General features: G+C 41.1%; 131 protein-coding genes, 1 pseudogene and 2 riboswitches (1 of these 134 running past the window's edge). Of the genes and pseudogenes, 12 read left to right on the plus strand and 120 right to left on the minus strand.

Annotated features, from left to right (window positions below):
• On the plus strand, nt 1-468 hold the end of the coding sequence (locus MHH68_RS10045) for a PBP1A family penicillin-binding protein (RefSeq protein ID WP_058014837.1). It extends 2247 nt beyond the left edge of the window; only the last 468 of its 2715 coding nucleotides appear in the window; its start codon lies off the left edge, out of view; it ends in the stop codon at nt 466-468.
• A 34-nt stretch (nt 469-502) separates the two neighbouring features.
• Here MHH68_RS10045 and MHH68_RS10050 read toward each other — a convergent pair whose 3' ends face one another.
• The 17 genes from MHH68_RS10050 to MHH68_RS10130 all read right to left on the minus strand — a co-directional run bounded on the left by MHH68_RS10050 (nt 503) and on the right by MHH68_RS10130 (nt 15454).
• Nucleotides 503-1012 (minus strand): YpoC family protein, encoded by a 510-nt coding sequence (locus tag MHH68_RS10050; protein WP_339162890.1) that lies wholly within the window; start codon nt 1010-1012, stop codon nt 503-505.
• A complete protein-coding gene (gene nth, locus MHH68_RS10055; protein WP_339162892.1) occupies nt 1009-1671 on the minus strand; it encodes an endonuclease III in 663 nt (220 codons plus the stop codon). The genes MHH68_RS10050 and nth overlap by 4 nt, the downstream gene beginning before the upstream one ends.
• 17 nt (nt 1672-1688) lie before the next feature.
• Nucleotides 1689-2393, minus strand: coding sequence for a DnaD domain-containing protein (locus tag MHH68_RS10060; RefSeq protein ID WP_034661036.1), 705 nt, complete (start codon nt 2391-2393; stop codon nt 1689-1691).
• Nucleotides 2394-2491: 98 nt separating this feature from the next.
• Complete coding sequence (gene asnS / locus MHH68_RS10065; RefSeq protein WP_088001079.1) at nt 2492-3784, minus strand: asparagine--tRNA ligase; 1293 nt, start codon at nt 3782-3784, stop codon at nt 2492-2494.
• Between the two features lie 115 nt (nt 3785-3899).
• The gene (gene tseB / locus MHH68_RS10070; RefSeq protein ID WP_339162894.1) at nt 3900-4385 is read right to left on the minus strand and encodes a cell wall elongation/penicillin-binding protein regulator TseB; all 486 of its coding nucleotides are present in this window, start codon (nt 4383-4385) and stop codon (nt 3900-3902) included.
• Nucleotides 4386-4397: 12 nt separating this feature from the next.
• Nucleotides 4398-4568, minus strand: a complete 171-nt coding sequence (locus tag MHH68_RS10075; protein WP_003215469.1) for a YpmA family protein — start codon at nt 4566-4568, stop codon at nt 4398-4400.
• A gap of 132 nt (nt 4569-4700) precedes the next feature.
• Entirely contained in the window at nt 4701-7493 is a 2793-nt protein-coding gene (gene dinG, locus MHH68_RS10080; protein WP_339162896.1) for an ATP-dependent DNA helicase DinG, read from the minus strand.
• Between the two features lie 113 nt (nt 7494-7606).
• Nucleotides 7607-7990 (minus strand): aspartate 1-decarboxylase, encoded by a 384-nt coding sequence (gene panD, locus MHH68_RS10085; RefSeq protein WP_034620444.1) that lies wholly within the window; start codon nt 7988-7990, stop codon nt 7607-7609.
• Nucleotides 7983-8849 carry a pantoate--beta-alanine ligase gene (panC, locus tag MHH68_RS10090; RefSeq protein ID WP_339162897.1) on the minus strand — a complete coding sequence of 289 codons (867 nt, stop codon included), beginning with the start codon at nt 8847-8849 and terminating at the stop codon, nt 7983-7985. Before panC ends, panD begins: the two co-directional genes overlap by 8 nt.
• Nucleotides 8846-9685, minus strand: a complete 840-nt coding sequence (panB, locus tag MHH68_RS10095) for a 3-methyl-2-oxobutanoate hydroxymethyltransferase (protein WP_058014831.1) — start codon at nt 9683-9685, stop codon at nt 8846-8848. The genes panC and panB overlap by 4 nt, the downstream gene beginning before the upstream one ends.
• Before the next feature lie 197 nt (nt 9686-9882).
• Entirely contained in the window at nt 9883-10866 is a 984-nt protein-coding gene (locus MHH68_RS10100; protein ID WP_339162900.1) for a biotin--[acetyl-CoA-carboxylase] ligase, read from the minus strand.
• Nucleotides 10839-12041 (minus strand): CCA tRNA nucleotidyltransferase, encoded by a 1203-nt coding sequence (locus MHH68_RS10105; protein WP_268496950.1) that lies wholly within the window; start codon nt 12039-12041, stop codon nt 10839-10841. The genes MHH68_RS10100 and MHH68_RS10105 overlap by 28 nt, the downstream gene beginning before the upstream one ends.
• Nucleotides 12034-13179, minus strand: a complete 1146-nt coding sequence (bshA, locus tag MHH68_RS10110) for an N-acetyl-alpha-D-glucosaminyl L-malate synthase BshA (RefSeq protein WP_061408343.1) — start codon at nt 13177-13179, stop codon at nt 12034-12036. Before bshA ends, MHH68_RS10105 begins: the two co-directional genes overlap by 8 nt.
• A 2-nt stretch (nt 13180-13181) precedes the next feature.
• The gene (bshB1, locus tag MHH68_RS10115) at nt 13182-13886 is read right to left on the minus strand and encodes a bacillithiol biosynthesis deacetylase BshB1 (protein WP_058014827.1); all 705 of its coding nucleotides are present in this window, start codon (nt 13884-13886) and stop codon (nt 13182-13184) included.
• Complete coding sequence (gene mgsA / locus MHH68_RS10120) at nt 13873-14292, minus strand: methylglyoxal synthase (protein ID WP_050943855.1); 420 nt, start codon at nt 14290-14292, stop codon at nt 13873-13875. Before mgsA ends, bshB1 begins: the two co-directional genes overlap by 14 nt.
• Before the next feature lie 17 nt (nt 14293-14309).
• Nucleotides 14310-15113 carry a 4-hydroxy-tetrahydrodipicolinate reductase gene (dapB, locus tag MHH68_RS10125; protein WP_058014826.1) on the minus strand — a complete coding sequence of 268 codons (804 nt, stop codon included), beginning with the start codon at nt 15111-15113 and terminating at the stop codon, nt 14310-14312.
• Between the two features lie 5 nt (nt 15114-15118).
• Entirely contained in the window at nt 15119-15454 is a 336-nt protein-coding gene (locus MHH68_RS10130; RefSeq protein WP_003215805.1) for a nucleotide pyrophosphohydrolase, read from the minus strand.
• A gap of 137 nt (nt 15455-15591) precedes the next feature.
• Between MHH68_RS10130 and MHH68_RS10135 the strand changes: the two genes are divergently transcribed.
• Entirely contained in the window at nt 15592-16464 is an 873-nt protein-coding gene (locus MHH68_RS10135; protein ID WP_003215598.1) for a YitT family protein, read from the plus strand.
• 30 nt (nt 16465-16494) lie between these two features.
• Here the strand turns inward: MHH68_RS10135 and ypjB are convergent, their stop codons facing one another.
• The 36 genes from ypjB to MHH68_RS10315 all read right to left on the minus strand — a co-directional run bounded on the left by ypjB (nt 16495) and on the right by MHH68_RS10315 (nt 48016).
• Nucleotides 16495-17298, minus strand: coding sequence for a sporulation protein YpjB (gene ypjB / locus MHH68_RS10140; protein ID WP_044141118.1), 804 nt, complete (start codon nt 17296-17298; stop codon nt 16495-16497).
• Nucleotides 17299-17363: 65 nt separating this feature from the next.
• Entirely contained in the window at nt 17364-17957 is a 594-nt protein-coding gene (locus MHH68_RS10145; RefSeq protein ID WP_061408349.1) for a DUF1405 domain-containing protein, read from the minus strand.
• Between the two features lie 100 nt (nt 17958-18057).
• Complete coding sequence (locus tag MHH68_RS10150; protein ID WP_003215888.1) at nt 18058-18825, minus strand: menaquinol-cytochrome c reductase cytochrome b/c subunit; 768 nt, start codon at nt 18823-18825, stop codon at nt 18058-18060.
• A gap of 42 nt (nt 18826-18867) precedes the next feature.
• Entirely contained in the window at nt 18868-19542 is a 675-nt protein-coding gene (gene qcrB, locus MHH68_RS10155) for a menaquinol-cytochrome c reductase cytochrome b subunit (protein WP_003215804.1), read from the minus strand.
• A gap of 2 nt (nt 19543-19544) precedes the next feature.
• Nucleotides 19545-20051: a ubiquinol-cytochrome c reductase iron-sulfur subunit gene (locus MHH68_RS10160; RefSeq protein ID WP_007500911.1), complete on the minus strand. Its 507-nt coding sequence runs from the start codon at nt 20049-20051 to the stop codon at nt 19545-19547.
• A 144-nt stretch (nt 20052-20195) separates the two neighbouring features.
• Nucleotides 20196-20642, minus strand: a complete 447-nt coding sequence (locus MHH68_RS10165; RefSeq protein WP_061408352.1) for a YpiF family protein — start codon at nt 20640-20642, stop codon at nt 20196-20198.
• Nucleotides 20643-20703: 61 nt separating this feature from the next.
• The gene (locus MHH68_RS10170; protein ID WP_003215573.1) at nt 20704-21243 is read right to left on the minus strand and encodes a ReoY family proteolytic degradation factor; all 540 of its coding nucleotides are present in this window, start codon (nt 21241-21243) and stop codon (nt 20704-20706) included.
• 75 nt (nt 21244-21318) lie between these two features.
• Nucleotides 21319-22590 (minus strand): tetratricopeptide repeat protein, encoded by a 1272-nt coding sequence (locus tag MHH68_RS10175; protein ID WP_058014821.1) that lies wholly within the window; start codon nt 22588-22590, stop codon nt 21319-21321.
• A gap of 291 nt (nt 22591-22881) precedes the next feature.
• Nucleotides 22882-24168 carry a 3-phosphoshikimate 1-carboxyvinyltransferase gene (gene aroA / locus MHH68_RS10180; protein ID WP_058014820.1) on the minus strand — a complete coding sequence of 429 codons (1287 nt, stop codon included), beginning with the start codon at nt 24166-24168 and terminating at the stop codon, nt 22882-22884.
• A 10-nt stretch (nt 24169-24178) separates the two neighbouring features.
• A complete protein-coding gene (locus MHH68_RS10185) occupies nt 24179-25294 on the minus strand; it encodes a prephenate dehydrogenase (RefSeq protein WP_058014819.1) in 1116 nt (371 codons plus the stop codon).
• A 113-nt stretch (nt 25295-25407) separates the two neighbouring features.
• Nucleotides 25408-26505 carry a histidinol-phosphate transaminase gene (hisC, locus tag MHH68_RS10190; protein ID WP_061410246.1) on the minus strand — a complete coding sequence of 366 codons (1098 nt, stop codon included), beginning with the start codon at nt 26503-26505 and terminating at the stop codon, nt 25408-25410.
• Between the two features lie 10 nt (nt 26506-26515).
• Nucleotides 26516-27319 (minus strand): tryptophan synthase subunit alpha, encoded by an 804-nt coding sequence (gene trpA, locus MHH68_RS10195; protein WP_061408361.1) that lies wholly within the window; start codon nt 27317-27319, stop codon nt 26516-26518.
• Nucleotides 27316-28515 (minus strand): tryptophan synthase subunit beta, encoded by a 1200-nt coding sequence (gene trpB / locus MHH68_RS10200; RefSeq protein WP_058014817.1) that lies wholly within the window; start codon nt 28513-28515, stop codon nt 27316-27318. Before trpB ends, trpA begins: the two co-directional genes overlap by 4 nt.
• Nucleotides 28496-29155, minus strand: coding sequence for a phosphoribosylanthranilate isomerase (locus tag MHH68_RS10205; RefSeq protein ID WP_180310595.1), 660 nt, complete (start codon nt 29153-29155; stop codon nt 28496-28498). Before MHH68_RS10205 ends, trpB begins: the two co-directional genes overlap by 20 nt.
• A 4-nt stretch (nt 29156-29159) precedes the next feature.
• Nucleotides 29160-29912, minus strand: coding sequence for an indole-3-glycerol phosphate synthase TrpC (trpC, locus tag MHH68_RS10210; RefSeq protein WP_058014815.1), 753 nt, complete (start codon nt 29910-29912; stop codon nt 29160-29162).
• Nucleotides 29905-30927, minus strand: coding sequence for an anthranilate phosphoribosyltransferase (gene trpD, locus MHH68_RS10215; protein WP_339162916.1), 1023 nt, complete (start codon nt 30925-30927; stop codon nt 29905-29907). Before trpD ends, trpC begins: the two co-directional genes overlap by 8 nt.
• Entirely contained in the window at nt 30899-32446 is a 1548-nt protein-coding gene (gene trpE / locus MHH68_RS10220) for an anthranilate synthase component I (RefSeq protein WP_339162918.1), read from the minus strand. The genes trpD and trpE overlap by 29 nt, the downstream gene beginning before the upstream one ends.
• A gap of 231 nt (nt 32447-32677) precedes the next feature.
• Complete coding sequence (gene aroH, locus MHH68_RS10225; RefSeq protein ID WP_058014812.1) at nt 32678-33061, minus strand: chorismate mutase; 384 nt, start codon at nt 33059-33061, stop codon at nt 32678-32680.
• Nucleotides 33058-34149 (minus strand): 3-dehydroquinate synthase, encoded by a 1092-nt coding sequence (gene aroB / locus MHH68_RS10230; RefSeq protein ID WP_339162919.1) that lies wholly within the window; start codon nt 34147-34149, stop codon nt 33058-33060. Before aroB ends, aroH begins: the two co-directional genes overlap by 4 nt.
• Complete coding sequence (gene aroC / locus MHH68_RS10235) at nt 34149-35321, minus strand: chorismate synthase (RefSeq protein ID WP_050943842.1); 1173 nt, start codon at nt 35319-35321, stop codon at nt 34149-34151. Before aroC ends, aroB begins: the two co-directional genes overlap by 1 nt.
• A 73-nt stretch (nt 35322-35394) precedes the next feature.
• The gene (locus MHH68_RS10240; RefSeq protein WP_061408377.1) at nt 35395-36174 is read right to left on the minus strand and encodes a protein-glutamate O-methyltransferase CheR; all 780 of its coding nucleotides are present in this window, start codon (nt 36172-36174) and stop codon (nt 35395-35397) included.
• Between the two features lie 144 nt (nt 36175-36318).
• Entirely contained in the window at nt 36319-36765 is a 447-nt protein-coding gene (gene ndk / locus MHH68_RS10245; protein WP_003216015.1) for a nucleoside-diphosphate kinase, read from the minus strand.
• 130 nt (nt 36766-36895) lie between these two features.
• Complete coding sequence (hepT, locus tag MHH68_RS10250; RefSeq protein ID WP_012010386.1) at nt 36896-37858, minus strand: heptaprenyl diphosphate synthase component II; 963 nt, start codon at nt 37856-37858, stop codon at nt 36896-36898.
• Between the two features lie 24 nt (nt 37859-37882).
• Nucleotides 37883-38587: a demethylmenaquinone methyltransferase gene (locus MHH68_RS10255; RefSeq protein WP_058014809.1), complete on the minus strand. Its 705-nt coding sequence runs from the start codon at nt 38585-38587 to the stop codon at nt 37883-37885.
• Between the two features lie 3 nt (nt 38588-38590).
• Nucleotides 38591-39358: a heptaprenyl diphosphate synthase component 1 gene (locus MHH68_RS10260; RefSeq protein ID WP_003215666.1), complete on the minus strand. Its 768-nt coding sequence runs from the start codon at nt 39356-39358 to the stop codon at nt 38591-38593.
• A 114-nt stretch (nt 39359-39472) separates the two neighbouring features.
• Entirely contained in the window at nt 39473-39703 is a 231-nt protein-coding gene (gene mtrB / locus MHH68_RS10265; protein WP_003216082.1) for a trp RNA-binding attenuation protein MtrB, read from the minus strand.
• 24 nt (nt 39704-39727) lie between these two features.
• Complete coding sequence (gene folE, locus MHH68_RS10270; RefSeq protein WP_003215789.1) at nt 39728-40297, minus strand: GTP cyclohydrolase I FolE; 570 nt, start codon at nt 40295-40297, stop codon at nt 39728-39730.
• A 190-nt stretch (nt 40298-40487) separates the two neighbouring features.
• Nucleotides 40488-40766 (minus strand): non-specific DNA-binding protein Hbs, encoded by a 279-nt coding sequence (gene hbs / locus MHH68_RS10275; RefSeq protein ID WP_003215863.1) that lies wholly within the window; start codon nt 40764-40766, stop codon nt 40488-40490.
• A gap of 373 nt (nt 40767-41139) precedes the next feature.
• Nucleotides 41140-42618, minus strand: coding sequence for a stage IV sporulation protein A (gene spoIVA, locus MHH68_RS10280; protein WP_008344534.1), 1479 nt, complete (start codon nt 42616-42618; stop codon nt 41140-41142).
• A gap of 204 nt (nt 42619-42822) precedes the next feature.
• A complete protein-coding gene (locus tag MHH68_RS10285; protein ID WP_339162922.1) occupies nt 42823-43548 on the minus strand; it encodes a hypothetical protein in 726 nt (241 codons plus the stop codon).
• Nucleotides 43549-43566: 18 nt separating this feature from the next.
• The gene (locus MHH68_RS10290; RefSeq protein WP_034318888.1) at nt 43567-43770 is read right to left on the minus strand and encodes a DUF2768 domain-containing protein; all 204 of its coding nucleotides are present in this window, start codon (nt 43768-43770) and stop codon (nt 43567-43569) included.
• Nucleotides 43771-44037: 267 nt separating this feature from the next.
• The gene (locus tag MHH68_RS10295) at nt 44038-45075 is read right to left on the minus strand and encodes an NAD(P)H-dependent glycerol-3-phosphate dehydrogenase (RefSeq protein WP_323640899.1); all 1038 of its coding nucleotides are present in this window, start codon (nt 45073-45075) and stop codon (nt 44038-44040) included.
• A gap of 14 nt (nt 45076-45089) precedes the next feature.
• The gene (gene der, locus MHH68_RS10300; RefSeq protein WP_339162926.1) at nt 45090-46400 is read right to left on the minus strand and encodes a ribosome biogenesis GTPase Der; all 1311 of its coding nucleotides are present in this window, start codon (nt 46398-46400) and stop codon (nt 45090-45092) included.
• Between the two features lie 159 nt (nt 46401-46559).
• Nucleotides 46560-46754: a hypothetical protein gene (locus MHH68_RS10305; RefSeq protein WP_003215794.1), complete on the minus strand. Its 195-nt coding sequence runs from the start codon at nt 46752-46754 to the stop codon at nt 46560-46562.
• Nucleotides 46755-46760: 6 nt separating this feature from the next.
• Nucleotides 46761-47645 (minus strand): YIEGIA family protein, encoded by an 885-nt coding sequence (locus tag MHH68_RS10310; RefSeq protein WP_058014805.1) that lies wholly within the window; start codon nt 47643-47645, stop codon nt 46761-46763.
• Complete coding sequence (locus MHH68_RS10315; RefSeq protein ID WP_235567050.1) at nt 47642-48016, minus strand: hypothetical protein; 375 nt, start codon at nt 48014-48016, stop codon at nt 47642-47644. The genes MHH68_RS10310 and MHH68_RS10315 overlap by 4 nt, the downstream gene beginning before the upstream one ends.
• Before the next feature lie 348 nt (nt 48017-48364).
• Here MHH68_RS10315 and MHH68_RS10320 point away from each other — a divergent pair, with 348 nt between their 5' ends.
• Nucleotides 48365-48496, plus strand: a complete 132-nt coding sequence (locus tag MHH68_RS10320) for a YpzI family protein (RefSeq protein WP_339162930.1) — start codon at nt 48365-48367, stop codon at nt 48494-48496.
• A gap of 52 nt (nt 48497-48548) precedes the next feature.
• Here MHH68_RS10320 and fni read toward each other — a convergent pair whose 3' ends face one another.
• From fni to MHH68_RS10405, 17 genes are all read right to left on the minus strand, one after another.
• Complete coding sequence (gene fni, locus MHH68_RS10325; RefSeq protein ID WP_339162932.1) at nt 48549-49616, minus strand: type 2 isopentenyl-diphosphate Delta-isomerase; 1068 nt, start codon at nt 49614-49616, stop codon at nt 48549-48551.
• 14 nt (nt 49617-49630) lie between these two features.
• Nucleotides 49631-50782, minus strand: a complete 1152-nt coding sequence (gene rpsA, locus MHH68_RS10330) for a 30S ribosomal protein S1 (protein WP_058014803.1) — start codon at nt 50780-50782, stop codon at nt 49631-49633.
• 223 nt (nt 50783-51005) lie between these two features.
• A complete protein-coding gene (cmk, locus tag MHH68_RS10335; RefSeq protein ID WP_058014802.1) occupies nt 51006-51683 on the minus strand; it encodes a (d)CMP kinase in 678 nt (225 codons plus the stop codon).
• A gap of 71 nt (nt 51684-51754) precedes the next feature.
• Nucleotides 51755-51937 (minus strand): YpfB family protein, encoded by a 183-nt coding sequence (locus tag MHH68_RS10340; protein WP_034661090.1) that lies wholly within the window; start codon nt 51935-51937, stop codon nt 51755-51757.
• A gap of 63 nt (nt 51938-52000) precedes the next feature.
• Nucleotides 52001-52648 (minus strand): flagellar brake domain-containing protein, encoded by a 648-nt coding sequence (locus MHH68_RS10345; protein WP_339162933.1) that lies wholly within the window; start codon nt 52646-52648, stop codon nt 52001-52003.
• Between the two features lie 102 nt (nt 52649-52750).
• Nucleotides 52751-54100: a germination protein YpeB gene (gene ypeB, locus MHH68_RS10350; RefSeq protein WP_339162935.1), complete on the minus strand. Its 1350-nt coding sequence runs from the start codon at nt 54098-54100 to the stop codon at nt 52751-52753.
• Nucleotides 54101-54116: 16 nt separating this feature from the next.
• Nucleotides 54117-55028: a spore cortex-lytic enzyme gene (gene sleB, locus MHH68_RS10355; RefSeq protein ID WP_339162936.1), complete on the minus strand. Its 912-nt coding sequence runs from the start codon at nt 55026-55028 to the stop codon at nt 54117-54119.
• 134 nt (nt 55029-55162) lie between these two features.
• A complete protein-coding gene (prsW, locus tag MHH68_RS10360; RefSeq protein WP_058014798.1) occupies nt 55163-55819 on the minus strand; it encodes a glutamic-type intramembrane protease PrsW in 657 nt (218 codons plus the stop codon).
• A gap of 155 nt (nt 55820-55974) precedes the next feature.
• Complete coding sequence (locus MHH68_RS10365; RefSeq protein ID WP_058014797.1) at nt 55975-56946, minus strand: YpdA family putative bacillithiol disulfide reductase; 972 nt, start codon at nt 56944-56946, stop codon at nt 55975-55977.
• A 122-nt stretch (nt 56947-57068) separates the two neighbouring features.
• The gene (locus MHH68_RS10370; protein WP_058014796.1) at nt 57069-58343 is read right to left on the minus strand and encodes a Glu/Leu/Phe/Val dehydrogenase; all 1275 of its coding nucleotides are present in this window, start codon (nt 58341-58343) and stop codon (nt 57069-57071) included.
• Nucleotides 58344-58538: 195 nt separating this feature from the next.
• Nucleotides 58539-59120: a genetic competence negative regulator gene (locus MHH68_RS10375; protein ID WP_058014795.1), complete on the minus strand. Its 582-nt coding sequence runs from the start codon at nt 59118-59120 to the stop codon at nt 58539-58541.
• A gap of 165 nt (nt 59121-59285) precedes the next feature.
• A complete protein-coding gene (locus MHH68_RS10380) occupies nt 59286-60074 on the minus strand; it encodes a metallophosphoesterase (protein WP_339162939.1) in 789 nt (262 codons plus the stop codon).
• 87 nt (nt 60075-60161) lie between these two features.
• On the minus strand, nt 60162-60614 hold the full coding sequence (locus MHH68_RS10385) for a DUF2663 family protein (RefSeq protein ID WP_058014794.1): 453 nt from the start codon (nt 60612-60614) through the stop codon (nt 60162-60164).
• A gap of 64 nt (nt 60615-60678) precedes the next feature.
• Nucleotides 60679-61440, minus strand: coding sequence for a LysM peptidoglycan-binding domain-containing protein (locus MHH68_RS10390; RefSeq protein ID WP_339162942.1), 762 nt, complete (start codon nt 61438-61440; stop codon nt 60679-60681).
• Nucleotides 61385-62026, minus strand: a complete 642-nt coding sequence (locus MHH68_RS10395) for a CPBP family intramembrane glutamic endopeptidase (protein WP_339162944.1) — start codon at nt 62024-62026, stop codon at nt 61385-61387. Before MHH68_RS10395 ends, MHH68_RS10390 begins: the two co-directional genes overlap by 56 nt.
• Nucleotides 62023-63531 (minus strand): ATP-dependent DNA helicase RecQ, encoded by a 1509-nt coding sequence (locus tag MHH68_RS10400; RefSeq protein ID WP_339162946.1) that lies wholly within the window; start codon nt 63529-63531, stop codon nt 62023-62025. Before MHH68_RS10400 ends, MHH68_RS10395 begins: the two co-directional genes overlap by 4 nt.
• Nucleotides 63524-64576: a helix-turn-helix domain-containing protein gene (locus tag MHH68_RS10405; RefSeq protein WP_169057073.1), complete on the minus strand. Its 1053-nt coding sequence runs from the start codon at nt 64574-64576 to the stop codon at nt 63524-63526. Before MHH68_RS10405 ends, MHH68_RS10400 begins: the two co-directional genes overlap by 8 nt.
• Nucleotides 64577-64843: 267 nt before the next feature.
• Here MHH68_RS10405 and MHH68_RS10410 point away from each other — a divergent pair, with 267 nt between their 5' ends.
• On the plus strand, nt 64844-65092 hold the full coding sequence (locus tag MHH68_RS10410; RefSeq protein ID WP_003215700.1) for a ferredoxin: 249 nt from the start codon (nt 64844-64846) through the stop codon (nt 65090-65092).
• A gap of 34 nt (nt 65093-65126) precedes the next feature.
• Here the strand turns inward: MHH68_RS10410 and MHH68_RS10415 are convergent, their stop codons facing one another.
• Nucleotides 65127-65708 (minus strand): ECF transporter S component, encoded by a 582-nt coding sequence (locus MHH68_RS10415; RefSeq protein ID WP_012010414.1) that lies wholly within the window; start codon nt 65706-65708, stop codon nt 65127-65129.
• Between the two features lie 144 nt (nt 65709-65852).
• Nucleotides 65853-65984, minus strand: a riboswitch (FMN riboswitch).
• Nucleotides 65985-66271: 287 nt separating this feature from the next.
• On the opposite strand from MHH68_RS10415, the gene serA reads away from it, so the two are divergent.
• On the plus strand, nt 66272-67846 hold the full coding sequence (gene serA / locus MHH68_RS10420) for a phosphoglycerate dehydrogenase (protein ID WP_058014789.1): 1575 nt from the start codon (nt 66272-66274) through the stop codon (nt 67844-67846).
• A gap of 35 nt (nt 67847-67881) precedes the next feature.
• Here the strand turns inward: serA and MHH68_RS10425 are convergent, their stop codons facing one another.
• The 15 genes from MHH68_RS10425 to MHH68_RS10495 form a co-directional block, all read right to left on the minus strand.
• A complete protein-coding gene (locus MHH68_RS10425) occupies nt 67882-68526 on the minus strand; it encodes a M23 family metallopeptidase (protein ID WP_169057071.1) in 645 nt (214 codons plus the stop codon).
• A 101-nt stretch (nt 68527-68627) separates the two neighbouring features.
• A complete protein-coding gene (locus tag MHH68_RS10430) occupies nt 68628-69737 on the minus strand; it encodes a sigma X negative regulator (RefSeq protein WP_339162950.1) in 1110 nt (369 codons plus the stop codon).
• Nucleotides 69649-70257 (minus strand): RNA polymerase sigma factor SigX, encoded by a 609-nt coding sequence (sigX, locus tag MHH68_RS10435; RefSeq protein WP_003215976.1) that lies wholly within the window; start codon nt 70255-70257, stop codon nt 69649-69651. The genes MHH68_RS10430 and sigX overlap by 89 nt, the downstream gene beginning before the upstream one ends.
• A gap of 202 nt (nt 70258-70459) precedes the next feature.
• Nucleotides 70460-72241, minus strand: coding sequence for an ATP-binding protein (locus MHH68_RS10440; protein ID WP_061408400.1), 1782 nt, complete (start codon nt 72239-72241; stop codon nt 70460-70462).
• Nucleotides 72238-72960: a response regulator transcription factor gene (locus MHH68_RS10445; protein WP_339162953.1), complete on the minus strand. Its 723-nt coding sequence runs from the start codon at nt 72958-72960 to the stop codon at nt 72238-72240. The genes MHH68_RS10440 and MHH68_RS10445 overlap by 4 nt, the downstream gene beginning before the upstream one ends.
• 87 nt (nt 72961-73047) lie before the next feature.
• Nucleotides 73048-74226, minus strand: coding sequence for a c-type cytochrome biogenesis protein CcsB (gene ccsB, locus MHH68_RS10450; protein ID WP_339162955.1), 1179 nt, complete (start codon nt 74224-74226; stop codon nt 73048-73050).
• Nucleotides 74210-75889, minus strand: coding sequence for a cytochrome c biogenesis protein ResB (locus tag MHH68_RS10455; protein ID WP_339162958.1), 1680 nt, complete (start codon nt 75887-75889; stop codon nt 74210-74212). Before MHH68_RS10455 ends, ccsB begins: the two co-directional genes overlap by 17 nt.
• Nucleotide 75890: 1 nt before the next feature.
• On the minus strand, nt 75891-76421 hold the full coding sequence (locus tag MHH68_RS10460; protein ID WP_058014783.1) for a thiol-disulfide oxidoreductase ResA: 531 nt from the start codon (nt 76419-76421) through the stop codon (nt 75891-75893).
• 90 nt (nt 76422-76511) lie between these two features.
• Nucleotides 76512-77246 carry a 23S rRNA pseudouridine(2605) synthase RluB gene (gene rluB / locus MHH68_RS10465; RefSeq protein WP_061410248.1) on the minus strand — a complete coding sequence of 245 codons (735 nt, stop codon included), beginning with the start codon at nt 77244-77246 and terminating at the stop codon, nt 76512-76514.
• Between the two features lie 137 nt (nt 77247-77383).
• Entirely contained in the window at nt 77384-77920 is a 537-nt protein-coding gene (locus MHH68_RS10470) for a spore maturation protein (RefSeq protein ID WP_058014782.1), read from the minus strand.
• A gap of 4 nt (nt 77921-77924) precedes the next feature.
• Nucleotides 77925-78512 (minus strand): nucleoside recognition domain-containing protein, encoded by a 588-nt coding sequence (locus MHH68_RS10475; protein ID WP_012010425.1) that lies wholly within the window; start codon nt 78510-78512, stop codon nt 77925-77927.
• A complete protein-coding gene (locus MHH68_RS10480; RefSeq protein WP_339162964.1) occupies nt 78500-79651 on the minus strand; it encodes a D-alanyl-D-alanine carboxypeptidase family protein in 1152 nt (383 codons plus the stop codon). Before MHH68_RS10480 ends, MHH68_RS10475 begins: the two co-directional genes overlap by 13 nt.
• Nucleotides 79652-79763: 112 nt before the next feature.
• Nucleotides 79764-80243: a YpuI family protein gene (locus tag MHH68_RS10485; RefSeq protein WP_003215803.1), complete on the minus strand. Its 480-nt coding sequence runs from the start codon at nt 80241-80243 to the stop codon at nt 79764-79766.
• 113 nt (nt 80244-80356) lie between these two features.
• Entirely contained in the window at nt 80357-80950 is a 594-nt protein-coding gene (gene scpB / locus MHH68_RS10490; protein WP_034661126.1) for an SMC-Scp complex subunit ScpB, read from the minus strand.
• Nucleotides 80940-81698 carry a segregation/condensation protein A gene (locus tag MHH68_RS10495; RefSeq protein WP_012010429.1) on the minus strand — a complete coding sequence of 253 codons (759 nt, stop codon included), beginning with the start codon at nt 81696-81698 and terminating at the stop codon, nt 80940-80942. The genes scpB and MHH68_RS10495 overlap by 11 nt, the downstream gene beginning before the upstream one ends.
• Nucleotides 81699-81906: 208 nt before the next feature.
• Between MHH68_RS10495 and MHH68_RS10500 the strand changes: the two genes are divergently transcribed.
• On the plus strand, nt 81907-81999 hold the full coding sequence (locus MHH68_RS10500; protein ID WP_012010430.1) for a YjcZ family sporulation protein: 93 nt from the start codon (nt 81907-81909) through the stop codon (nt 81997-81999).
• A gap of 87 nt (nt 82000-82086) precedes the next feature.
• Nucleotides 82087-82611, plus strand: a complete 525-nt coding sequence (locus MHH68_RS10505; RefSeq protein ID WP_058014780.1) for a DUF309 domain-containing protein — start codon at nt 82087-82089, stop codon at nt 82609-82611.
• A gap of 24 nt (nt 82612-82635) precedes the next feature.
• On the opposite strand, the gene MHH68_RS10510 is transcribed toward MHH68_RS10505, so the two are convergent.
• The 7 genes and pseudogenes from MHH68_RS10510 to MHH68_RS10540 form a co-directional block, all read right to left on the minus strand.
• Nucleotides 82636-82989: a GNAT family N-acetyltransferase gene (locus tag MHH68_RS10510; RefSeq protein WP_003215830.1), complete on the minus strand. Its 354-nt coding sequence runs from the start codon at nt 82987-82989 to the stop codon at nt 82636-82638.
• Nucleotides 82990-83102: 113 nt separating this feature from the next.
• Nucleotides 83103-83567: a 6,7-dimethyl-8-ribityllumazine synthase gene (gene ribE, locus MHH68_RS10515; protein ID WP_012010433.1), complete on the minus strand. Its 465-nt coding sequence runs from the start codon at nt 83565-83567 to the stop codon at nt 83103-83105.
• 75 nt (nt 83568-83642) lie between these two features.
• A pseudogene (gene ribB, locus MHH68_RS10520) lies at nt 83643-84221 on the minus strand (3,4-dihydroxy-2-butanone-4-phosphate synthase); the annotation flags it as partial.
• Nucleotides 84222-84232: 11 nt separating this feature from the next.
• Entirely contained in the window at nt 84233-84883 is a 651-nt protein-coding gene (ribE, locus tag MHH68_RS10525; RefSeq protein ID WP_144462808.1) for a riboflavin synthase, read from the minus strand.
• A gap of 254 nt (nt 84884-85137) precedes the next feature.
• A riboswitch (FMN riboswitch) is annotated at nt 85138-85279 on the minus strand.
• 106 nt (nt 85280-85385) lie between these two features.
• Complete coding sequence (locus MHH68_RS10530) at nt 85386-85730, minus strand: hypothetical protein (RefSeq protein WP_058014778.1); 345 nt, start codon at nt 85728-85730, stop codon at nt 85386-85388.
• A 224-nt stretch (nt 85731-85954) separates the two neighbouring features.
• Entirely contained in the window at nt 85955-86188 is a 234-nt protein-coding gene (locus MHH68_RS10535; RefSeq protein ID WP_339162971.1) for a DUF2164 domain-containing protein, read from the minus strand.
• A 212-nt stretch (nt 86189-86400) separates the two neighbouring features.
• Complete coding sequence (locus MHH68_RS10540) at nt 86401-86982, minus strand: TetR/AcrR family transcriptional regulator (RefSeq protein WP_339162974.1); 582 nt, start codon at nt 86980-86982, stop codon at nt 86401-86403.
• A 246-nt stretch (nt 86983-87228) separates the two neighbouring features.
• Between MHH68_RS10540 and MHH68_RS10545 the strand changes: the two genes are divergently transcribed.
• A complete protein-coding gene (locus MHH68_RS10545; protein ID WP_339162976.1) occupies nt 87229-88488 on the plus strand; it encodes an MFS transporter in 1260 nt (419 codons plus the stop codon).
• 42 nt (nt 88489-88530) lie between these two features.
• Here MHH68_RS10545 and MHH68_RS10550 read toward each other — a convergent pair whose 3' ends face one another.
• Nucleotides 88531-88968 carry a peptidylprolyl isomerase gene (locus MHH68_RS10550; protein WP_003215505.1) on the minus strand — a complete coding sequence of 146 codons (438 nt, stop codon included), beginning with the start codon at nt 88966-88968 and terminating at the stop codon, nt 88531-88533.
• 321 nt (nt 88969-89289) lie between these two features.
• Here MHH68_RS10550 and MHH68_RS10555 point away from each other — a divergent pair, with 321 nt between their 5' ends.
• Nucleotides 89290-90174, plus strand: coding sequence for a DUF1002 domain-containing protein (locus tag MHH68_RS10555; RefSeq protein WP_058014775.1), 885 nt, complete (start codon nt 89290-89292; stop codon nt 90172-90174).
• A 39-nt stretch (nt 90175-90213) separates the two neighbouring features.
• Here MHH68_RS10555 and lysA read toward each other — a convergent pair whose 3' ends face one another.
• The 23 genes from lysA to MHH68_RS10670 all read right to left on the minus strand — a co-directional run bounded on the left by lysA (nt 90214) and on the right by MHH68_RS10670 (nt 108171).
• On the minus strand, nt 90214-91539 hold the full coding sequence (lysA, locus tag MHH68_RS10560; RefSeq protein WP_180310792.1) for a diaminopimelate decarboxylase: 1326 nt from the start codon (nt 91537-91539) through the stop codon (nt 90214-90216).
• A gap of 116 nt (nt 91540-91655) precedes the next feature.
• On the minus strand, nt 91656-93137 hold the full coding sequence (locus MHH68_RS10565; protein ID WP_106918382.1) for a spore germination protein: 1482 nt from the start codon (nt 93135-93137) through the stop codon (nt 91656-91658).
• Nucleotides 93082-93690: a stage V sporulation protein AE gene (locus MHH68_RS10570; RefSeq protein WP_339162980.1), complete on the minus strand. Its 609-nt coding sequence runs from the start codon at nt 93688-93690 to the stop codon at nt 93082-93084. The genes MHH68_RS10565 and MHH68_RS10570 overlap by 56 nt, the downstream gene beginning before the upstream one ends.
• Before the next feature lie 6 nt (nt 93691-93696).
• Nucleotides 93697-94047, minus strand: coding sequence for a stage V sporulation protein AE (spoVAE, locus tag MHH68_RS10575; RefSeq protein ID WP_003215479.1), 351 nt, complete (start codon nt 94045-94047; stop codon nt 93697-93699).
• Nucleotides 94047-95063: a stage V sporulation protein AD gene (spoVAD, locus tag MHH68_RS10580; protein WP_003215736.1), complete on the minus strand. Its 1017-nt coding sequence runs from the start codon at nt 95061-95063 to the stop codon at nt 94047-94049. The genes spoVAE and spoVAD overlap by 1 nt, the downstream gene beginning before the upstream one ends.
• A 12-nt stretch (nt 95064-95075) precedes the next feature.
• Nucleotides 95076-95528 carry a stage V sporulation protein AC gene (gene spoVAC / locus MHH68_RS10585; protein ID WP_058014773.1) on the minus strand — a complete coding sequence of 151 codons (453 nt, stop codon included), beginning with the start codon at nt 95526-95528 and terminating at the stop codon, nt 95076-95078.
• A gap of 19 nt (nt 95529-95547) precedes the next feature.
• Complete coding sequence (locus tag MHH68_RS10590) at nt 95548-95964, minus strand: stage V sporulation protein AB (RefSeq protein ID WP_058014772.1); 417 nt, start codon at nt 95962-95964, stop codon at nt 95548-95550.
• Nucleotides 95954-96574, minus strand: coding sequence for a stage V sporulation protein AA (locus tag MHH68_RS10595; protein ID WP_058014771.1), 621 nt, complete (start codon nt 96572-96574; stop codon nt 95954-95956). The genes MHH68_RS10590 and MHH68_RS10595 overlap by 11 nt, the downstream gene beginning before the upstream one ends.
• A 114-nt stretch (nt 96575-96688) precedes the next feature.
• Nucleotides 96689-97456: an RNA polymerase sporulation sigma factor SigF gene (gene sigF / locus MHH68_RS10600; protein WP_003215778.1), complete on the minus strand. Its 768-nt coding sequence runs from the start codon at nt 97454-97456 to the stop codon at nt 96689-96691.
• 13 nt (nt 97457-97469) lie between these two features.
• Nucleotides 97470-97910: an anti-sigma F factor gene (gene spoIIAB / locus MHH68_RS10605; protein ID WP_012010447.1), complete on the minus strand. Its 441-nt coding sequence runs from the start codon at nt 97908-97910 to the stop codon at nt 97470-97472.
• Nucleotides 97907-98260: an anti-sigma F factor antagonist gene (spoIIAA, locus tag MHH68_RS10610; protein WP_044141066.1), complete on the minus strand. Its 354-nt coding sequence runs from the start codon at nt 98258-98260 to the stop codon at nt 97907-97909. The genes spoIIAB and spoIIAA overlap by 4 nt, the downstream gene beginning before the upstream one ends.
• A 162-nt stretch (nt 98261-98422) precedes the next feature.
• On the minus strand, nt 98423-99610 hold the full coding sequence (locus tag MHH68_RS10615) for a D-alanyl-D-alanine carboxypeptidase family protein (RefSeq protein WP_339162985.1): 1188 nt from the start codon (nt 99608-99610) through the stop codon (nt 98423-98425).
• Between the two features lie 124 nt (nt 99611-99734).
• On the minus strand, nt 99735-100547 hold the full coding sequence (locus tag MHH68_RS10620) for a purine-nucleoside phosphorylase (RefSeq protein WP_058014768.1): 813 nt from the start codon (nt 100545-100547) through the stop codon (nt 99735-99737).
• Between the two features lie 11 nt (nt 100548-100558).
• Nucleotides 100559-101743 (minus strand): phosphopentomutase, encoded by a 1185-nt coding sequence (gene deoB, locus MHH68_RS10625; RefSeq protein WP_339162988.1) that lies wholly within the window; start codon nt 101741-101743, stop codon nt 100559-100561.
• A gap of 151 nt (nt 101744-101894) precedes the next feature.
• Entirely contained in the window at nt 101895-102785 is an 891-nt protein-coding gene (gene xerD, locus MHH68_RS10630) for a site-specific tyrosine recombinase XerD (RefSeq protein WP_003215982.1), read from the minus strand.
• A gap of 6 nt (nt 102786-102791) precedes the next feature.
• Nucleotides 102792-103019, minus strand: a complete 228-nt coding sequence (locus MHH68_RS10635) for a YqzK family protein (RefSeq protein ID WP_003215798.1) — start codon at nt 103017-103019, stop codon at nt 102792-102794.
• 117 nt (nt 103020-103136) lie between these two features.
• Nucleotides 103137-103589: a ferric iron uptake transcriptional regulator gene (gene fur / locus MHH68_RS10640; RefSeq protein WP_058014766.1), complete on the minus strand. Its 453-nt coding sequence runs from the start codon at nt 103587-103589 to the stop codon at nt 103137-103139.
• 118 nt (nt 103590-103707) lie between these two features.
• On the minus strand, nt 103708-104355 hold the full coding sequence (spoIIM, locus tag MHH68_RS10645) for a stage II sporulation protein M (protein WP_339162992.1): 648 nt from the start codon (nt 104353-104355) through the stop codon (nt 103708-103710).
• Between the two features lie 115 nt (nt 104356-104470).
• Complete coding sequence (locus MHH68_RS10650; RefSeq protein WP_081042312.1) at nt 104471-105601, minus strand: S8 family peptidase; 1131 nt, start codon at nt 105599-105601, stop codon at nt 104471-104473.
• A gap of 105 nt (nt 105602-105706) precedes the next feature.
• Nucleotides 105707-105928, minus strand: coding sequence for a hypothetical protein (locus MHH68_RS10655; RefSeq protein WP_058014765.1), 222 nt, complete (start codon nt 105926-105928; stop codon nt 105707-105709).
• A 68-nt stretch (nt 105929-105996) separates the two neighbouring features.
• Nucleotides 105997-106449 (minus strand): GNAT family N-acetyltransferase, encoded by a 453-nt coding sequence (locus tag MHH68_RS10660; RefSeq protein WP_058014764.1) that lies wholly within the window; start codon nt 106447-106449, stop codon nt 105997-105999.
• Nucleotides 106436-107617 carry a TIGR00375 family protein gene (locus tag MHH68_RS10665; RefSeq protein ID WP_058014763.1) on the minus strand — a complete coding sequence of 394 codons (1182 nt, stop codon included), beginning with the start codon at nt 107615-107617 and terminating at the stop codon, nt 106436-106438. Before MHH68_RS10665 ends, MHH68_RS10660 begins: the two co-directional genes overlap by 14 nt.
• Nucleotides 107614-108171, minus strand: coding sequence for an NUDIX hydrolase (locus MHH68_RS10670; RefSeq protein WP_058014762.1), 558 nt, complete (start codon nt 108169-108171; stop codon nt 107614-107616). Before MHH68_RS10670 ends, MHH68_RS10665 begins: the two co-directional genes overlap by 4 nt.
• Before the next feature lie 167 nt (nt 108172-108338).
• On the opposite strand from MHH68_RS10670, the gene MHH68_RS10675 reads away from it, so the two are divergent.
• Nucleotides 108339-109262 carry an aldo/keto reductase gene (locus MHH68_RS10675; protein WP_339162998.1) on the plus strand — a complete coding sequence of 308 codons (924 nt, stop codon included), beginning with the start codon at nt 108339-108341 and terminating at the stop codon, nt 109260-109262.
• A gap of 338 nt (nt 109263-109600) precedes the next feature.
• The gene (locus tag MHH68_RS10680) at nt 109601-109969 is read left to right on the plus strand and encodes a helix-turn-helix domain-containing protein (protein WP_169057048.1); all 369 of its coding nucleotides are present in this window, start codon (nt 109601-109603) and stop codon (nt 109967-109969) included.
• 95 nt (nt 109970-110064) lie between these two features.
• Here the strand turns inward: MHH68_RS10680 and MHH68_RS10685 are convergent, their stop codons facing one another.
• Nucleotides 110065-110625 carry an NAD(P)H-dependent oxidoreductase gene (locus MHH68_RS10685; protein ID WP_339163002.1) on the minus strand — a complete coding sequence of 187 codons (561 nt, stop codon included), beginning with the start codon at nt 110623-110625 and terminating at the stop codon, nt 110065-110067.
• A gap of 183 nt (nt 110626-110808) precedes the next feature.
• Nucleotides 110809-111030 carry a YqkE family protein gene (locus MHH68_RS10690; protein ID WP_044141056.1) on the minus strand — a complete coding sequence of 74 codons (222 nt, stop codon included), beginning with the start codon at nt 111028-111030 and terminating at the stop codon, nt 110809-110811.
• 125 nt (nt 111031-111155) lie between these two features.
• On the opposite strand from MHH68_RS10690, the gene MHH68_RS10695 reads away from it, so the two are divergent.
• Nucleotides 111156-112088, plus strand: a complete 933-nt coding sequence (locus MHH68_RS10695; protein ID WP_061408438.1) for an alpha/beta hydrolase — start codon at nt 111156-111158, stop codon at nt 112086-112088.
• 26 nt (nt 112089-112114) lie between these two features.
• On the opposite strand, the gene MHH68_RS10700 is transcribed toward MHH68_RS10695, so the two are convergent.
• Nucleotides 112115-113377, minus strand: a complete 1263-nt coding sequence (locus MHH68_RS10700; protein WP_058014757.1) for a Rap family tetratricopeptide repeat protein — start codon at nt 113375-113377, stop codon at nt 112115-112117.
• Nucleotides 113378-113411: the final 34 nt, after the last annotated feature.

A 113411-nucleotide genomic window follows, 5' to 3' on the forward strand; every position in this document is an offset into this window, starting at 1 on the left:
TCTGCTAAAGAAGCGGTCATCTCTGATGTGAAGCCTGGCTCTACTTATAAGTTCCAAGTGACAGCCACTGTTGAGGATGTTACAAGTAAAGCAGCTTCTACTTTCCTCACCATCAAGGATGATGAAGATGAGGAAGAAAAAGCAGATGATGAGAACAAAGAAGAAGAAGAACCTCAGCAGCCTGACGACGAGCAGACAGACCAGACTGACGATAACAAAAATCAACCCCCAGGCACTGATGAGCAAAAGCCAGATGATAAAAAAGATCAAGACAAAGATAAGGATCAGGATCAAGGCGGAAATACGGAAAACGGAAATAATGGTTCTTCCGATAATGGCTCAGACAGTACAAATGGGAACGGAAACTCACAAACTGACAATAAAGATAAAAAGAAAGATGATGCGAAAACCAACTCTCAAAGCTCAAATTCGCAATCAACTTCTCCTAATCGAAAAGAAAATGAATAATGAAAAGCACTTGCCTATATGGCAAGTGCTTTTTTTAACGGTTTTGTCTAATCTTTTTAAGTGCTTCATATTTTCCATACTGCTTTTTTAGTTCTGTGTATAGCTCGTCTAGTTGAATAAAGCAGTGATATTGAGTCGGTTTTAGCAAAATGAACTCTAAACGTTCTGTCCAATTAATAGGAGCAACAGGAAATGTCTCTTGCTTAATATGTTCCCAATCAAGCGTTTGAAGTCTCTCCCCTTTGATCCAGTAAAACACAGCAATCATACTGACAATCCCTTGCAGCATATCATCTTCTTCACACCGTGACTTTCTTGTTTGAAAACGAGGAAGCATTTTTTCTTTTAATTCATTCCACAGTTCGAACATCACAGGAACAAATTCTTCTGTGTTCTGCCATGGAAGTTCATCTGTTAAAAGTTCTGATGATAGATCATATGCGAGTGGATGCTCTCTAAGGATGTCTACTCGATCGCCTTTCATCTCTACCTTTTTCTCTTTTAATTTTTCGACATATGCGGAAAAAACAACTGCCCCGCTCATGCCAGCTTCACCAATCCTTTTTTCAGCCTTTTCTGCCCTTCTCTACACATATCAAGAAGCGGACAAGATTCGCACTGCGGACGCTGCGCCTTGCAGTGATATCTACCAAAAAAGATTAGGCGGTGATGCGTCACAGACCAATCTTCTTCTGGCACTTTTTTCATTAAAGTTTGTTCTACTTCGAGAACTGAATCCTTCCAGCGGCAGATTCCAAGTCGCTTGCTGACACGTTCCACATGTGTATCCACTGCAATTGCCGGCACCCCAAAAGCGACCGAAACGACGACATTTGCTGTTTTCCGGCCCACCCCAGGAAGCTTCACAATTTCGTCCCGATCTTTTGGCACCTCGCCGCCATATTCTTCAATCAGCATTTTGCTCAACTTTTGAATGTTTTTGGCTTTATTTCGATAAAGGCCAATCGAACGAATATCTTGCTGCAATTCTTCAAGCGGTACACTTAAATAATCTTCTGGTGTTTTATATTTTTGAAATAACGTTTTGGTCACTTTGTTGACAAGCACGTCTGTACACTGCGCAGAGAGTGCTACAGCGATCACAAGTTCAAATGGATTGGAATGAACAAGCTCACACTCAGCTTCTGGAAACATATCTCCTATAATATCTAAACATTCATTGATTTGTTTTTTTGATAACATGACTTCTCCTTTATTGGTTATTGTTCCAGCCAATTATAAAAAGGAACTTGTCGCTTATATGTTGACGTCTCTTCTTTTGAAGGTGGCGCTTTTTGCTGAGAACGGAAATGCTGGCTATGCTCTTTTGCTTCTTCCGCTGTTTTCAGCCCTTTCTTTTTCCACTCAAACAGAATTCGGTCGATATAACGGAAATTTAATTTTCCTGATAAAACCGCTTCTCTTAATGCTAGGCGGATCATTTCAGCATCATGATGGTCTTGGTCCATCCAAATCGAGAGTGTTTCTCCTTCAAGAGGAGACAGTGGTCTGCCAAATTCATCTTCAAATAAAGCATATAAAGACTTTTCAGCCTGTACATGAAGTTTTTGACCTTCCTTCGCTTGTTTTGCCTCTAGAAAGTCATACAGCACGCCCCATAAAGGCTCAACTGAGTAACGGTCATGCTGAATACCAGACCCGTCTTCAAACGGCTGAATCGAAATAAATCCTTTTTGAATTAAATGCTGAACCATATACGCACACTCTTCAGCTGAAATGGTCATGCCATGGGATAGCTCTTCAAACGTTTGAAAGAACACACCTTGTTCTTCATTCATTTTAATCTTAAGCATCACCATCATTTGTGATTCATTCAGTCCTAACTGCTCATAATGAGCAATCAGCAAATTAGGCAAACTAGTCGAGCCCATTTGCTGCATATTAATAAATTGCTGCCTATTCATCGGATACACCTCTTCACTTTAAGTATATCACGTTTTATTTCACGTGCCCCTTCAAAAAACGTTTGAAAAAGCCTCCATATGTTGGAGGCTTTCACGTCTTAAGGATATAAACGGTTTAATAATCTTGGGAAAGGAATGGTTTCACGCACATGCGGCGCTCCACTAATCCAAGCAACTGTACGTTCAAGTCCAAGACCAAAACCTGAATGCGGTACAGAACCATATTGTCTTAATTCTGTGTACCATTTATAAGTTTCTTGATCTAGTCCATGTTCTTTCAATCTTGCTTCAAGCAGCTCTAGATCATGGACACGCTCAGAACCGCCAATGATCTCTCCGTAGCCTTCTGGTGCAATCAAGTCTGCACAAAGAACGACATCATCACGATCTGGTGCAGGCTGCATGTAAAATGGTTTTAATGATGTTGGATAATGAGTGATAAACACCGGTTTATCGTAGCTTTCAGCGATCGCTGTTTCGTGAGGCGCGCCGAAGTCATCTCCCCATTCAATATCGTCAAATCCTTTTTCTTGCAAGAATTTAATTGCTTCATCGTAAGTGATACGCGGGAATGGTGCTTTGATATTTTCTAATTTTGCTGTATCACGGCCAAGTGTATGCAGTTCCACTTTACAGTTTTCAAGTACACTTTGAACCACATGAGTCACATAATTTTCTTGATACTCAAGGTTTTCATTGAATTCGACAAAAGCCATCTCAGGCTCGATCATCCAAAACTCAATTAAATGACGTTTTGTTTTAGATTTTTCAGCTCTAAATGTTGGGCCGAATGAGAATACTTTTCCGAGTGCCATTGCCGCAGCTTCCATGTAAAGCTGTCCACTTTGAGAAAGGTACGCATCTTCATCAAAATATTTCGTTGCAAACAGCTCCGTTGTACCCTCAGGTGCACTTCCAGTTAAAATTGGCGGGTCTACTTTCACGAAGCCTTCTTGATGGAAGAATTCATATGTAGCACGAATGATTTCATTACGAATTTTCATAATAGCATGCTGCTTTTTAGAACGAAGCCATAAATGACGGTGATCCATTAAGAATTCTGTTCCATGCTCTTTTGGTGTAATCGGGTAGTCAGTTGCTTCGTGAATCACTTCAATGGATTTCACTTGCAATTCAAAACCAAGAGGTGAACGCTCGTCTTTTGTTACTTGTCCTGTCACATAGACAGATGTTTCTTGAGTAACTGATTTCGCAAGCTTAAAGACTTCCTCTTCCACTTCTGCTTTTACTACAACTCCTTGAATAAAGCCTGTCCCGTCACGCAGCTGCAAGAATGCAATTTTACCGCTTGAACGTTTATTGGCAATCCATGCGCCGATGGTTACATCTTCATCGACATGTTTGAACACTTGATTAATCGTTGTTTTCAACATAATTCCCTCCAAAGCCAGAAAGAAGCTCACCTTTTCGATAGGTGTGATTCTTTTTTCATACATTTTATTATAACCGTTCTAAATCAGCATGGTCAACGCAAGACAGGAGAAACTACGGCGTTACATTTTTTTCCACGTTCCCTGTCAAGAAATCGACATAGCTAAAGCTGTATTGATTGTTTTCATTTAAGTACGTCACTTCCCAAAGGAGTACGTCACCTTCTCTTGCTAATTGAACGTCCTTTAGCTTAGAGACCGTGTTCTCCTTTTGAACGGCTTGTACTGCTTGATTTGAGGTAATGCCTTCTTTTTCTTTTTTTGCGATCACTTTTTCTTTTTTGCTGGCAGGTACCCAAACATAGGTTGTTTCGTTTTGTTTGTTTTTCCCTTCAACAATAAATTGTTTTTCTTTTCCAACAAAAGTTTCTACTTGCTCCACTTGTACGATGTTTGCTTGTTTTTTTGCTCGTTCAATCGCCGCCTCATGACCTTGTTCTTTTTGTCCCATGGTAATCTGATAAATCCACGTAAAGCTGATGATACCAATGAGCAAAACGAGAGCCACAATGGATGAGATGATCCAGACTATTTTTTTCATGTCAAGCTTCCCCTATGTGCGATATATTGTAAATATCGCTTGATTTTGATCTTCTTGATCTAATGCCAATCCAAACATGAGATCTTCTCTTTTAAGCGTTCTGTTCAATAAGTCAACAATTTTATACAGGTCTTCTGAATGCTTAATGTGAACAGTTGAAAGTACCTCTATTTTACTTTCCACTTCTAATTCCTCCTCGGTACGTAAATATTGTTAGTCATACTTTTCGGCACGGGAACCGATACTATTTTTACAACGGAACACAAAAAGCCGTTACGATAAATTAACTCCAAACCCACACCAGCTAAAGGCCGCTTATGACAGCGGCTTTTCGTTTTTGAGTTTCTCTATATACGCCTCAAGTGATTCTTTTGACATCTCGTGGACTGGCGCATGAGGGAGTGATTCTAAAAATAGCTTTCCATATGACGCGGTTTTCACTCGGCGGTCTAAAATGAGCAATGTCCCTATGTCTTTTTCAGAGCGCAGCAAGCGTCCTGCACCTTGTTTAAAGGTTAACACAGCTTCTGGGAGAGCAACGGCTTTAAACGGGTTCTTCCCCTGTTTTTTAGCGGCATCACATTTTGCTTCAATGAGCGGTGAATCAGGCGGCCGAAACGGAAGACGTGCCATAATAACTGTTGTCAGCTCTGATCCAGGAAAATCGACACCTTCCCAAAAACTACCCGTACCAAGTAAAATTGCATGTTTTGCTAATTTGAACATCTTCGTTAATTTAACAGGACTACCGCCCGTCAGACCTTGGGCAAAAAGGGCGGCTTGCATCCCTTCTGTTTTCAGTTCATCATACACTGCTTTTAACATCTCATGTGAATTAAACAACACCAATATTTTCGCTTGTTGCTGCTTTTCCATTATCTTAATGTACCGTACTGCTTGCTTTACATAGTCACGCTCATCACGGTTCGTAATCGGCGGCATATCAGCTGGTACAATCACCTTGAGCTGTTTCTCAAGTTCAAACGGTGACTCAATCTGTACAAGATGCGGATAAAAATCTTGCAGACCAAATCGTTCTAAGCAATAATCAAAACGACCATTAATTGTGAGTGTCCCTGATGTGAGGACAACACTTTTTTTGTTCATAAAAAATCGATCCGCTAAAAGCTCGCCGGTATCTAGCGGCTGTGCATGCATAAAGACAGCATTTTTGGCACCCTTTGCATCGATCTCAATCCAAACCGTTTCATCGTTTTTCGGTTCAAAAATGAACCGGTACAGCGTACTGCAAAATGTATGCATAAACGACATCACTTGATCGTATTCCTCTGCTTCAAACGCAAAGTGTTCTGTCAGCTGATCACTTTTTTGAAGAAGCTCGCTTTTTTGCTGTTCATACAGCTTTTCACAAGCAATTAACAAGGAACAAAGCTTACTTGCCGTCTCTTTAATCCGTTTCCACTGCGCATGCTTCGACTGATGACGTACTCTATGAATGAGACGATTGATGTCTGCTTTTGGTTTTGTCCTTTTCACAAAAGAATGAACGGTACTAAAGAAGGCGTCACTTTCCATTTGAAGCTGCTGAAGATACTCATCCATTTCGATAAAGGTGTCCGTCTGTAAGCCGGCACCGTGAAATCTCTTTTTCAGCTTCTTTAACAGACCGCCCTGTAATGAGCCAAGCTGTGTTAATTTCGCATGAAGCTGGATATACGACGCACTATCCCCTAGCGTTTCATTGGCTGTTTTCTCAAATTGGTGAGCCTCGTCAATCACATATACGTCTGCATGCTGAAAGATAGATGATGCTTCCGTTTGTGATAAGAGCAGGCGATGATTCGTTAAAATTAAATCAGCTGTTTTCGCCCTTCTTTTTGCACGCTCATAAAAGCAGTATTCCTTAAAGCGGCGCTTTTTCGATGTAAACGGCATGTGCACACACGAAATCCGGTCTTTTATATTGGCAGCTCCTGAAGGTAAATTTAGTTCAGATAAATCACCCGTTTCTGTCACAAGGAGCCACATTAATATTTGCGCCTTCGTTAAGACCACATCATAGTTATCATCTTCCTCATGCAGCACATGCTCAAACTTATCTAAGCAAATATAATGCGCTCGGCCTTTGAATACACTGGCTGTTGGCTCAAATGGAAGCAATTGATTTAAAATCGGCACATCACGCTGAAGCATTTGCTGCTGCAAAAGAATGGAATATGTACTAATAATGACAGGTTTTCCTGATTTTTTTGCTTCTAATGCGGCTGGTATGAGGTATGCCAGCGTTTTCCCAATACCTGGTGCCGCTTCAATTAAAGCATAAGCTCTTTCATGAAACACATCTCTTACTTTATTCATCATCTTGAGCTGGCCTTCTCTTACTTCATAGCCTTCCACTGTTTGGGGAAGCTTCTTTTTGATCTCCTCAAACAGCTGTTCATCGTCTTCCCCTACTGAATCTGTCGTATCCTTTTCAGAATTGGTGACATCTTTAACAGCAAAAGAGCCTACTTCTACCAAAGAATCTTCACGGCTGGCATCACTCATTTCAAGCTGCTGGATTAAAAATCCAATATCACTTAAGAGATAAGAGGATAATCTGCGCAGCTGCTTAAGCACATTTGGCGGTGTATGTGTTAATTGATGGAGTAAGGTTAAAAATAACATGGCAGTAACTTCCGCATCACTATCCGCCCTGTGCGGGTGGTCATGTGGAAGCATGAGCTCTTCACTTAATTCAGTGAGCTTATAGCCTTCAAGCTCTGGATAAAGAATTCTAGAAATTTCAACTGTATCAATCGCTAGCACATCCAGCTCATTTTTCCCGCATGCTTTTAGTTCATCATTTAAAAAGTTCAAGTCAAAATGAACATTGTGCGCAACAAAATAAGCGCCTTGAATGAGATCATACACCTCTTGGGCAATGTCCTCAAAAAACACTGCATCGTCTACCATATGCTGCTGAATGCCTGTCAGCTGTTCAATAAATCCAGGGATCGTTTTTCCCGGGTTCACATATTTTGAATACCGTTCGACAATTTGTCCATTTTCAATGACCACCGCAGCAATTTGAATGATTTTATCACCCTTCTTAGGTGAATTTCCGGTGGTTTCAATATCAACGACAACAAACCTTTGATCGGCCATAAAATGGACACCTCAATTCCTCGTTCCACTCAAAGTGAAACACGCTCTGGGCAAAAATAGCTGAAACAGAACAGCTTCTTTGCTTAAACTGTTCTGTTTCATTGGAGCATACGTTATAAAATCGTTCTCGCAGGCTCTTGCCCAATCATTTGTTCAATTTGATTTTCTTTATTTAACACGACCACTTTTGGTGTATGTGTCTTTGCTTCTTCTTCTGAAAGCATCCCATAAGCAATAATAATCACTTCATCCCCCGGCTGAACCAATCTTGCTGCTGCGCCATTTAGACAAATGACACCGCTCTTTCTTTCACCGGGAATAATATATGTTTCAAGTCTCGCGCCATTATGATTATTGACAATCTGTACTTTCTCATTTGCCATCATACCTGCCGCATCAAGTAAATCTTCGTCAATGGTGATGCTTCCTACATAATGTAAGTTTGCTTCTGTTACTGTCGCTTTATGAAGTTTAGAAGTCATAAAGGTTCTATACATGCTTTTCACCGCTTTCAGGAACATGGAATATCACATTATCAATCAGTCTTGCCCGTGAGAATTTCACCGCAATCGCAATGATGACCTGACCTGCTAACTGCTGAAGCGGCTCAAGCTCTGGATAAGAGTAAATCTCGATATAATCAATTTCCCCGCTAGTTTGAAGAATTTCCTCTTCTACCAACTGATAAATGCGACTGACGTCACGTTCACCTTTTTCAACCGCTGACTGTCCTTTTTTCAATGCGCGGTACAAAGCAGGAGCTTCTTGTCTTTCTTTATCAGACAAGTACACATTTCTTGAACTTTTCGCTAAACCGTCTTCTTCCCTAACTGTCGGCACTGAGACGAGGTGAAGATCAAAGAAGAAATCCTTGATCATCGCATCGATCACAGCGACTTGCTGTGCATCCTTTAGACCAAAGTATACATTTGTTGGTGCTACAAGATGAAATAGTTTTGTAAGCACAGTAACAACACCGTTGAAATGTCCTGGACGTTTTTTCCCGCATAAGACATCAGTTCGCTTTTGAACCGTCATTGTGATCGATGGTTCATTTGGATACATTTCTTTCACATCAGGCGTAAATAAAATATCTACCCCTGCTTCTTCTGCAAGGCGCTGATCTCTTTCCATATCCCTTGGATAGGATTCAAAGTCTTCGTTCGGTCCAAATTGCAAAGGATTGACAAAAATACTCATTACCACAATGTCATTTTGATCCCTTGCTTCTTTCGCAAGCGTCAGATGTCCTTCATGAAGAAAGCCCATCGTTGGGACAAAGCCGATGGAATGCAGTTTTTCTTGATGCAGCTTGATCAATTCCTTCAACTCGTGAATATGGGTGACAACGTTCATTTTTTGATACCCCCATATAAACCATCAAGGACTTCTTCTTTGATATGAAATGTATGCTTGTCTTCTGGAAATGTGTGTGCTTTTACTTCTTTTGTATATTGAATAAGCGCTTCTTCTAATACAGTATCAATTTGCGCGTATTGTTTCACAAACTTAGGTGTTCTAGACACGCCGTATCCTACCACATCATGGTAAACGAGAACTTGTCCGTCTGCCTCAGCCCCTGCACCAATCCCGATCACAGGAATCTTCAGCATGTCGGTAATTCGTTTTGTCAGTTCACCAGGTACGCATTCAAGCACAAGTGCAATCGCACCCGCTTCCTCACATTTTAAGCTGTCTTCTATCAATTTCTGCGCACTTTCGTGGTCTTTTCCTTGCACTTTATACCCGCCAAGTACTCCAACTGACTGAGGTGTGAGGCCTAAATGACTGACGACAGGAATTCCGCCTCTTGTAAGGGCTTGAATGGATTCAAATACTCCATCTCCACCTTCTAGCTTTAAGGCATCCGCACCGCTTTCTTGCATGATGCGTGCTGCGTTTTTCAATGTTTCTGCTAATGAATAATGGTAAGACATAAATGGCATATCCGTCACAATAAATGTGTCTTTTGCGCCTCTTTTCACTGCTTTTGTGTGATGAATCATGTCATCGATCGTGACTTGTACTGTCGAATCTAATCCAAGTACAACCATCCCAAGTGAATCACCGACTAAGATCATGTCGACTTCCGCTTTTTCTGCTTGCTTTGCAGATGGATAGTCGTATGCTGTCAGCATTACAATCGGTTCATTTTGTTCTTTCATTTTGAAAAAATCTAGCTTTGTCTTCATTTGTTCCTCCTCATTCTGGAGAGGAGATGGCTTGCCTCACATCACATGTTTTGATCTCTCATGCGCGGCGAATCATCCCTCTGTCCAAGTCCCTTAGGATCAAGGCAGAAATTCATCAAATTTTTGTTTCTAACAGGTACAGCTCTTTTCAGATACTGCCCACACGAAGTATATCAAAAATGTGCCGGGTGTTCCACTTAAGTTGACTTGATCTCGATGTCTGCGGAGTAGATTTTTTGGATCCCTTCCTCCGTTTCAAGCAATAAAACACCTTCTTCATTGATTCCGAGCGCTTTTCCAGTGTATTGCCCATTGACGGTACGGGCCACAATATGCTGACCGATCGTCATCGCAAACGATTCCCATAATTGTTTAATGGGCGCAAATCCATGCTTCATATAATCAGCATACCTTTTTTCAAATGTTAACATGATCTGTTGGATGAGCGCAGCACGGTCCACTTTTTCATTCAGTTCCATTCGCATGCTCGTAGCGACATCCTTTAGTTCATCCGGAAAGTCATCTGCCGTTTGGTTCACATTAATGCCCGGTCCAATAATCACTGCATGAACCTGATCCGCCTCTGCTTTTAATTCAGTCAAAATACCAACGACTTTTTTTCCGTTTAGCAAAATATCATTTGGCCATTTAATAGAGGGGCTGAGTCCTGTTTGCTCTGCAATAGCTTCTGCGATGGCTACAGATGCCAAAAGCGTCATCTGCGGCGCTTTGTGCAGCGGAATTTCAGGGCGTAGAATGAGACTCATCCAAATGCCTGTCCCATTTGGTGAATGCCACGTTCTTTGAAGGCGGCCTTTCCCGTTTGTCTGATGATCACTGACAACGAGCGTACCGTGGGGCGCACCTTCATTTACAAGATCATGGGCAATCAGCTGTGTGGAGGCGACTTCTTTCTGAAAATAAATGTGTCTGCCAAAGCTCTCTGTGTGGAGACCAAACAGAATTTCGTCTTCACTAATTTTGTCCGGTTTACGAAGCAGGCGATATCCTTTTCTTCTGACGGCTTCTACCTCATAGCCCTCTTTTCTAAGATCCTCTATATGCTTCCAGACAGCCGTTCGAGAACAGCCAAGCTCATCACATATTTGCTGACTTGAAACAAAGTCCTGACTAGATGCTGTAAATAGTTCGATTAATCGTTTTCTAATTGCTGATCGCATGCTGTAAGCCACTCCTCTATGGCTTCTTTTCGGTTTTCCAAATGATTGTGCAGAACGGCATTTTTCACCAAATTAAGCTCTTCTGCGATCCATTTTCCTGATGTCTTTTGCCGAAAGGCCATTAAATCTTTACCTGAAACAGCGAGGTCTTGAAGCGTTTTAATCGGCAGTGCATCATAAGAACGCTTCGCAGCCTCCAGCTCGTCAAAGAAAATGCGGCGCTCGTGTTTTAGCTGTGTGATCTTCAAGCTAGATAAGAGCACGTGTTCACCAGCCTCGAACATCTTCTCCGCATCCCAGTCACAATCGACGTATCGGCTAATGGCCACCGCGTCTTTTAATAGCTTTGTTGACAGCTTCCATTCTTTTAAAAAGAGCACAGCCTCCTCTTCATCTAAGCCAAACAAATGGATAACAGCTCCCCATACTTCTTCCAGTCCATCCAGTAAATAATACGGAAATGACTGAAAAGATTCTTGTAGACGATCCTTTTTGAGACCCGGCAATTCTTCATACAATTTGGTAGAAATGAGCACTTTGATCGCCCGCTCACAATAACGTCCTTTTAAAAGCTTTTCCATTTCAATCTTTTTGCGTTCAACGGATATGTTGGCAAGGAGATGCTTATCTTTTTCCATTGCCTCAGCCGTTTCTGCAGCGAGCTCAAAACCAAGCTGGCTTAAAAAACGGACCGCTCTCATCATCCGAAGCGCATCTTCTTGAAAGCGGCACGCAGGATCTCCTACGGTTTGAATTCGTTTCCGCTCAATATCCTGTTTGCCCCCTACATGGTCAATGATCTCCCCATTTATATCCATGGCCATCGCATTGATCGTTAAATCTCTTCTTAAAAGATCTTCCTTCAAGGATGTGATAAACGCCACTTCTTTCGGTCTGCGAAAATCTTCATATTCTGATTCAGTTCGAAACGTTGTCACCTCATAGCTAATCCCATCATGTAACACAATGACAGTGCCATGCTCTTTGCCAACATCAACTGTTTTTTCAAATAAAGACTCGACCGTATCAGGCGTTGCATCCGTTGCTATATCGATATCGCCGATTTCCCTGCCTAAAAGGACATCTCTCACTGCTCCGCCGACAAAGTAAGCCTGATGCCCATGTTCGTGCAGTGTATGTAAAATAGGGATCGCATGTGTGAATGGTTCATTCATGTTCATCATCACCTTCGATCAATTCTAGGTAAAGCTCTTCATATTCACTCACAATTTTTTCAGAAGAGAAATGGGTTTGAACGCTAGACTGGGCTGCCGCCGACACTTGCTCATGAAGCGCTTTGTCTTTCAGTATAGAGACTGCGTGTTTAGCTGCCGCTTCTATATCGCCGAGCGGGACAAGGAAACCTGTTTCCCCATGTGTAATGACTTCTGGAATCCCGCCAACATCAGTCCCAATACACGGGACACCGCATGCCATTGCCTCAAGAAGCACAAGTCCGAAGCTCTCTTTCTCAGATAAAAGCAGCTTCAAATCACTGATGGAATACAGCTCTTCTACTTTCTCTTGCTTCCCTAAAAATAACACGCGGTCTGTCAGCCCTAGCTTTTTCACGAGTTCGCAAACAACCGATTTTTCTGGACCGTCCCCAATGAGCAGCAGTTTTGCATTCACCTGTTCAGAGATTTTTTTAAACACATGAATGACATCATGCACTCGCTTCACCTTGCGGAAATTCGATACATGGATGACGACCTTTTCATCATGTAAAAGACCATAGTGTCTCTTCAGCACATCGTGATCTTCACGCAAGTATACACGCTCATCGACGAAATTATGGATTGTTTCGATCTTTTTATTTGGTTTGATGAGGTCGTACGTCTGCGCAGCTAATGAATGCGACACCGCCGTTACCCGGTCTGATGATTCGATCGCAAAGCGAATGACTTCCTTTAGTGATGGATCATAGCCTAATACCGTAATATCCGTCCCATGAAGCGTCGTGACGACTTTTACAGAGTGTCCTATCATTTGCTTCGCTAAGTACGCACAGACGGCGTGAGGCACCGCATAGTGCGCGTGAATAATATCAAGCTTCTCTCGTCTTGCGACTTCTGCCAATTTACTTGCTAATGCAAGGTCATAAGGCGGATATTGGAAAACAGCGTATTGATTGACATCCACCTCATGAAAATAAATATTCGGATACACTTTATTGAGCCTAAACGGAATACTTGAGGTAATGAAATGAACATCGTGCCCTTTTTCAGCTAAACGTTTTCCAAGTTCCGTCGCAATAATGCCAGAGCCACCGACACTTGGATAACAAGTGATTCCGACCTTCAGTTTTTTCATAATTACCCCCCAAGTAAGTCGTCATCGATCAAAAGTGGTTTCTTTGTGATAAACCCTTCTGCATAAGCTTTATTGACTTCTCTTCCATACATAGACTCTCTCATTTTGACAAAATCAATATACCCGTTCACAAGAGGTGTCTCAACTGAATTCGCCGATTTCACAAATTGGCTTTGATACGCATGCAGGCTATCAATCTTTTGGTGCATTTCCTCAGAAATATCAATCACAAAATCTGGACGATGATGGCCGTTAATCATGTAATAATACATTTGACTTATTTTATGCGCTGGCTGCTTGTATGAATCTTCAAATTTATGTATCCCTGCCGAAAAAGCAGCCTCTTCTACAAGTGAACCCGCATGACCATGATCTGGATGCCGATCTTGGTGATGCGGAGCAAAAATTAGTTTCGGTTTGTATGTACGAATCACGCCTGCAATGTCCTTCATTGCTTCGTCATTTAAATAAAGCCCTCTGTCTGGCAGTGTAAGCTGGATTCGCGTTGACACGCCTAAAATGGCGGCAGCCGCTTTCGCTTCCTCTTTACGACTCTCTACTGTTCCATTCGAGGATAATTCAGCCTGGGTCAAGTCGCAAATCCCGACACGTGCCCCTTTTTTTACGTATTTTGCAATCGTTCCGCCCATACCGATCTCTACATCATCGCTATGGGCTCCGAATGCAAGGATATCAAGTCGTTTCATTTGTTCCTCCGTTTTTTGCTACATCTCGAAAATCAAACGTACCTTTATTTAAATTCCTGACTAAAATTTCAGCCGTCCCCATATTGGTGGCAAGTGGAATGGTATACACATCGCAAAGCCGAATGAGTGCAGATACATCTGGTTCATGCGGCTGCGCGGTAAGCGGGTCTCTAAAAAAGAGCACAAGGTCCATTGCATTATCAGCAATTAAAGCACCAATCTGCTGATCTCCCCCAAGTGGTCCTGACTGAAAACGATGAATGGGAAGCCCCGTCGCTTCTTTCACTCTCAAACCTGTTGTCCCTGTTGCGTAAAGTGTATGATTTGCCAATATATCACGGTACGCAATAGCAAATTGGATCATGTCACTTTTTTTCTTATCGTGAGCGATTAAAGCAATGTTCATCAGGAATCCACTCCTTATTAGTCGATGATATTTTCTAAACCATAGACGAGCTGATCAATGTGCATGACTTGTTCAACTGAAAGCTTTACACCTGACATAAACGAGGCACGGTTATAAGAATCATGACGAATGGTAAGCGTCTGTCCGTCCATTCCAAACAGTACTTCTTGATGTGCGATCATACCCGGAAGTCTTACGCTGTGCAGACGGATACCGTCATAATCTGCGCCTCGTGCACCTTCGATTAATTCTTTCTCTTCTGGATGTCCTTGCTTTTTGCTTTCTCTGACTTCTGCAATCATTTCAGCTGTTTTAAGCCCTGTACCGCTCGGAGCATCTAGTTTTTTATCATGGTGAAGCTCAATGATTTCAACGTCAGGAAAGTAATTCGCTGCCATTTTGGCAAACTTCATCATTAAGACCGCACCGACAGCAAAGTTTGGCGCAATAATGCAGCCTATGCCCTTTTCTTCTGTTAATTGCTGGAGCTCTTTCAGGTCAGCTTCAGAAAATCCAGTGGTCCCGACGACTGGACGCACGCCATGTTCAAGTGCCTTTTTAGTATGTACTTTCCCAATTTCTGGTGTCGTCAAATCAATTAATACATCAGGTGCTGTCTCTGAAAGACACACATCAATATCTGTATAAATTGGCGCCTCAGATGTCGTATGAATCACATCAGATAATTTTTTTCCTTCGTGCGCGTGATCAAGGGCTGCCACAAGCTCAAAATGGCTCGTTTCTTCTGCCAGCTTCACAGCTTCTATCCCCATTCTTCCTCTTGCTCCAGCGATTACTACTTTGATGGTTTGATTCGTCATCGTCTCTACTTCCCTTCTTTTTTCGTCCAGCGGTCTTTGTCTCTTGTATTGAATTTATGCATCACACGATCATGTGCTTCCTCTAGTGATATATCTAGTGAATTAGCGAGACATGTTAATACAAACAAAACATCGCCAATTTCTTCTTCCATGCTTTTTTCTGTTTCCGTTGTTTTTTTCGGCTTTTCTCCATAGTAATGGTTAACCTCTCTTGCTAGCTCACCTAATTCTTCTGTCAGACGGGCCATCATAGCAAGCGGGCTGAAATAACCTTCTTTAAATTGTCCTATGTAATCATCTACTTCTTGCTGCACGTGACGCAGCGTTTTTTCATTCGTCATGAAGCTCATCCTCCTATCCATCTATTACATGTTAGCGAAATCATAAATATTTGACAAATGTTTAAAACTCAGTTTGCTTGTTTCTCTCCCATACCATATAATATTATCGCTGTCTAAGCAAAAAAAGGAGTGGTCTCTTGCTAAAAGAAATTCGTCTTAAAAATATCGTATTTATTTTAATAGGATCTGCGATTTTTTCTTTCGGTCTTGTTCATTTTAATATGCAGAACAATTTGGCGGAAGGCGGATTTACAGGTATTACACTGCTTTTATATTTTCTATTCCACATTGACCCATCCATTTCAAACCTTGTCTTAAACATTCCGATCTTTTTTATCGGCTGGAAAATGCTCGGCAGAACCATGTTTACTTATACAATTGTAGGAACCGTCAGTCTTTCTGTCTTTCTTGCCATTTTCCAGCGCTTTCAAATACATATGCCTCTCCAGCACGATTTGGCCCTAGCCGCGCTCTTTGCTGGCGTGTTTATCGGAACAGGCCTCGGGATCATCTTTAAGTTCGGCGGTACTACCGGCGGTGTTGACATCATCGCAAGACTCATCAACAAGCATTATCAGGTGGCTATGGGACGAACAATGTTCATCTTCGACGCTTGCGTCATTACGATTTCTCTTACTTATTTAAATTACAAAGAAGCCATGTATACACTCGTCGCAGTATTTGTTGCTGCGAAGGTCATTGACTTCATGCAAGAAGGCGCTTACGCAGCCAAAGGCGCTATGATCATATCTGAAAAAGATGACATCATTCAAAAGAAAATCACAGAGGAAATGGAGCGGGGTGTCACCATTTTAAAAGGGGTCGGTTCCTATACAAAACAGGAGCGCAACGTTCTTTATTGCGTCGTCCCGAAAAACGAGCTTGTCCATCTTAAAAGCGTCGTGACCTCAGTCGATCCTCATGCGTTTGTATCCGTCAGTGACGTGCATGATGTGCTTGGTGAAGGCTTCACATTAGATGAACACAAAAAGCCGCTCAATCCGCATTAAAAAAAGAAGCCCAAAAATGGTGCTTCTTTTTTATGATTTCGGATAATCAGCTTGTCGCTTTTGCTTCTTCTCTTTTTCAGCACGGTATTTCCTAAATCCAACATACGTTAATGTTAATAAAATGATACTTCCCGTTGTTAAAATGACCCATAAAAGCGATGGGTCAGCCTCATCTTGATCAACGTGGGCAAATACACTCGATAAATCCTCTTCAAGCTTCGTAAGGCGCTCAAGCTTTGTCCCACTTGATGCTTTTAAAAATTCACCTTGCTCAATCACTTCCATATGCTGCTTAATCGTTTGCAGCTTTTCAGGCGAAACATCAATGGTTAAACTCGGATAGATCATATCGTATAAAGAAACCAGCTCATTCCAAGTTTCATAAAACGTCGTCGACTCCGGATCCTTCACTTCTTTTTTCAACGTAGGAAAAGACCCCATAATGGGCTTCTCCAGCGAACCCCAAAGCGGCTCAGAATCTGACTGGATCGCATCGAGCAGCATTCTAAACTGAGAGGCATAACGAAGCTTTTCGCGCTCATTCAATTCTTCCTGCGGCAGCCCTTTTATGATATCTTGATAGCCAACTGTAATTTGCCGAATCTGAGTATTTGTCAGTGTTCCGCGCCAATTCTCAGCTTTAAATGTCTTTTCAACATACAATGCGACCTGTAACGCCTCATCATATTTAGCTTGTCTCGTTAGTTGAAAGATTGAATCTGATAGTTCCGTTAATTCTTGCAGCACACTAGCGGCTGTTTCCTCGCCTTTGGCAACAGATGGCTGTAATACGAGAAAAAATAATAGAATCATCGCGATTGGCTTTCGTTTCATGCAAGTCCCTCCTAGCCCTTCTCCATACAGCGTATGAAGAAAAGGACAAGGTTAGACCAATATTGTTAAGGGAGTTCAAGCTTGATCGATTTTTTCGATAGGACGAGATAATATGAAACAAGAAGAACGGCAATGCTCAACCAAAACGTGACGTAGCCGATCTCGTTTGTATAGGCAGACAGCATAGAATAACGCGGCATCATACCAAATACATAATCAATCACATCATTATGTAAAATCCATATGCCAGCTACCACCAAATGACGCATTTTAAAACGATAGTACGGTGCAAACAATACGGCTTGAACCGCCATCGCAAAGTGGGACCCAATCAGCATGTACCCTTCCCACGGAAAGTCATCCACAGATAAAAGGACAAAGATATTCATTCCTACAGCCCATAACCCGTACTTAATTAAGGTCACGAGGGCAAGTGCTTCAAAATAAGGAGCGTTTCGTTTCATCAAAAACGCAAATAGAACAAATAAAAAGAAAAAGCTTGCCGTTGGACTGTCTGGAACAAAAGCTAAAAAGATAGCCGGCGTTTCTACAAGCTGTGGAATATACCAATAGTAGCCGTACACAGTGCCAAGGAAATTGATCATCAAGACTAACACAAGCATGTAGCGCGTGGCTAGCAGATATTGAATCCATCTCATATGTCTCTTCACTCACGATCTATTAAAATCAGAAAAAAGCTGACAGCGCCAGCTTTTTCTCTTTTGAGTATATCCTTGTACTTGCATTTAAACAACTGAATTATTTAGATTTGACCTCAGATAAATATTTAGACAGCTTTTCAAGTTCTTCATCGCTGCCTTTAAAGATACCCTTAGGCATGTTACCTTTTCCTTCAACAGCAATCTTAGCGATCTCCTCAGGTGCAAGACCGTTGTCAACAAGTGACGGTCCGGCTGCTCCGCCCTGCATGTTATCCCCATGACAGGAGATACATGTCTGCTCCTGATAAATTTTATACTCTTCCGCTGAGGTATCAATTTCTGCTTCTTTCTTAATTTCACCTTGCTTTGCCGCTGCTTCCCAATCATGAGTAGCAACAGACTCCCACGTTAAATATGTTGCTGCGCCGACTGCAAGGATCATCATCCCCACTGCAACCGGTCTTCTATACGGTCTGCGTTCAGGACCAGAATCAAGAAATGGTGCGAGCAACAGTGCACCAAACGCAATCCCAGGCATAATCATCGCACCAACTACCGTATAGCCGCCTGCAGCAAATTCATATTTTAATAACTGGTACAAGAATAAGAAATACCAGTCTGGCAGCGGAATATAGCCGGTATCTGTTGGATCAGCCATCCGCTCAAGCGGAGGTGCATGAACCACAGTTAGGACAAGAAATCCAATTAAAAAAACGGCACCTACAAGCCATTCCTTTAAAAGAAAGTTCGGCCAAAAGGCTTCTGTTTTTCCCGGATATTCGGAATAGTCTTTAGGTATGTTAGGTTTTCTTTCTGCCGGAATTCTAGAGTCTCCGACAAACTTCATCCCTTTTCCCCTATGCAAAGTCATCCCCTCCTCATTGAACATTCATCAAACGCAACTTTTTTATAGCGGTCCAGAAATTCCTTGCTTACGAATCATAATAAAGTGGGCAGCCATCAGCCCAAATAATGCCGCTGGCAAGAAAAAGACATGGATAGCGAAAAATCTCGTCAGCGTTTGTGCCCCTACAATGTCAGGATGACCTGCAAGCAGCGTTTTGATCTCTTTACCAATGAAAGGTGTCGCTTCTGCAATTTGAAGACCAACCTTCGTCGCAAATAGCGCCTTCATATCCCATGGCAAGAGATAACCTGTAAAACCAAGTCCAAGCATCACAAAGAAAATGAGCACACCAACAATCCAGTTGAGTTCTCTAGGCTTTTTATACGCCCCTTGGAAAAAGACCCTTAGCGTATGTAAAAACATCATGACAATAACTAAACTCGCACCCCAGTGGTGCATCCCTCTGACAATCTGACCAAATGCCACTTCATTTTGTAAATAATAGACAGATTCCCAGGCGTTTTTAATATCTGGCACGTAATACATCGTTAAAAACATGCCCGAAAGGACTTGAATGACTGTCACAAAAAACGTTAAACCGCCAAAACAGTACACAAAAGCGGAGAAATGATGTGCTGGATTGACATGCTCTGGCACCTCATGATCCGCAATATCTCTCCATATTGGTGTAATGTCTAGCCGCTCATCTACCCAATCATAAATCTTGTTAAGCATCGTTACCCTTCCCCTTTCGGCACAGCTTTTCCAAGATAGAGGTATCCGTCCTTCACTTGCTGCTTATAATGGTCAAGCGGTGCAAGTGGCGGAGTTCCGGGTACGTTTGTACCATCCTTGTCGTACAGCCCATAGTGGCATGGGCAGAAAAATTTGTTTGGATTTTTCGGATCACTGTTCCAGTTCACTGTACATCCTAAATGTTTACAGATTGGCGATAAAGCGACAATTTCATCCCCTTCTTTGTACACCCATGCTGACCTAGATTCCTTTGACTCATACCATGCATCTACTTGATCAATTTTAAAGTCAAAGCGCTTCGGTTCCTTCGTCAGTTCATCTACACTGACAACTTGAACCATATCCTGATCCTCTGTTCCTTTTAGCACAGGGTCAAGCGCAAAGCGAACCATAGGCATGAGCATTCCAGCGGCCATAAATCCCCCCACGCCGGTCAACGTGTAATTCAAAAATTGACGCCTGGACACTCCATGTCTCTTCTCGCTCATTTTTTTCTCCCCCCCTCAGGTCGTCAGCTACTTTATAACTGAATTAGAAAAAATTTCATAAAACTAGGACACCCTCATAATATATCAATCTATTCACAAGGTCAACAGCCTAAAAAGCTATGTACAATGCAAATGTAAGGGTTTTTATGAAGGGTTCCACTTTTGTAACAAAAAGTTCAAAATTTGTTCTACACTGTCTTGTACAATTTTTTGCTTTAATTCTACCTTTAAATGCTCGAGCGGAACCGGCTTTAACAAAAATAGTGATTCACTAACCGCCGCATGCTCTTTCCATTGGTGATCAGATGAGATTAACACGACATGCTGAAAATGATCTTCTAGCGACCGCTTCATCGTGAAGATGTCTTCTAGTTTTCGGTCATTGATTTCTACATATGTATGTGGTGGAAAAAGAAAGACCCGCCCTTTCAGCTGCCTTTCAAGTTCCTCTGCTACAAGAATGGTAAACTCCCCTAAAGATACGGTTTGTTTGATTTGATTCGCATCTATTCCAACTAATGGAATGATAGCGGTATCAATGTAATCTTTAGATTGCAAAAAGCGATCCGCATCCTCCGCTTGAAACTTCATCAATTTCCCCTCTTTCATGACATAAGCCCTGCCTGGATAGGGCAAGGCTTATTCGTTCAGTTTATGACAATAGGCTTAATTCTCTTGCTAACTTATTAAATGTTTCTTGATCATGACGGTCAAGTGCTTCATCTATCTCTTTCATAAGCCGTTCTTTTTGGAAAGTTGCGATCGAGTGTTCAAGCACTTTCTCCGCAAGATCCTTATCCTTTTCGTTCTCATAAAGATCCTTTGGAATATGAGGATTTGTTTCAAGCACAGCTGCATATTCCGGAGAACGATAAGCAGAACGGAAATTCAATTGAATAAACAAATCTTGCTGTTTATTCAAACGAATATCATGAAATGACTTTTCAGCATCTGTCGTCATGATGTTTTCTTTATAAAATCTAAAGGGAACTTCATCCACACAGTGTGTTGACATAATGATTCCCCTTGGGCAAAATTCTGCTTGCTCTACAAAATGAACCTTTTCCATCAAAGAGTCATGACTCATTAAATAATTTAATATCCAAACACACTCTCTTCGCTTTAACTGATAATGGTTTAAAAACCACCGGATGAATTCCTTCTTTTCATTGACAGAAACAGGGGTCTGCATGTTATTCCCTCCTCTATCGTAAATTAAATTGCTATACATGAATTATTCAACAAACCAGTTCTTCATTCCTGCAAACTATAAGGAAATTTCGTCTTCAATTCTCAAAATCGTTTCTTCGATTTCTTCATTCGTGCCATCTTTCTGAAGAACTTTGCGTAATAGCGGCAATGCTTCTTTTTGTCTGCCTTCTTCTAAAAGGAACGATGCGTATTCATATAAAAAGTCACGTTCCTCATCAAAATCAGGCAGAGCCAGCTTGAAGTACTCAGCTGCTTCTTTATATTCCTCTCGTCCAACAGATGCTGATGCAGCATACCAATTCCATTTTGGATCATCTTCCCCAAAGCTTTTAACCTCTTTAATGACATCCAAAATTTCATCAAAAAGCTCTTCATTTAAATAGATCGCGAGCAATGTTTGAATCGCTTCAATATATCCCGGATCAAGAGCAAGTGCTTCTTGAAGCAGCTTTTTCGCATCTTCTGAATCCCCATTTTTCAAGTCAATCTTTGCACCATATAAATATAATTCTTTGTTATACTCATCAATTTTAATACCTTCTTTTACTACCTCTAAAGCCTCGTGATATAGTCCTTCTTCCTCATAACTTTTCGCTAAAGGCATATATAGAGACGAATAAGATGGATCAATATCTTTTAGTTCTGAAAGCTGCTGAATGGCTGTTTTCGTTCGGCCAGCCCTCATCGCTGTAAATCCGTAGCCAAAAAGTGTATTCGGATCTGTTTGACCTTTCACTGCCTTTTCGTACCATTCAAGCGCATCTTCAAATTCTCCAGCTGTGCTGAGTGATTCAGCAAGCCTCTGATAAACATTGACGCCGCCAACCTCATGTTGTTGATCTGCAACCTTGTAGAAATAGTCGGCCGCTTTCTTTGAAAGACCTTGTGAAAAATACAACTCACCTAATGCAAAATCAATAATGGCTTCATTTGGGAGCAGCTCTTTTGCTTTTAAGAGCTTTTGTTCACTGACTTCAAATAGTCCTTGCATTTGATACAAATCTGCCATTAACAGTAGACTCTCTGGATACGCATCATCATCTTCAGGAATCGTCTCTAATACCGAAATCGCCTTTTCTTCTTCATCAGAGTCAATCAAAAGTTCTGCATAAAAACATGTTAACCCTGTTTCCTCTGGATATAAATCATGTAAATCACTGATGAGATTTCTCGCTTTATCGATATCTCCCCAATCATAATATAACTGAGCTGCCTGCGCCTTTTCTTCATCATGCAAATGCTTTTCTGCCTTAGCAAGTGTTTGAAGTCCTTTTTCAGTCTCACCCGCCTCAACTAATTTTATGGCTTCTTGTAATGAACTATTCAAATCAAACCGTTCCTTTCTGTTTTCCAAAAACCTAAACTATTGTTACTTCATATCATAATCGACAGGTACTCATCCAGCAAATATGTTGCACTTTTAAAATGAACCCATTTTTGTGTTTTAAAGACTGTTTTTCATTTCATCCTTTACGAAACAGAAGTTTTGTAAACTAAAAACACCTGAAATTCATTTTTTGATCAAATAAAATGAATTTTTTCCAGGTTTCATCTTGAGACAAGCTATGCTATATTCCTTACAAATATGCCTAAGGAAAGAAAAAGCCTGAGGACATCCTCAGACTGTTTTTGTTAAGTATTCAATATGTTCAAAGAAATTCGGGTATGAAACGCGTACAGCATCTGTATCTTCAATCTCAACCGCTTGCTTTGTGATACATGCAGCAATCCCAAGCATCATCCCGATTCGGTGATCTCCGTAGCTTGACACGACTGCGCCGCCTTGAAGCGTGGTTTTACCATGAATCTTCATACCATCATCTGTTGCTTCAATATCAGCACCGAGTTTTTTAAGTTCTGACACGACTGTATCAATTCGATTGGTCTCTTTTACTTTTAACTCAGCAGCATCTTTAATGATCGTTGTGCCTTCTGCTTGTGTCGCTAGAAGCGCTATAATTGGAATCTCGTCGATAAGTCTTGAAATCACATCACCAGAAATTTCGATTCCTTTTAATGAAGAGGTCGAGATCGTTAAATCACCATATGGTTCTCCACCTTTTGCATCTACTTCATTCATCTCAAGATTCGCACCCATTTGTTTCAGAACATCAATAATGCCCGTTCTTGTTTTGTTTAGCCCGACATTTTTTAACACAATTCGGCTGTTAGGAACAATAGATCCAGCAACAAGGAAAAATGCAGCTGAAGAGATGTCTCCAGGAACAAATATATCTGTTGCTTTTAATGCTTGACCGCCTACAATGGAAACACTTTGTTCATCTTCATCTAGTTTCACACCAAACATGGAGAGCATTCTTTCTGTATGATCTCTTGATTTATGTGGTTCAGTTAATGTCGTTGTGCCCTCTGCTTGAAGCCCTGCTAAAAGGACAGCGGACTTAATTTGTGCACTTGCCACCGGAGACTCATATGAGATACCTTTTAAATGGCCGCCACGAATAGACAGTGGCGTATACTCGCCGTTTGCTCTGCCATCTATTTTCGCTCCTAGTTGTTTAAGTGGACCTGTTACTCGCTTCATTGGTCTTTTAGCAATACTCTCATCACCGATCAGTGTACTGTGAAACTCGCAACCAGCTAATATTCCCATCATTAATCGAATGGTTGTACCAGAATTCCCGACATCGAGGACATCAGACGGCTCCTTGAGCTCTTTCAGTCCCTTTCCATGGATCACAACATCGGTCCCTTTTTGTTCAATTTCAACGCCCATCTTTCTAAAACAATCAATCGTACTTAAACAATCGGCTCCAGGGAGAAAGTTTTTCACCACTGTCGTCCCATCAGCAATTGCTCCAAACATCACTGATCGATGAGAAATGGATTTATCACCTGGAATATGAATGACTCCATTCATAGGAGCATGTTTATGAATTTTCATCTTTGTCACCTCAGTCAGCATAAAATGTATCGTAATTCGCTCTATTTTTTATACAGATCTCTGCACGTTTACGGTCGTTTTCTGTTTGAAAACTAATGCGTAAAATCCCATTAATGTCTTCCCGCGTTTCAATAATACGGATATTCGTAATACTAATGTTCTCATTTGCTAAATGCCCTGTAATCTCCGAAATGACCCCAGGGTGATCTGGAACATCCACATAAAGATCATAAAAAGCTGGAATGGCACCTTTTTTCCTCAGAGGAAGTCCATCACGATATTCCTTTGCCTCTTGAAAATAAGAGAACAAGCCTTCAGCGTCTTCTTGCTGTACAAAGGTCTCAATGCGGTCGATCTCTTTTTTCCATTCATGGAACCGGTCTAAAATTTTGTTTTTGTTGTGCAGAAGGATATCTCGCCACATTGCAGGGTTGCTTGACGCAATACGTGTAATGTCACGAAAGCCTCCAGCAGCAAACCGTTTGACGAGTGGGAATTGTTCTTCAAAATGATGTGCTTGATGCACAAGGCTGGCTGCAACAATATGAGGGAAATGACTAATCACACTTGTTACACCATCATGTTCTTCTGGGGTCATCTCAATAAAATGAGCATTTGTCCCCTTTAACAAGTCCTTCAAACGATCAACAGCCTCTCGGTTTGTTTCCTTTGCCGGCGTTAAAATGTAGAACGCATTTTCAAATAAAAAGTCTTTCGCTGCTATGACACCTGACTTGTGAGAGCCTGCCATTGGATGTCCACCAATAAATTGATAGTGCTTAGGAAGCGTTTTTTCTGCATAATGGACGACCTTTTGCTTTGTGCTGCCGACATCGGTGATTGTGAGCTCTCTCTCAATTCCAGAGTTTGCAATATCACGAAGCATCTTGACTGTTTGCTGAACTGGTGTTGCCAAAATAATAGTCGCAGATTCAGCCAAACCTGCCGCAAATGAATCAGCTGCTAAATCAATGATACCCAGCTTTGTTGCTGCAACCATCTGTTCTTTGGACACATCATATCCAACAATTTTTTTATGAGGATACTCTTTTTTAATCGACAGTGCGATGGAACCTCCAATTAAACCAAGTCCAGCGATTAATATTGTTTCATTTGCATCATTCATGTTCATCACCTGTTTTTTCGCGAAAATTAAAAAAGCCATTTCAACAGCTTATATGTATGAGGTTGGTACAATGAAAGCCATATCCTGTAAAAGGATATGACTTTATGGTTATGCTACGCACGAATGCCTTGCAATAAATCAGCAAGTGTACTTAGAATTTCTGCATTTTGCTCCATTGTCCCGACCGTAATACGTAAAGACGTTGGAAAACCAAGTGCTTTACCAGACCTAACAATGTAGCCTTTTTTCAATAATGCATTGAATAATTCATCTGCATCTCTTTTAAAATCAATCAGCACGAAGTTTGTTTGAGACGGATAAATAAATAGTCCAAAACGGTCTGCAAATTCTTGATATTGCTTGAGCCCTGCTTCATTTTTTTGTCTGCATGATTGAATGAAGTCCTGATCTTTTATCGCTGCACGAGCTGCTGCCTGAGCAATACGACTCGTATTAAACGGCTCTCTCGCTGGTTCAATCGCAGTAATCAACTCTTCTGATGCAATGCCATAGCCTACTCGAAGCGCGGCCAGTCCATACGCTTTAGAAAACGTACGGAGTACGATGACATTTTGATAGTTGTGTAATAAAGATAAGCTGTTCGGAAAGTCTTCCGCACGAACGTATTCGACATATGCTTCATCTAGTACTACAAGCACATGAGCTGGTACTTGATCTAAAAACGCCACAAGCTCAGATTCTGACAAATGATTTCCTGTCGGGTTATTCGGGTTACATACCCAGACAACCTTCGTATTCTCATCAATCGCATCAAGCATGCCCTTTAGATCGTGAGCTCCTCCGTCTAAAAGCGGCACCTCTCGAATCTCTGCCCGCTCAATGATTGCATTGTGACGATATTGCGGAAAAGACGGAGCTGGGATGACGGTATTTGTATGTTGGTCAAGGAATGCCCTAGCAATAATTTGCACAAGTTCATCTGAGCCATTCCCGAATATTAATTGTTTTTCATTTACTTGAAGAAACTCAGCAAGCTCTGTCCTTAAACTTGCGCTGTATCCATCTGGATAAATCGCTAAATGTTCGAGTTCAGCTTGTATCGCCTCTCTTGCATGCGTGGAACATCCAAAAGGGTTTTCATTTGAAGCCAATTTCACAATTTTGTCTAATTGATATTCTTTTTTGACCTCTTCAATTGGTTTCCCAGGTTGATACGGTTTTAGTTGTTTTAATTGATCTTTGATTTGCAAAAGTTTCACCTCATTTGAATGAATAGAGGGGACTAAATGTTTTTGCATAGGTTTCAAATTCTCTTAAAGCGTCTTGACGTGTATCATTTGCTAACAATTGATCTTGAAGTTCTTCAATTTTTTTCACAAGTGCACTGCCTACCACGACACCGTCACTCAGTTTATTCATTGAGTCTACCTGCTCTCTTGTTGAGATACCAAAACCGACCGCAACCGGTATGTGACTCAGCTGTTTCACTTGTTGAATAAAATCAGTAATCGATTCGTCAAAGGCTTGTCTGACACCTGTTACACCAAGAGATGAAACACAATACACAAAACCTTCTGCCTGCTCTACAATAGTTACTAATCGTTCCTTACTGGTTGGTGCAACGAGCGAAATATATGAAATGTCATGTGTTTGACAGTTCTTTTGCAGCTCACTGCTTTCTTCAAAAGGCAAGTCGGGTGTTAAGAGTCCCGAAATATGATTTTTGCGCAGTAAAGCGAAAAAGTATTCTGTGTCTAATTGTAACACAGGATTATAATACGTAAATAGAATTACAGGAATTTTTACACCGTTTTTTTTCATCTTCCCTGCTAATTCTATCGCTTTTACGATATTCATGCCATGATTTAGAGCTCTTTTGGAGGCTCTTTGAATGACAGGACCGTCTGCTAGCGGATCGGAATAAGGAACACCTAGCTCAATCGCATGTGCACCGGCTGCTTGAAGGGACAAAGCTAAATCGATCGTGATTTCTTCTGACGGATCTCCTGCCGTAATAAATGGGATGAATAATTTCTCGCCTTGCTCTAATTGAAATGTGATCATTTGGTTTTGCCCTCACTTTCAAGCACATTCATTAATGTATGCACATCCTTATCTCCTCTTCCTGACAGGCAGACAAGGATGATTTCATCTTCACCCATCGTCCTGCTCATCTCAAATGCCTTGGCTAAAGCGTGTGCTGATTCAATCGCTGGCAGAATTCCTTCCTTTTCTGTCAGCAGCTTTAGTGCATCCAGTGCTTCTTGATCTGTAGCACTTACATATTGAACGCGTCCACTCGCATGTAAATAGGCGTGCTCTGGTCCGATCCCGGGATAATCTAAACCAGCTGAAATGGAATAGGGCTCAATAATTTGGCCAAATTCGTCTTGAATTAAATAGGTCAAAGAGCCATGAATGACTCCTTTTGTCCCCTTTGTAATGGTTGCTGCATGAAGCGGGGTATCGATCCCTTTTCCAGCCGCTTCTACACCAATCAAATCAATCTCATCATCCAAAAACGCTCGGTACATTCCAATCGCATTACTTCCGCCGCCGACACAAGCAATGACTTTATGTGGAAGCCTGCCTTCTTTTTTAAGCATCTGCTCTTTTGCTTCATCCCCAATCATCCGCTGGAACTCACTGACGATTTGGGGATACGGGTGAGGTCCTACAACTGAACCTATCATATAGAAATGATCACTACAGTGCTGGACCCAATAACGAATCGCTTCGTTCGTTGCATCTTTTAATGTGCCGTTTCCACTTGTGACAGGTATGACTTCAGCGCCAAGGAGCTTCATTCGGAAAACATTGAGAGATTGTCTCTCCACATCCTCTTTTCCCATAAATACCGTGCACGATAATCCAAACTTTGCGGCCACCGTTGCAGCTGCTACTCCGTGCTGTCCAGCGCCTGTTTCCGCGATGATGTTTGATTTCCCCATTTTTTTTGCAAGCAGTGCCTGACCAAGTGCATTGTTGATTTTATGAGCACCTGTATGGTTTAAATCTTCTCTTTTTAAATAGATTTTTGCGCCACCGAGGTATGCAGATAATTGATCAGCATATGTCAGCGCAGTCGGTCTGCCTGAGTAGTTTTGCAATAGAGAAAGATATTCTTGCTTAAAAGCGGGGTCTTCTTTTAATTCGTTAAATGCTTGTTCTATTTCTTTGAGTGGCTGCATGAGTGTCTCGGGAACAAATTTCCCTCCAAATTCTCCATATCTGCCAAGCTCATTTGGATATGCGTACATCGTTTAACATCCTTTCTTCGAGCGCTTTGATCTTAGCGCTGCTTTTCTTCCCGTTTTCTTCTATACCGCTTGAAAGATCGATCGCTTTTGGGCCATAGGCAAGCAGCTCTGGCAGCGTTTCAGGTGTTATCCCGCCTGCAATGATGCATGTTTTCCCCAGTCGTTTTGCTTGCTGATTGTATACAGGTACCGCTTCCCAAGCAAAAGCTGTGCCAGAACCGCCTCTCATCCCTTTTACTTTCGCATCAATGAGAAAGCCATCGACAAACGGCGCAAATGCCGTCATTTGATCAAGTGTTTCTTTTATATTGGGATCGTGATGAAAGACTTTCCACACTACCGCCCCTGTTTGTTGTTTTATTTGTTTTGCATCCTCTCGTGTTTCATCTCCATGCAGCTGCACGATATCTAAAGGAATATGTTTAGTGATGTCACACACTTTTTGGATTTTTTCATTTACAAAGACACCAGTAATCTCTTTCTCGCACTGCGACTTCATGAGCCATTGTTTCACTTGATCTGGATCGACTTGTCTTTTACTTGGAGCAAAAATAAATCCGATCGCATCTGCTTGAGATTGGGCAATGCATTCTACATCTTCTAGTGAGACCGCCCCGCAATATTTTAAAAAAGGTTTCATCGTGTCATTCTCCAAATAACGTCTGAACGGCTTTTTCTTGTGAGGGTTCTCTCATTAATGATTCACCTACAAGGACAGCACTCGCTCCATGTTTTTTGACAAAGGTTAGATCATCAAATGTCTGAATACCGCTTTCACTTACTAATAAGACATCCTTTGGTACAAGTGGTGCAATCTCTTTTGTTTGCTCAACTGTTGTTTTAAATGTCTTTAAATTTCGGTTATTCACGCCAATGATTTCGGGGGTGAATATATTTAAGATATGTTCCAGTGTATCTTCTGCGTGAACTTCGACAAGGATATCTAGTCCTTTTTCCTTTGCTTCAGCATAGAGCTCATGCAGCTGTTGCGGTTCAAGTACTTCTCCAATTAATAAAATGGCATCTGCACCGATACGTCTCGACTCTTCTATTTGTATTGAATCGATGATAAAGTCTTTTCTTAAAATTGGACGTGCGACGTGTTCTTTAATGTAGGAAAGATACTCGTTTTTCCCTTGAAAAAATGGTTCATCTGTTAAGACTGATAAGCAGTCAGCATTCGATTTTTCGTATGCTTTTGCTGTTTGCAGAGGATCAAAATTCGGCTGAATGATTCCTTTGGAAGGAGATGCCTTTTTCACCTCAGCAATCAACCCAATCGAGCGGTGAGGATTCATGAGTGCTTCTTTAAATGATCGTCTTTCATAGTGTCCATCATGAGGTAGCTGCAACGTTTGGATATGTTCTTTTTTGCGTGCAATGATTTCATTAAGCATAGATCTCTTCCTCTTTCGTTTTTTGTTTTAAACGAGCCAATTGTTCTCTGGCTGCTCCGTTTTTAATCGTTTCTAATGCTTTTAATGTTCCTGCCATGAGGCTTTCTGACTTGCCTGCGACATATAAAGCCGCTCCGGCATTCAGAGCTGTAATATGAAGCGGCGCCCCTTCTGTTTGATGATTCAATATATTCTGAATCAATTTCGCGCTCTCTTCCGGTGATTGGACCTGAATATCTGATAAGTATCCTTTTTCCAATCCAAAGTCTTCTGGGTTTAGCGTATATTCTGTCATGGCACCTTTTTTAAGTTCAATCACATATGAATTTGCTGTAATCGTTAATTCATCCAGCCCGTCTTCCCCGCATACAAACAGGACATGCTCTGGTTCTAATGGGGCAAGGGCTTCTGCCATTAATTTTGCCTTTTCCTTTGCATACACACCGATGATTTGCTTTTTGGCTTGCAGCGGGTGGCAAAGCGGCCCTAATAGATTAAATACCGTCCGGAAGCCAAGCTGCTTGCGGACTGCTGCTACTTGTTTCATAGATGAGTGGTACAGTGGCGCAAATAAAAAGCCCATGTTTTTCTCTTGTATTTGTTTTCTTGTTTCTTCTGGCGTGGATTGAATGTGAATCCCAAGACACTCTAGCACGTCGGCACTTCCGCTTTTAGAAGAGACTGAACGATTTCCGTGTTTTGCGATTTTAGCACCAGCGGCGGAAGCTACAATAGCAGCTGCAGTTGATATATTAAATGTAGAGAGTCCATCGCCTCCTGTGCCGCATGTGTCAACGACATCAAGTAATCTTTCCGCTGGTTCTGCTTTTTGCCGCATGGCCTTCACAAAGCCCGTCATTTCTTCAGCGGTTTCTCCTCTATGTGCTAAAATCGATAGACTTGCAGCGACTTCAGCATCTGTTAAAGAGCCACTCATCATATCATGCATTAGACTATGTGCTTCATTTTCTGATAGGAAGCCTCCGTTAACAAGAGCTGATAGTCGTTGATTCATCCTGCACACTCTCCTTTTCTGAGAAAATATGTTCAGCAAGCTGAATGGCCCTCAGAAGCGCTCCTGCCTTGTTACATGTCTCTTCCCATTCATTTTCTGGAACAGAATCTGCGACAATGCCAGCGCCTGCTTGTATGGAAGCGGTCTGATCTTTCACGCTCATGGTGCGAATGGTAATACAAGAGTCGATATTACCGTCGAATCCAATATAGGCAATACAGCCGCCATATGTTTCCCTTGGCTCAGGCTCCATTTCATTTAATAATTGCATCGCTCTTATTTTCGGTGCCCCTGTTAATGTGCCTGCTGGAAATGCGGACATGAGTGCATCAACTGGGTGTGTATCCTGCTTTAGCTTCCCTGTCACAATGGAGATGATGTGCATAACATGTGAAAAGTTCACAACTTTTGTAAAGACCGGTACGGACACGCTGCCGTATTCTGCTACGCGGCCGACATCATTTCTGGCTAGATCTACTAACATGTAATGTTCTGCTTTTTCTTTCTCATCTTCTAGCAGCTCTCTTGCCAGTGCGGCGTCCTCTTCTTTTGTTGCTCCTCTTTTTCTTGTGCCTGCAATAGGATGAATTTCCAAGTGCCTATTTTTGGCATGAATTAATCGTTCTGGTGAGCTTCCGACTAAATCACGGTCTTTTAATTTCATAAAATACATGTATGGAGATGGGTTTACAATGCGCAGCACACGGTATAATTCAAATGAACTCACTGACACTGGGATATCGAATCGCTGTGAGAGTACGCCTTGAAAAATATCACCCGCTCGAATGTATTCTTTGATTTTTTCTACGTCCTGTAAAAATTGCTCTTTTTCATAGGTTGATGTCACATGTTCAAACGACGGTGATTCGTTCATATTCCCTGATAAAATCAGTTCTTTCATATCGATCCTTGTATGGAGTTTGTGAATCATCTGTTCAAGCTGCTTTTGATTTTCCTTGTAAGCTTGTATTTTTTCGTCTTCTGTTTCATTCCCAGTTAGCTGGGTGTATTGGATAAAATGAACATGATTCGTTTCATGATCAAAGGCAATCATCGTTTGGCAAACAAATAGCGTACAATTGTCTGTCGTTGATGCGCTTCGGTGAGGCCTGACAGAAGGTTCAATGCTTGGAATAAGATCGTAACTTAAGTACCCAACTGCCCCGCCTGTAAACGGGATGTCAACGTCTGGTGTCTTGATTTGATATTGCTCTTTCATCCAGTCTAATAAGTCTTTTAGTTCTTGCATTTTCATGACCTCTTGCCCTGCCGCATCACGTGCAATATATTCGTTTTGGTCATCGTGTAAGGTTAAAAAAGGATGCAATCCGATGAAGGAATATCTCGACCAGCTAGAAGACTCATCTTTGCTTTCTAGTAAATACACAATATCTGCCTTGAGTTTTTCGACAATTTGAATCGGTGAGAGCGTATCAACTGTAATGGTTTCAACAATCGGGATCGTTTTGTGGGACTCGCTGTCCCTTAGAAATCGGGTCAAATTTGATTGGGAATTCATAAGCACACTCCTTAAATGGGATTAAGGAGAATGAGGGGACATATAGAGGGTTTGTATGAGTATACGAAATAAGCCTAAAAGAGGGGTGCTCTTTTAGGCAGTATGATTAAATAGAAGTATCGTATCTCTGCTCAACTCTACTCATCTCAACTACCCTAGTCTCATTCTCATCTTCTCTAAACTTGCAATGCCGTTTACACCTGTGTGTAAACTTCGGCTGTTCATATCGTATTATAATTCCTTGTTTTTTGTCAACTGTAAATCAGGGCGAAGCGTCACAGCTTCTTCCAAGTACACATGCTGCACATCTTCCTGCTTTGTGTCTGTTTGGACCGTCATTAACACACGAATACAATGTTTTAAACCGCCTTGAATGTCCAGCTCCTGCATACAAGTAACAGGCACATACGTCCACCCTTCAAACTGACGAAGGGCTTTTGCCGGAAAAACGGAGTGAATATCTTGTGTAGCTGAAATTAAGATCTGCACGACACGTTCTGGATCTACTTGATTTCTTGAAATAATCGCTTCTAGCAGCTGTTTCGTTTTATTTAATACTTCTGTTTCTGTATCTTCTTTCACTGTTGTAGCCCCACGTATCCCGCGAAACATCATAGACATCCCTCCTCCCGTTTCCATTCTTCGAGCCATTGATGCAGATCATCTTTTGTGAAAGACTGCAAGACAGCATCTCCAACCTGTTTTAATAAAACAAATTGAACGGTTCCGCCTCTTGCCTTTTTATCACCTATCATCCGGTCAACAAATGTTTTCGTGGAAATATCTTGAGTGACTTGTACCGGAAATCCGAGTTCTTTCATCCACTCTTTTAGTTTCGTACGATTGAGACTGAGTCCCAGCTTCTTTTCGCTCACATATAGCGCAAACTGCATGCCGATTGCAATAGCATCTCCGTGCGTAATAACGCCGTATCCATACTCTGCTTCAATGGCATGCCCAAGTGTATGACCTAAATTCAAAAATGCACGCACGCCTTGTTCTCTTTCGTCTTTTTGAACAATCGACGCTTTGACTTTAATCCCTTGATACAGTATATGTGCCAGCTCGCTCTTTGAACATTCCGCCAAAGAACGAATAGACATCAGTTCTGATAAAAAGTCTTCACTTGAAATGAGGGCATGTTTGATGACCTCAGCAAAGCCTGACCTCATTTCAGTTTGAGATAGTGTCTCAAGCATGCTCGTATCATAGATCACGGCTTTCGGCTGATGAAAGGCACCAATTAAATTTTTACCGAGCGGGTGGTTAATCCCTGTTTTTCCGCCAACTGCACTGTCATGCGCCAATAGCGTCGTCGGAACTTGGATAAAATCAATACCTCTCATATAACTAGCAGCAACAAAGCCAGCCAAATCGCCAATTACGCCGCCTCCAAGCGCAATGATGCACGAGGAGCGATCCAGCTGAAATTGAATGGCCTTCGTATGAATATGCTCAAACTCAGCAAAAGATTTCGACTGCTCTCCGCTTGGCACAACCACTTTATGCACAGACCACTTCTGCTTAAGTAATCGAACCATTTCATCACCGTAAATGGCATCAACCGCTGTATCTGTCGCGATTAAGAGCTTCGTATAGGAATGCCCCGTGGAAGTTATCAAGTCGACGATATTGCGTTTAATCCCATCACCGATATATACAGGATAAGTGGCTGAGGACGTCTTAACTTCCAGTGTTTTCATTAAAATTCCCTCTGAAGCTGGCGCATTTTGTCAACATTTTCTTTAATGCGGTCAATTTGATCAAGGCCAAACTGCTCAACTACAGCATTGGCGATTTCCCAAGCCACGACTGCTTCTGCGACAACACTTGCGGCAGGAACAGCACAGCTGTCAGAACGCTCAATGCTTGCGGAGAAAGGTTCTTTTGTTTCAATGTCAACGCTTTGAAGCGGTTTGTAAAGCGTTGGGATTGGTTTCATGACCCCTCTTACGACAATTGGCATTCCAGTTGACATTCCGCCTTCAAGACCACCTAAGCGATTTGTTTTTCTCGTATAGCCTTTTTCTTCATCCCAGATGATTTCATCATGGACCTCACTGCCATTTTTAGAAGCAGCCTCGAAGCCGATACCAAATTCGACCCCTTTAAAAGCGTTAATACTCAGAACAGCACCTGCAAGCTTGCTGTCTAATTTGCGGTCATAGTGAACATAGCTTCCGACTCCAACCGGCATTCCTTCAACGATGACTTCCACAATTCCACCAATGGAATCACCGTTTTTCTTCGCTTCATCAATGGCATCCATCATTTTTTGACCTGCTTCACTGTCGTAGCAGCGAACAGGTGACTCTTCCGTTACCTTTTGCAAATCTTCAATTGATTCATATGCCGTTTGAGCTGCTTTCACTCCGCCAATTTCAAGAACGTGACCAGCTACCTTGATCCCTAAATGAGCCAGGATTTGTTTAGCGACTGCGCCTGCTGCTACGCGAACGGTAGTCTCACGGGCTGATGAACGCTCTAATACGTTTCGCATATCACGATGTCCGTATTTAATCGCACCATTTAAATCCGCATGTCCTGGTCTAGGGCGTGAAATTTGACGTTTCATTTCACTCTCTTCTTCTTCTGTGATCGGCTCTGCCCCCATCACCTTTGTCCAATGCTTCCAGTCGTTGTTTTCAACGACAAGTGCAATCGGAGAACCTAATGTTTTCCCGTGGCGAACACCGCTTAACACTTTCGCTTGGTCTTTTTCAATCTGCATTCTTCTGCCGCGGCCGTGACCTTTTTGTCTTCTAGCCAATTCATAATTGATGTCATCCTGCTCTATGTAAAGTCCCGCTGGAACGCCTTCAATAATTGTGGTCAATTGTGGACCATGTGATTCACCTGCTGTTAAGTATCTCATGACTCGATCTCCCTTCATCGCATTAACGCTTTTAAGTAAAACTATAATAACACACTTACTACTAAAAAGTCAGCTACATACCCTTCTTTTGATAAAAGAAAGTATCAGCAGATGTCAGTCCAAACTTTTCTGGGTGAAAAATTTGTTCAGTTGAACCAACAAATAATACGCCATTTGGCTTTAAACTGCTGCTCATTTTCATGTAAATCTCTTCTTTTGCCTCTTCTGTAAAGTAGATAAGGACATTTCGGCACACGATAAGATCAAGCTGTTTTTCATAAGGATCTGCTAAAAGGTTGTGCTTTTTAAATTGAATGTGCTTTCTCACTTCATCTTTCACCGTGTAAAATGAAGAATCTTCTTTTGTGAAATATTTTTGCTTGATTTGATCTGGTACCTCTTGCAGTGATCGCTCATGATATCTTCCTTTTTGAGCTGATTGCAACACTTTATCATCAATATCAGTCGCAATAATTTGGAAGTCCTTTACAAGTGGGTGACTTGATAGCAGCATTGAGAGTGTATACGGCTCCTCTCCTGTCGAACATGCTGCACTCCATATTTTTAGGGTCCCACTGTTTTTCGAAAGCAGCGGAAGAATTTTTTGATCAAGCACTTCCCAGCGCTGATAATTTCGGTAAAATTCTGACACATTGATCGTCATTCGATCCATCGTCTCATCTAATAGTGCTCTATCCTTTTCAAGGGCAGCCGCGAAGGCTTCAAAATCTCTATATCCTTTTTTATCATAAAGTGACGTTAATCTTCGTTTCATTTGTGCTTCTTTATATAAATTCAGATCCACCCCGGTTAGTTTTTTCCATTTCCCGACAAATACTTGATATTGATCCATCAAAGTCCTCTCCTGTCTCATCTATCTTTGTCCTAGTATAGCTGTTTTTATCGAAAATTTGTATCTTCTCATGCGAAATTTCGTATAGAAATATTCATATAAAAAAGCCAAGGTGCTCATTTGATGAACACCTTGGCTTGAGTTTTAATAAATCCAGCTTGAGATGGTTTGATCCCAGTTTGTGAGTTCTTCTTGTTTGAAGAATAAGTTGATTTCTCTTTCAGCACTTTCTGGTGAGTCTGAGCCATGGATAATGTTTTTTCCAACCGTCAATCCATAGTCTCCTCTTATCGTGCCCGGAAGCGCTTCCTTCGGGTTTGTTTTGCCGATAATCTGTCTTGTGACATCTACTACCTGCTCACCTTGCCATACCATTGCAAATACTGGTCCTGACGTAATAAAGTCAACCAATTCCCCGAAGAATGGTTTTTCTTTATGCTCTCCGTAATGTGTTTCTGCTACTTCTTTTGGAATACTCATTAGTTTTGCACCAACAAGCTGAAGTCCCTTTTTTTCGAATCTTGACACAATTTCACCGATTAATTGTCTTTCCACACCATCAGGTTTGACCATAAGAAATGTTTTGTCCATATACGTTCTCCACCCCGTCGTTTATGTATGTATAGGCTTACATTGTTACAAAGTGATCGTATCATTTTTTTATACAATAATCAATTTTTGACAAAAAATTTCACAAAAAAACCAATCAACAATATGTTGATTAGAATTTTCGTTTTCCAATATATTTGGCAATGGAAGCGAGTGACGTTCTTGCTCGTCCTCGAGGAAGTTTGTCCAGCTGTTCGAATGCCTTTTTCAAATACATTTCACTCACTCGAATCGAGCGGTCGATCGCATCTGTTTGTTTGAGATGTTCAATCACTGGCTTTAGCTGCATTTCTGTTGTTTCACTATTAATCAGCTTTAATTGGCCTTCGAGTGTAGGATTCTTCAGTGCATATAAGACTGGGAGTGTGACATTTCCTTGTAAAAGGTCCCCTCCAACAGGCTTACCAAGCTCTTCTTCAGTTGATGTGAAATCAAGCACATCATCAATGATCTGATAGGACATCCCGACATAGTAGCCAAACCAGTAAAGGGCTTTATGTGTTTTCTCATCTGTACCTGCTGCTATCGCACCTAACTGACAGCTGCCTGCAATAAGCAAGGCTGTTTTTCGTTTGATTCTTCTTAAATATGTACGCAGGTTTTGATCCATATTGTATTTGTCTTTCACTTGCTCGATTTCACCAAGACAGAGCTCGACAACCATCTTTGACAAAATTTCATGCGCCATTGGGTGATTGATCTTTGTCATATACTCAAGCGATCTTGCAAACATATAATCTCCTGTGTACATGGCAATTCGATTGTCCCATTTTGCCTTAATCGTTGGCTTGCCTCTTCTCAGCTCTGCATCATCAATGACATCATCGTGAACGAGCGATGCCATATGAATGAGCTCAAGCGCAACGGCAACATATTTAATTTTATTAATGTCATAGTCGCCAAACATGCCTGAAAGGAGAACAAAAACGGGGCGGATTCGTTTTCCGCCCGCTTGCAGCAAATGAAGACCCGCTTCACTTAATAATGCATAATCAGAGCGAACTGTTTGTTCAAGCTCTTTTTCAATAATATCGATATCATGATTTAAAAAAGAGATCATTGCTTTTAGTTTCATTATTTTCACCCAAATATCGTTTATTCAAAGCTTCTTTCCGATATGTGTTGCTGCTACACCGCCTGTAAATGGATGATACGAGACATCAGACAGACCCGCCTCTTCGAAAAGAGCCGCCAGTTCTTTCATGCCAGGGAACGCTTTGGCTGATTCTTGAAGCCATGAATACTCCTGATAGCTTTTGGCAAACAGTTTACCGAAGAGCGGCATGATGTATTTGAAATAGACATAGTAGCCTTGTTTAAATCCAATCATTTCAGGTTGCGATGTCTCTAGACATACAACCATTCCACCAGGCTTCACGACTCTTGTCATTTCCTTTAGCACCGTCAAGTAATCAGGCACGTTCCGTAGGCCAAAACCGATCGTGACATAATCAAATGTGCTGTCCTCAAAAGGAAGCTCCATCGCATTGCCGTGAAGCAATTCAATTTGATTATAGCCCCCAGTTTTCACCTTCGTTTCTCCAACACTCAGCATATTTTTACTAAAATCAAGGCCTTTGACTTCGCCTTTCTCTCCAACAGCATCAGCAAGCGCAATGGTCCAATCGGCTGTTCCGCAGCATACGTCTAATGCTTTGGCTCCTTTTTGAACATTCATCAGTTTCATTGTCTTATCGCGCCACTTTTTATGCTGCTTAAAGCTGATGACAGAGTTCATTTGATCATAGTTTTTATAAATTTTTTCAAATACACCGTGTACTCGCTGTTCTTTTGATTGCTGCATGACTTACCCTTCTTCCACTTTCTGATGATACGCAGGTTCATTTTTCATATGATCCAGGCGATTTAATAGCTCTTTTTGAACGACCGGAGATGAAACAAGATGCTCCTTGATTGATCGTTTGGCCTTTTCATAGCCTTCATTCTCAAAGTTGTCAAAACATGTATAGGCGTCCGTATAGCTATCGTTCAAAAAAAGTTTTAAATGTTTGTCGTCTTCTGCTTGTTTCATGAAACGTTTATAAACAAGGAAACGACTTGCAATCTCATTCCAATGCGTTAATTGAAAATGCTCAGAAACCCTTTGGAATAACGCAGACTCAACCGTTGCTACACTTTTGTAAAAGTGCGCTGCATCTTGAATGGATCGATCATACAGTCTAATTTTATGTTCATTGATTTCTTTGATCGCCGTTGCGAGGGTGCGAATCATGTAGATGTCTTTCATGTCAGAGAGAAGAGAATAGTAGAGACCGCTGAAATAGTCTCCTGCCAGGATAGTCAGCTGACGATTTTTGAATTCGTCTTGTTTGATCGCTGCAGCAGTTGTGACTTCGTCATGGGTATCAAGGGCAATTTGCACGAGCATCGCCGTTAAAATATAATTTTCTTTTTTCTCTGCATCAATTTGAGCTTCATCAAACATTGCATGAAAAAGAAGGAGCTTATCTTCATCGATGAGTGGCGCACGTAAATGTTTCGCCAAATAAGGATGAGAAAGCTTTTTATTTAATTTTATATTTAGATTAGATAAAATTCCGTAGATGTCTTGCAAAGATATCACCCTTGTCCCAAAAATTACAGTTTCATATGTAGCCCTGCACATTGTATAGAGATTTATTATACCATATCAGCTCTCACTTTTATGCTATCAAGTGCACTCAAGTATTTATTTCTTTGCTTCGCTTTGAATTTCCCCGAAGCTTGTTTGAATGACAGCATCGCCTCTTACTTTGATTGCTGACGTATGCTCAGTAAATTGTGCAATGATGACTTCACCTTTATCGAGCTTTTCGGAATGGTGAAATCTTGTATCAGAGCCTCTAGTTAGGCCGATGACATTTACACCATTTTCATTGGCTTTAATCACTACAAAATCAGATGCTTTATTTTCACTCAACCTGTTCACCTTCCATCTATTGAATTAGTCGTTTTTAATAAAGGAAAGCACTTCTGCTCTTGCCGCTGCATCATTTGCAAATGTACCGCGTACTGCTGAAGTTACTGTTTTTGCGCCTGGCTTTTTCACTCCGCGCATCGTCATACACATATGCTCTGCTTCAACGACAATCATCACGCCATGCGGATTGAGTGTTTCCACCATACTATCTGCAATGGTTGATGTGATGCGTTCCTGAAGCTGCGGGCGTTTGGCAACAGCCTCTACAGCTCTTGCAAGCTTGCTAAGACCTGTCACTTTTCCGCCGCGCGGAATATAAGCGACATGAGCTTTTCCGTAAAAAGGTACTAGGTGGTGTTCACACATTGAATGGAAAGCAATATCTTTTACAAGAACGAGTTCTTCGTGGTCTTCACCAAAAATGGTTTTAAAATGTTCTTTTGGATCTTCATTTAATCCCGAGAACACTTCTTCATACATTTTTGCTACTCGTTTAGGGGTATCAAGAAGTCCTTCACGATCTGGATCTTCTCCGATGGCTTTTAATATATCGCGTACTGCGTGTTCAATTAGTTCTTTATTTATTTCACTCATGTATTATATCCTCCAAAGGCGATTACATTTCAATCAGATTCTAGCACACTTCAGATCCTAAAAGCAAAGGAGAGCGTTCTAAACGAACCTTTTGTTTCAAAAGGAAAAGCCCCTTATGAAAGGGGCTTTTCTAGACCAGTGTGAAACTGTATATGTATAACTCCTGCAATAGGATCATTACACATAACGATTATTTACCTGCCACCGCGTCTTTAAGTGCTTTACCTGGTTTGAAAGCAGGTACTTTGCTTGCAGGGATTTCGATCTCTGCACCAGTTTGTGGGTTACGTCCTTTACGAGCTGAACGCTCACGTACTTCAAAGTTACCAAAACCGATAAGTTGGATTTTGTCACCATTTTTAAGTGCATCTAAAATTGTATCAAAAACAGAATCAACTGCTTTTGTCGCGTCTTTTTTAGATAACTCGCTTGCTTCAGCAACCGCGTTAATAAGTTCTGTCTTGTTCATGCCTTTCACCTCCTCCCAAAAATATGCATTCAATAGATTGTTATCATTTCTTCACAATTCATCTTCTTTCTATACACTTTTTTTGAAAAAAAGAGCGTCTAGAAAGCGGTATACATGGCTTTTCATTAGAAAACAACTCTTTGAAGGAATGTTTGTCCAACAAAGTGAAGATTTTCTGTAAGTAGATTAACACATATGAAATACCATATCAAGCATTTTAAAGGGAAGAATCCTTATTCGTCAAGGATTAAGGGCACTTTTGCGAACGAATATTCCTAATTTCAGCCTGAATCTGACTAATCTTTATACAATTGTCTTTTTATGACTCATTCCATACTAAAAAAAGACCCCTGTCAATGAGAGGTCTCACATGCTATAGAATAATCGCGATCAAACCGCCTGATCCTTCGTTGATGATTCTTTCAAGTGTTTCTTTCAGTTTATATCTTGCATTTTCTGGCATCAGCGACAGCTTTGCCTGAATGCCTTCTCTGACAAGGGAGCTGAGTGAGCGCCCAAATATATCTGAATTCCAAATCGAAAGCGGATCATCTTCAAAGTCTTGCATTAAGTAGCGGACGAGCTCTTCACTTTGTTTCTCTGTTCCGATAATCGGTGCAAATTCACTTTCTACATCTACTTTAATCATATGAATAGATGGCGCAACCGCCTTTAGTCTTACGCCGAATCTTGAGCCCTGTCTGATGATTTCTGGCTCATCTAAACTCATATCTGACAAGGCCGGAGCCGCAATTCCGTATCCCGTCTGCTTCACCATTTTTAAAGCATCTGATACTTGATCATATTCTGTCTTCGCATGTGCAAAATCTTGCATGAGCTCTAGAAGATGGTCTTTCCCTCTAATTTCTACGCCAACCACTTCTTTTAGAATATGATCATATAGATCATCCGGGGCGTACAGGTCAATCTCCGCAATCCCTTGACCCATTTCAATCCCTGCTAAGCCCGCTCTTTCAATAAAGTCAAATTCACTGAACTGGCCAACAACACGGTCAACATCTCTTAATCTTTTAATATCCTTTACGGTTTCCTTCACTGAGTCCTGATAGCTTTCTCTCAGCCAATGATCTTCTTTCAGCACCATGACCCAGCTTGGAAGGTTCACATTCACCTCTAGGACTGGGAATTCATATAATGCTTCACGAAGTACACTAAGGACGTCTTGCTCTCTCATACTTTCTACACTCATGGCGAGTACTGGAATATCATATTTTTGGCTGAGCTCCTGCCGCAACGCTTCTGTTTCAGGATGATAGGGTCTCACAGAGTTGATCACCATAATAAACGGCTTTCCAACCTCTTTGAGCTCATCAATCACACGTTCTTCAGATTCAATATAATCATGTCTTGGGATTTCCCCAATGGAACCATCCGTTGTAATCACAACACCGATGGTTGAATGCTCTTGAATGACCTTGCGTGTACCAATTTCCGCTGCTTCATGGAACGGGATTGGCTCTTCATACCACGGCGTGTTGATCATTCTTGGACCATTTTCATCTTCATACCCGCGCGCACCAGGGACTGTGTATCCTACACAATCGACAAGCCTGATGTTGACATCAAGGCCGTCACTCACATGAATCGATGCCGCTTGATTCGGTACAAATTTTGGCTCAGTGGTCATAATGGTTTTTCCTGCTGCGCTTTGCGGCAATTCATCCTGTGCTCTTGCACGATCTGCCTCATTATTGATATTCGGGAGCACCACGAGCTCCATAAACTTTTTAATAAACGTAGATTTCCCTGTACGAACAGCGCCAACGACTCCTAAATATATATCGCCTCCTGTTCGTTCAGCGATATCCTTGAAAATATCGACTTTTTCCAAGTGATCCCCTCCCGGACTTGCTATCCTCGTTTTCAAATAAAATACTCTATTCTTCAATCAAACTTGCTTGAAAGGTGTCTGGACAATATATGTGTATGACGTTGTCCTATTTGAATATGACACCTTTTTTGTTTTGAGAGTATGTTTAGCCATAAAAAAACCTTTCTCCTCATTTATATGCAGAGGAAAAAGGTTCATTCTTGTTTATGACGTCTTTTTTTCTAAAAAATCAGGCTCACCTTTTTTGTTTATGGTATAAGGAACAGAAAACGCGGGTACAAACGGGGTTTCCTGCCAATAGACATCTTGAATGTTTTCACCTGGTTTCAGCTTTTGTTTCGTATTCTTCAAAATATGAGCAAAATCACTGCGGTAGTCCACATAGATTTCGCCATTTGATGAAATCAGTAATGGGAGGGAATTCCCTGTCACAGGACTCATGACCGTAGGCGGTGATTTTAAGCCTAGCTTTTTTTCATTTAACGTATATAAATTGTTTGATACTACTTTGCCGTATGGCGGATATGTATGTTCATCTTGATATATTTTGATTCTAAGCCGTAATTCACTGATGGTTTGCGTCATTTTGACATCAAGCAGTTTCACAGTTGGTTTTTTTTCGACGTCTGTGAGGACATAAATATATTCCCCCCCGCCTTCAAAGGAAGTAGACGGTACATCGTGTAAATATCTTGGTGACAAGCGTTTAAAGTCGATGACGTACTTCTGATAAACCGGCGTGTCTGCTTCTTTCGTTTCAATCGGCAAAAGACCATTGGTTGCTTTTTGAAATTCCTCAATCGCTGTCTGAACGCTTTGCAGCTGCTCTACGTACGGCACACGGTTTTCAGTTTTGCGATTTTCTGGATACAGACATCCTGTGAGTAATATAAATGCTAACAACGTGACACTGACTTTTGCTTTGATCATCACATTCTTCCTTTTTCTTTATTCATTGACCGGCCCGCTAAATACAACTAAAAACACAATGATACCTGATATCAGCATCAAGCTGTATGCGACGGTCGAGGCTGTTATTTTAAGAAACCGGCTTTTCAGCTTAAATCGACTGAAATAAATGGTAACTACAGCTAAAAACATGAGCCCCATCGAACCAAGTGCAAACCACATCTTGATTAAAGCAAAACTCATCGTGCCTGTCCCCCTTTAAAACGAACAAATTGTAAGCGTTTATATTTCATTCTAAACCAAAAATAAGGTAAATATCAATCATTTTTCCAATCATTCAGAAAAAAGCGCATAAAAAAAACTGAAGCAAAGAGGGGGACTCCGCTTCAGTCATTAGGTCGACTATTTTTCCTCATTCTGTAGAGGCAAAGCTCTATTCAAACTTCATTGTTATGTTATGCAAGTCTTCCCCTTCTTGCATCCTCTACATGCCTAAGTTCAGTCTTCCATTTATTTTGTTTGATTTTCAAACATGTTCACAAGGTCTTCCATTTCATGTGTTTTCACACGTGCCATCAATGATTCTACAGCATCGTCGACCTTTTTCCCTTCAAACAAGACGTGGTAAAGTGCCTCTGTAATCGGCATGCTGACTTTGTATTCTTTGGAGAGCTGATAAGCGCCTTTTGTTGTACGGACGCCTTCGACAACCATCCCCATTTCTTCAAGCACTTCTTCAAGCTTATACCCTTTACCAAGCAAATTTCCGCAGCGCCAGTTACGTGAATGAACACTTGTACATGTCACGATCAAATCTCCAACGCCCGTTAAGCCGGCAAATGTCAGAGGATTCCCTCCCATTTTTGTACCGAGACGTGCGATTTCAGCGAGTCCTCTAGTGATGAGCGCCGCTTTTGCATTGTCACCATATCCAAGCCCGTCTGTGATCCCTGCCGCAAGAGCAATGATATTTTTTAGTGCACCGCCAATTTCTACACCAATCACATCAGGGTTTGTGTATACTCTAAAGTTGTTGTTCATGAACAAATCTTGAACAAATTGAGCCGCTTCAATATTTTCTGATGAGACAGTGACAGTTGTCGGATGACGCAAGCCTACTTCCTCAGCGTGGCTCGGTCCTGATAAGACGATGACAGCTTCTCTTTTCTCATCCGGGACTTCTTGTTCAATCATTTGAGATATTCTGAGAAGTGTATCTGGTTCAATTCCTTTACTTACATGGACAAACGGCACTTTCGACGTGATCAGCTCATTTGCCTGCTTCAACACTTCACGAATGGCCTTTGTTGGTACAGCAACAATAATAGCGTCTGTCCCCTCTAACGCCTGCTTCATGTCTGTCGTCGCCTGGATAGACGCTGGCAGTGCGACATTTGGCAAGTAATCATGATTTTCATGTTTCTCATTGATTTGGTCAATGAGCTCTTGTCTATGTCCCCACATGTGTACATCATGATGATTATCAGCTAATACAAGAGCAAGAGCTGTTCCCCAGCTTCCTGCTCCAAGTACTGAAATTTTCTTCATTCTGCTCACCCTTTTTATTTTCTCGCTCTCGCAAATATTTTAATCGGTGTTCCTTCAAAACCAAACGCATCTCGAATGCGGTTTTCTAGGAAACGTTCATAAGAAAAGTGCATAAGCTCTGGATCGTTTACAAACACAACAAAGGACGGAGGCTTAATTGCCACCTGTGTCGCATAATAAATTTTCAGGCGCTGTCCATTATGAGTCGGCGTTGGATTCATGGCTACTGCATCCATGATGATATCGTTTAAAATATTCGTTTGAACGCGCATCGCATGATTTTCACTAGCTGTAATAATGGACGGCATTAACGTATGAATTCTCTTTTTCGTAAGAGCAGACATAAACAAGACAGGAGCATAATCTAGGAATTGAAAATGCTCACGAATGTTTTGCTCAAATTCCTTCATCGTACGCTCATCTTTTTCAACAGCGTCCCATTTGTTCACAACGATTACAACGGCTTTACCAGCTTCGTGTGCATAGCCTGCAATACGTTTATCCTGCTCAATAATGCCTTCTTCACCATCAAGAACAACAGCGACAACATCAGAACGATCAATGGCTTTTAATGCACGAAGCACACTGTATTTTTCTGTTGTTTCGTATACTTTTCCTTTTTTTCTCATACCTGCTGTATCAACAATGACAAAGTCACGCTGATTGTACGTAAACATCGTATCGACAGCATCTCTTGTTGTACCAGCGATGTTGCTGACAATGACTCGGTCTTCTCCGAGCATCGCATTCACTAAAGAAGATTTCCCTACATTCGGGCGACCGATTAAGCAGAACTGGACAACTTGTTCATCATACTGCGTATCTGGTAAGTTCTTAAAGTGTTCTGCAACTGCATCAAGAAGATCACCAAGACCTAATCCGTGCGTTCCAGAAATCGGAAAAGGCTCGCCAAACCCTAGTGCATAAAAGTCATACACATCACTTCTCATTTCAGGGTTGTCCAGTTTATTGACAGCAAGTACAACTGGCTTTTTCGTGCGATATAAAATTTTTGCGACTTCTTCATCCGCAGATGTCACACCATCTCGGCCATTCACCATAAAGATGATAACATCCGCTTCATCCATTGCAATTTCTGCTTGATGGCGAATTTGCGCTAAAAATGGCTCATCTCCAATATCAATTCCACCAGTATCTATTAAGTTAAAGTCATAATTTAACCATTCAGCAGAGCTATAAATACGATCTCTTGTTACACCAGGTGTGTCTTCTACAATCGATATTCTTTCGCCTGCGATTCGATTAAAAATTGTAGATTTTCCAACGTTGGGCCTTCCAACAATGGCTACGACAGGTTTACCCATAGTACCCTTCCTTTCAATCCAGCCGCGATTCAATATGTTCATCATCATGTTTCAACCGGGATTTAAAATTTTCATTCAGTTTTATGAAATAAACCCTTCAAACATGAAGGGTTCAACTTATATATTATATCAATTTTTAATCAGACCACAATGAATAACTTAAAAATGTTTGACAATCAAGTAAAGATCTTCTCCAATTCCGTGTGCAATTCCATCTAAAATGGCCTCTAAATTCATGGCGTACATGTCGAGTTCTTCTTTATTTTCGCAGAAAAAAACGGCTGTTCCGCCCATGACCCGCTCTTTATTTGTTGTAGCCACAGCGAGTATAAATTGTTCAATGGTGTTCGCCATGCCCTATTACCTCACTTTCTTTTTTATGAACTCTGTCGGCATTCTGATGGCATTTTCTAAAATAGGTACTTCTTCCAATACACGGACAGCGAGATCTTCACGATACCATTGCGGTAAAATGAACACACCAAGTGTACCGTTATTCAAATCACGCTTTGCGAGCGGACAGAGTGATGGTTCACCAGAGTCGCGATACACACCAAGTACATTGGATAAATCAAATAAAATGGCCTGCCGCTGCCCAAGGTTGGCAATCGTTGTGGCTGCGTTGAAATTTTTTGGTGTCAAAACAAAGCCCATCCCATGCTCCAAAATGAGCTTTTGCTTTTCAGGCAGTCCGATATTCATGATGTAAATATCGTTCACATAAAGCCCTGCCCCATCAAAGCGAAGCTCTCCTTTTTGTATGTTGACGATATCCTTTAATTGGCTGCCAGACATTAATAGCTTTGCCAAGAAAAAACAAAGAATACCGACCACTGTCCCAATAACGAGCGAGAAGAAAATACAAGCTGTGGTCGTAATCAGTGCCGTGAGAATCGCAATATAATTTCGGCTTTCAAAGGCAATGGCAATGCCTTCTATATATGTACTTCCTCTTGAGACTAGCTCATATGAATCCATTTGAGTTAACGTATTTCTTTCCATATTGCGGACATCTCGGAATTGTGTGGCTGCCAGCGTGAGAAAGGTAATCGCCGTAAATTCCTCCTGAATGAGTGCAGGCATAATGATCGCACCAAGTCCAGAAGCGATAAAACCAAGCGCAATGTGAATCACTTGTCCATGAATATATGTTGGGTATTGCCGGTAATCTGTTCTTAACATGTAAAGCCTTGCCGCCATCCCAAAGATGACACCAATAATCACAGGAAACGTATAATCCGTCATGTTGATTTTGCAGCCCCTTTTACTGGTTTTCTTGATGAATGGGCGTTCAAGAGTTTTTCAAGCTGATCGACACCTAATAGGAAGATGGACCCTTGAACAACAAGGGACAGAAAAGAGAGATCTCCTATGACAATCGATGATGTCAGGCGGTGAATCGTGAGCGCATAAAGGGCTTCGCCAAGACATACAGCCATCATCCATAAGGTGACACGTTCTGTGAAATGATGTCCATATGTCAAAGACATCAAGATCAGCAAGGCAAATACGACCCAATCCACTTTTATTAGCGTGAACCAAACTGGGTCATATAATGCAAAAATCATAAAAAAGGCATATGCGCTCACCATAGAACCTAATTGTATGATTCTCATTATTTGATGCCCAGACCGGAATATAACAAAACACGCACATGCATATAAAAAGGTCATTAAGTACCCCGCATTCAGGATCATATCAAATATAGATATCATGAAATGACTACATATAATATGGACAAGGACAAAGATGCCTAGCACATTGCGCCATAAGCTTTTTTCCATAATAAATGTCACGATAATCCAAACGAACCATATGGACCAATAATAGTACAAAGCCTCCAACGTCTCATCACCTCAATTACATTATGGGAAAATCCCCAATTTTTAAACGTAAGGGATCGCTTTGGGCATTGTATGAAATAAACAAGAGGTGACACCCTAATAGTTGAGGAGGGATGCATGATGGGAAAAGATAGACAGGAAAAACGCTTAAAGGCATCAAAAAGAGTGGAATCTGACCGTGATCAATCCATTCATCATAAAGGGGCAACAGCATTAGAAAGTCCAGATAGCCCGCGAAAAAGAAATCAATAAAAAAAGCATGCGATGACCACATGCCTTAGTTGATGAAGGGCTAAACTTGCTTTTAGTCCTTTTTCTTATTTGATCTTAAACTATAGTACGTTGTGTCGATACCTCTTTCTTTGAGCCAATGACTCGTTTCACCTGAAATGACAATCTGGGTTTGTCGCAGCTCTTCAATGGTCTTCACGCCAAGGACTGTCATCATCATCTTCACATCTTCTTGAAGATCTATGATATCACCGATGAGGCCGCTCTCCCCTCCGTCAGTCAGTGATTTTAAGAAAAAACCAGCTAGACCAGCAGCGGATGCGCCAAGAGCAATTGATTTTGTGACATCAAGGGCGTCTTGTATACCTCCCGAGGCTAAAACCGTTTGGTCCGGAAAACTTGTATGTACTTCAGCAAGACTCGCTGCAGTTGGAATCCCCCATTGATCAAAATAATGAAGTGCTTTTTGGCGGCGAAGATTTTCGATCTTAGAAAAGTTCGTGCCACCAAATCCGCCTACATCAACGGCGGCAACCCCAGCATGAAATAACTTTTTGGCCGTATCCTTGCTCATGCCAAATCCAACTTCTTTGACGACAACTGGCACACCAACTGATTCATTGATGGCTGCGATGCGCTCAAGTGCCCCCCTGAAATCACGGTCTCCCTCAGGCATGACAATCTCTTGAATCACATTTAAATGAATCTGGAGCATATTGGCCTCCAGCATCTCAACGGCTTCCTTCGCTTGCTCAATCGTTGCCTCACTGCCTAAGTTCGCAAAGACAATACCATTTGGATTCACTTTTCGAACAACTTCATACGTACGTCTTTCCTCTTTATCTTTCAGTGCAGCCATTTGTGATCCAACTGCCACCGGAATATTGGTTTCCTTCGCTGCGATTGATAAAGAGCGATTTATCTCATAGGTCGATTTTCCGCCCCCGCCAGTCATTGCATTGATAAAAATTGGCGAACCGAAAGTCAGTCCGCCAATTGTTGTATGTGTATCAATTTGTGATGTCGCAAGATCTGGTAAACCAACGTGAACGAAGGAAACATCTTTTAAACCTGTTTCTGCATGCTGCCCAGTGGACAAGGCATGTTCAATATGCTGTTTCTTTCTTTCTGCTCGCGTCAATTTTGATCACCAAATTATTTTAATTTATTGAGCTTATCGCCGATCAGGTCACCAAGCTGGAATCCGCTTGTGTTTTCTTCTTTCGCCTGATATTGACGATAATTCTCTTCGATTTGTTTTTCAGGATTTTCTTCTAAATCACGGATGCTTAGTGAAATGCGCTCTTCATCTTCATTCACATCAAGCACTTTTACTTTCACAGTCTGCCCTTCTTCAAGGACTTCATGTGGTGTACCGATATGTTTATGAGAGATTTGGGAAATATGCACAAGTCCTTCGACGCCTGGCAGAATTTCAACAAATGCACCAAAGCTCACAAGACGTTGGACAGTTCCTTCAAGCACATCACCTTGTTTTACCTTTTCGCCAATCTGGCTCCAAGGTCCTGGTAATGTTTCTTTAATAGATAGTGAGATACGCTCGTTATCACGATCAACAGCAAGTACTTTGACCTGGACTTCCTGGCCTTCTTCCACTACGTCAGATGGCTTTTCAACATGCGAATGGGATAGTTGAGAAATGTGAACCAATCCATCAATGCCGCCAATGTCTACAAATGCACCAAAATCAGTAAGGCGCTGCACTTTACCATCAATCACACTGCCTACCTCAAGTTTTTGCAAGAAGTCTTGCTTTTTGTCTAATTGCTCTTGCTCCACTACTGCACGGTGCGAGAGAATTACACGATTTTTTTCGCGGTCAAGTTCTACCACGACAAGTGAGAGTGTTTTACCTTTGTAGTCTGAAAAGTCCTCAACATAGTGCGCTTCTACAAGAGATGCAGGAATAAATCCACGCACACCAATATCTACGACAAGACCACCTTTTACAACGTCTTTTACTTCAGCTTCAAATACTTCTTTTGTTTCAAACTTTTTCTCTAGGTCTTCCCAAGCGCGGTCTGCATCAACAGCACGTTTCGATAAAATCAAAGCATCGTCTTCGACTTTTGTTACTTTAAGCTCTAATTCGTCGCCATCTTTCACGACATCTGATGCTTTTTCAACGTGAAGACTTGATAATTCACTGATTGGGATGATCCCAGGCTGTTTCACATTGACGATATCTACATTGACATGCTTGTCCTCAACTTTAGAAACAATCCCTTTCACTACATCTCCAACCTCTGGTACCTGAACATCGATTTGATTCATTTCCTCTGTCATTTCGATAACCTCCTTGGTCCAAACCTACACAGCTTAGTTAAAACGACTGGGTGAATATGTGTCTTAAGCATGATGATTGCCAGCCGAGTATGTATTATAGAAACATTCAAATCAACAGAATTGCTTGAATGATCAATAAAAATAGTATTAGTATAAACTTCTAATAAAAGACCTTGTTTGTCAAGAGATAAACCTCTAACTTATAAAAGTTTTCTAAAATTTCTTACTGTTTCTCCACGCGGTCTGCTGCATCTAAAATTTTACCTGCTACCTCTTGAATGGAAAGAGAAGTGGTGTCAATTTCAATGGCGTCATCCGCTTTCTTAAGCGGTGAAACTTCGCGCTCAGAGTCAAGCTTGTCACGTCTTGCAATCTCTTCGATCAGCTGATCGTAATTGACATCGTAGCCTTTTTTCTGATTCTCTTCAAAGCGGCGTTTTGCTCTTTCTTCTACAGATGCAAGCAAGAAAATTTTCACTTCGGCATCAGGAAGAACGTGCGTACCTATGTCTCTTCCGTCCATCACGACACCGCCTTTTTTACCAAGCTCTTGCTGCCTGCGGACCATTTCTTCCCGAACAGCTCTGTGCTTTGCGACAACCGATACTTGGTTGCTCACGCGGTCTGTGCGGATCTCCTCTGTCACATCGGTATTGTCCAGATGAACTTTTTGACCCTCGCCTGTTGAGACAAGTTCAATCACTGTTTTCTTCAGTAGTGCATCAAGCGCCTGCTCGTCTTCAAGATCTACACCATGGTGAAGTGCCGCAAGCGTAATCGCGCGGTACATGGCACCTGTATCGATATAAATATAAGATTTTTTTGCTGCGACAATTTTTGCCACAGTGCTTTTTCCTGCTGCTGCAGGACCGTCAATTGCGATAGATAATTTCTTTTTCATAATACCTCTCCTTGATTGAATCTCCCTTATGAATTGTAACACGATCACCGGTCAAACGGGGGAATTTTCTATCAATCCTTCTGCTTAAACGTCTCGATCCAATCTTCAATGCTCATGTTATTTACACCCTCGTATTGCACGACTTTTGACAAAAATAGTTCTCCTTTTGTCAAATGAAGTGTGATCTGAACGGCTAATAATAAGACAAGCTGAATGAGCACCGCTTTCAATAACCATCTTTCCATTGTCTTCATACAAAAAGCCTCCACGCTAGATTCTATTACCTCTAGTATGGAAGCTTTTAACATCCTTTATTCTTATGCTTTTTTCACACGTGTTAAAAGCTGCTGCTGGAAGCAGTACTTCATAATGTGCTGCTGCTGATCATTTGTGATCTCAGAAAACTCCATGATCGCTCTTGTTTTGCCAGTCTGCTCATCTTGATAGACTCGGCTCATTTCTGCAACCGCTTTAATTTTGACAGGCTCTTTCAGCGGAAGTTCAAACTCTGTGATCACTTCTCCGTATTCTTTCATTGAGACACCTTCAGGAACAGCAATGGCTAAGCCGCCAGCACTCATATTGACAATAAACGTGTCAAAGGGTTCTTCATCCATTTGCGTAATCGAGGCTTTAACCATTGTATCGACTCTCAGATATTCTCTACGCTGAAGCCGAATCATTTCTTCTTTTGGCGGAATGGAAATGACGATCATCGGAATATCTTCTTTCCTCTTGCCGATGACTTCGCTTGTGCATTTGTATGGAACTTGATTTTCATCGAAAAAGAAAACGGTGATTTCTGTTTGCTGGTTTAAATAGATTGTGCGTCCTGTTTCTTTATCAGCTGGATAATTAATGCAAATATCATCGTTATTATTTTCCAAAACTTTCGATTTTGCAGTTTTCACTTCTTTGTTCTCATTGACATATTCAATTGTGATTGCATCCCCTATTTGTAACATTCCTCATCACTCTTTTCATCTGTGAAATCATATCCTCTCCTATATTAAACCATGTATAAAACAAAAGGAAAAGGCTTATTCGCCTTTTCCTCGCTCTCTTTTTTATAGGTCTTTATATATAGGTTCTGCATTTTTTAGTTTATCTACTCGTTCTTCTTTTCCAGTATCTGCATTAATGAACATTCGATACGTATCATTTTTTATCGTCCCAAGGAACTCATAGCATAAAACTTCCTCTGACATATCGTTTTGAACAATCGCTATATGAGCATCTTCGATTTTCACATGCTGATTGAGGGTTTTCTTCGCTTCTTTTTGTGAGATTTTAGGTGCTTTGATGTCTCTTGTTTTATGATTCGTTAAATAGTCTTTCGCTGAAAATCCAACCACTTCACCATCGTCTAATGCGACCTTCATGCGTATACTATCTGGATAAAGCAGTACATTTTTTTGAAGAGGAACATAGGTAAATACACCGATATTATCAAATTGCGCACTTTCATCTAAATGGAACGACTCTGCATCAAATCCTTGCTTCTTTAAGAAGCTGAGTGCTTTTTCTGATGCTTGATTTAAACTGATTTTCTGTTTTTTCACGTCACGATTTTGAAGAAGGTAAACTGGGTGTCCTCCTTTTTCAGTCAAGTCTAAATAGAAATTCGCTTTATTATCAGGATCTGACATCGATAAGCTGTACACATCTCGATTGGTTTTGCTTCCGCTTTTTCTCACCTTAAAATGTTGATTATGATCAGGTGTGAATTGCTGGGCAATGCGTATCGCTTCTTTCTTTGAAATTTTTTTACCCTTTAAATGATTGTAGCCGCGTGTTTCTGCTTCTGTCGACACATTTGTCGGTCCGAGATCGACATCTGCAAATGCATCTGCATTTCTCTCGACTGTTTTCAACCCGTCAATGATGGTGTTATCATTCTTTCGGTCACCATCAGCAAGTGCCATTTCAACATCCATCCATTTTAAATTTTTGTTGAGGACGAGATGCTGCACTTGTCTCAGTTCGTTTTGAATATCAGATGCTTGTTGATATAAAGACGTAATGGTTTTGTGCGTATTTTTGTTTAATGGTTCATCTGATAAGGATTTGATTGATGATTTGTAGCTAAAGTCTCCGACATTCGCCAAAAATTCTTCCGTTTTGTTAAATGGCATTAATGTGAGCGGAAGCTGACTCACATTGTTATGTGCTTCTGATGACATTCTCCATACATCTGCAAGTGCTGGTGAAATCGACGATTGGCTGTTCATCGCAAGCGTTGCTCCAAGTTTGTCGTGCAGCTGATCCACTTGGTACGTTAAATCGTGGAAAGCCCTCTGATAGTTGTTCTCTGCGTGCAGCAACACTGCGTCTTTTTCTTGATGCTCTTTATAGCCCCAATAACCTGTTGAGATGACAGCAATTCCTAAAATGGCAATCAATATTCCTCTGATCATTTATTTACACCTCTTTTTATTCGCAGAAAATATGTTTCCCGATGCGTTTAATTTGTGGTCTTCCCCAAATCCATGGACTTGTTGCTGTATCAGGATTAAAGTAATAGACGGCACTCTCAGAAGGGTCCCAGCCATTAATGGCATCAAACACAGCTTTTTTTGCAGTTTCATTTGGTGACATATAAAATTGGCCATCCGCCACAGCTGTAAACGCAAGCGGTTCAAAAATAACACCTGCGATTGTATTTGGAAAAGTCGGGTTGTTCAATCGGTTTAAGATAACGGCAGCGATCGCCACCTGTCCTTCATACGGCTCGCCCCTTGCTTCGCTATAAACCGCTTGTGATAAGAGCTGAATATCATTACTAGAAAAACCACCTGGCATGTTGGCTGCCGTTTGTTTCGGTGTTTGAGTTGCTTGCTGATTGCCTGACCGTTTCGCAGGCTTTCCAGATGCTCCGCTTTGACTTTTTTGATTCTCTTTTGCGCCTTGAGCTGTCTTTTTTTGTGAGCTTCTTTTCGCAGGAGCTTTTGTTTGCTGATCAAGAGGCTTCCCGCCATAATGGGTAAACTCATTCCCCTTTTGCAGCTGCTGCTGAACAAAGTCTTTATAGTATTTTGTCTTTTGAACTAATAGGCTTTTTGTTTGTTTACCTACAAGTCCGTCTACTTTCTTTACACCATATTGACTTTGAAAGTTGCGTACGGCCCAGTACGTCCCCCAGCCATATACACCATCAATTTTGCCATTATAAAAGCCATTGTATTGGAGCCGTGCTTGCAGCTCGACGACATCTTCTCCTGTTGCACCTCGCTGGATAACTTGACTGGTGAAGGCTTCACTTTTTTCAGCTGTCATCAGTGAGGTTGCGAGTAGAACGATTGAGAAGATAAGGACGATTTGTTTCATGAAACGAGCTTTGTCCATATTTGATCCTCCTGTACTTTTGATGTTTGAATATATATTTCTTCCGATCCCTATTTTTATACATTCATCACAGGAGAGAATTGGATGAAAAGACAAAAAAAACGCCCTATCAACTGATAGGACGTTTTTCCACATTAAATCTGCACCATTTTCACGGAACGAGCCTTTTTTGCTTTTCGCAGGCCAAACCACCATAAAAAAATCATGAAGGGCAGCATGATATATCCCCAATTTTCCATTCCTAACAATATGAAATCATAAAGGCCGTGAAAAAGCACAGGAAGCGTTAAAGAAAGGATCAGCCATTTGCGCTGCTCCTTTTTTTCAGAGAAACGGGCTTTGCCGATATAAAACCCCATCACAACACCGAATAAAGCATGACTTGAGACGGGTAATAAAGCACGGGTAAACGCATATTCAACCCCGTGACCGACTAAATAAAGAATATTTTCAAGTGTTGCGAAACCAAGTGAGACACTTGTTCCATATACAATCCCATCATAGTGTTCGTCAAATTGGGCATGCGCATAGACGCTGACCATTAAAATAAACCATTTTAAAGATTCCTCTAAGAAGCCCGACGTCACAAATGAAATCAAGATAGGGTTCGTTGCGATATGCTCCTCTTGAAGGACATATTGAATAAACATGGTTGGAAACACAAGAATAACGCCTAGCATAAAAGATCTGATGACCATGTGAACCGGCTCATTGTCGTATTGATCTTTCAAATAAAAATAACTTAAAAGTGCGATGCCGGGAGCTAATCCTGCTGAGATGATTGCGATCATAACCAGACCTCTTTCCCTACATTATCCTTCATTATCGTACCATGATTTACCCTTTTTTTATATGACTCGAGCCCATTTTTATGAAAATTACTTTCTATATAATCCCATTTTATATCAAAAAGAACCGAATCCCTTAGAAGGATCCAGTTCTTTATTTATCCGTTCATTCTTTTGTTGATTTCTTCTGCAATAAGCCCCCCATGAAATCTTCCATTTTCAATGAAAATTTCATTGGCATTGTTTCCAGCTGCAATCACTCCTGCGATGAAAATACCTTCTACATTTGTCTCCATCGTCTCTTCATCAAATGCTGGACGACCTGATTCTTGATCAATTGTCACACCCATTTTTTCTAAGAAAGAATGATCTGGATGATAGCCTGTCATGGCAAAAACATAATCACTTTTCACTCGCTCTGTTTGCTCTTGCTGGTTAGTAAAAATCACTTCTTCTTCTGTGATTTCCTTCACCTGCGCTCCAAACTCCATTCGAATCGTTCCATTCCGCACAAGCGCTTCAAACTCTGGCAAAATCCACGGTTTGATGCTAGATGAATATTCAGTGCCTCGATAAAGTACAGTGACTCTGCTTCCACATTTCACAAGTTCTAGCGCAGCATCGACACTCGAGTTTTTCCCGCCGATCACCGTTACATCTTTATCAAAGTATGGGTGTCCTTCTTTAAAATAATGATACACATGTGGAAGGTCTTCTCCTTTAACGTTCATATAGTTTGGATGATCATAGTAGCCAGTAGCAATCACGACATAATCACATACATAGTCGTCTTTTGATGTGCTCACGGTAAAATGACCGTCTTTTTTCGTCACAGCGTTCACTTTTTCAAAAGCATGTACACGCAGGCTTTTTCGTCTGACTACTTCTCGATAATAAGAAAGTGCCTGGATACGAACGGGCTTGCGATTTTCAGTAATAAAAGCGACATCACCAATCTCAAGCTTTTCACTTGAACTAAAAAAGGTTTGATGTGTTGGGTAATGATAAATACTGTTGACGACATTCCCCTTTTCAATGACAAGTGCATCAATTCCAATTTGCTTGAATGCGATGGCAGCTGATAGCCCGCATGGGCCGCCTCCTATTATGATCGCTTTTTCTTGTTTCATTTGTTCCACTCCTGTCGTTTCAATGCAATAACAATTGCTAGCTGTTTATGAGTTGTTCCATTCCATAAAAAAATCTCCTATTTAAGGATAGGAGATTTTAAGGCACGATGCAAATGAGCCGCTTAAATCCAGCCTCTGAATCGAGAAGCTTCAGCCATTTTACGTACGCCGACCATATATGCAGCAAGACGCATATCGATGCGGCGATTTTGCGCCATTTCATAAATATTATTAAATGATTTCACCATCATATCTTCTAAACGAGTTTCGACTTCCTCTTCAGTCCAGTAGAACCCTTGGTTATTCTGCACCCATTCAAAGTAAGAAACCGTTACACCACCCGCACTCGCAAGTACGTCTGGGACAAGCAGTACTCCACGATCTGAAAGAATTTTGGTTCCTTCAAGTGTCGTTGGACCATTTGCTGCTTCTACGACAATTTTAGCTTTAATGTTTGCCGCGTTATCTTCAGTGATCTGGTTCTCAATGGCTGCAGGTACTAAGATATCACAATCGAGCTCAAGCAGCTCTTTGTTTGTGATGGTATCGTTAAATAATTTAGTAACGGTTCCAAAGCTGTCACGTCGGTCAAGCAAGTAGTCAATATCAAGACCATCTTCATCGTATAACCCGCCGTAAGCATCTGAAATCCCTACGATTTTCGCTCCGGCATCATACATGAATTTAGCCAAGTAGCTTCCTGCATTTCCGAATCCCTGTACGACAACACGTGCTCCGTTAATGTCAATTCCTTTTTTCTTCGCCGCTTCTTTGATGCAGATCGTCACACCTTTTGCTGTTGCAGTATCACGTCCGTGTGATCCTCCAAGCACAATTGGTTTTCCTGTAATAAATCCTGGCGAGTTAAATTCATCCATTCTAGAATATTCGTCCATCATCCATGCCATAATTTGAGAGTTTGTAAACACATCTGGTGCTGGTACATCTTTCGTTGGACCAACGATTTGACTGATTGCACGAACATAGCCGCGGCTTAGTTTTTCAAGCTCCCTAAATGACATTTCTCTTGGATCACAGATAATACCGCCTTTTCCTCCGCCATAAGGAAGATCCACAATACCACATTTTAAACTCATCCAAATTGAAAGCGCTTTTACTTCTTTTTCAGTAACGTTCGGGTGGAAACGAATACCGCCTTTTGTCGGTCCGACAGCATCATTGTGCTGCGCACGGTAACCAGTGAAAATTTTCACTGATCCATCATCCATTCGTACTGGAATTTTCACAGTTAATAGACGAATTGGCTCCTTCAGCAATTCATACACTTCTTGCGGATACCCTAATTTGTCTAGCGCTTTATGTATGACGGTTTGAGTTGACTTTAAAACATCTAGCTTATCTTCTGCGTTATGAGCGGCGTTTTGATCGGCTGCCATTAAAATAAACCCCCTAGAAATCTTTCATGATCTACTGCTCCCTTTCAAGCAATAGTATACACCTTCGTACTGGTAAAGCAAAGGTAAAAAACGTTTTTTATCAAAATAAAATATCAGCGTTTATAAATATAAAAAGGATATAAAAAAATACTGTTGTTTCATCACAACAGTATTAAATATAATAGAAAAAAGTGATTAAAAATACATTTGAATCGTTTTCACTGCATCATCTTGCATGATCACTTTTCCGTATTCTTTTAGCCGATGGATCGTTAATGTCGTAGGAGAACCGAACTCCGCTAAAATGGAAATGACGGTATCAGCAGACAGTTCTTCAAAATCATCTAGGCTGAGAAAATATTGACCTTCATAATGGTAAACTGTACCCCCTAAAAGTCCAATACGACTTAAACTATGGGACAGTTGAATCACATCTTCAAACGAGGCAAATTGATAGAGCACATGATGACTCTCGTCGAGCTTGACTTGCATCTCAATGTAATCTTCATCAAACTCTTCATCATCATCCTCATCCTGCTGACTCTTTGTGACAATGACGACCATCCCCTGCGCCTGAAGTGAAAATACTTCAACAGCAATCGGTCCACTCGCTTCAAAACCGAGCTCCTGATTCGCTTCGTTCATCATGTCTTTAAACAGTTGATGGACTTTGAACGAATCTTTCCAAAGGTCTTCTTTCGTAAGACCCCGGTCTGTCAGGTCATCTAGTGTGAGAAAAATTTTGATTTTATTATAATTCAGACGCTCCAGTCGCATAACGTTCCCTCCTGCCTCTTCTAAACACACATCATACTGTAGTATATGAGATGATGAGTCATAGGTTCTTAATTTTGTATTCAGTTTACACTGTGTCAAGACGGAAGACAAGCATGAAGCTATGCTTCCGGTGACTTTTATGGAAAATACTGAGGGCGCAGCAAGTCATCGCGTTTTGACAGGCATTAAATAGATCAGATGAGTTTCTGGTTCTGCCCCGAGACGCATTGGAATCTTTGTTGTTCCATAGCCATTACTAATGAGAAAAAATGCGCCTTTGACCTGACCTGTTCTTCCTTTTTCATACGGACCAAATTTCCCAATTCTGATCTGACCTCCATGCGTATGACCGCTCAGAACAAGGTCGATCCCCTCATCTTCACTCATTAAATGATGTATATCTGGGTTGTGTGATAAGAGAATATTTACGTCATCTTTTACAAACTCAGGTCGTATCGCTTCATAATCCGCCTTTTCAAGCCGAATATCGTCGATGCCTCCAATTTTGATTGGCTGGCCTTCGAAATCCCACACAGCTGTTTCATTTTGTAGAGTCGTCACATCGCAAGCATGAAGAATCTCTTTAAGCTTTTGCTGGTGCAGCTCGTGATCATTATTTCCCCAAACAAAATAAACGGGTGCAATTCTTGATAAACGTTTCACATTTTCTTCAATTCTGGCGTAGGGTACACCTTTTTCTGCTAAGTCCCCGCCTATCATAATGACATCCGGTTGTTCTTGTGTGACTTCCGCTAATAATGAGTCACTAATCAGCCGCCGGTGTGTATCAGAAATAAAGAAAATCACTGCTGGTCGATCTGATTGAAGTGCTTCTATTGTAAAGTAATGCTTTTTGATGTTGTTTTGTTTTGCCGTTTTCACCATTTTTGCCGTTACACACACACCTGTTGTAACAGCCGCAATGGCGGCAGTAAATCCGATGGCATATTTCATCATAAATGGCTCCCTTGCATATGTGTCGTTCATAAGACGCTTGAATGAAAAAAGACGTTTCAACTATTAAAACGTCTTTTTACACATTTATTTACTTTCATAATAGAGATTAATGTCATATTGCTGCTGCATATAGTGAAAAACCGCTTCACGCTCTTTCCACTGGTCTGATTGCGGCCATAAGTCTGTGCTTTTTTGTATAATCTCACATCTGAGGCGATGATATTCATCCTCAGCCTTTTCTTCTTTTTTCTTATAATAATAAGAAGCATAAAAAGCAAACACCTCAGCCATTATCCAAAATAGAAAAACCTCATGACCGAGCAGTGTTGCAATCATCGCTTCTGGCTGAAGAGAGCCTCCCTTATTTGCCGTTATCACAAAATAAAACAAAAGAATCGCCAGTGACAAAAGGGCTGTCCATTGCCACCTTTTGCACTGCTTGGCAAAGCCCTCATATTTGTGCTTTCTTTTGATCAATGTTTCCATCATTTTCAGTGTCGGCTGATCCATATAGCGGCTGATTGCGTGCAACGTCATCACATACACCCTGTCCCTTTTTTCTACATATGTATGTGCTTTTTCATTCGTTCATGTCAGGTAATTAGTTTTCCAATGGAATGTTGAGCACTTGACCACTGTATACACTGTTCCCATTTAAATGATTGTAGGCTTTTATTTTCTCTTCACCTGATCGGCTTTTGTAATATTTCATCGAGATTCGATACAGGTTTTCCTCTGGTCCAACAGTGTGCTGCACGACACGGACTGGCTTTTCTTCCTGCTTCTTTTTCTCTTCGGCTTCTTTTCGTTTTTTCTCTTCTTGCTGTTTTTGGAGAGCTAGCTGCTGCTGTTCACGCTTTTTCGCAGCTGCGGCTTTTTCACGCTCTTTTCTCTCTTTAGCAGCTTTTTCTTTTTTCTTCTGCTCTGCTTTTTCTTTTGATCGCTTCTTTTCTTTTTCTTCATCTTTCTTTTTCTTCTCTTCATCAGACGCATCCGCTTTATCAGCGTTTGCGTCATTTTTTGTTTCGGCTAGTGCTGACGGAACTGGGTCTGTGTCAGCACTTGAGGTTTTATCAATGTATACATCCTGATTGTTATTATCGTTAATTTCCTTTGATGTGTAGTAGATCAATAGAAAGAAAACAGTGATGACGATAATAGGAAAGATAATAGCCAATGTCGTAAACAAAGGATTGCGCATTTTTTTCGTACGCTGCTTCTTATATTCATGAAAATCTTCTCGCGTAGGAAAGTGAGAGTCATCAGAAGGATGTACTTTTTCTTCAAGAATTTCCTCTACATTGTCGTCATGGTTGTTCGTCAGCTGCGCCTTCTTTCTCTGCATTCTCGACATTTCTTCCATGTTCATCCCTCCCCTTATATTTCAAACGAATTTGACAAGCAAAGACTAAGTCAATGACAAAATGTGTCATGACAGGAACAAATAAATTCCCCGTCCACTCGTATAAAAGTCCTAAAAAAATACTAATGGAAACCACGAGGATAAACAAGAGTATTTTTGATAAATAGCGAAAGTGAAGAAGCGCAAACACGATGCTGGCAATCTCAAGTCCAAATTGCTGTTGAACAATTCCGCGAAATAGTATTTCCTCTGAAAAGGCAATGAGAAGTGCTAACCAAACAATATGCGGGATGCTTCGGTTTTTGAACATCTTTTCATTTAAACCGCCATCATCATACATATGAGCAGGAAACACCTTCATGACAATTGCATCCACAATAATGACGAGCAAAGCACCGCCAATTCCATATGTCAGAATGCGCATATCACGAATCTGCCAAAGGGCTGTAAATTCCGTCCATTGATCGAACATAAATATGCCTAGTAAAAAAGAAACGATAAGCATGAGCAACTGAGTGAAATACAGCTGTTCTACGACTTGTCGATCGGTTAATTTTTCAATGATTCGGCGATGTTGTTCAATCAATGCTGCGCCTCTTTTGTCAGATGAAACATACGATCCAGCACAGTCTTCCAGTGTTTCATTTCATTCAGCTCCAATGATTGTTCTTTTTTTTCATAATCAGACAGGTTCAGCCCGCAAGAAGAGCAGCAATAATCAGAGGATTCGCGCTCTGTTTGATCAAGCTGTTCGTGAAAATATGATAACAGAGATTGTCTAAAGCAGTCATGATCCATGATCAGCTCTTTAAATTGCCACACTTTTCTCAGCTTTTCTGTTTGTCTGTCCTGTAATTTTTCTTTTAGATTCATAAGGATTGCCAGGCGCTGTTCGGACTCATGCATCATGTAATAATGCGTCAGCATTCTTGCACGCGTCTCCTGAAGCCCTGTTTCCATCAATCGTTCACGTAATTTTTTTTCATCATTTGTCTGCATTTGTGTCAGTTGGGCTAAATAGAAATCAATTTCTGGCTCGTCAAATCCTTCTGCTTGGATCAAGTGTTGCTGAATATCTGCATCCTCTTCTGTATATAAAAGAATGCTCACACTGTTTTTCCCGTCCCTTCCCGCTCTTCCAATCTCTTGCATAAATGCTTCAATCGATTGCGGAGGGCTCATATGAATGACAAATCGGATATTCGCTTTATCAATTCCCATGCCAAAAGCACTCGTACAGCAAATGAGATCAAGCTGACCGCTGATAAATTGCTGCTGAATGAGCATACGGTCTCCTGCATCCATTCCGCCATGATAAAACTCAACACGCTGATTGGTTTTTTGTTTCATACAGAGAGCAAGCTCTTCTGTCATTTGCCGGGTTGGGCAATAAATAATGCCTGGTCCTTGCAGAAAATCCGCAAGCTCAATGGCCCGTTTCTCTTTTGCTTCTTTCGATTCGTGCACTTCTTTGACTAAGGCAATGTTCGGACGGTTGACAGAATGAATATGAAAGTCTGGATGCTGTAATCTTAGCGTTTGTACAGTATCTTTTAGTGTTTGTTTCGTTGCTGTAGCTGTAAGAGCTAAAGCCACAGGATGACCTAACGCTTCTCTCCATTCTCCGAGCTTCGAATATTCAGGACGGAAATCATGCCCCCATTCTGATATACAATGCGCTTCATCGACGACAAACAGACCAATACGCATCGATTTGAGCTGTTCAAGCAGCACTTCTGACATTAATGCCTCAGGTGCGACAAATAAAAATTTATATGATGGCAAATGCCGAATGATATGTCGCTTCTCCTGAAAAGACAATGTGCTATTAAGCGCCGCCACTCGTTTTTCTCCGCGCATTTTCATTCGTTCGACTTGGTCCTCCATAAGCGATAAAAGCGGCGAAATAATCAGAACCAACCCGTCTGTCATATAACCGGGAATTTGATAGCAAAGTGACTTCCCTCCACCAGTAGGCAGCATGGCAACCGTATCTTTTTGTTGCAGTACACTTCGAATAATGTCCTCTTGACCTGCTTTAAATGTGTCATGGCCAAAGTATCGCATGAGCGTCTGATGAAGCTTATCCATTTGCTTTCACCATCCTTGTCAGTGCCAATCGTATTTGAAAATAAGTAAATGGATGCTCGAGTTTTTCTTTAATCAGCTTCATTTTATTTGTTTGCAGCTCTCTGGCTACAGCAAGGATCTCCCGCTGCTCTTTTATACTCACATAGGGATCTATTGAAAAGCTTGGCTCATGTATCGACAGCTCCACGATATGATCTTCAATCGTTGCCTTTTTTAATGAACGAATGTGAGCAATTTGTTCAATATCAAATCCTTTTTGGACAAGCTCAAGTGTTTTGTGAGTAGAAGTTGTTAACACGCGTTTGAATTCAAGGTCACCTACGAGCTGCTGCAAAATCGGCGCCTCACCTTTTTGGGCAGATTGAATAAAATAATGGAGTACATTCCAAAAAAGCATGTACACATACCACACATCTTCTTTCATCCACTCCGCCATTTGCTGATACGTACGCCCGATTCGTTCATTTGAGGTCAATGAGTAAACAAAAATCAGTGCCTCTTGATCACTTAGGTTGATTAGGAGGTGTTCCATTTCATGATGCAGATCTTCTGAAAGCTTGCTTTTCTGCTGATGCTGCTTCAAAAAAGACTTCGTCCAGCTTTGAACCGAGACATCTCTTTGTATTGGAACATATTGATGCGATCCAGCCATATGGTGAGAAAGCACTTGTACAAGTAAAGAGAGCCTCATCCATAGCATCTTTGCTTTATCATGGTATTTGGCACCATGAAAATAAGCAGGCATCGGTTTTTCAGAAAAATGCTGGTGCAGCATTTGCTTCCCTGCTTCAGTGATGCTGAGTGTCTCATCGGTTTTTCTAATGTAGTGCTTCTCTTCAAGCTTTAAAGCAGAACGATTCAGCTGATCCCTCGTAAACCCCGGGTAACAGCCGAAGTACCTGGAAAGCTCAAACAAGCTGGCGTCCTGTATGGTTTGTGATGATTTTTTTCCTTTAAAAAGATGGTAGACAGCACTAATGGAGCGTTCGCCGTTCAATTTATATACGCTGTCCATTAACATGACATCCAAATAATGAAGAGTCATTCATCAAAGCACCTGTCTTCCTGACAAAATTCGAATATTTTCTCCCTTTATTTTAACAGATTTCATACAAGAAGAAATGTTTAAACTCAATTTATGGGGGAAAGTTATGAACAAACCCTTATGTGATAAGCATTCTCAATCACTTTACAGTTGAAATGTGAATTTAAAATCATTACAATAAGGTTTGAGGAAATCGTTTTTTATCGATGAAACTAAAAAGGTTAAACCATGTGTTCCATCGAACTATTTGGGAGGTATTTTTTTAACATGGCAAAATATACAATTGTAGACAAAGACACATGTATTGCTTGCGGCGCATGCGGTGCAGCTGCTCCAGACATTTATGATTATGATGATGAAGGCATTGCATTTGTTACGCTTGACGACAACCAAGGGACTGTAGAAGTTCCAGAAGTACTTGAAGAAGATATGCTTGATGCATTTGAAGGATGTCCAACTGACTCAATCAAAGTTGCGGACGAATCTTTCGAGGGTGACCCACTTAAGCATGAATAGTATAAAAGCCCCTTATGCAGGGGCTTTTTTTATATTAACTATTTTGAAGTCTGCGTTTATTTTCAAACCATGGACGCATTTTCACAAAAATGAAGCTAAATACGATGGTAATGATGATTCCTTTAATAAAGTTAAAAGGTAAAATCCCTGCTGTAATGGTCGTCTTGAGCGCATGATCTGATAGTTCTGGTGCGTTTAAAAACCATGTGTAAGCTGGCAGGAATAAGAAGTAATTTAAAATGCTCATCATCACAGTCATAAGTAATGTACCCATGATCATTGACCAAGCCATTCCTTTTGCTGATTTAATTTTTTTGAACATAAAGGCGACTGGTAAGATGAATAGTGTGCCTGCAATGAAGTTCGCGACTTGCCCAACTGGAACGCCGGACATACTGCCTTGAATGAGATAATGCAGAACATTTTTTAAAGCCTCAACGGCAATTCCTGCACCTGGCCCATAAATTAAAATCGCAATAATCGCTGGGATATCGCTGAAATCAATTTTCAAATACGCTGGAAGCCCTGGGAAAGGGAAATCCAATAAAATTAACACGAACGAAATACTGCTAAGCATACTGGTGACGACTAAACGTTTTACTTTACTTTGATTCAATATTCTCTCTCCTTTTCGATCAAATCTTTCGAAAAGAGGATTGTTCAATTTCAGCCACAAAAAAACCGCTCATGAAAACAGGAGCGGGGAATTTAGGCTAGACAAATAAACGTGTGAAAAACCAAGTTTTCAACGTTTACGAACCTCCATCTTCTCCCATCCAGACTATACTGTCGGCTTCGGAATCACACCGAATCCTGCCAAAAAAGGCTCGCGGGCTTAGAGACTATGCTCATCACCGCCGGTAGGGAATTGCACCCTGCCCCGAAGATTGATCATTATTCAATTCGACATCATTATATATGATATATGAGCATTTGTACAGATAAAAATCCTGAGCAATTTCATCAGTTTTAAGAAATCGCAAAAAACTTAAAAATTATAATGACAAATGCGAAAAAATTGGTTATCTTTTGTTTAAAGGTGTCCATTCTTGATAAAGACACCAAGAAATGTTCGTGTTTTCTTTTTCGCTTTACTGCTTTAATTTGATTGACACAGTGAAAAGGAATATGGTAAATTATCAGATATTTATGACGTTTATTTTAGGAGGAAATCTTACGATGTTTCGAGTATTAGTCTCAGATAAAATGAGCAATGACGGTCTTTTACCACTTTTAGAATCAGATTTTGTTGAAATTGTCCAAAAAAATGTAACAGAGGCAGCAGATGAATTACACACATTTGATGCTTTACTTGTCAGAAGTGCGACGAAAGTAACCAAAGAGCTTTATGAAAAAATGACTTCATTAAAAATTGTCGGCCGTGCCGGTGTGGGAGTAGACAATATTGATATTGATGAAGCAACCAAGCATGGCGTCATTGTGATCAATGCACCAAACGGTAATACGATCTCCACAGCTGAGCATACATTTGCGATGATCTCTTCACTCATGCGTCATATTCCACAAGCCAACATTTCTGTGAAATCAAAAGAATGGAACAGAGGTGCATATGTTGGTGCTGAGCTTTATGGAAAATCTCTTGGGATTGTTGGACTTGGCAGAATCGGAAGCGAAATTGCCCAGCGCGCAAGAGCATTTGGCATGACAGTCAACGTATTTGACCCATTTCTGACAAAGGAACGTGCAGAAAAAATCGGTGTCAATGCCAAGTCACTTGATGAAGTACTCGAAGTATCAGATATCATCACTGTACATACCCCGTTAACAAAAGAAACAAGAGGGCTTCTCAATAAAGAAACAATTGCAAAAACGAAAAAAGGCGTCCGCCTAGTGAACTGTGCACGCGGTGGTATTATTGACGAGCGTGACCTTCTTGAAGCGCTTGAAAGCGGCCATGTTGCAGGAGCTGCACTCGATGTATTTGAGGTAGAACCTCCTACTGATAATCCGCTTGTAGATCATCCGCTCGTCATTGCGACTCCGCATCTTGGCGCATCGACGAAGGAAGCACAATTAAATGTAGCGGCGCAAGTATCTGAAGAAGTACTTCAATTTGCAAAAGGACTCCCTGTTATGTCATCTATTAATCTACCAGCGATGACAAAAGATGAGTTCAAAAAAATTCAGCCTTATCATCAGTTTGCAGGAAAGCTCGGACGTCTTGTCTCTCAATCAATGAGAGAACCGGTAAAAGAAGTAGGCATCTCTTACGAAGGCTCTATTTCAAAACTCGAAACATCCTTTATTACAAAAAGTCTCCTGTCAGGCTTTTTAAAAGAGCGTGTTGATTCGACTGTAAATGAAGTCAATGCTGGAATGGTGGCAAAAGAACGCGGCATTAGCTTTAGTGAAAAGATTTCTTCCAGCGAATCTGGTTACGAAAACAGCATTTCTATTGAAGTTAAAGGCGACCTTTCAACCTTTACTCTAAAAGCAACCTATATCCCGCATTTAGGAGAACGCGTTGTTTCCATTAATGGATTTAATATTGATTTTTATCCAGATGGACACCTTGTCTACATCCAGCATACTGATGCACCTGGTGTGATTGGAAAGGTTGGACAAATTTTAGGCGACCATGATGTCAACATTGCGACAATGCAGGTAGGACGTAAAGAAAAAGGCGGCGAAGCCATCATGATGCTTTCTTTCGACAAGCATCTTGAGGACGAAATTGTCAAAGAATTAACCGAAGTGCAAGATATACTTTCTGTGCGTCTGATCGACCTATAAAAAATCATGATAAACCTCATGCAAATGCATGAGGTTTATTGTTTTGAAATCATTAAACGATCTCCCGTTCGGATGAGATGAGTAGACAGCTCATTGATCTTTTTCAATTGTTCCACAGTCATCTCATGCGCCTTTGCAATCGACCAAAGGGTATCTCCTTGTTTAATGAGATATGTATTGTTCTCTTGTCCGTTTACATGTAGAGCCGGCTCTTGGAAGCGATCCATTGCAATGATTGTGAGTGGATCTACCGCATCTTCTTTGCTGGCTGACCAATGACCCCTGTGCACCTCAAAATGCAAATGAGTGCCTCTAGACGCCCCTGTGTTGCCGATAATGCCAATTGGCTGTCCTGCTTCTACATGGTCACCCTTTTTAACAAAACGCTCATGTAGATGTGCATAGACAGTTTCATATCCATTTGGATGCTGGATAAACACAACCTCGCCATATGTAGCAGATACATACGAACGTGAGACCACACCTTCACTTGCAGCAAAGATGGATTCTCCTTCTGGCGCAGCTATATCTAATCCCATGTGCGAGCCGCCTCTTGTCCCAAACAAATCCGTGACTTCTCCTTTTATCGGCTCCACCCATTCGCTTGTTTCCTGTGCATGAGCAAAAGGCGAAAAGATCATCAAAAAACAGCTGGCACATATGAAGCAATACCTTTTCATCAGTGACTCCCCTTCTTTGAGGTTCTTTTTATGACAGCTTAGTATACAGCAAGGAAGCTATTTTCTATACATCAAAAAAAGAACGCAATTTCTCGCGTTCTTTAACGGTCTTTTATGACAACTGGATTCGGCAGAGCCGGCACCTCTATCGGTTCTTCTAATTCATACGGCCCCACTTGATCTGTTCCTGCCTGTTGAATGGTAACCTCTGTAAAACCAAAATCTTTTGCTGAGAGCAGCAGACCTTCAATGAGTAAAATATGATCATTTGAGTCCGATAATCGCGCTGATGCTCCAAACGTAATGGTCACATGTTTTCCTTTAGACGTCACTTCTTTAATCGGTTCGTCTTTAATTAATGGATCAAGTCCTGCATCGCTTGTACGCTTCATGGCTTCTACCGCATCTTCATACGATGAATAATGCGCTTTTGACGGCACCAAAAAAGTCCCGCTCTTATTCTCTAAAACATAATAAGCGTGCTTTGTTTGTTTTTCAATCGATATTGTTCCAACGCTTCCATTTGCTCCTAGTTGAAGGTGAGACCCTTTGGCTGTCTTGACTTGCACCTGCTTATATTTGCTCCATTTTAGCGTTTCTTTTACCATATCTTTAAACCGGTTGGCTTCTTTTAACGTATCAAGGGACAAATCACTTTTTAATTGAAAAATAAGTGTATCCCCTTTTTCGCGAAGGTCCACCATATCCATATAAGATTGAAGGGGCTTTGTCATTTCAGGCAGCTGCACCTGTTCATATGTGTTCACCATATCCTGCAAATGATCATACCCATCCTCTTTTTCAATGCTAATTGGAACCACTTGAGAGGTCGATTCATCTATGTATGCAATGGTCATATACTTTTGCTGCTGCTTATAAGAAACAACGTGTGAGGGCCCATCAGTCTGCTTGACCGCCTCTAATGTGGCGTTCACCTGACTTTTGTCAGCACTTGAATCCATTTTCATTTGCTGTTGATGATCTTGAGCAGCCGGCTGAAATAAATGAGGAGAAATTAAAAACGCCATAAATAAAACCACAACGGTTGCGACCGCTGGACCGATCCATTTGGCACTTTTCTGTTTCTGCCCGCTTGCCATCAGCATCTTCTGGTATATTTGCTTAGATGAACGGTTGTCCTCCACCTTTGGAAGCTGACTTAGTAACACCTTGATTCGTTCTTCGCTCCAATCGGACCTGTTCGTTTTCATTCACTAGCTCCTCCTTCAAAAGCTCCATATGTTTTCGGAGCACTTTCAGGCCTCGGTGCTGGGTTGTTTTGACTTTGCTTTCCGAGAACTTTAGCGCCTTTGCCGTCTCCATGATTGAGTAGCCCTGGATAAATCTTAAAATGATGACAGCTCGTTGATCAATCGTGCACTGATCAAGTGCGGCATAGATTTCTTTTACATTTTCATCCTGCACAGCCAGTTCGTCCGGGAGCAAGTCTGGGTCCTTTACATCCTGCTTATCCCAATCAAACGTGCCGAGTACCCGTTGTCTAATGGTTTGCTGTTTGCGAAACCAATCAATTGCCACATGCCTTGCAATCGAAAACAGCCATGTTTTCTCGCTGCTTCTTCCTTCAAAAGTTTTATATGAGTGAAGTACCCGGATGTAAACCTCCTGAACGAGATCCTCTGCCTGATTTTTATCTTTAACCATATAAAATAAAAACTGGTACAAATCTTGATGGTACGAATCATATATTTTTTGAAAGGTTTCATGCATAGGAAACCCCTCCGTTCACTTATTTTTGTCGAGTGACTCTTACAAAACGTTACATTACAACTTTATGACAAATATATTACAAGTTCGACAATTTTGAAAGGGCTTTTTGTTTAACTTCTCCTTAAAAATATGAAAATAAAAAAAACACTTCTTTTTCTTTCGAAAAGAAGTGTTTCTCATGTAACAAGATTCTTCGTCAGGATTAGACGAGTTCCTGCTTTTTTCTCGGAATATAAAAGGTAAAGTGTGTACCTGTACCCGCTTTGCTATGTGCATGAATGGAGCCTTGATGCGCTTCTACGATGTTCTTCACAATCGCAAGACCAAGTCCAGTGCCAGAACGCCCTCTTGTTCTTGCCTTATCCGCTTTATAGAAACGTTCGAAAATAAATGGCAGATCCTCTTCTGGGATTCCGCTTCCTGAATCTTTTACATCCATTTTCAGACCGCTTTCCACCGATTGAACCGAGAAGTGAACCTCTCCGCCCTCTGGTGTATGACGAATGGCGTTATCAATAAGATTCGTAAACACCTGCTCAATCTTATCTGGATCGAGTACAAAGTGGGGTTCATCCACTTGAATGTCATATGTGAGATCAACTTGCTTTTCTTTTGCAATACCGAGAAATTTGCGGTAAATCTTCTCGATCAGCTCTTCTGTATCCGTTGATTCAAGATTCAGTGTAATATGGCCAGCTTCCATTCTCGCTAGGTCTAGAAGATCGTTCACAAGACGTCCCATTCGAAGCGATTCGTCGTAAATAATTTGCGCAATCTCTTTCTTTTCCTCTTCTGAGCCTGCAATATCATCTACAATCGCCTCACTATATCCTTGCAGCATAGCAATTGGAGTACGAAGTTCATGACTGACATTGGCAATGAAGTCTTTTCTCAGCTTATCAAGTCTTCGTTCCTCTGTCATATCACGAAGGACCGCAACTGCTCCCCTAACGTCCTGCTGATTATAAAGCGGAGACATGAGAAGAACCCAAGTACGCCCTTGCAGCGTGACTTCGATCATTTGCTCTTTTTCCGTGCTGACGGCTGTATGAAACAGTTCTCGCGCTTCTGGAGGCAGTTCATCTCCATCTTTGATCTTCATATTTTGCTCGTAATACCATGCCTGCAAGAATCGTTCTGCAGGAGGATTCGTCATGAGGATCGTTCCATCAATATTGATGGTGATGACACCATCAGCCATACTGCTTAAAATATTGGACAGATGCTCTTTTTCTTGATTTAAGGCTGTGATATGAAATTTAAGCTGCTTGCCCATTTGATTAAAGGCGATGGCCAGTTCTCCAATTTCGTCTTGCGTTAATATAGGAATCTTTGTATCAAATTTCCCTTTCGCCAGATCCTGTGCTCCCTCTTTCATCTTTCTAAGCGGATAGGTGACACGTGTTGATAAGAAGAAAGCGAATATAGTGGTCAGAACAATGGCAATTCCGGCTGCTAGGAAGATATAACGCGTCGTATGTTTTGTTGTTTGCTCTACAGCGAGTAATGATTGAGAAAGAAAGACCATGCCTTTTTTCCCGTTTGCCTCAAATGGAACACCGACGACAATTCGTTCATCTTTATGATTGCCTGCATTTGGTTCTGCACGTTTACTGATTTTTTTACGATTTTTTAGCGCTTGATTCAAATCACTGTCTGCTTCAATTTGTTTCTTTGTAATCGCAGGAAGCTTCCCGTCTTTTTCAGACGAGTACCACTCTAGCCCGTCCTCTTGGATAATCGCAATACTCGTCAATTTGTCAGCAAGCTCTGATGTAATCGACCTTGCGAGCGATTGATCGTCATGGCTTTCTAAAATGACCGCCACTTTATTTGCCATTTGCGTTAAATCTGACTTTGCTTCTTCTACATGGTAATTTTCAATGAACTCTAAAAGAAGCACGGTTAAAATAGATAAAACGATGAGGACGAGGAAGAGAATGGTTAACCATAGCTTTCCAACGACACTTTTCCACAGTTTCATTCAGCGCCGACCTCAAATTTGTACCCGACACCCCATACCGTCACGATTTTTTTCGCAGCTTCTGGTGACACTTTATTCAGCTTTTCCCGTAGTCGTTTGACGTGGGTATCAACTGTTCTCAAGTCTCCAAAGAATTCATACTGCCATACTTCTTTTAACAGCTTCTCTCTGTCATAAACCTTATCCGGTGTTTTCGCAAGGAAATATAAAAGCTCATATTCCTTCGGCGTGAGACTGACTTCTTTGCCATCAGCTGTCACTCTATGCGCATCGTGGTCAATTGAAAGATGAGAAAACACAAGTACATCTTTTGTTGTTGTCCCAGTATTGAGATAAGACGTTTGAGAAGATCTTCTGAGCAATGCCTTCACACGTAAAACAACTTCACGCGGGCTAAAAGGTTTGACGATATAGTCATCCGTTCCTGCTTCAAACCCTTGCACGCGGTTGGTCTCTTCTCCTTTTGCCGTCAGCATAATGATTGGAGTTGCTTTTTTGTCTCGAATTTGATTACACACTTCGATCCCATCTGTGCCAGGCATCATTAAATCGAGCAAAATGAGGTCATAATCTATTTGGAGTCCTTTTTGAATGGCCTCATCTCCATTTTCAGCTTCATCAATTTCATAATTTTCACGTTCTAAATACATTTTTAAAAGGCGGCGAATTCTTGCCTCATCATCTACGACTAATATTTTCGTTTGAGTTGTGTGTTCCATTAGACAATCCTCCTGCTTTCTCCGTTGTTACATTCATTTTAACAAAAAGCCGAATCGATTCATAAAAAGTTGGCCTTTTTCATGTGATTAAGCGTAAGAATGAAGCCCTGCAATCACGAGATTGACAAAGATGAGATTAAACATAATGATGGCGAATCCGATGACAGCTAACCAAGCGGACTTTTCGCCATGCCAGCCCCTGGATAAGCGAAGATGAAGGTAGGCTGCATAAAAGAGAAACGTAATCAATGCCCATACTTCCTTCGGGTCCCAGCCCCAGAACCGAGTCCATGCAATTTGCGCCCAGATCATTGCAAAAATGAGTCCGCCTAACGCAAATACAGGGAAACCAATGGAAACAGCTCTGTATCCAATTTCATCGACTAAATCTAGGTTCACCTGTTTCACGAGCGGTTGAAGTAGAGCGCTCAGTCGTTTGCGAATGATCAACCGAATCAGCCCATACAAGATCAGCCCCGTGCCGAATGACCATAACACCGTATTGACCTTTCTTCCTGAAAAAACAGGCGGCAAATCAACAAACGGTTCCAAACGATCTTGCGTCACAAGCTCTCCTTTATGAGGTCCAACTAGAGCTGGCAGCTCATAGACCATCACACTTTCCTCTTTATTTTTATCGACCCAATTAAATTTCGCTTCGTATCCTGTCATTCTAAAGATGGACGTGACTGCGATAAATGCAAGTGTCACAATAATCATAAACATGACAAGCTCTAAACCCAATGTCTTCTTACCTGGTTTAGTTTGATCGACATGCTTTAATAAGAAGATGACACCCGCCACAAAGCTGATGGCTAAAATAGCTTGCCCTAGTGCTGCTGTTGTCACGTGAATATAAAGCCAATTACTTTGTAATGAAGGAATTAGCGGTGATATATCAGATGGGAACATGCTTGCATAGGCAATAATCAATAAAGCGATTGGAAGTGTAAATAAACCAAGTACCGACACTTGATACACAAAATATAAAATGATGAATGCGAGCACAAGCATCATGCCAAAAGCCGTTGTGAATTCAAACAAATTACTGACTGGTGCATGACCTGACGCCATCCATCTTGAAATAAAGTAGCCAAATTGACTTAAAAAACCGATGATGGTGAGCGTAATACCGATAAGTGCCGCCTTATTTTTGCGCGGTCCATCAACTTTCTTTTTTCCTTTAATGGCACCACCAAAAAAAGGAACTGCCGCTAAATACAATAGAAAAGCTGCAAATAACAGGTTTTCACTGACTGCTGCCATCTAATCCTTCCCCCTTGCTTTTGCTGATACTTGTTGTATCAGGCAGTTCTTTTTGATCAACTGGCTGTTTGATGCCACTGTCACTTAGGATCACGCCAAGATCAGACTTTAAGCCAAACCAGTTTTTGTTTGTGTGTCCTGCCACGAATACTTTTCCATCCTTTGCAGATAGCCAAATTCTTCTATGCTGCCAATACATCCCCTGCACGACACCAATCATGAAGATGATCCCGCCTACAATGAGCACCCCAAGAGTTAAATCTTTTCTCACCGTCAATCCCGTGACGTTTTTGGTTTCCACTCGATCAAACTTCATTTTATATAGGTTGTTATCAGAACCCTCAACTGTCTCTTGAATCGCCACAAAGCTTTTTTCACCTTTAGGCTTTTCAGGAGAAACCATTTCAAACACGAAAGCAGGATTATTCGGATTCCTTGTTTTCGTACTTGGCGTTCCATCATCGTCAAAATAAAAATCAGGGAGATAGCTCATTACTTTGACTTTGTAACCGCTACCAAGATCATATTCTGACTTAGGCTCCAGCAGATTAATCTTCACTGTTCCGAAAGATTTTTCAGTATCTTTACGAATCAGCTGAAAGACCATTTGATCGAGTTCATTTTGTTTAAAATCCACTTGATATAATGAGAAATGATCAAACTTGAGCGGTTCGTTCACTTTAATATCGTGTTCTGATACCTGCTTCAGCTTGGGCTTTTCACCAAACACAACTTCCCCTTCACGTTTGTATAAAGTGGCATCGGTTTTATAACTTTTCACTACTTGACCGTCGCCAGCTCTTTCAATCGCATTCTCAAACACTTCTTTTTCATTTTCAGTTTCATAGCGGTCAATTGAAAACGCATTATTTTTCAAAAAATATTGACCATCTGTGCCTGGAATTGGGGCAGTTTCACCCTCTCTAACCCACAGCGTTTCATCCACATACATGCCTGGGACAAACCGGAGCATTGATCCAATGAGAAAGATGATTAATCCAATGTGATTGACGTAAGGGCCCCAGCGTGAGAAGCGGCCTTTTTCCGCTAAAATATGTCCGTTTTCCTCTCGTAATCGGTAACGCTTTTGTTTCATTGCTTTCATGATGCCTTCATATGTATGCTGATCTAACGTTTTGTCTGTCTCACTGAACAGACGCTGTCTTCTCATAAAGCCTTCTTTTTTGATAACCCCTTGGTTTTTGAGTGCTCGATAAAGAGGAATAACCCGATCGAGACTGCAAATGACAAGGGAGATTCCGATGGATGCAACTAGAGCTAAAAACCACCAAGAATTATAAAGATCATGGAATCCAAGTGTGTAATACAGCTTGCCAAACGACCCATATTGCTCTTCATAGTAGGTGGAAGCAGATGCACCTGGCGGAATAAATCGCTCCTGCGGAAAAATCGTTCCTAATGAGGAAGCAAGCAGTGTAATGACAATCAGCCACACACCCACCTTAACGGAAGAAAAAAAGTTCCATACTTTATCAACAATCGTTTTGTTGTATGTTTGCGAGCGTCTCGCACTGCCGTCGTATCTCATATCAAGCAGCTTTGAAGAGTTTTTCTCTTTAGCCGCAATAGGATTCCCGCAGGATTCACATAAAACAGTACCGATTGGATTAATATGTCCACACTCGCATTTTACCTCTTTCATTCTATGACCCCTTTGGTTTAATCAAATTCATATATTCATAGACATTGCGTTCTGTCATGGTTCCCTTTATGACTTTGATTACCTTGCCTTCAGGATTAATTAAAAATGTGGTTGGCAGCGGCGTAATATCATATGCCTCTGTCACTTGACGATCTTTGTCCATGGCAACAGGAAAATTCACGCCATAGGATTCCATAAAATTTTTCACGGCAATATTGGATTCCCCAACATTCACTGCAACAATTTCCACACCGCGATCCTTGAACACTTCATATTGATTTGCCATGTAAGGGAATTCTTGTTTACACGGACCACACCAGGTCCCCCAAAAATTAAGAAAGACGCCTTTGCCTTTTAAGTCCTTTAGTTCAATCCGTTCCCCATCCACAGATTGAAGGACAAAGTTTGGCGCAATAGATCCTTCTTTCACCCGATCCTGTTTGGCAAATACTGAGTTATACATGGTATAACATAATGCAGCAAGCATCACGAGGAGAATGCCCGTCCGTATGAAAAACCGTCTTTTTTTCATCTGAAGTACCCCTTCCCCATAGACATTCAGGTAAATTATAGCATTCTCCTTCTTTTGATGCTTCTTCATTTTTTGAAGTTTATGTGAAAATTAAAAAGCGCTTTTTCCGTGATCCGCAATCGCTCTCAGACGCTTCACTTCATGTGGAGACAATTCTCTGCGGTCTCCTGGTCTCATGCCTTCAATATGAAGGAACGCATATTGCTCTCTTTTTAGCTTTAGCACATCATGACCGATCGCTTCAAACATGCGGCGCACTTGTCTGTTTCTGCCTTCATGAATGGTTAATTGAACAATAGATGTCTGCTTTCGTTTATCAATCGAAAGCATTTTCGCACGGGCAGGTGCAGTTTTTTTATGATCTAACATAATCCCTTTTTCTAGCTTTCTCAGCAATTCCTTTGATGGGATTCCTTTTAGCTTCGCTGCATATGTTTTATCAATTTCGTATTTCGGATGCATGAGCTTATGGGCAAATTCCCCGTCATTTGTAATTAAAATCAAACCGCTCGTATCATAATCTAACCGGCCGATTGGATAAAGGCGCTGCGGGATGTCATCAAAGAAATCTGTGACCACCTTCCGTCCTTTATCATCCTCGGCAGCTGAAATGACGCCGCGCGGTTTATAAAGCATAAAGTAAACCGGTTCTTCTCTTTCAAGCTTTAATCCGTTGACTTCAATTTTATCTGAAGAGCCCACTTTTACTCCGAGCTCTGTCACTGTTTGACCATTAACGGTAACTCGTCCTTCTTTAATTAATTCTTCTGCCTTTCGTCTTGAAGCGACGCCGGCATGTGCAATTACTTTCTGTAAACGTTCCATTTTGTCTTTCACCTCATGTACTATCTTACTTGCTTGACTTAAAACAAACAAGCATTCGTGGAAAAATAAGCGATTCGTCTGTTTAATTTCAGCTAAAAAGCAATTTCCCATCCATTGAAAGACAAAAAAGCGCCTCTTTAGGCGCCGCTAAATAACAAACTGACAATGATGACAGATGCAATGATTCCAATGAGGTCCGCTAACAGACCTACTTTCAGCGCATCTCCCATTTTTTTAATACCGACTGCCCCAAAATAGACCGTTAAAACGTAGAGAGTGGTATCAGTTGACCCTTGCATGACAGCTGCGAGCTGTCCGATAAAAGAATCTGGTCCATATGTCGCAATGAGGTCTGATGTCATCCCAAGTGCAGCTGTGCCAGATATCGGACGAATAAACGCAAGCGGCACTACTTCTGCCGGGAAGCCGATCGCTGTAAACACGGGTTTTAACAGGCCCATGACAAATTCAAGAGCACCAGACGCGCGGAATATCGTAATAGCCACGAGCATGCCGACTAAATAAGGAATGATTGAAAAGGCAATTTGAATACCCTCTTTCCCGCCCTCGACAAATGTTTCATAGGTCGGTACCTTTTTAATGGTTCCCGCAATTAAAATTCCTGCGATGATCAGTGGGATCAAAGCAAGTGACAGCCAGTTAATAAATGACACGAGATCACCCCCGCCTGCTTCTGCGATAGTGGAAATAGCGATCAATGAGAATGGCACCAATGCCTGAAATGAGTGTCGCCAAAATGGTTGGCCCTACAATGTCTGTTGGCTGATCTGCACCATAGGTCATTCTAATCGCAATGACGGTTGTTGGCACGAGTGTGATAGAGGATGTGTTGACCGCTAAAAATGTAATCATGGACCGGCTTGCTTCATTTTTCCCGCCGTTTAATGCTTTCATCTGCTCCATCGCCTTAATCCCAAGCGGTGTGGCGGCATTCCCGAGACCAAAGAAATTCGCCATCAGATTGGACAAAATATATCCCATCGCAGGATGGTTAGGCGGAATATCAGGAAATAGCTTTGAAATAAAGGGACGGCACAATTTACTAAAGAAATTTAACAAACCTGCCTCTTCTGCAATCTTCATCAGCCCGAGCCAAAAAACGAGGACACTAATCAGACCAATTGAAATGGTCACTGCTTCCTTTGATCCCTTAAATACAGCTTCGTTTACTTCCTCCATCGTTCCGTTGAACATCGCATACACAAGACCGATGACAGTGAGGAATACCCAAATTAGATTGACCATGAAGATCCGCCTATAGATGTCTGAAAGACAGACTTAAACATTTCTTGAAAGCTTTTTTGTGGCATTCGATTTCGTTTATTTTCATAAAAAATCGGTACTTGCTCGATCACCTGACCATCTAGTAAAAACGTCATTTTCCCTACAACATCCGGGATGGCTTCGGCGTTTTTTTTCCACTTTTTTTGAGGAGTAAGCATTTCCGTTTCAATTTCTACTAGCTTTTTCTCATCTTCATTTAAAAAATAGTCCACATCACGTTTGATAAATGCTTTTTTTTCGTAAAAGGTTCCCTTTAATGAAGCGAGTCTTCCTTTTTCAGCAAGTACGTACGTTTTATAGTGATCAAATGCATATTCAAACATAGAGATATGATCCTTCCAATCATCTGGCGCATTAATGGTCACAGCGATCAGCGCCGCATCTCCTTTTGTAGCTGTAGAGACAAGTGTGCGTTTCGCAAGCTTCGTATATCCCGTTTTCCCTCCAGTAGAATATTCATATAAACCAGTAAGGAGCTTGTTTTTATTTTTCCAATAGCCCTCCATCGTTTTTGCTTTATAGAAAGTCGTGCCCGCAATTTTTTGATATTGTTTATGCTCCATGGCGTATTTTGTTAAGATGGCCATGTCATAGGCTGATGAATAATGATGTTTATGATCATCCAGTCCATGCGGATTTTGAAAATTCGTATTCTCCATTCCTAGTTCAGATGCTTTTTGATTCATCATAAAAATAAATCCTTCTAAGCTGCCGCCCACATGCTCTGCAATGGCAACAGCTGCATCATTTCCAGAACGCAGCATAAGCCCGTATGTCAAGTCTTCTAGGCTCACCTTCTGCCCTTCTTTTAAATAAATCGATGAGCCCTCTGCTTGAATCGCGCGCTTTGATACTTTGACGGTGTCTTTCATTTTCCCTGATTCAATGGCTAATACCGCCGTCATTATTTTTGTAATACTGGCGATTCTTCTTTTTTCATGCTCGTCCTTTCCAAATAGGACTCTGCCTGACTGTCCATCTATTAAAATGGCGCTTCTTGCACTCACCGATAATGACATATCTGCTTTGGCATGTGAGGAAAAGGGCAGTAAGAGTGTAAATAGAAGAAGGACTGCTGTTCCAATTTTTAAATAGGGCATGTTCATTCACGTCCTTGTCCGTTTTGTACAAGTGTATGCGCGGCTGAAAAAGTTATGATGCCTCGTCCATAAAAAAAAGCGTCTCTATATGTAGAGACGCTTTTTCCTCTTGCTATACCATTTTCATTTGCTGATGAGATGTCGTATATTCTAGCTCTTCTCTCATCGCTAAAAAATCTTTTTCTAATGAAGAAAATAATCGTTTGATCTCAGCGGATACTTCATGGTGGAAAACAATGCTGCTCTTTCCTGTATACGCGGAACGGCTGTCTTCATACCATGTATCCTTTTTCGGCGTGAAAAACTCTTCAATACATTGATGATAAATACGGTGAAGCGTCTGCTGCGCGGCTTGCTGCGGGAATGTCTGCTGCTGGCTGATTTTCCTGCAAACTGCCGCTGCATCCTCACTGTACACTGCAAGCTTCCGTAATGTATTCAATATGTCACAATAATAGGCTTCCGCTTCAGGGTTTAATCGTTTCATACTTGATAAGGTAGCTTCATTCAGAAAACCATTCATTTCAGTTGCAACCTTTGATAAAAAGACGCCTGCTTGATCAACTTGAGCCTTTACATTCATATGTGCCATTTGTTTTGTGTTTACCTTCCCCTCATGGCTTTATGACCATTTTATCTGACATCAATAGATGTTAGACCTAAAATCTTTTTTATATTTTATCATACCTTTTTCATTCTTTTGAACTATTTTATTTCTTCAAATGTTTGATTGAAGTTTTCAAAAAATAGATCAGCTTCTTCTTGTACACCATCTGCTTCTACATTCTCTGGAAGCGGCGGTAATTCATCCAATGCCTTTAAGCCAAACTGCTCTAAAAAGGTCGGTGTTGTCCCATAAAGAATTGCTCGCCCAGGTCCATCAGCACGTCCGACTTCACAGAGCAGCGCTTTGGCTACTAAACTATGTAGCACCCGCTCTGATTTGACTCCTCTAATTTCTTCTACCTCACTGCGTGTGATCGGCTGTTTATAAGAAACGATTGCGAGTACTTCAAGGGCTGCTTGAGACAAACCTTTGGATGGGGTCTCGACTAATTTTTTCAAATAAATGCTGTATTCTTTTTTCGTCAGCAGCATATAAGAATCTGCATATTCAATGAGCTCAATTCCTCGTTCTTGTTTTTGATATTCTTCCTTTACGGCAGACATCATGTCGAGTAACGCTGCCTCTTCTACTTCAAGAACAGACATGAGCTGTTTTTTTGTTAAGCCTTCGTCACCTGCTGCATAAAGCAGCGCTTCTATGATGGCTTTCCAATTCACGATATCAAGCGTCATGAATCGTTTCACTCCCTATTATATAAATGTCTTCAAAGTTTCCTTCCTGCTCTAACATGATTTGATGACTTTTCATCAATTCAAGAACAGCAAGAAACGTCACGACAAGGTGCTCCTTTTGATCATGTTGAAATAGAGTCATGAAATTGGTGCGCTTTTTCGTTTTTCTTAAATGGTTCATAATCTCATTCATTTTGTCTTCAATCGGAATTTCTTGTCTTGTAATCCTAGATGGTGCCGGTTTCGTTATTTTTTTTCGGTTCAATACCTTTTGGAACGCACCTAACATATCATACACCGTGACATGCAAGTTTGTGTCCTTCGCTTCCGATTCTTTTGCAAATTCGCTTAAATCACTCGGGGGTTTTGTAAAGGCATTTTGCCTTTCTTCCTCGCGTTCCTTTAGTTCTTGTGCTGCATCTTTATACTTTCGGTATTCAATGAGTTTACCAATCAGTTCTTCTCGAGGGTCCTCTTCTTCTTCAAGCAGGTCTTCATCAAATAGCTCTTCCTCTTGTTTCGGAAGGAGCATTCTGCTTTTAATGCTCAGGAGGGTTGCAGCCATCACCAAATATTCACTTGCCACATCAAGTTCAAGCTCCCTCATGGTGTGGACATATAATAAATACTGCTCCGTAATTTTAGCAACGGGAATATCATAAATATCAATTTCCAACCGGTTGATTAAATGTAAAAGCAAGTCCAAAGGACCTTCAAACGAATCTATTTTCACCTGATATTCCAGCATTTTTTCTCACCATTTCTACTGTCTTCTAAGTACCGTTTCACCGGCTAACCTTTAGTATAAGACAGGATAAAGCTCTCGTCCAATATAATTTCGACCATGATGTCCTAGGCAAAATAAGAAAAACATTGGATTCGCCCATACCACTCAGGGCATTTATACATAGAATACCATTGTAAACAGAACTGATGAAAAAGGAGGCCGTATCATTATGGGAGATGGCTATAACTTTGGCGGAGGTTTCGCGCTTATTGTCGTGCTTTTCATCTTGCTGATCATCGTTGGCGCGGCTTGGGTTTATTAAAGAAACAGAGCGTCCTTTCACGAAGGGCGCTCTTTCTTCTTTTCTTTTCAATATGTTAGACTGAAAGTGGAAAAGGAGATGACCACTGTGTATCCTGAAGCGTACGTGGCTTTTTTACATGAATTTCATACGACAAGAGATTATTTTGAGTGTCATGAAATTCTTGAGGAATATTGGAAAGAAGACCCGCCTGAGCAGCGCAAAGAATATTGGGTTGGCTTTATTCAGCTTGCCGTTGCTTTGTATCATCAAAGACGGGGAAATGGAAAAGGAGCAAAACGGCTCATTTCAAATAGCCTCCACTTGCTGGAAGCAAACCGGCCGGTATTATCGAACCTCGGTCTGGATGATGAGGCGTTTCTCATACTTCTGAGAACGCTGAAGAAGAAAATGGCTGAAGATATGTCATACGAAAGTGTGATGCTCCCGATTAAAGATGAAGCGCTTCTGTTTCTATGCCAAGAAATGGCTCAAAAAGAAGGACTGACCTTTGGCCAGGAGAGCAACTTATCCCACACATTTTTGATCGAAAAACATAGACTGCGCGACCGGACAGATGTATTACTTGAACGAAAAAAGCAAATCGAACGTAAAAAAAGCAGAGGACTGTAGCCTCTGCTTTTACATGTGTGATATTTAGTTTGTTTCGCTGTGACACTTATGAAAGAAGCCTTGCGTTAATTCATTTGGAATGAGTGTTTTGGTTTTGAATACCTCTTCCACGGCTAATACCATTTCCTTGCCGATTCCTTGATCACGATGGGATGGATTCACACTAATATGCTCGATTTGTACTTGGTCGTCTGTTTTCAACACACCAATGGCACCTACGATATCCTCGCCATCTTTCCAAAGGAACAGCTGCCGATTTTCATCCATTTCATAAGACTTCATCGTCTGCTGAAGCTGTTTGACGTCTTTCTCACCCGGCATGAAGGAAAGTAGCCCCATGGCAATTTTTTCAAAAGACCTCTTATAACGAATTAACATATATACCCCTCAATATTCAAATTATCCTTATGTCCAGCAAATGTCTCACGAATCATTTGCTCATCACACATTATAAACATTTTTATACCGTTTTTAAACTCTTTTTCACTAAATTAACGAAAGGTACGATTGAGATTCGCCATTTCAATGGCAGCTGCAGCCGATTCGCTGCCTTTATTTCCAGCTTTTGTGCCGGCTCTTTCGATGGCTTGTTCAATGGATTCTGTTGTTAGTACACCGAAAATAATCGGTACACCTGTTGACATGGCACTTTGAGCAATTCCTTTAGCGGCTTCATTACAAACATAATCGTAGTGAGTTGTTGCGCCCCTGATTACAGTTCCAAGTGTAATGACGGCATCGTATTTCTCTGTTTCAGCTAGTTTTTTTGCCATGTACGGAATTTCAAAAGCACCCGGTACCCACACAACATCAATATCGTCACCGTTTGCTCCGTGTCTGAGCAATGTATCTTCTGCTCCGTCAAGCAGTTTACTTGTAATAAAGTCATTAAATCTCGCGACGACAATTGCAAATTTTAGTCCTTCTGCTACTACATGCCCTTGTATTGTATTCATATGTTGATCATCCTTTTTTGTGATTTTTTATTTTGTTTCGATAGAAGCTGTTTCTTTATGATTTAAATAGGTCTGTAATGCTTCTATTGTCAGCATTTTTAAACCGTGCTGTTTTTGGATTTCTTTTAGTTCTGGAACCCGCGCCATTGAGCCATCTACATTCATAATTTCACATATGACACCCGCTGGCTCTGAACCTGCCAGTTTCGCAAGATCTACCGCTGCCTCTGTATGACCTGGTCTTTCTAGTACGCCGCCTTCTTTTGCAATGAGCGGAAATACATGACCTGGGCGGGCAAATTCTTCTGGTGTTGCGTCTTTATTTAACATGGCAAGCATGGTCATAGAGCGCTCAAAAGCACTAATACCAGTCGTCGTTGTCACATGATCGATGCTCACAGTAAAAGCTGTATGGTGTGCATCTGTATTTTGTTCTACCATTGGATGCAGGTTCAGATGTTTAGCAATCGACGTTTGAACCGGTGTACAAATGAGGCCTCTTCCATGTAAAGCCATAAAGTTAATCACTTCAGGCGTGGCATGCTCAGCAAGTGCCACAAAATCTCCTTCGTTTTCTCTGTCTTCATCATCCACAACGATAATGATTTCTCCTTCTTTTAGAGCGTTTACTGCTTCTTCTACTGAATGATACATACAATCGCCTCCTAGAATCCGTGCTCTTTTAAAAATGATGGGGTCAATCGAGATGGCTGCTTTTCGCCTTGTTCTTTTGTTAAAAAGCGATAGATGTATTTACCGATCATGTCACACTCTATATTCACAGTCTCTCCCATAGATTTAGTCGGGAAAATAGTTCCTTCAAGCGTATGAGGAATAATAGAGACTGTGACGTGTGAATCTTGCAAATCGAAAATGGTTAAGCTGACACCATCTATTGCGATCGAACCCTTTTGCGTGAGCATATCTGTGAGGGTCTTGTCCATCTCTAAATCATAGTAAATGGCATTACTTTTCTTTTCTATTCGGGTAATGACTGCCGTCCCGTCAACATGGCCTGAGACAAAATGACCGCCGAACCGTCCATTCGAAGACATGGCCCGCTCTAAATTCACTGGACTGCCTGATGTCAGCTGATCCAGTGATGTCGCTTTGACCGTCTCTGGCATCACATCTGCTGCGAACTGTGCTTTTGTAAAGCTTGTGACTGTAAGACATACACCATTGATTGCTATACTGTCTCCAAGGTGAACATCTTCTAGCACACGGCTGCACTGAATGACAATTTCCATGGCATCTGCTGACTTTTTGCTTAATGACTGAACGGTGCCTACTTCTTCAATTATCCCCGTAAACATGTGATCCTCCCTTTCTTTTCATTTGTATTTCTCACTTTTAAAAAAAGCGATGTTAGGGACATGTGATCGATTGAGCACCTTCGTCGCTTTTTATGGTCCATACAAGGTAGATGAGGGATCACCTAATAAACACTGCATGCCGGTCTATTCACTACATGTACATACAGAAAGCCCCGGAAAAAATTCCGGGGCTTTGGCTTTTTTGCATCAGAAATAAAACTATGATCAACAAATATTTTTCGTTCATAGCTTTCTTTATCCTTCTCCCATCCAGACTTTCACTGTCGGCTTCAGCTTTTCACTGAATCAACCGTTAATAAATTAACGGGTCACGGGCTGTAAAGCATTTGCTTTATTACCGTCGGTCGGGATTTTCACCCTGCCCCGAAGGATACAATCGATATTCAGCTGTCCTTAGGGGATATTATAACGATCCTTGTTGGCAAATGCAACAATCAAGATTTTTCACAAAAAAAAGACTCCTTATAGGAAAGGAGACTTGTTAATTAACGACTTTTACTACTTTTATAAGACCATCTATTCTTTTTTCATTACTAAAGTAGGCTTTAATACGATCGCCTTTCTTCAAGTCGGCCACATCATCTTCGAATTTCTTTCCATTAAAAATGATTTTCGTGCCGTTTTTTGCTTGACCGTAATATTCATCTCCGTCAATTTTCGTAATGGTATATTCATAGATGGTATAATCTTTATCATTATTTGTTAAGCTCTCACCAATGGCTGTTGGCACATCTTCAATTTTCATGCCATTCATGTATAAATAACCTACGCCTAAAAAAAGCAGTAAAACAAATAAAATGGCCATTTTCAATTTAATTTTCCCCATATTTAGAACCTCCATCATCTGCACTTCGCCTATTTGTATGTTTTATTCCTTCTTTTGATGAAATAAAACCAAAAAAGCTGATTTCCATTAATGGTTACTTATATAACGATTGAGATGGACCTTTGGTTCCACCTTTTCATCATTACATATGTTACGAATATGCGTTCTTTATTAAGGGGGTCTCTTTCCTCTTTATCAGTTAGCAAAGCACACATCATTGATGATCATCTTTTTTCGAGTGCGAATAAATCTTCCTCTAACAATTGCGATCTCTGAACAGCGATGTTTCGGCTGTCACGAACCCCTTGATTATAATAGTAGCTTCCAAGATTTTTTGTGATAAATTCTAGTATATTGTTGGCTGCTAATTCACCAATTTCTTCTTCTCGTTCTTCGGCAAAATAACGCTGAATGGCAATCATCATTTGATTTTTTTCTTCTTTTGTTAATGGTTTCAAATTATCTCCTGCTTTCTTTCAGCATGACCACGCTTTTTTGATTTGTACTAACAATGTGGTGACACCCACAAATACGAATGTTTGTTCTCTTATCATATCACAAAATCGAATTTTGTCCATCACTGACCTAAAAGAAAAAGCGTATTTTGATATTTAGTTCAAAATACGCTATCACTCTTATTGAAGGAGGATGCCATAGCATGTTGTCCATTTTATTTTAATATGGAAAGTATCGTCGCTACAGAATGATCTACAAATGAACGCTCTGGACGAGATTTCATGAGAACGGTCAGTCCTATGAAAGAAACGACCAGTGTTTGTGCTAAAGCTTTCGCATTCAGGCTGCTTTTGAGCTCACCCGAGCGAATACCTTGAATAATTCTTTCTTCGAAAATGACGGAAAGATACATCTGATGCTCTCTTGTCAGAATTTCAAATTTCTCTTCGTGTGGCGCAAGTTCCACTATTGTATTGATGCAAAAACACCCTTTACTCGGACCATCTCTATATTCCTCTTCTATTAAATCTGCAAATAATGCATGGAATGCTTCCTTGACAGAAAGATTGTTTTGAAGTTTTGTTCGAATATGGGCAGCATGCTGCTTTGTGTATTTGCGTAATGCAGCCTCAAATAATTCCTCTTTATCTCCAAACGCTGAGTATAAACTTGGCCGCTGTATTCCCATTTTTTCAGTCAAATCGCTTAATGTAGTCGCCCTATACCCTTTTTCCCAAAAAAGCACCATTGCCTCATCCAACGCTTTTTCCTTGTCAAATTCCCGTTGTCGAACCATCAGTAATTCCTCATTTCAACATTAAAATTTCTTCACAAAGTCAGGCATCTATTTTTTGATATTATTCTCTATTTGATTACCAATCGGTACATTATAATTTTATTTTATCGATGTACGATTGTCAAATTGCCTTCCTCTTTCAAAATGAAAGTATTGACTTTAAAATGTTTTGTTGGTTATCCTTAACAGGAATCATAATATACCAATCGGTATATTATACTTTTTAGTACAAAAGGAGACGATGACATGCATGGTGAAAGAAAAAACACTCCCATTGAACATCTTGATTTGGAAACGGCTCATTTACAAAACAAACCGAAACAAGCGATGACTCGCTATATGGCTCTGCTGTTTGCGTCAGCCTGCGGGATGGCAGTTGCAAACATATACTTTGCACAACCGTTATTAGACTCTCTCGCATCCGAGTTTGGTATCACCTATTCATCCATTGGCATGGTCATTACGATTACTCAACTTTGTTATGCACTAGGGCTGCTACTGATCGTACCACTTGGTGATCTGTTTAATCAAAGGCGGCTCATCATGGCTCAGATGCTAGTATCCGTGTTATCTCTGATTCTAGTCGGCATCGCCCCTACTGCCACCGTCCTGTTCATAGGGCTGGCTGCCGTCGGCATGCTTGCTGTGGTCACTCAGGTACTCGTAGCGTTCGCAGCGACATGGGCTGCCCCTGAAGAACGAGGCCGTATCGTGGGCTTGGTTCAAAGTGGCATTGTGATTGGTATTCTTTTCGCACGAACGTTTGCTGGTGTACTAACCGATCTCGCTGGCTGGAGGTCAGTCTATCTCGTGTCTGCCGTTATGATGCTCATTATAACCGGCGTGTTATACCGGTATCTCCCGCGTGCTCACAGCAAGAGAGCGTCTATATCCTATATGAAGCTGCTCGCTTCAATGTTTATATTGTTCAGACAAGAACGAATCCTTCGCATCCGAGGCATACTGGGTTTTCTGATCTTTATCGTGTTTGGTACGTTGTGGACTTCACTCGTGCTGCCTCTCAGCAGCTCGCCGCACAATCTTTCACATACGGCGATCGGTGCATTTGGTCTTGCCGGAGTTGCCGGGGCATTAGGCGCTGCCCGGGCTGGAAGCCTTGCTGATCGAGGCTTAGGACAATTAACAACTTTTATAGCTCTTGTCCTATTATTCATTTCATGGTTTTTTATCTATTTCACAGAATATTCACTCATTTTATTAATCATCGGTATTATCATTCTTGACCTATCTGTACAAGCTGTACATGTGACCAACCAAAGCATGATTTTCACAGTGCTGCCTGAGGCGAGAAGCCGGCTCACTGCTACTTATATGATTTTTTACTCCATCGGCAGTGCGACTGGTTCCATTGCTTCCACCAGTATATACGCAAACAATGGCTGGGACGGAGTATGTTTATTTGGCGCCTCTGTCAGCGCCATTACCCTTTTATATTGGTTCATCACCTACCGCCTCACGGAACAAATAACCGTAAAATCAGATTGATAATAAAAAACACCGCGTTTAAGCGGTGTTTTGGGTTAAGGATTAAGCATCGAAAACTTCGACTTTTTCCATTCCTTGACCTTGTTCCATATCTAGAACAGCCTCGATACCAGATGTTACTTTGCCAAAAACAGTGTGAACACCGTTTAAGTGCGGCTGCGGGTCATGGACGATAAAAAATTGGCTACCGCCCGTGTCTTTACCAGCATGCGCCATTGATAATGAACCTCTTTCGTGTTGATGTGGATTCCCTTCTGTTTCACATTTAATTGTGTAACCAGGACCACCAGTTCCATTACCGTTTGGATCGCCGCCTTGGCTTACGAAACCAGGGATGACGCGGTGGAATTTCAGTCCATCGTAGAAGCCTTCATTCGCTAATTTTTCAAAGTTTGCTACTGTACCAGGAGCAGCCTCTGGGTATAGTTCAAACTCAAGTTTCTTACCATTCGTTAGTTGTATGTATCCTTTTTTCGCCATTTTTCACATTCTCCTTTCAGGTTAAACAACGCTCATTATAGCACATTTTTGGCCATGTTAAACATCCTCTGCTCTTTGATTGTGATTTACCTCTTTTCTTAGGATTGATACAATAGAAGAGCTTGATCCTTTTTTCCTATTAAATTGGTGACAGAATGAGCAACATGTCTTTATTTTTTGGAAAAGGAAAACATCTTAAAAAGAAAATTGAAACGTCGAATCGATTTGTTACGTCTATATGATGGAGTACATTTCTTTACGTGTACTCAAAAGATGAGTTTCTCTTGAAAGAGGAACCCTTTCGACTTGAAGGAGGTCAACATGTTTAAAAAATCAATGCTTAGTATGATGGCAGCGCTCCTTTTCCTCATTGGTGCGCCAAAAGTCAGCTTAGCGGATGCAGCTGTCGGCGATGTCATCGTCACACTTGGGCAAGACTTAACTCCGGCTGATCGCCAGAAGGTGCTTGACGAGTTGAATCCACCTGAAAATGCGACAAAAATTGAAGTAACCAATAAAGAAGAGCATGAATATTTAGGAAAGTATATCCCCCGTTCTTCTATCGGAACGAGAGCATTATCATCTTCATCGATCACCATAGAAAAATCAGGTGCTGGTCTGACTGTGGATACTCATAACATCAAGACCATTACAGATGAAATGTATTTAAATGCTTTAATGACAGCCGGTGTCAAGGATGCCAAAGTTGTTGTGACTGCACCGTTTGAAGTTTCTGGTACAGCCGCACTGACGGGTTTATTAAAGGCCTATGAAGTGTCTAGCGACAAAGCCATTCCAGAAGATGTGAAGCAGGTAGCAAACGAAGAGCTTGTGACAACGTCTAAATTGGGTGACTCCATCGGGAAAGACAATGCTTCTGCCCTTATCGCAAAAATTAAGGATGACATTGCGAAAAATGGTGTCCCTAAAACAACAAAAGAAGTAGAAGAAAAAGTGGATCAGGCTGCTTCTGATTTAAACTTAAATCTAACGCAAGAGCAAAAGGATCAACTTGTTTCACTATTCGATAAAATGAAGAACATCAATATCGATTGGAACCAAGTAGGGTCTCAAATCGATAAAGCAAAAGACAAGATTACGAAATTCATAGAATCAGATGAAGGGAAAAACCTACTTCAAAAGATTTGGGATTTCTTTGTCTCCATTTGGAACGCGATCGTCTCTGTATTTACTGGAGGAAAATAAGTCATCATAAAAAGCTGCCTGTACATCAGGCAGCTTTTTTTAAGTAGATGATTTTACTTTTGATTGATAAGGTAAATCAAGTTTGACAATATCCGCATATGTTTCGCGTTCAACCACAAGCTGCGCTTCCCCGTCTTCTACAAATACAACAGCCGGGCGCGGGATACGGTTATAATTATTTGACATACTGTAGCCGTAAGCTCCGGTACAAAAGACCGCTAATAAGTCTCCTTGTGATAACTCTGGCAGATCGATATCCCAAATAAGCATATCTCCACTTTCACAGCATTTCCCTGCAATAGAAACCGTTTGATCATGCGATTGGCTCATTTTGTTGGCACTTGCCGCTTCATATTTCGCTTGATATAAAGCTGGACGAATGTTGTCACTCATTCCCCCATCTACCGCAACATAATCGCGAATGCCAGGTACGTGTTTTGATGAACCGATCGTATAAAGCGTTGTCCCTGCATCTCCAACAAGAGAGCGGCCTGGCTCAATCCAAATCTCCGGCATATCAAACTCATAGCGTGTCACGTTCTCTTTTACAGCTTGGATAATTTTCTCGACGTATTCTGTCGCAGGAAGTGGTTCATCTTCTTCTGTATAACGGATACCAAAGCCGCCGCCTAAGTTTAATACAGTCGAAATAAAACCAAATGATTCTCTCCATTCATCCAGCTTCAAAAAGATCTTGTCTGCTGCAAGGACAAAACCAGCTGTATCAAATATTTGTGAACCAATATGGCAATGTACGCCTAAAAGTTCGATCACTTCTGATCCAAGCACTTGTTTCACCGCTTCATCTGCTTGTCCATTGTGAAGGTCAAAACCGAATTTGGAATCCTCTTGGCCAGTTGTAATGTAATCATGCGTATGCGCTTCGACACCTGGTGTGATACGTAGCAGCACTTTCACCTTTTTTGACAGCTCTTGACCAAGCTCTTCAATGAGTTTCATTTCGTAAAAATTATCTACGACGATACAGCCGATCTCTTGCTCTAACGCCATTTTTAATTCATCTCTGCTTTTATTGTTGCCATGGAAATGAATTTTTTCTACCGGAAACCCGGCGCAAATGGCTGTGTGAAGCTCCCCGCCTGATACGACATCAAGAGATAATCCTTCTTCCTTAGCAAGCTGAAACATTGCGATGGAGGAAAATGCTTTACTCGCATACGCTACCTGCGCTTTTAACTCTTCTTCTATAAATGCTTTTTGAAAGCTTTTTGCACGCTCCCGTATTAAAGCCACATCATATACATAAAGTGGTGTCCCATACGTTTCAGCTAAAGAAACGGCATCAACACCACCAATTTCTAAATGACCGAGTTCATTTTGTCTGCAAGTGCCGTGTAAATACAATGTCATTCCCTCTTTCTCCGCCTCGGCTGAAAAAAGACAGCTGCGTGAGCTGCCTTTTTGCCGTTTCTCAAAGTTAAAAATACAATATCACAATCTTCAGCCACTTTCAATGAGCGTTAAGAATTTGGCGGAATTTTTGATCTGTTTTGAGGGTGAACAATGCTTGGCCTTACTTTTGAGCCAGGAACAGACGTCCGAATCAGCACTTGCCACAAAGCCTTCCCGTTAAAAGGAAGAAATGGCCACATATAAGGCGTCTGCAATGAACGAATGGATGTTAAGTAGATGAGTAACAACGTAAAACCAATGATGAGTCCATTCAGCTTAAAGATCGCCACGAGCGCTAATATGATGAGTCGTACAATCTTATTGGCGACACTCAGCTCATAGCTTGGGGTAGTAAATGTACCGATTGCCGCTAGTGAGACGTATAAGATGACCTCTGGTGTAAATAAACCGACATCAATAGCAATTTGTCCAATTAAAACAGCCGCAATCAGCCCCATGGCGGTCGACAATGCAGTTGGCGTATGAATCGCAGCCATCCTTAAAAATTCCACTCCAAAATCAGCTAGAAACACTTGTAAAATCACAGGAATATGGGACGGTTTGTTAAAGCCAATATAGCTTAAATTATCTGGCAGAAGACTTGGTTCAAGGATAAACAGAAACCAAATCGGTAAAAGGAACGTTGAACATAAAATACCTAAAAAGCGTACCCATCTTAGGAACGTACCAACTGCAGGTGCTTGGCGGTATTCTTCTGCATGTTGAACGTGGTGAAAAATGGTGGTTGGCGTAATGATGACACTAGGAGATGTATCCGTGATGATGATGACATGCCCTTCTAGTATATGGTTAGCGGCGACATCTGGACGCTCGGTGTAACGTACAAGGGGAAAGGGATTGTATCCTTGTTTAATAATGAATTCTTCAATTGTTTTATCAGACATCGTCAGCCCGTCGACTTTGATTCCTGACACTTCTTTCTCTATGATATCGACAAGATCTGGGTCCGCAATATCTTCAATGTAGCAAACACATACATCCGCTTTCGAACGTTCGCCTACTTTGAGCATTTTGTATCTCAGTTTTTCATCTCGCACCCGTCTTCGTATGAGTGCTGTATTGACAATAATGTTTTCAACAAAACCGTCTCTTGCACCCCGGACAACCTTTTCTGTATCCGGCTCCTCTGGCATTCTGCCAGGATAGCTTCTGACATCAATGATAAATGCGTAGTTTTCACCTTCAACTACAACTGCCACAAGACCCGACAGCACTTGGTCTACCGCTTCATCAAGTGTTTCAACCTTTGAGACCTGCTGATTGACAAGACGATTCTCAATCACACGGGCCATGTCATCAGATTCAGGTTCGTTGTCATTGATTTCAACTAGCTCTTTTAATAAGTAGATGACATACTGTGTGTCACATAGTCCATTTACATAGTAAAGTTGGATTTCCTGATCGTGTATATAAATTTTCCGCACGCCAAGGTCAAAGCTGAGACCCATTCCGACATTTTCTTTAAAGTAATCTTCATTTTTTTTCGGATCTCGGTACACGTTCACCTTGTCTTTCTTCATGGAAACCACTCCTTTCTAAAATTAATTCAACCGCTTTCATTGTAATTGGAGATCCTTTGCTCAGATCATCTTTCCGTCCCATTTTGCCAATATCTCCAATTCCAACAACAAACGGAAGATCGAGCGAATCAAGACAATACACGGTATCTCCGCTCATTTTATGAGGTTCCATCTCAGGAAGACCATGCTTGTCGACACCGTATTCTGTCAGTTCACCCTCCCGGTCAATGGAAACATGAACCTTGGTCCATTCAGCTTGATGCGTTTTGGATGCAACGGCGATCGCCCCAATGACTTCAATTTCAGGATGACGCGCCACATGCTTCATCGCTATCTCCCCTGTTCCTTCACCTGTCAGGCCAGAATCATCAAACATGACAAACACTGGATCATTCGGCGTTTTTAAAATCATCTGCACAAGTTCAGGTCCTGTTCGTTTGCTTGGATTTCCTTTTGAGCTGGAAATACATCGCCCACCGACATTTTTAGCAGCAAGCTCAATGGTTTTGGCAGCATATATATCTCCGTCTGTCACTAAAATGACTTTCCGTCTTTGCGCCATATTAGGTTATCCTTTCGGTTTAAAGATAAGAGCGATAATAAATGAGAATAAAATCGCAGCTGAAATTCCAGCAGAAGTTAATTCAAAAATACCGATCCCGATTCCGATGAACCCGTGTACATCTGCCTGATGCATCGCCCCATGAAGTAAGCTATGACCAAAGCTGACGATTGGTACGGTTGCGCCCGCACCCGCAAATTCAATAAATTTATCATAAATACCGAATCCGTCTAAGATGGTACCCGCCACAACAAAAGTGGTCATGACATGTGCAGGCGTAAGTTTGAGTATGTCTAGTAAAAGCTGGCCAATGACGCATATAAGTCCGCCTGCAACAAAAGCGATAAGATAATCCATTAGCTCTCTCCTCCTGCACGCTCAAATACGACACCGTGCGCAATGGTTGGAATGGTCTCTTTTTGCTGAACCATCATTGGACTTAGAAGCGCTCCGGTTGCCACAACGAGTACTCTTTGCAGATTTCCTGCTTTCATTTCTTGAAAAATGTGACTAAATGTCACAACAGCTGAACAAGCACAGCCGCTCCCACCAGCGAATACATTTTGATCGGGTGTATAGATGATTAAACCGCAATCATCATGCTTCCTCCCAAGCTGAATGCCTTCTTCCTTCAGAAGATCCTTTAAAATGGGTGAACCAATACCAGATAAATCCCCTGTTAAAATCAGATCGTAATCGTCCACCGTTCTTCCAAGGTCTTCTAAATGCTGCTTGATGGTATCTGCCGCTGCCGGAGCCATGGCCGATCCCATGTCAAATGGATCTGTAATTCCAAGATCCATCACCCTGCCTACTGTAGCACTTGTAATTTGAATTGGAGAGGTCTCCTGGCTAATAATAACGGCCCCGCTCCCAGTGACGGTACTTGTGGCTGTATCTGGTTTTTGTCCGCCGTATTCTGTTGGATTACGAAATTGGCGTTCTGCCGTTGCATTATGACTGCTTGTCGCTGCAATGGCTCTATTGGCAAAACCGCCATCAATGAGTGCTGACGCAATGGCGACCGATTCCATTGAGGTTGAGCATGCCCCAAACAAACACAGAAACGGGATTTTCAGTTCTCTTGCCACATAGTTTGCTGTGACGTTTTGATTGAGTAAATCTCCTGCCAGCAATAGATCAATATCGCTTTTTTGCAAATTTGCTTTTGATAAAGCACTGGATATCGCATCTTCCATCAGTTTTCTTTCAGCCATTTCCCAGTTCTTTTGATCACAATGCATTTCGTCATACGTTTTATCAATTAAATGACCAATCGGCCCTTCTTTTTCTTTCGGCCCTGCAGCTGTTCCCTCTGCATTGACGTAAAGCTTGTGCTCAAAAACCCAAGATTGTTTACCTGTTAGTTTCATGTTTCATTCCTCCTACGAAAACATCTTTTCCAAGACGTATCGAATGATCCCTACGACATATGCCGAGACGACACCAAATACAATGACGTTCCCAGCGAGCTTAAACATATTAGTGGCAACCCCTAAAACAAGCCCTTCACTTTTATGCTCAAGGGCAGCGCTTGTCATACTGTTTGCAAATCCTGTCACCGGAACAGCCGATCCCGCTCCAGCAAACTGGCCGATTCTATCGTAAATACCGATACCAGTTAATATAGAAGAAATTAAAATGAGAGTCGCCACTGTTGGGTTCCCTGCTGTTTTTTCATTAAAATCAAAAAAGTGAATATAGAAATTTTGCAGCCCCTCACCTATGGCACAGATCAATCCACCAACAAGAAAAGCCTTGATGCAGTTGAGGACATAAGGAGGTTTAGGCTGATACGTTTTCACCTTAGATGGATAGTTCTCTTTTAAACTCGACACGGTTGTTCCCTCCAAATTTTTAAATATAAATCAGCCAATGGAATAGTGAACCAAATACTTTACCTAAGACAATGGCCATGAGAAGCAAAACAATTTTCCCGTCCATTCCAATTCTTTTCGTTAATATAGGAAGCACATTTAATACTTCAGTCAGCGCAGCTGCAAGCATGCCGATGAAAATGCCAGCCAATAGACCGATTGGGAGCGCCAGCCATTTGGATAAATGCAAATGCAGTTCGCTCAAGGTTGCCCAGCCGCCAACGACCGCCCCGGTGATGACAGCTGCCTCGTATCCTTGTATGAAGCGCTGCGTTTTCGTTAATTGCATTAAACGAGGGATGATGCCAAGTACTGTGAGAAATGCCACAAATCCTGCTCCTACCGTTAAACCGCCGCCAAGTCCAACTAACACGACAAAAAGCCACTTACCGATCATGGATATCTTTCATTGTCTCTTTATTTTCTTTAAGGGCGACATAATGATCAAGATCGAGCTGATATTTAAACATCTCCACTTCGAGCGGACTTGGTTCTTCATTTAAACGCTTTTTAAATACATGATTGAAAAATAAAATCATGCCAAATCCTAGTCCGAAGCTATATGGAATTTGCAGTAAATAAGGATGCTCAACCGTTTGACCTGTGATCATTTCATATAGACGGATATGAACAAGCCGCATACTGACATCCTCGTGGAAATTCATAATGGCAAGCGCCGCTCCAACAAATAATAAGAGCCACACGAACACAAATAAAACGGGAGAAAGCTGGCGTTTGCCTGTATCAATTTCAACAATGGCTTCAGCGCCTCCGACGGTTTGAATGTCGATATCTGGCCATGATTTTTTGATCGTTTTGACCACATGCATGATATCAAGAACGGCGATGTGACGATCTTTTTTACTGACATGATATATCGGCATCTTGCTAAGTTTTTGCACAGCAAACTCATCACCAGTGATTTGGGCGATATCTTCTAAATAAATGAGCTGATCATTACCGGTCTTAATGCGATGGCGCAGCCGAAGAAAGATTTGTCCGTCCATCCAAGTCACTTCCTATACGATGGGTTAAAAATAGTATGTGGTGAAAAATGGTTCTCATACCGAGAGAACTTGATTTACCGGTAATTACCACACGAAAAAAGCCAGCCAAATCGGCTAGCTCTCTTTTTGATCCATTTGCATTTGAATTTGCTTTAAAATTTTCTTTTCGAGCCGCGAGACTTGTACTTGTGAAATGCCGAGCCTCTCCGCTACCTCAGATTGTGTTTGATCTTTATAATATCTTAAGTACACTATGAGTTTTTCTCGTTCTTCTAATTCCTTGATCGCTTCTTTCAGCGCGATTTTATCAAACCATCTTTCTTCTGAATGATCAGCAATTTGATCAAGTAATGTAATCGGGTCCCCGTCATTTTCATACACCGTTTCATGAATCGACGACGGCGTTCGGACCGCTTCTTGAGCGAGGACAACATCCTCTGGTGTGATATCTAGATATTCGGCTATTTCCTGAACGGTCGGCATTCTCCCGTGAGACTTAGACAATTCATCTCTTGCCCGCCGGATTTTATTTCCGAGTTCCTTTAGTGACCGGCTGACTTTGACTGTTCCATCATCCCGAATGAATCGCTGGATTTCACCAATGATCATTGGGACAGCGTAGGTCGAAAACTTCACATCATATGACAAATCAAATTTATCAACAGATTTTAGCAGTCCAATACAGCCAATTTGAAACAAATCATCTGGTTCATATCCTCTATTTAAAAAGCGCTGAACAACGGACCAAACAAGACGCATGTTTTTTTCTACGAGGAGGTCTCTTGCTTGCTGATCACCGTCTTGGCTTTTTTTGATGAGCTCTTTAACTTCATCATTTGACAGCTGGGCTTTTTTTGCTTGCTTTTTTACCTCCACATCCATATGAGCAGCTCCTTTAATTACAAAGCGCTTTGCTTTTTGATAGATGCTTTGTTAATCGGATGGTTGTGCCCATTTCTGGAGATGAGTCGATCATGACATCATCCATAAAATTCTCCATAATGGTAAAGCCCATTCCAGAGCGTTCTAAGTCTGGTTTTGTCGTGAAAAGCGGCTGCCTTGCTTCCTCAAGATCTGTAATGCCCATTCCTTCGTCACGGATGGTGAGGTACACAACGTGGTCATCAAGTGTGACTTCAATATGCACCTTGCCATCTGGATTCCCATCATAGCCATGGATAATGGAGTTTGTCACCGCCTCTGACACAACGGTTTTGATTTCTGTTAATTCATCTAATGTCGGATCAAGCTGGGCGATAAACGCCGCGACTGTCACCCTCGCAAAGGATTCATTTTGACTTAAAGCAGAGAAGGTCAGGTTCATTTCATTCCTCATGATGCCACCCCCAATGTTTGCAATGCCGTTTGCTCTGAAGGCTCCATACGGATGATTTTAAATAAGCCAGACATATCAAATAACCGGTTCACTGCCGGCGAAATAGCACAGACGACCATTTCTCCGCCAAGCTGCTTAATTTCTTTATATCTTCCTAAAATCACTCCGAGACCTGAGCTGTCCATAAACGTTAAATCAGCCAAATTCAGCACAATGTGGCGAATGTCCTCTGTTTCCAAATAATTCGTCACCTTTTGTCTCAATGTTTCTGCGGAGTGATGATCGAGCTCTCCTGTTAATCGAATGCAAAGTACGCTCTCTTTTACTTGAAAATGAATATCAAGGCTCATCTTTTTATTCCTCCTTGCTCTAATTTCGGATAAAGATTGTTTCTCTTTTTTATCAATTAAATCCTTCACCATGACAAAACTAGTGACCATTCGTCACATTTAGATGTTCTTTTCTTCTTCCTCATAGCAAAAAGACTGCCTGTTTCAGCAGCCTTTCACATTTTATTTCCATTTCACAAATTCAGCCATCGCTCGTTTGAAGAACGTCCAAACGCCCGCTTTTTCCATTCCTTCTTTGGCTTGTACAGGGCTTTCATGCAGCACTTTTCCGTCTTTTTTCAAGACAATGGTTCCAAGTTCCGTTCCTTTTGAGAATGGGGCCGTAACATCCTGAGACAGTTTGATTTCTTTTTTAATCTGATCCACATTTTCGCCTTTTTTCGTTAAAAGGGAGATTGGTTCAGAGGTGACAAGCTGAATTTTTTTCTTTGTCCCTTTGCTTACCTTGATTTCGGCTACATCTTGTCCTCGTTTGTAAAGCGGGTGTGTGGTGTATTGACTAAATGCATAATCTAACATTTTGACCACTTGAGCGTTTCTGTCTTTCGGTGTACTTGCGCCGAAGACAACAGCAATGACGCGCATGTTTCCTTTTTTAGCGGTTGCGGTCAAACAATATTTGGCTTCACCTGTAAAACCTGTTTTCAACCCATCGACACCTGGATAAAATTTAATCAAACGGTTCGTATTCACAAGCCAGAATTTTTTATCCGTGTTTTGACGGAGATAGTCTTCGTAAACACCTGTGAATTTTGTGATTTGATCATATTTCAACAGCTCTTTTGCCATTTTTGCCATATCATGAGCTGTACTGTAATGGTCTTTTTCAGGAAGTCCTGTTGGGTTTTGAAAGACCGTAGAGGTGAGGCCGAGTTCTTTTGCCTTTTTGTTCATTTGCTCCACAAACTGTTCTTCAGATCCTGCAATATGCTCTGCCATGGCAACTGAAGCATCATTTCCAGACGCAATCGCAATGCCTTTCAGCATTTCTTTCACAGTCATTTCTTCTCCAGGTTCAAGGAAGATTTGTGACCCTCCCATTGAAGCTGCATAGTCACTTGTTCTTACCTTGTCAGTCATTTTCAGTTTTCCTTGATCAATGGCTTCCATGATGAGAAGCATCGTCATGATTTTGGTCATACTTGCGGGTGCCAGCTTTTCCTCGCTGTTTTTGTTGTAAAGTATTTTTCCCGTGTCACGTTCTATTAAGATGGCTGATTTGGCTTCGTGCACCAATTCTGATGTTTGTTTTTCTTCTGGTTTTTCAATCTTTTCTTTTGCTATCGCTGATGGTGAAACCATTGAGATAAGGATCATTAAAATAAACAATGCACATATATGACGTTTCAAGTGGCAGACCTCCATTATCGTAATCCTTTCTATTTTTTCCTCATCGAGGCAGTTTTATTCAGAGATCGTATGATTGCCATAAAAAAAGCCTTCTGTTGGTAAACAGAAGGCTTCTTAAAACATACTATGAGAGTTGTTTGACAATGTCTTTTACTAATTCAAGGAAACTCGTTTTCACTTTTTCCGTTACTTCAATGACTTCATCATGAGACAGCGGCTGATCTAAAATACCCGATGCCGCATTAGAAATGCATGAAATACCTAGCACTTTAATTCCTGCATGACGCGCAACAATCACCTCTGGGACCGTCGACATGCCTACAGCATCTGCGCCAAGTGTTCTAAGGAAACGAACTTCAGCCGGTGTTTCATATGAAGGACCTGTCATCCCTGCATAAACACCTTGCTGTACAGATATGCCTAAGCGCTGAGCTGTTTCTTCTGCAAGTGCGAGCAAATCTTTATCGTATGGGGCAGACATATCAGGGAAACGAACGCCTTGACTGTCATTTGGTCCAATTAATGGATTGGTCCCCATCATATTGATATGATCTGTAATCAGCATGAGATCGCCTGGATGAAATGAAGTATTCACACCGCCGGCTGCATTTGTCACAATGCATGTCTCAATGCCAATTTCTTTCATCACGCGAACTGGAAACGTCACTTGCTTCATATCATATCCTTCATAGAAGTGAAAACGTCCTTGCATCGCACATACGACAGTGCCTTTCAGCGTCCCGATGACGAGCTGTCCTGCGTGACCCTCTACTGTTGAAACAGGGAATCCAGGAATATCTTCATATTTCAATTTGATTGGATTTTCAATCTCATCTGCTAAAATGCCAAGCCCTGAACCTAAGATTAATCCAACTGTTGGTACGTATGTCGATGCTTGTTTAATGTATGCCGCCGCTTCTGAAAACTGTGCTCCCACGAGATTTCCCCCTATTTGAGTTTAGATAAAAAGCTTGTGCCGTATTTTGGCATCGTTGTTTTGAAATTGTCTGCGACCGTTGCTCCAAGATCAGCAAAGGTTTTTGAAGTTGGCAGTTCATTTGCTCCTTGATGCTTTTTGCTGTAAGCAATGAGCGGAACGTATTCTCTTGTATGATCTGTTCCGTGATGTACTGGGTCATTTCCATGATCTGCTGTAATCACTAAAAGATCATCCTCTTTTAACAGGTCAAACACTTCAGGAAGACGGGCGTCAAATTCCTCTAGTGCTTTTCCGTAACCCTCTGGATCTCTTCTATGTCCATAAAGGGCATCAAAATCAACAAGGTTTAAAAAGCTGAGTCCTGTAAAGTCTGCTTTAAGTGTATCGATCAACTTGTCCATTCCGTCCATGTTCGACTTTGTTCTGAGAGAAGAGGTGATTCCTTCGCCATCATAAATATCAGAGATTTTGCCGATCGCAATCACATCGAGCCCATCATCTTTCATCTCATTCATCACTGTTCGGTCAAATGGTTTTAAAGCATAGTCATGACGGTTTGGTGTTCTGACAAACGCACCAGGCTCCCCGACAAATGGACGAGCGATAATGCGGCCAACCATATATTTTTCATCTAATGTGAGCTCACGTGCAATTTCACAAATACGATAAAGTTCATCTAATGGCACCACTTCTTCGTGCGCAGCAATTTGCAGCACAGAATCCGCAGATGTATAAACGATTAGATCGCCTGTTTTCATGTGCTCTTCGCCAAGCTCGTCTAAAATTTCAGTACCAGACGCAGGTTTATTTCCAATAATGCCTCTGCCTGTTTTTTCTTTTAGTTCATTTAGTAGTTCATCTGGGAATCCGTCTGGAAAAACTCTGAATGGTGTGTCTATGTAAAGACCCATTATTTCCCAGTGTCCAGTCATTGTATCTTTCCCATTTGATGCCTCTTGCATTTTTCCATAATACGCAAGTGGTTTCTCATCCGCTGGAATTCCTTTGATTTCTTTAATATGACTCAGCCCAAGCTTCGCCATATTTGGCATATGAAGCCCGTTCATTTTTTCAGCAATATGTCCTAGTGTATCTGCACCTACATCATTAAATTCAGCAGCATCAGGTGCTTCCCCAATTCCTACTGAATCCATTACGACGAGGAAAATGCGATTATACTGATAATCAGGCATTAAAAAGCGCCTCCTTCAATATTCTTGTCTTTTAACCTTTCAAAAAGAGAGGTCTGACATCTCAAGTATAAACCGTTTACAAGCCGGTTGACAACCATAAACGGTGCAAACATGAAAAAGCATGACACACGTTCACCGTGCCATGCTTTACTTATGCCCTTGGATGGAATTTGTGATACACATCTTTCAATCTTGTTTTCGTCACATGTGTATAAATTTGTGTTGTCGAGATATCAGCATGCCCGAGCATCTCCTGCACAGCTCTTAGGTCGGCACCGTTTTCAAGCAGATGTGTTGCAAATGAATGCCTGAGTGTATGGGGTGTGAGTTCCTTTTGAATCCCTGCTTCGAGAGCTCTTTTTTTCAAATTCTTCCAGAAACCTTGCCGCGACATTTTTTTCCCGTGATGATTGAGGAATAAGGCATCTGCCGGCTGTTTTTTTAACAGCTTGCTTCTTCCCTTTTCGAGATATTCTTCAATCGCACTTGCAGCTGCTTCACCAATTGGCACAATCCGCTCTTTTCTTCCTTTACCGAAACAACGGATAAAGCCCATTGTGAGGTGTACATCGGCAAGGGTCAAATCCAGCATTTCACTGACGCGAATGCCTGTTGCATATAAGAGTTCGAGCATCGCTTTGTCACGGTAGTCAAATGGAGTGTGCTGATTTGGTGTATCAAGCAATTTTTCGACTTCCCCTAGTGATAGAACTTTCGGTAATTTCCGCTCTGTTTTTTGCGTTTCAATGTTCCATGACGGATCATCTGTGGTCACTTTTTCCCGGAGCAGAAATTGGTGGAAGGACCGGATCGAGGAGAGATGCCGCACTGACGTTTTGCTCGATTTCCCTTCCTCTTTTAGCTTTTTTAAATAATGAATGATATGCAGGCGCGTGACATCTTTTATATCCGTCAGCTGCTCATGTGTCATTAAAAAAGACAAGTAGTTCTGTAAATCTCGTTTATAAGAAACAATGGTATTTTCAGAGAGTCCTCTCTCTACTGTCATAAAATGAATAAAGTCGGATAATTGATCGTTCAATGATTTCTACTCCCCGTTTTGATAAAAATAAATCAATCGGTCTTGCCAGTTGTCTTGATTCGGCTGATCCATTTCCATCACTTTAATTGCTGCACCCTCTGGTTTATCATAACGATGGTAGCTTTCATATTCTGAATTTATCCATATCATAGCATAATAGAACAGGACGGTAAAACCAGTGAACAAGATAAATACCTTCATCACTTCACCTGTTGTTTTGAGCCATTTTCGCATAATTCTCATGTCCTTTCTCAGCTTCTCATTACTTCAGCATATGCCAGGTGGGACAAGGAATATACAGCGAAAATGCAAAAAACCTCTTCATCTTAAATGAAAAGGTTCCAATTCGGATTAATTGCCGGATTCATCATCATGACACCGGTGGCAAATACCATGGAATGTCAATCTATGATCCTTAATTTTAAATTTCCAGTCACGTTCAATAATCTCTTCAACATCTTCTAATAAATCATCTTCTATCTCATCGACTGTCCCGCATTCCATGCAGACAAGATGATGATGGAAGTGAGCGGCTCCTTCTTTGCGAAGATCATATCGCGAAACGCCGTCCCCAAAGTTAATTTTATCAACAACTTTCAGTTCAGTTAGCAATTCTAACGTTCGATAAACAGTAGCAAGACCAATTTCAGGAGACTTCTCTTTTACGAGGAGGTATACATCTTCTGCACTTAAATGGTCTTCTTCATTCTCAAGCAGTACTCTTACTGTTGCTTCACGCTGTGGCGTGAGCTTATAGCTGGAAGAATGAAGCTGTTTCTTAATTCGATCAATCCGATTTTCCATTGACTTTCCCTCCTACGCCACATTACTTGACCATTATATCAAATGATGTGCTGGGAGCCAACTATAATCATTTTAAATTGATAAATAAATTGATTATTATTTAATAACAATTATAAAATCATGAGAAAAGAACACCTGCCAGCTTTTTCATGAGCATGAAGGAGACGTACGATTCAAAAAAGGACGAAAGTGCAGCAAGTGCTAAAATCATCAGTAGAACAGATGCATACCGGGCGAACCACTGCACAGGTGCTTGACTGATGGTTTTTTTCATAAACAGCTGCCCAATGAGACGGATGGAAAACGCAATCGCACATGTCCCAATCACTAAATAGGCTGGAATAAGTAATATGTTTTGCGGAAGAATCGATACGAACGAAAGGAAAAAGCCACTCAGCCCCATTTGATTTACTAGAAAACCAACTGTAAACCCAACGACAATTCCTTTTAAAAAGATCATGAGAAAGATGAGCGGCAGGCCAATGATAGATATTCCTAGTATCCACATAAGACCTAAATATTTCATGTGATGCAAGAAGCTTTGCAAAAACATTTCTTTTGATTCTGCAGCTTTCTCATTTGTCAGCTGACCAAAAAATTGATTTAAATAATAGAATAAATCCTCTTTCTGACTAATTGTCATACTATTGACGATGATGGCCCCAAAGATCACGCCCATTAAAAAGAGTACAGAGACAAACAAATAAATTGATAGATGGTCTTTTACGTGCTGAAGAAGATGTTCCTTCCAAGACTTTTTCCGCATGCGTCTTCCTCCCAAATAGTAAAGGTTACTAGATTCTATGAGAGAGATTACGAAACATGACAGTTTTATTGAAAGAAAAAAGAGAGAGCAGCCTAACACTGCTCTCTCTTCTCATTTATCGTGCGGCTTTTTGTACGTTCACAAGCCCAGCACCATAGTAAAAAGGGTCTCCAAGCTGTGCAGCCGTTTTTGAAAGTCTCTCGCGCACTTCATCGTTTGTCAGATTCGGATGTTTTGATAGAATGACAGCCGCAGCACCTGCTACATGCGGTGATGCCATGGATGTTCCGCTCTTGTAGCCATATTCATTATGGGGAATAGTGCTGAGCGTTGAAACGCCCGGTGCTGAAACTTCCACTTCTTCGCCGACAGATGAATCAAAGGCTCTTTGTTTTCTTTGGTCAACAGAAGCAACCGCTATTACTGAGCTGTATTTGGCTGGATAATCAACCGTGTTGAGAGAGCCATAACTTCCTGCATTCCCAGCAGAAGCCACAATGAGAATACCCTTGTCATATGCTCGATCTACCGCTTCTTTCAGCGCTTCAGATTCACTTGCTCCACCCATACTAATATTGATGATATCCATGTCATTCTCAATGGCCCATTCAATTCCTTTAATGATCCAGCTATAGTAGCCGTCACCATTTTCATCTGCCACCTTGACCGCATAGATAGAAGCTTTTGGCGCAACACCAACGACACCTACCTTATTATCTAACGCTGCAATTGTGCCCGCCACATGCGTCCCATGTTCATGCGGGTCAACAAGCGGATCTGACTCTGTTGGAACAAAGCTGACTCCCCCAGTGACATGTAGATCTTCATGTTTGCCATCAATGCCGCTGTCAAGAACAGCTACTTTGACATTTTGTCCAGCGTATCCCCGTTTATGTACCTTTTGTGCTTTGATGCTTTTGATGCCATATGGAATCGTTTGACCGTTTGTTTTTGCCTTTTGGTCCTCCTCAATGAAGGTCACTTCTTTTGCCCGATTTAGTTTCTCTTTCGATGCCTCATTCAAAGAAACTTTCATCATATCTATTTGCTCTATGGATTCTTTTACATGTCCACCAGCTTTTTCAACAAGCTGTTTTTGTGTATGATCTTGAACGGAAGAAGAAAAGCCGATCATGTACTCTTTTTTCGCTTGCTCCTTTGCAGAAATATGTGAGGCGCCGAACGTGACCGATGCCAGCATCATACTTGCCATACAAAGCCCTGCTCCAATTGACTTGATGTTCACAATACTCACTCTCCCTTTCATCTTTTTGTCATTTAACTACATTTTCAGACAAAAAGAAACGATCGTTTGTCCTATTTTTAAAAATTTTTCCATTTGAACTGGTTGTCACAAAAAAGCAAAATAAAAATGCTTATGATCCTCTTGATAGTGATCATAAGCATTCCTTCTTTTATGTTTATTCATCATGTGTTGCAAGGCTTCTTGTTTTGTTTTTGTCTTTCTTTCATGTGTACTAAAGTGCGGAATGTTTCCTCTCGACAGTTCCGGGTTTCGGCTGTGCTGCCTTTCAATATGTTCTCGTTTTTTCTTTGCATTGCTTTTTCCCATTTGGCAAAACCCCTTTCGTTGACGTTATGATACACGATGTGACATAAAAAAGATAGACGTATACACGCCTATCTTTCTGTTTTCACCATATCAAGATGCGGAATTCCATCTTCCTCATAACAATCAGAAACGGCCTTAAATCCAAAGGATTCGTAAAACGACTTCAAGTAGGCCTGCGCCTGAATTTTGACACTTGTTTCACCTAATTCACTCAGCTTTTCCAAAGCCTTGCTGAGCAGCATTTTTCCATAGCCCTTTTTTCGGCCTGCTTGCGTCACAAGAACGCGGCCAATGGATGCCTCTTCGTATATGATTCCACTTTGGAAAATTCGGCAATAAGCCACAATCGTGCCGTCCTCTTTTGCCATCAGATGAAGCGCTTCTTGGTCCCGTTGATCAATTTCAGGGTAAGGGCATGTTTGTTCAACAACAAATACATTGACTCTTTCCATTAAGATTAGGTAAAGATCCTCTTTTGTCAATTCTTCAAACGTTTCACATGTCCAGTTAACTTGATTCATGATTGATATCCACCTTACCGTACACGCCGCCCCCGCCAGCGATCAGTTCGACTTCACCTTTTCTTGCTTTGATGATGTAATTGGCTGTTTTTTCTGGCAGGACAGCTTTTAGTTCTTGTTCTGTAGCTTGATGAAGGATATTCATCTCTGTGTGAAACACGGCTTTTAGCTTCTCCAGCGTTTTGGCTCCAACACCCGGAATAAATTGAAGCGGAAGCTGGTGAACATAAGGAGGTCTTGTTCCATTGTCACTTTCTTGGTCGGCAAGCTCCTTTAAACGCTCACTCACTCCTTTTGTCATCCGTGTATGTCCGCATGCGTGGCACTTTTCTTGATCTAGCGCGTGAGGTCTTACTCCGCACTTCTCGCAGGTTGTATGATAGTACTTCCCAAGCCGCGGGGCGAGCCCATAATTTCCTGTGATGGCTCTCCCCTCTTTCCCTTCAAGGGCTAGTTTAAATTCGGCAAAAGAGGCATGATCCATGCGGATTTTTGTATATTCTCGCGCGATTTTCCCTAAAGAATGAGCGTCTGAATTCGTTAAAAAGGGATAACGGTTCAGTTCGCTTAACTGGGACGCCATTGACGTATCACAGCTAAGTCCTAGTTCAACAGCATCAATGAGGTCCGGATCGAATACTTCCGTTAAAGACGTGCTGACTCCTTTGCCAAATAAGCTTTTATGCGGGGTGAAAATATGAGCAGGAATAAATAAGCCTCCTAGCTCCTTGACCTTATGCTGCAGTGTTTTCCCATCCACATAGAGGCGCTGTGAACTTAAATGCACATTTTTCATATGAAGCGCGAGCCATGCGGAGAACTCAGTCATTTTGCGCAGTGTGGGCATAAATGCAAGCACGTGAATCGGACCTTTTGAATGGTTATCGTTAATTTCTAATTCGCTGCCTAAAAGCAGGACGGTCTGTCCAAATGAGAGACCGCCATCACTTAGTTCAGTGTACTTGCCTTCCTCTACACCTTCTATTAATTCTTCTAGAACTTCTGGAGATTGTGCATCAATCACACCAATCATCCCCATCCCTTTACTTTGCGTTGCTTCAATGAGAATTTGGTCAATAGTCAGTGACCTTGCACCTGTAATTTTAACAGCTCTGCCTGTTCTTGTTCTGCCAATATGAATATGGATGTCTGCAAAAAACTCCCTCATTTTGTTGACTTAAGTACCTCTTGCAGTTGTAAGTACTGAATGGCATAGGCTGTTTTTGCATCATAAATATGCTGCTTTTCAACGAGGTGCAAGGCTTCTTCTAATGAAACTTCCATCACTTCAACAAATTCATCTTCGTCCAGCTCTCTTTTTTCTTCAAGCGGAACTAGCTGATCTGCAAGATACATGTGGACAATTTCATCTGCAAAACCTGGTGATGTATAAAAGGCCGTCAGCTTTTGAAGCTTCTGAGTGGTGTATCCTGTTTCTTCTTCTAATTCTCGCAGTGCTGTATGTGCCGGCTCTTCCCCTGGCTCTAATTTACCAGCCGGAATTTCAACGATGGCTCTCTCTAGTGCTTTACGGTATTGCTTGACCAAGATGATTTTATTTTCGTCTGTCCGAGCAATGACGGCTACTGCACCAGGATGTTTGATGATTTCGCGTTTGCCTTGTTTTCCGTTTGGCAATTCTACATCTTCAAGAACCAAATCAATGATTTTTCCGTTGTATAATTCTTTAGTCGATAATGTTTTTTCTTCAAAGTCCTTCAATTTTGTCAGCTCCTCGTTCTACTTTCACTTTTTACTTCATTCATTTTAACATAGATGATTTAAGAGAAGCGAAATGCGGACGCTTGCTTCAATGCGCCACTTGAAGTCACCTAGCTTGAATTCCAGATTTTTTTCACTTAATGTGAAGGAATAGGAGTGTGATGGAATTGAAAAAAAGACGAATTGGTACATCGAATCTTTTGGTGAGCGAAGCGGCTCTAGGATGTATGTCCCTAGGAACAGAAAAAGGAAAAGCGTTCTCTTTACTAGATGAAGCGATTGATCTTGGAATTAACTATTTGGATACAGCCGATTTATATGATTTTGGAACAAATGAGGAAATTGTCGGGGAAGCGATTAAAAACAGGCGGCAAGATTTAATTTTGGCCACAAAAGGCGGGAACCGCTTTGAAAAAGGCAAATCCGGCTGGAACTGGGACCCTTCAAAGGCGTACATAAAAGAAGCCGTAAAGCAAAGCCTCAAGCGGCTGCAAACAGATTATATTGATTTATACCAATTGCACGGAGGCACGATCAACGATCCTATTGATGAGACGATTGAGGCTTTTGAAGAATTAGTGGAAGAAGGCGTTATTCGCTATTATGGCATCTCTTCTATCCGTCCGAACGTCATTAAAGAATACGCCAAAAAATCGAACATCGTCAGTGTAATGATGCAATATAGTTTACTCGACCGCCGTCCAGAGGAATGGTTCTCTCTTCTTGAGGAACAAGGCATTAGTGTCGTGGCAAGAGGACCTTTAGCAAAAGGGCTTTTAACCGAAAAACCACTTTCACAAGCAAGTCCATCAATTCAAAAAAACGGCTATCTTCAATATTCATTTGACGAGCTACAGCAGGTTATTCCTTCTTTAAAGAAAGTCGCTTATGACCTATCACTCACAGAGCTGTCCATTCAATATTTGCTTAATAATTCTGCGGTCAGTTCCGTTGTATTTGGCGCAAGCTCGGTGGAACAATTAAAAGAAAATGCGGCAGCGGCCAATGCACGTTCTTTAAGTGACCAAGAAGTAAAAGCATTGACTTACTATACAAAACCATCTGTGTATGAGGCGCACCGGTTGAAATGAGATAAAAGAAGAGGTCACCTGATGTGATCTATTAGAAAATGTTGACAAAAGGCTAACATAATCTTTTTTAGCCCTTTGTCTTCTTTTCAGCGTATAGACTCCGTTTACCAGCTTTTTTGTTTAATAAGGTAAAGAAGAAAGACGAAATAGTCACATTAGATGAATGAGCTCCTAAAAATCATCCGATGTGAAATATTGATCAAGCGATTGCTAAGAAATTGAACCCATTGTTGCTTATCAGAGGCGTTCGTCTTCAAATATAAAAGAATCGCTGAACAAAAGGTGTTTTCAATTGGTATATAAATAGAAAACGAAAATAAGTATGAAAGGAGAATATCATGAATGAACTAGAAAATAACAGTGTTAACAAAACCTGCGTTCCGACTGGTGTTGAATTAAAAGACACTGGATTTGGATATACCTTGTCCCTAATTGCAGGTAAATATAAAATAATCATTATATATTGGCTTTCTGAAAATAAAGTGATGCGTCATAATGAGCTAAAGCGAAGCATAGGTTCCATTTCATTCAAAACACTAAGCATCATGCTAAAAGAGTTGGAGGCAGAAGATCTTATTATAAGGACAGAATTTCCTCAAATACCTCCAAAAGTTGAATATTCTTTGTCTGAACGTGGTCTTTCTCTTGTTCCGTTACTAAATATGATGTGCGAATGGGGGGAAAAAAATCGTTCTCCTGCTTCATAGGACGTGCTGAGCAGCTAGTTCATTTGATTGAATAAAAAGAAGTATCCCCCTATATGGAGAAATACTTCTTTTTTTAGTTTTTATAAATCTACCAATTACATGCTTTCAATAAAATTCAAATAATCCTGAGTGCTTTTTTCCATTTCGCTTGTACTAAAATCATTTTCTTCTTCTTCATTTCCCCCTGGCGCATTTTCTTTACCATAACACGCAAAGTGCGAACGATAATCTGCACTACAATACAGGAATGTTGTTTTAAATGGAACTAATATTTGTTCAAGGGTATATGTATATCTCCCATTTATTGTATAATCTTCTTTTTTGATTCCTGCCGTTACACCTAAAGCAATTTTACGATTCTTTAATTTATCCCCTCCATTTGAGCCATAAGCCCATCCATAAGTTAATACATCGTCAAGCCATTTTTTTAGTAGCGGCGGACAATTAAACCAATGTATAGGAAATTGAAAAATAAGTTGACCGTGTGATTCAACCATTTTTTGTTCTTTTTCCACGTCAATAGCTCCATTAGGATAGACTTTATACAATTCATGAATAGTATATTTTTCTGGATATTTTTTAAGCTCTTCTAACCACCGTTTATTTATAACGGAAGTTGTTATATTCGGATGTGCAATAATTACAAGAGTTTTCATCAATGTGTCCTCCTTAAATCTTATTTATATCTTAATAGTAAATTGAATAAAGAAAAGATGTAAGTATGCACTTTCAGTACAGGTACTTACCTAAAGGTTAGTGTTAAATCATTTTAAATCTTGATTATGATCTATCTAACTAAGCTGATGACATAAAAAAAAGAAGCATCAGTGCTCCCTTTTTTAGCTTTTATATTTTCTCCAGTCCAAATGACTTTCATCTAGCAGCTCGGAGAAGCTTTTGTTTTTTTCTTTTTCTTTCTGCTGCCGAAGGAGGTCTTGTCGTTTTTGTTCTTCTCTTTTTTCTGTTTCGGCGGCCAGATTCTGCTTCATTTGAAGGAGCTGCTGTTTGAGATCCTCGTTTATGCCGTCCTTTAATTTCGCTTGATCATTGTTCTTTTTCATTGTGCCTCTCTCCTTTTGCCTCTAAGTGTATCATCCGTTTTATTTCCTGAGCAAGAGTCACGCCATTCTCCCAACATGTGGTATGATCGTCATAGAAAAAACCTCGGAAAGGAAGAATCAGCTAGATGAAAAAATGGATCGCTATACTTGCCTTCATATTATGTCCGCTCATTGCAATCGGCATTTTTTTCACCAATAAAATGATGTATATTCGAAAACTAACAGATGAAGAGCTCATCAAACGGGAATCAGATGAAGGGCATTATCATCATGAAGCGTTTCAACAGCTTAACAAAGAGAAAGTGTGTATTCCTTCAGCATTTGGTTATGATCTTCATGGCTATTTTGTGCCGCACTCACATCCACATACAACACGCACCATTGTACTTTGTCATGGCGTTACGGTTAGTTTAATCAATTCCGTTAAGTATATGAAATTATTCCAAAACCTTGGATGGAATGTGATGCTTTATGATCATAGAAGACATGGAATGAGCGGCGGAAAAACCACGAGTTATGGATACTACGAAAAAGAAGATTTAGCGAAGGTCGTAAAGTGGCTCAGACAAAGACTTGGAGAAAATGCCTTGATCGGCATACATGGAGAATCAATGGGGGCAGTCACGACTTTGTTATATGCTGCAAAGCCGGAAGCAAGCGCCAATTTTTACATAGCTGACTGTCCTTTTGCTTCTTTTGAGGATCAGCTTCTCTATCGATTAAAAACAGATTTTCGTCTTTCAGGGCAATGGATTCTTCCACTAAGTGATCGAGTGTTAAAATGGCGGGATGGATACAGCATTCGGCAAGTGTCACCGCTTGATGTGATCGATCAGGTGAGAGAACCTGTGCTTTTTATCCATAGTCTTCATGATGACTATATTCCATGCGAGCAGAGTCAGCAGCTATATGCTCGAAAAAAAGGTGATAAACAGCTATTTATAGCGCCGCACGGGGCGCATGCGATGTCTTTTAGTGAAAATAAAGAAGCTTACGAACAAGAAGTTCAAGCATTCCTTCAACAATTTGCATCAAATGAAGATAAAAGAGGAGATTGAACAGCGGTTCGTCTCCTCTTTTTGAGCTAACTTATGCGATAGTCACCACTGTTGTATGGTGTCTGCCCGCCAGTTCCATATGACTCTCTTCCGATTGCTGCTGACTCATGACCGATAATCCTGCAGTTGCTGCCAATAAAAGAACTATCAAACTCGTTTTCATATAAATGACCCCCATTTTGAATTTTTGATATGGCTTGAATCTTCCGTTCGTAAAACCGTGTCGATGCTTCATACAGCCCAAGCTCATTGTAATAATGAGCCGCATCAAGTGCCAATTCCTCAATGTCTGGGTATAAGCGCTTGTCCTCAAGCAGGTCTAATGTATCGTCTATGATCGTTATTTCTGCATCAACGTATAATGCTTTTAAGAACTGAAATTTGCAGATGTAAATTTCATCTTCTAATTCACAGGCTTTCATAATACCTTTTTGATAGAGGGTTAACGACTCTTCTATTTGTTTTTGTTTAAACAGGATTTGGGTGAGCATAAATAGTGGGTCTAGAGAGCGATTAAGATGGGTTAAATTCTCCTTTTCAAACACTTCAAGAGAGTCTTTCAGATAACGGCTTGCTTCCGCAAGGTTGTTCATTTGGTAATAACAGTTACCTAAGTTGAAAAGGGCCGAACCTATGACTCGAGGGTTTCCAATTGAGCGTGCTCGATTTAGAGCATTTTTAAAGTAGGGCAATGCATGTTCATAGCATTTCAAATCATCATAGTTTGCACCGATGACAAATTCACAGTGGATGATTCTCAGCGTGTACGTTCTGTAGGCAGAGTACGTATTTAACGCTTGCAAGGCATAGTGCATCGAAAAGTGGGTTTGTTTCATGTGGTAGTATATTTCAGCTAATTTAAAGTAAAATTCTGCTCTTTCTATATCATCTGATATGAGATTGAGCTTTTTTTCTGCTGAACGGTAATAGGCAATGGCACTTAAATAGTTTTGCTGTTCAAACTCAAACATTCCTGTGAAAAAATGAACATAGTATTCAAGCATGTCCGTTAATTTCGTTTGCGAATGTTCGATCGTTTCTAGCAGGTTTTTAATTTCTTCATCATTTGAGGCTTTCTTTGCCGGTTCAAAATATTCAAGCATCACCTTATGGCGAAAATCCATCAGCTGGTAAAACAGCAACAAGTTTTGATCTTGCTCCATCTCCAGAATTTCCTGCTCGATCTCGGCCTTCAGCTTCTCTGCTTTCATGACATGAAATCCGCAAATCTGCCTATACCATTCGTTTATTTTGATTCCAACCTGAGGCGATGACAGCTTGAGCTTCAATTCACTTTAGCACCTCCCTTCTCATATACGATAC

This window comes from Bacillus sp. FSL K6-2841, assembly GCF_037976435.1.
Classification (GTDB): Bacteria; Bacillota; Bacilli; order Bacillales; family Bacillaceae; genus Bacillus; species Bacillus pumilus.

Excerpts from the sequence above, each read along its gene's own strand:
- panC (WP_339162897.1), bottom strand. The coding sequence starts at position 8,849 with ATGAACGTTGTCACCCATATTCACGAGTTGAAGGAATTGATCAAGCTG.
- cmk (WP_058014802.1), bottom strand. The coding sequence starts at position 51,683 with ATGAAAAAGAAATTATCTATCGCAATTGACGGTCCTGCAGCAGCAGGA.
- MHH68_RS10545 (WP_339162976.1), top strand. The coding sequence starts at position 87,229 with ATGCATGGTGAAAGAAAAAACACTCCCATTGAACATCTTGATTTGGAA.
- panB (WP_058014831.1), bottom strand. The coding sequence starts at position 9,685 with ATGAAGACAAAGCTAGATTTTTTCAAAATGAAAGAACAAAATGAACCG.
- qcrB (WP_003215804.1), bottom strand. The coding sequence starts at position 19,542 with ATGCTTAACAAGATTTATGATTGGGTAGATGAGCGGCTAGACATTACA.
- MHH68_RS10370 (WP_058014796.1), bottom strand. The coding sequence starts at position 58,343 with ATGGCAGCCGATCAAAACGCCGCTCATAACGCAGAAGATAAGCTAGAT.
- scpB (WP_034661126.1), bottom strand. The coding sequence starts at position 80,950 with ATGACGCTTGATATCGTGAATTGGAAAGCCATCATAGAAGCGCTGCTT.
- MHH68_RS10315 (WP_235567050.1), bottom strand. The coding sequence starts at position 48,016 with ATGAGAATCATACAATTAGGTTCTATGGTGAGCGCATATGCCTTTTTT.
- MHH68_RS10290 (WP_034318888.1), bottom strand. The coding sequence starts at position 43,770 with ATGAGTTTTGCTTTAATCAAGATGTGGTTTGCACTTGGTTCGATGGGG.
- aroH (WP_058014812.1), bottom strand. The coding sequence starts at position 33,061 with ATGATGTTTCGCGGGATACGTGGGGCTACAACAGTGAAAGAAGATACA.
- MHH68_RS10240 (WP_061408377.1), bottom strand. The coding sequence starts at position 36,174 with ATGGATCAATATCAAGTATTTGTCGGGAAATGGAAAAAACTAACCGGG.
- MHH68_RS10400 (WP_339162946.1), bottom strand. The coding sequence starts at position 63,531 with ATGGATAAGCTTCATCAGACGCTCATGCGATACTTTGGCCATGACACA.
- fur (WP_058014766.1), bottom strand. The coding sequence starts at position 103,589 with ATGGAAAATCGGATTGATCGAATTAAGAAACAGCTTCATTCTTCCAGC.
- MHH68_RS10405 (WP_169057073.1), bottom strand. The coding sequence starts at position 64,576 with ATGACTCTTCATTATTTGGATGTCATGTTAATGGACAGCGTATATAAA.
- MHH68_RS10145 (WP_061408349.1), bottom strand. The coding sequence starts at position 17,957 with ATGAGATGGATTCAATATCTGCTAGCCACGCGCTACATGCTTGTGTTA.
- MHH68_RS10185 (WP_058014819.1), bottom strand. The coding sequence starts at position 25,294 with ATGAATGATGCAAATGAAACAATATTAATCGCTGGACTTGGTTTAATT.
- dapB (WP_058014826.1), bottom strand. The coding sequence starts at position 15,113 with ATGACGAATCAAACCATCAAAGTAGTAATCGCTGGAGCAAGAGGAAGA.
- trpD (WP_339162916.1), bottom strand. The coding sequence starts at position 30,927 with ATGAATCAACGACTATCAGCTCTTGTTAACGGAGGCTTCCTATCAGAA.
- spoVAE (WP_003215479.1), bottom strand. The coding sequence starts at position 94,047 with ATGGATTATCTTATCGCTTTTGTTGCAGGCGGACTTATATGCGTCATT.
- ndk (WP_003216015.1), bottom strand. The coding sequence starts at position 36,765 with ATGGACAAAACATTTCTTATGGTCAAACCTGATGGTGTGGAAAGACAA.
- aroC (WP_050943842.1), bottom strand. The coding sequence starts at position 35,321 with ATGAGATACTTAACAGCAGGTGAATCACATGGTCCACAATTGACCACA.
- rluB (WP_061410248.1), bottom strand. The coding sequence starts at position 77,246 with ATGGAACGTTTACAGAAAGTAATTGCACATGCCGGCGTCGCTTCAAGA.
- MHH68_RS10500 (WP_012010430.1), top strand. The coding sequence starts at position 81,907 with ATGGGAGATGGCTATAACTTTGGCGGAGGTTTCGCGCTTATTGTCGTG.
- MHH68_RS10480 (WP_339162964.1), bottom strand. The coding sequence starts at position 79,651 with ATGCCCTATTTAAAAATTGGAACAGCAGTCCTTCTTCTATTTACACTC.
- hbs (WP_003215863.1), bottom strand. The coding sequence starts at position 40,766 with ATGAACAAGACAGAACTTATTAACGCGGTTGCTGAAGCAAGCGAGTTA.
- sleB (WP_339162936.1), bottom strand. The coding sequence starts at position 55,028 with ATGGACAAAGCTCGTTTCATGAAACAAATCGTCCTTATCTTCTCAATC.
- ribE (WP_144462808.1), bottom strand. The coding sequence starts at position 84,883 with ATGTTTACGGGGATAATTGAAGAAGTAGGCACCGTTCAGTCATTAAGC.
- prsW (WP_058014798.1), bottom strand. The coding sequence starts at position 55,819 with ATGATCGCAATCATCTCAGCAGGATTAGCTCCCGGCATCGCACTTTTA.
- panD (WP_034620444.1), bottom strand. The coding sequence starts at position 7,990 with ATGTATAGAACCTTTATGACTTCTAAACTTCATAAAGCGACAGTAACA.
- MHH68_RS10445 (WP_339162953.1), bottom strand. The coding sequence starts at position 72,960 with ATGGAACACACAACTCAAACGAAAATATTAGTCGTAGATGATGAGGCA.
- MHH68_RS10375 (WP_058014795.1), bottom strand. The coding sequence starts at position 59,120 with ATGCGACTGGAGCGTCTGAATTATAATAAAATCAAAATTTTTCTCACA.
- deoB (WP_339162988.1), bottom strand. The coding sequence starts at position 101,743 with ATGCCTGATTATCAGTATAATCGCATTTTCCTCGTCGTAATGGATTCA.
- mgsA (WP_050943855.1), bottom strand. The coding sequence starts at position 14,292 with ATGAACATTGCTTTAATCGCTCACGATAAGAAAAAAAGTGACATGATC.
- MHH68_RS10060 (WP_034661036.1), bottom strand. The coding sequence starts at position 2,393 with ATGAATAGGCAGCAATTTATTAATATGCAGCAAATGGGCTCGACTAGT.
- MHH68_RS10635 (WP_003215798.1), bottom strand. The coding sequence starts at position 103,019 with ATGCGAAAATGGCTCAAAACAACAGGTGAAGTGATGAAGGTATTTATC.
- spoVAD (WP_003215736.1), bottom strand. The coding sequence starts at position 95,063 with ATGAAACTAACAGGTAAACAATCTTGGGTTTTTGAGCACAAGCTTTAC.
- MHH68_RS10425 (WP_169057071.1), bottom strand. The coding sequence starts at position 68,526 with ATGAAAAGGTATTGCTTCATATGTGCCAGCTGTTTTTTGATGATCTTT.
- MHH68_RS10385 (WP_058014794.1), bottom strand. The coding sequence starts at position 60,614 with ATGACGTTGCACGCAATCAGCCGCTATATGGATCAGCCGACACTGAAA.
- MHH68_RS10365 (WP_058014797.1), bottom strand. The coding sequence starts at position 56,946 with ATGAAACAAGAAAAAGCGATCATAATAGGAGGCGGCCCATGCGGGCTA.
- MHH68_RS10160 (WP_007500911.1), bottom strand. The coding sequence starts at position 20,051 with ATGAGCGAGAAGAGACATGGAGTGTCCAGGCGTCAATTTTTGAATTAC.
- trpA (WP_061408361.1), bottom strand. The coding sequence starts at position 27,319 with ATGATCACATTTCAATTAGAGCAAGGCGAGAAATTATTCATCCCATTT.
- MHH68_RS10255 (WP_058014809.1), bottom strand. The coding sequence starts at position 38,587 with ATGCAGCAATCAAAAGAACAGCGAGTACACGGTGTATTTGAAAAAATT.
- folE (WP_003215789.1), bottom strand. The coding sequence starts at position 40,297 with ATGAGTGAAATAAATAAAGAACTAATTGAACACGCAGTACGCGATATA.
- MHH68_RS10460 (WP_058014783.1), bottom strand. The coding sequence starts at position 76,421 with ATGAAAAAAAGACGGTTTTTCATACGGACGGGCATTCTCCTCGTGATG.
- MHH68_RS10295 (WP_323640899.1), bottom strand. The coding sequence starts at position 45,075 with ATGAAGAAAATTTCAGTACTTGGAGCAGGAAGCTGGGGAACAGCTCTT.
- spoIIAA (WP_044141066.1), bottom strand. The coding sequence starts at position 98,260 with ATGAGCCTTGATATTCATTTTCAAGTAAAAGAGAGCGTACTTTGCATT.
- ribE (WP_012010433.1), bottom strand. The coding sequence starts at position 83,567 with ATGAATACAATACAAGGGCATGTAGTAGCAGAAGGACTAAAATTTGCA.
- ypeB (WP_339162935.1), bottom strand. The coding sequence starts at position 54,100 with ATGATCAGAGGAATATTGATTGCCATTTTAGGAATTGCTGTCATCTCA.
- MHH68_RS10555 (WP_058014775.1), top strand. The coding sequence starts at position 89,290 with ATGTTTAAAAAATCAATGCTTAGTATGATGGCAGCGCTCCTTTTCCTC.
- trpE (WP_339162918.1), bottom strand. The coding sequence starts at position 32,446 with ATGAATTCCCAATCAAATTTGACCCGATTTCTAAGGGACAGCGAGTCC.
- spoIIAB (WP_012010447.1), bottom strand. The coding sequence starts at position 97,910 with ATGAGGAATGAAATGAACCTGACCTTCTCTGCTTTAAGTCAAAATGAA.
- spoIIM (WP_339162992.1), bottom strand. The coding sequence starts at position 104,355 with ATGCGGAAAAAGTCTTGGAAGGAACATCTTCTTCAGCACGTAAAAGAC.
- MHH68_RS10320 (WP_339162930.1), top strand. The coding sequence starts at position 48,365 with ATGGGAAAAGATAGACAGGAAAAACGCTTAAAGGCATCAAAAAGAGTG.
- dinG (WP_339162896.1), bottom strand. The coding sequence starts at position 7,493 with ATGGCCGATCAAAGGTTTGTTGTCGTTGATATTGAAACCACCGGAAAT.
- MHH68_RS10285 (WP_339162922.1), bottom strand. The coding sequence starts at position 43,548 with ATGATCAAAGCAAAAGTCAGTGTCACGTTGTTAGCATTTATATTACTC.
- bshA (WP_061408343.1), bottom strand. The coding sequence starts at position 13,179 with ATGAAAAAACTGAAGGTCGGAATCACTTGTTATCCAAGTGTCGGTGGC.
- der (WP_339162926.1), bottom strand. The coding sequence starts at position 46,400 with ATGGGTAAACCTGTCGTAGCCATTGTTGGAAGGCCCAACGTTGGAAAA.
- hepT (WP_012010386.1), bottom strand. The coding sequence starts at position 37,858 with ATGAAACTAAAAGCAATGATCTCTTTTTTAAATCATGATATCGATATT.
- sigF (WP_003215778.1), bottom strand. The coding sequence starts at position 97,456 with ATGGATGTGGAGGTAAAAAAGCAAGCAAAAAAAGCCCAGCTGTCAAAT.
- aroA (WP_058014820.1), bottom strand. The coding sequence starts at position 24,168 with ATGAAAATTCATAAACATGCTCCTATGAATGGAGTCATTCATATTCCA.
- MHH68_RS10590 (WP_058014772.1), bottom strand. The coding sequence starts at position 95,964 with ATGATCGGTAAGTGGCTTTTTGTCGTGTTAGTTGGACTTGGCGGCGGT.
- serA (WP_058014789.1), top strand. The coding sequence starts at position 66,272 with ATGTTTCGAGTATTAGTCTCAGATAAAATGAGCAATGACGGTCTTTTA.
- MHH68_RS10050 (WP_339162890.1), bottom strand. The coding sequence starts at position 1,012 with ATGAGCGGGGCAGTTGTTTTTTCCGCATATGTCGAAAAATTAAAAGAG.
- MHH68_RS10205 (WP_180310595.1), bottom strand. The coding sequence starts at position 29,155 with ATGAAACCTTTTTTAAAATATTGCGGGGCGGTCTCACTAGAAGATGTA.
- trpC (WP_058014815.1), bottom strand. The coding sequence starts at position 29,912 with ATGCTTAATGAAATCATTGCACGCAAAAAAGAACATATCCAAACGTTG.
- MHH68_RS10530 (WP_058014778.1), bottom strand. The coding sequence starts at position 85,730 with ATGGGGAAAATTAAATTGAAAATGGCCATTTTATTTGTTTTACTGCTT.
- MHH68_RS10340 (WP_034661090.1), bottom strand. The coding sequence starts at position 51,937 with ATGAAGACAATGGAAAGATGGTTATTGAAAGCGGTGCTCATTCAGCTT.
- MHH68_RS10680 (WP_169057048.1), top strand. The coding sequence starts at position 109,601 with ATGAATGAACTAGAAAATAACAGTGTTAACAAAACCTGCGTTCCGACT.
- MHH68_RS10685 (WP_339163002.1), bottom strand. The coding sequence starts at position 110,625 with ATGAAAACTCTTGTAATTATTGCACATCCGAATATAACAACTTCCGTT.
- trpB (WP_058014817.1), bottom strand. The coding sequence starts at position 28,515 with ATGTACGCATATCCAAATGAGCTTGGCAGATATGGAGAATTTGGAGGG.
- MHH68_RS10310 (WP_058014805.1), bottom strand. The coding sequence starts at position 47,645 with ATGACGGATTATACGTTTCCTGTGATTATTGGTGTCATCTTTGGGATG.
- MHH68_RS10305 (WP_003215794.1), bottom strand. The coding sequence starts at position 46,754 with ATGGCGAACACCATTGAACAATTTATACTCGCTGTGGCTACAACAAAT.
- MHH68_RS10495 (WP_012010429.1), bottom strand. The coding sequence starts at position 81,698 with ATGCTGGAATATCAGGTGAAAATAGATTCGTTTGAAGGTCCTTTGGAC.
- MHH68_RS10665 (WP_058014763.1), bottom strand. The coding sequence starts at position 107,617 with ATGAGGGAGTTTTTTGCAGACATCCATATTCATATTGGCAGAACAAGA.
- tseB (WP_339162894.1), bottom strand. The coding sequence starts at position 4,385 with ATGAAAAAAATAGTCTGGATCATCTCATCCATTGTGGCTCTCGTTTTG.
- MHH68_RS10550 (WP_003215505.1), bottom strand. The coding sequence starts at position 88,968 with ATGGCGAAAAAAGGATACATACAACTAACGAATGGTAAGAAACTTGAG.
- MHH68_RS10100 (WP_339162900.1), bottom strand. The coding sequence starts at position 10,866 with ATGCGATCAGCAATTAGAAAACGATTAATCGAACTATTTACAGCATCT.
- MHH68_RS10655 (WP_058014765.1), bottom strand. The coding sequence starts at position 105,928 with ATGGGAAAAAGCAATGCAAAGAAAAAACGAGAACATATTGAAAGGCAG.
- MHH68_RS10690 (WP_044141056.1), bottom strand. The coding sequence starts at position 111,030 with ATGAAAAAGAACAATGATCAAGCGAAATTAAAGGACGGCATAAACGAG.
- ccsB (WP_339162955.1), bottom strand. The coding sequence starts at position 74,226 with ATGGCAGCAGTCAGTGAAAACCTGTTATTTGCAGCTTTTCTATTGTAT.
- MHH68_RS10390 (WP_339162942.1), bottom strand. The coding sequence starts at position 61,440 with ATGGAAGAAATGTCGAGAATGCAGAGAAAGAAGGCGCAGCTGACGAAC.
- MHH68_RS10485 (WP_003215803.1), bottom strand. The coding sequence starts at position 80,243 with ATGGCACATATGAATGTAAAGGCTCAAGTTGATCAAGCAGGCGTCTTT.
- MHH68_RS10410 (WP_003215700.1), top strand. The coding sequence starts at position 64,844 with ATGGCAAAATATACAATTGTAGACAAAGACACATGTATTGCTTGCGGC.
- MHH68_RS10695 (WP_061408438.1), top strand. The coding sequence starts at position 111,156 with ATGAAAAAATGGATCGCTATACTTGCCTTCATATTATGTCCGCTCATT.
- MHH68_RS10165 (WP_061408352.1), bottom strand. The coding sequence starts at position 20,642 with ATGAAGTTTCAAGCGGAGGATGCGGATCGCTTTTTGCAATCTAAAGAT.
- MHH68_RS10660 (WP_058014764.1), bottom strand. The coding sequence starts at position 106,449 with ATGAATCAAGTTAACTGGACATGTGAAACGTTTGAAGAATTGACAAAA.
- sigX (WP_003215976.1), bottom strand. The coding sequence starts at position 70,257 with ATGCATGAAACCTTTCAAAAAATATATGATTCGTACCATCAAGATTTG.
- rpsA (WP_058014803.1), bottom strand. The coding sequence starts at position 50,782 with ATGACAGAGGAAATGAATCAAATCGATGTTCAGGTACCAGAGGTTGGA.
- MHH68_RS10510 (WP_003215830.1), bottom strand. The coding sequence starts at position 82,989 with ATGTTAATTCGTTATAAGAGGTCTTTTGAAAAAATTGCCATGGGGCTA.
- MHH68_RS10540 (WP_339162974.1), bottom strand. The coding sequence starts at position 86,982 with ATGGTTCGACAACGGGAATTTGACAAGGAAAAAGCGTTGGATGAGGCA.
- MHH68_RS10170 (WP_003215573.1), bottom strand. The coding sequence starts at position 21,243 with ATGCAGACCCCTGTTTCTGTCAATGAAAAGAAGGAATTCATCCGGTGG.
- MHH68_RS10455 (WP_339162958.1), bottom strand. The coding sequence starts at position 75,889 with ATGAAAGAGGTAAAATGCGAGTGTGGACATATTAATCCAATCGGTACT.
- MHH68_RS10440 (WP_061408400.1), bottom strand. The coding sequence starts at position 72,241 with ATGAAACTGTGGAAAAGTGTCGTTGGAAAGCTATGGTTAACCATTCTC.
- MHH68_RS10130 (WP_003215805.1), bottom strand. The coding sequence starts at position 15,454 with ATGACGAATGAAAAAACGCTGCGTCACGTGCAGCAAGAAGTAGATGAT.
- MHH68_RS10345 (WP_339162933.1), bottom strand. The coding sequence starts at position 52,648 with ATGTTACAAATAGGGGATGCAATCACAATTGAATATGTCAATGAGAAC.
- MHH68_RS10380 (WP_339162939.1), bottom strand. The coding sequence starts at position 60,074 with ATGAAATATGCCATCGGATTTACTGCCGCCATTGCGGCTGTTACAACA.
- MHH68_RS10595 (WP_058014771.1), bottom strand. The coding sequence starts at position 96,574 with ATGGACGGACAAATCTTTCTTCGGCTGCGCCATCGCATTAAGACCGGT.
- MHH68_RS10430 (WP_339162950.1), bottom strand. The coding sequence starts at position 69,737 with ATGAAAACGAACAGGTCCGATTGGAGCGAAGAACGAATCAAGGTGTTA.
- nth (WP_339162892.1), bottom strand. The coding sequence starts at position 1,671 with ATGTTATCAAAAAAACAAATCAATGAATGTTTAGATATTATAGGAGAT.
- MHH68_RS10570 (WP_339162980.1), bottom strand. The coding sequence starts at position 93,690 with ATGGCGCAAAGACGGAAAGTCATTTTAGTGACAGACGGAGATATATAT.
- ypjB (WP_044141118.1), bottom strand. The coding sequence starts at position 17,298 with ATGAAACGAAAGCCAATCGCGATGATTCTATTATTTTTTCTCGTATTA.
- bshB1 (WP_058014827.1), bottom strand. The coding sequence starts at position 13,886 with ATGAAACGACTTGATATCCTTGCATTCGGAGCCCATAGCGATGATGTA.
- aroB (WP_339162919.1), bottom strand. The coding sequence starts at position 34,149 with ATGAAAACACTGGAAGTTAAGACGTCCTCAGCCACTTATCCTGTATAT.
- MHH68_RS10475 (WP_012010425.1), bottom strand. The coding sequence starts at position 78,512 with ATGGTCAATCTAATTTGGGTATTCCTCACTGTCATCGGTCTTGTGTAT.
- MHH68_RS10105 (WP_268496950.1), bottom strand. The coding sequence starts at position 12,041 with ATGAATGAACCATTCACACATGCGATCCCTATTTTACATACACTGCAC.